Below are 94,593 nucleotides of genomic sequence, written 5' to 3'. Positions count from 1 at the left end.
ATGTATTAGGCACGCCGCCAGCGTTCATCCTGAGCCAGGATCAAACTCTCCAATAAAGTTAGTTTGTCTAGCATCTAAAAATAAAAATTGACGTTTACGTTGTTTGTTTCGTTCAGTTTTCAAAGAACTAAAAGCGGGTGAAGAGAATCGAACTCTCGACCAGAGCTTGGAAGGCTCTTGTTTTACCACTAAACTACACCCGCGTGGTCGGGAAGACAGGATTTGAACCTGCGACCCCCTGGTCCCAAACCAGGTGCTCTACCAAGCTGAGCCACTTCCCGTTATGGCGCGCCCGAGAGGAGTCGAACCCCTAACCTCTTGATCCGTAGTCAAACGCTCTATCCAATTGAGCTACGGGCGCTTATTCATGATGTTTTTTCGTCGTTGTATTTTGGCGACTCAATTATCTTATCATACTACATTTTCAAATGCAAGTACTTTTTTAAAAGATTTTTTTGATGCGGCCGAGAGGACTTGAACCTCCACGGGGTTTCCCCCACTAGGCCCTCAACCTAGCGCGTCTGCCGTTCCGCCACGACCGCGCGGAAAAAACAAAAGTGAGCCATGAAGGATTCGAACCTTCGACCCTCTGATTAAAAGTCAGATGCTCTACCAACTGAGCTAATGGCTCGTAAATGGCTGGGCTAGCTGGATTCGAACCAGCGCATGACGGAGTCAAAGTCCGTTGCCTTACCGCTTGGCTATAGCCCATTGAAATAGTTATCTTCTTTTCAAAGACAAATGTTATTGTACCATAATGTCCAATAAAAAACAACTGCTATATAGCAGAAGTTAAAATGGCGGTCCCGACCGGGGTCGAACCGGCGATCTCCTGCGTGACAGGCAGGCATGTTAACCACTACACCACGGGACCATTTGGTTGCGGGGACAGGATTTGAACCTGCGACCTTCGGGTTATGAGCCCGACGAGCTACCGTACTGCTCCACCCCGCGATAATATTATTTATATAATTTATATGGTGGAGGATGACGGGATCGAACCGCCGACCCCCTGCTTGTAAGGCAGGTGCTCTCCCAGCTGAGCTAATCCTCCGAAGTGGTGACCCGTACGGGATTCGAACCCGTGTTACCGCCGTGAAAGGGCGGTGTCTTAACCACTTGACCAACGGGCCAATATATATGGCAGAGAAGAAGGGATTCGAACCCTCGCACCGCGTTAGCGATCTACTCCCTTAGCAGGGGAGCCCCTTGAGCCACTTGGGTACTTCTCTGTATATGGCTCCGCAGGTAGGACTCGAACCTACGACCGATCGGTTAACAGCCGATAGCTCTACCACTGAGCTACTGCGGAATAATAAAGACAATTTGTATCTTATAAAAATTCTCATCGTAAGTCAAGAAGTTTTTTCACAACGTCTTGCGCAAACGGGACATGTTTATAATATACTGGATTGCGTTTTCACTGTCAAGATGTTTTCACTACCAGTTTTAGTTGTCCTTTGCACTTTCCACATACATATCTTTGTGTATTTATTTGACGTCTTCTTACATATTGAAACGAACAACCCATACATTCATACGTATAAACTTTCGTTTCCTCCTCACTAATCATTCGTTTACAAAAACGTGGTGCACCTACTTTCTTTAATAACTCACGAAAATCTCTATCTCCGTGCTTATACCCTTTTCCTGTGATATGTAAGTGATAATGACAAAGTTCATGTTTAACAATCCCGACTAACTCTTCTTTACCATATATTTCGTAATATCGATAATTCAATTCTATATTATGATTCTTCAATAGATAGCGCCCACCCGTTGTACGTAACCTACTATTAAACATCGCTTTATGTAAAAACGGCATTCCAAAGCATTGTAACGATACCTCTTCCACTAACCTCTGAATTTCTTGCTCATCCATTCTCATTCCTCCTAAACAAAAAAATATTTTTACACTTTTCTCCCTTCCTATACATATATTAAATAGTACATATACCCATCCTCATTCAAGAAGCGTGATTTCTAAAAATGCAGCATTGATAGAAATCCACTCACCAACCTCTCATCAATATTTCTTTAAATAAAAGGAGGAATTTATGAGAGCAGGATTAAACAAGGAGGGATTCCTATGCCTACATGGCTAAAGAAACAAATGCAACGTGCATATTTCGAAAAAAACCGGTATCAAATCAAGTTACTAAATGAATGCTGGTTTTATTATAGTAAAATACACCAAAGCTCATAATCAATGAAACTTTCCTATCCATAAAAAGAGAGCAGTTTCATCTGCTCTCTTTACTTTCTATTCAATTGGTAACATTGATAATGCAACACGACCTTTTTTCGTATCAATATCATCTACCCATACCTTTACAATTTGTCCCACGGATACGATATCTAATGGATGCTTTACAAATTGTTTACTTAGTTTAGAAATATGTACTAAACCATCTTGCTTCACACCAATATCAACAAAGGCACCGAAATCAACAACATTGCGGATCGTTCCCTCTAATTCCATACCACGCTTTAAATCTTCTAATTTTAAAATCCCCTTTTTCAAAAGTGGCTTTGGCAACTCATCCCTCATATCTCGTTCCGGGCTAATTAAAGCATCCATAATATCAACTAATGTCGGCTCACCAATCTCGGTCTCTTGAGATAATTTAGAAATATCTACTCCTTCTAAACTCTTTTGCAAGTTCGGTTTCCCCACATCATTCTTTGATAACCCTAGGCTCTTTAATAATAATTCAACATTTTTATATTGTTCTGGATGAATCCCTGTGCGATCTAACGGATTCGCTCCTTCTAATATACGTAAAAAACCGATACATTGTTCATATGTTTTTGCACCTAAACGCGGGATTTTCTTTAATTCAGTACGCTTCGTGAATTTCCCATCTTCCTCACGCTTAGCTACAATATTTTTCGCAACTGTTTTTGATAACCCCGAAACATATTGCAACAATGCAACTGAAGCTGTATTTACATTAACACCAACTCGGTTAACTGCTGTCTCTACTACAAATGTTAATGATTCATTTAATCTCTTTTGAGATACATCATGTTGATATTGTCCCACCCCAACAGATTTAGGGTCAATTTTCACAAGCTCTGCAAGCGGATCTTGCAGACGTCTCCCAATTGAAACGGCACTTCTTTCTTCAACCTGTAAATTCGGAAACTCCTCGCGAGCTACATCAGATGCTGAGTACACACTAGCACCCGCTTCATTTACAATAATGTAAAATACATCTCGTTCTACATTTTGTAATACATCTACTATAAATTCTTCCGTTTCCCTCGAAGCTGTACCATTTCCAATCGCTATCATTTCAACTTCATATTTATCTATAATGGAAATGATTTTCGTTTTTGCATCCTCATATTTACGAACAGGCGGATGCGGATAAATAACATCTATGTGAAGAACTTTCCCTGTATCATCTACTACAGCTAATTTACAACCGGTTCTATATGCTGGATCTACCGCTAACACAACTTTCCCTTTCATCGGAGGTTGTAATAATAAATTACGTAGATTCTCAGAGAAAATATGAATCGCTTGTTCTTCGGCCGTTTCCATTAATTCTTTACGAATTTCTCTTTCTATTGAAGGTTGAATTAATCGCTTATATCCATCTTCCATCGCTAATTGTACATAATGCACACTTTTAGAAGCTTCATCAAGAATCATTTTCTTATGTAAAAACTGAAGAATTCCTTCAATTGGCGTGATAACAGAAACTCTTAATACGTCTTCCTTTTCACCACGATTCATAGCTAGTACACGATGTGGCACTACTTTTTGCAACGGTTCTTCATAGCCATAATACATTTCATATATATTCTTTTCATCTTTTTCTTTATCTTTTACAGATGAAGACATAATCCCTTGTCGGAAAGTAGTATTGCGAATCCAACTACGATATGCCGCATTATCCGAAACAAGTTCTGCAATAATATCTTGCGCACCTTGCAACGCATCTTCTGCAGACGCCACTTCTTTTTCTGCATTAACAAATTCCATAGCCTTCTCTGCTGGATTTTCTTTTTTATATAACAATAGCCACTCAGCTAACGGTTCTAATCCCTTTTCTTTAGCAATTGTAGCTTTCGTTCTTCTTTTCTCTTTATATGGACGATATAAATCTTCTACTTCCTGAAGTTTTTTTGCAGCAACAATATGACGACGCAACTCTTCCGTTAGTTTACCCTTTTCACCAATAAGACGAAGAACCTCTTCTTTCCTATCTTCTAGTTGCATCATATATTGCCATCTTTCTAAGATTGCACGAATTTGCACCTCATCTAGAGATCCTGTCCATTCTTTTCGGTAACGAGCGATAAATGGAACTGTGTTACCTTCTTCTGTTAATTGAATAACATGACGAACTTGCTTTTCTGTAAAGCCTAATTCTTTCACTAACATTTTCATTAACCCTTGTCGATTATCTACCATTTCCATATCCAACCGTAACCTCCTCTATAATAAAAAAAAGTTGCCCTGTAAAGAGAGCAACTTAAACTGCCGATTTAAAAATCTATTAGTCCTAAACTAATTTGTAACGCTTCATCTACACGACTCATCATCACTTCATCCAAATGAGTGATTTTGTCCGTTAAGCGTTGCTTATCGATTGTTCGAATCTGCTCAAGTAAAATAACAGAATCTCTCTCAAAACCATACTTTTTCGCATCAATTTCCACATGAGTGGGTAATTTCGCTTTTTGAATCTGTGCAGTAATAGCCGCTACAATCACAGTCGGACTAAAACGATTTCCGATGTCATTTTGAATGACAAGAACCGGACGAACGCCTCCTTGCTCAGAACCAACAACTGGGGAAAGGTCTGCAAAATACACGTCGCCGCGTTTTACAATCAAAATATTACCCCCCGCTAACTAAGCGTTCTACTGTATGAGCTGCTTCATACTCTGCTAAGAAAGCTTCAGATGCAATACCAAGATTAATTTTTCCCATTTCAATGTACCCACGTCGCATTGATTCATGTTGGTAGCGTTTCTTCGTCTTATGTTGACGCAATAACAGTTGTGTTGCCTGGCAAATTAGTTCATGGCGATTCTTATTCTCTTGTTTTCCAATTCCGTCCAATTCCGTTACCATTTGCTTTGGCAACCGAACCACGATTTCAGTAGTTACACTTGATTCGGACACAAAAATACACCTCCACCGTCAACTACACACCCAAATATATATATGACACCTATTGTAATAATACCATTGTATGGAGCCTGTTGCAAAGACTTCCTTATTCCCTGCTTATGTTTTCCAATTCATAAACAAAACATTCATCTTCTTTTACTTTTCATCTCTTTCAAACAAGAAATAAAGAAATCCTTTCCGCAACATTTCATTGTAACTTATATTAATAACAATTATAAAAAGAAGCTCCCTAGCAAAAAAGAGCCTATTTTCCATTAGCGAAAATCCCCTAAATGACGAGATGCTGAGCGATAATACCTTCTTCTATATATCATTTAAATAATTGATTACTTCTACAACTTTACCGTGTCGTATAAATATTCTCGGTACACGGAAGCTTATCGTTGCGATAATTTCATAATTAATAGTCCCGGAATATTCAGCTACCTCGGTAGCACTAATATACTCATCGCCTTGTCTCCCAATGAGTGTAACTTTCGTACCAAGTGGCACTTCACAAGGAAGATGTATCATGAATTGATCCATTGTCACTCGCCCTACAATCGGTACTCTTTCACCATTTACAAGTACTTTAAACCCTTGCAATCTTCTAAGCCAGCCATCTGCATATCCAATTGCAACTGTCGCAATCCATTCTTCAGTTCTCGTTCGGTATGTGACATTATAACTAATCCCATCCCCTTTAATCACTTGCTTAATATGAGCAACCTTCGTATGAAGTGACAACGCTGGTTCCAATTTAAATGGTAAAAAAGGACGTATTTCTACAGATGGGGATAGTCCATACATCGCAATACCAATTCGCACTGCATTAAATGTAATCCCTTGAAACCTTAACGTTGCAGCACTATTGGCTGTATGGACAAATTTAGGGTTCACTCCAAATTCTTTCAACCAACTTAACTGCTGCAAGAATGTATTATATTGCTTATCAAAGTAAGAAGTCTCAACCTCATCGGATGTTGCAAAATGTGTATATACTCCTTCTAACTCTAAAAATGGTGCGCCTTCTAAACTCTTTAAGAACCCCTTTAATTCTTTGCGTTCACGTATTCCGATTCTCCCCATACCACTATCAAAATTAATATGGAATTTCATTATTGATGAACCATCCCAGAGCTTTATCGCTTCTTCCACCCATTCTTTTTGAAAAACAGTTAATGCTACATCATTTTCAGCAGCTACGTTTACATCACGGGGCGGGGAAGGACCTAATACTAAAATCGGTGCAGTAATACCAGCCCTCCGAAGCACTAAAGCTTCATCTAAAAAAGCAACTGCTAATCTTGTTGCTCCTGCTTCTAATGCAGTTTTAGCCACCGGTACATAATCGTGCCCATATGCATTCGCTTTAACTACAGCAAAAATCTCTACATCACTTGGAATGAACTCTTTAATATGCGTAACATTGTTGTAAATCGCATCTAAATCCACTTCCACCCAGGTGTCACGGTAAAACGGTGCGTCTTCCATAAATACACTTCCTTATACACGATATGCGAAGCTTATTCTTTTATATGCTTCTTTTATGAAATCCACCTTCAAACTAAGAAAAGACGCGGTGCACATATATCACCACGTCTAAGATGTTTACTTCACCTGCTTCGCTGTAACCGAACGAGCAACCATCAACAACTCATTCGGCTCTAGACCTTTAGAAACGAGCATATATTCTACTCCGTTATGCGACCACGTTACAGAGTCTTTCGTCAATGCACCAATCGTGGAACCAAGATCAACCGGCTCTCCACTTACACTTACCGCCGATGAGGCCTCTGCAACTTTTGCCTTTTCTTGTATTAAAGTAAAGGATTTCTTACTTCCAGTGTATGTGAGTATCGCACGCTTGCCACTGTCTGTCTTCAACTCTTTTTCCTCTTTCAAAGTCATGCCTTGCGGCGTATCACGCGGATACAAAATAGCAAACGGTTTGTCTTCTTTCGCTGCCGTCTGAACATCCACTTGTGCTCTAGACATATTTTGTTTCGTATCAAATGCACCTTTATCAAACTTTGCATCAAACTTTACTTTAGTGAAATCTACTTTTACAAGGACATTTTGGTCATTATCCATCAGCTTCACAGAAACTGGTGTTAAATCACTTTTATTCAGCTTAATTTCTTGTTTCGGCAACATATTTTGATGTTGATAATTTGTTTTTGTTTTAAATACATAATACTTATCTGTTTTCTCGAAAGAGAGATTTTTCTTATCTTGCAAAATATCTCTTACAAGTGATTCATATAAATAAGCCTGGCTACTATTTTGCGGCCAATCACTTTGAAAACGGAAACTCTTATTAAGCGCCGGTGTTAATACAAATACACCTTCATCATTTCTTAAAATAATTTGACTCTGATCCTTTTTCGCATTCTGCAAATTCACACGATAATACGAAGGTTCTTTATGCCAAATTTCTACATTGTACTCCTGAGGCTCATTTCCTGTTTTAATAGATAATTTCGCTTCAGCTTGATAACTCTTCATACTTTTAACTTTCGCTTCTAAATCTCTCACAACATCTTCCTGTTTCTTTTCCATACAACCCGCCAACACAAAAACGGTCAATAAACCGACAAGAACTAAAAACAGACGCCTTTTCATCACTTCAGCCCCTTTGCCCCTATAAATGAATGGAAGATATGCCTTCCTTATCGCTACCTCAAATATATGAGACAAAGATATAAAATATGCAGACTAGCGTGACGAGCTTTCCAAAACAACTTGAGCAACGGCAAATTCTTTACTATGACTAATTGATAAATGAACAATATGCTCTGTATTTGTAATGATAATCGGCTTACCTCTATCATCATTCCTTACTTCAATATCTAAAAAACTCACTTCTTTCCCGATACCGGTCCCTACCGCTTTAGAATACGCCTCTTTTGCTGCAAATCTTCCAGCTACGAATTCTGTAAGACGACTTCCTTTCAGCCCCTCGGCAACACCACGTTCTCTTTCAGTTAAAATACGTTCCATAAATTTAAGCTTTCCATCTAGCATTTTTTCAATTCGATTTAACTCAATAATATCGATTCCAATCCCTACAATCATTTCAAAATCCCCTTCTTCTATTTAGCTTTCTTCATTCATATTGTAAGAATAACAGAGAATCTTTCTGATGCAAAAGGAGTGATACTAACAACATGCTAATACCATCCACTCGCATTTCCTTACAACCGATTATCATCTCTTTACTTCTTATACAATTAGTCATGATTATATTGAGCGACTTTTCCCTCTTTCACCTGGCAGCCTACAATGAATATATCGCTAAAGGAGAATGGTGGCGTGTCATAACTTCCTTACTTGTACACGTAGACTTACAACATTTTCTTTCTAATAGTATTTGTTTATTTATACTTGGTTCTTCTATTGAAAAACAACTAGGACACTTTTCTTTCATCATTATTTTTTTCCTTTCTGGCATTCTTGGGAATATTTCTTCTTATATTATTATGCCTCTTGAATATATTCACGCCGGAGCATCTGGTAGTATTTTCGGATTACTAGGCGCCCAATTATTTTTATTGTATAGTCGATATCGTTCTTCAAAACCAAGAGACATCGCTATTTTTTCAATAATGATACTTATATTACTGCTATTTACTTTCTTTAATCCCTCTGCCAATCCTATAAGCCATTTAACAGGATTGATTATCGGCGGCATGTGCACCCCTTTTTTAACAAAAAAAATCGATGGCGCAGAGCTTATTTAATATAGAAGCTCGCACCATCGACAATTTCCACATCTGTTTGTTTACTTAAATCTCTCATTAGTTGAAATAAAGACTCATCCTTTTTCTTCGCCTCAATCATACAATCAATTTGCGGAACACTCCCCTTTATCTTTTTCAAAAAAGATAAGAAGGTATCTACATCAATAAAATCCGCATGTGCTCTTGGATCTTTTCCATCTCTAGGACTAGAGATGTGCATTTTAACTGGTAATAAAGACGATTCCCACGTATGTACAACACGTGCCCAATCTTCATGCCAATCTTCCTGGTCATTATTCATCATATGATGGTGCAAATCAAACACGACTGGAATGTCTAATTTCTCACCTAAATACAATGTTTCTTCTAAAGAAAAGGTCGTGTCATCATTTTCTAATATAATCATCTCTTGAATACCTCTTGGAACAGTTGACCAATTTTCTATAAAGTGTTCTAATGCGAGCTCCTTATCGTTATAACCTCCTCCCACATGTAATACACATCGTTGCTTATGTTCAATTCCCATACCCTTTAACAATTTTTTGTGCATCTGCAATGTCTTTACAGATCGTTTGAAAATACTCTCCTCAGGTGAATTTAGTACAACAAAATGATCTGGATGGAAGTCAATTCGCATATTCATACGAATTGCATATCCACCTAATTCTTTCAGATTTTCTTTTAAAGGACGAATATAGTTCCAATCTAACAACTCCTCATGATTCGCTAAAGGAATAAGCTTGGAACTAAGTCGAAAGAAAGATATATCATGTCCTTTATTATGCTTTAATAGCCGTAAGCAATTTTCCAAATTCGAATTAGCGATTCTTTCGAGTTTACGAATCGCAGCCTCTCGATCATCAATCCGCTGAAACTGTGCATATGTCATCGTTTGAGATGGAGATGCATTCTTCAAATGCACACTCATCGCAACATACCCAAGTCTTACTAGCATATAGCACCCCATTTCTATACGAGTTATTATGTAGTATGCACAATTACAGAAATAAAAAAAAGAGAATGCCAGCAAAGGGCATTCTCTTTTTTATTAAGCTTGTGGACGGCTATGATGTTTTCTTTCGCCGCGTCCATTTGAAGATCCAGGGCGACCTTCACCTTTACGACCACGGTTACCATCACGGCTACCACCATCACGATTGCGATCACGGTTACGACCATCGCCACTTCCACTTCCACTTCCACTTCCACTTCCACGTCCATCACGATTGCGATCACGGTTACGACCATCGCCACCGCCGCGTCCATCACGACTACGATTACGGTTACCATCACGGTATCCACTTCCGTTACCACCGCGTTTTTTAGAACCGCCACCTCTTGAAACAACTGGTGGTTCTGATGTTAAAGCGATTGGAGTTGTATCTGGTTCTTTTGTCATCATTTTTAAAGCAGCAGCTACTACTGTTACAGAGTCATTCTCTTCCAACATTTCTTCTGCAATACGCTTGTAGTATGATAAGTTTTCATTTTGGATTGTGCTTTGAAGCTTTTCTGCGATTAAACGTTGTTGACCTTCTAACGCCTCGTCAAGTGTCGGTGCTTCCATACGATCAACCTTACGTTTTGTTGTACGCTCGATATTTTTCAATTGTCCTGATTCACGTGGCGTTACAAATAACATTGCAATACCTTTTTTACCTGCACGGCCAGTACGACCGATACGGTGAACGTATGATTCTGGATCTTGCGGGATATCGAAGTTGTATACGTGTGTTACGCCTGAAATATCAAGACCACGTGCAGCAACGTCTGTTGCAACAAGAACTTCGATAGCACCTTCTTTAAATTTACGTAATACAGACATACGTTTTGCTTGTGTTAAGTCACCATGAATACCTTCTGCTGCATAACCACGTAAGTTTAATGCTTCTGATAATTCATCAACACGACGCTTTGTACGACCGAATATGATTGCAAGCTCTGGAGATTGAATATCTAGTAAGCGTGTTAACACGTCAAACTTATTCTTTTCTTGCACTTCTAAATAGAACTGCTGAATGTTTGGCATTGTTACTTCTTTTGCTTTTACTTTAATGTGTTCAGGCTCAGTCATGAAACGCTCAGCAATACGACGGATTGGATCTGGCATTGTCGCTGAGAATAATAATGTTTGATGTGTTTCTGGCACATCTGTTAAAATCGCTTCAATATCTTCAATGAAGCCCATGTTTAACATTTCATCCGCTTCGTCAAGAACAACAGTCTCTACGTTTTGTAAGCGAAGTGTTTTACGGTTAATATGATCTAAAATACGACCCGGCGTACCAACAATAATGTGTGGGTGTTTTTTTAGAGCACGAATTTGGCGGTTAATATCTTGACCTCCATAAATTGGTAGAATACGAACACGTTTATGTTTACCAAGTTTGTATAGCTCTTCTCCAACTTGAATTGCTAATTCGCGCGTTGGCGCGATAACAATACCTTGAACTGCTTCTTTATTTGTATTCACTTTATCTAATAGTGGTAATCCGAATGCTGCTGTTTTCCCTGTACCTGTTTGCGCTTGCCCAATAATATCCTTACCTTGCAATGCATATGGAATTGTTTCAGCTTGAATCGGCGTAGCCTCTTCAAAGCCCATACTTTCAACAGATTGTAGTAAAGACTCACTTAATCCTAATTCTCGAAATGTTGTCAATGTTACTTCTCCTTTTCTATCCTATACTTATCATTTAAAAAAAGGCGTTTTCCGAACTTGCGGAAAAGCCCTTTTCCTGAATACTGACGTATAACCGGGCGTATATTCTTCACGAAAATACTTCTAAACGTTATCACACTTTATCAATTATAAGTTTTGTAGGTGTAAAAAGCAAACCCCAACTGTTACCTTATTTCATATTCAGAGCTTTTTTCTTTACTTTTATTTTTTTATCATTTACTGTAAGCGCTTATTATAAGTTTCCACTATTTTCGTGGCTATCATCCCTATTTATATACACCAATTATTTCAACATCGTAATTACTTCTTCTAATTTCATACCGCGAGACGCTTTTACTAGCACAACATCTTTCGCATCAACTACTGCTTGTAAGTCTTTTACAAGTTCTTCTTTGTTTTCATACGCTTTTACACGTTCTTTAGGGAAATTAATTTTTGCTCCTTCAGCAATTTGAGCTCCTAATTTACCATATGTGAATACATATGAAATTTTTGCTGGATCAATTAATTTACCTACTTCATAATGAAATTGCACTTCTTGATTTCCAAGTTCTAACATATCACCAAGCGCAACAATTTTTTTAGCAAATCCATCTAAGCCATTCATTAGGTGGAACGCAGCTTCCATAGCCGTTGGGCTCGCATTATAGGCATCATTGATAATTGTTAAACCACTATCTGTTTTTACAATTTCCATACGCATACCTGTCATTTGAAGTGTTACTAAACCTTTTTTCATTTCTTCCCACGTTACACCAAAATGTTTCGCAATTGCCATTGAAGCAAGTGTATTATATACATTATGCTTTCCTAGCACCGGTAGATAGAATGACAAAGTTTCATCCCTGTTCATCTTAAAGTGTGTTCCAGTTGCCTGTAATGTTACAGTAGTTGGATAGTAATCATTTGCTCTCGCATCACCAAATGTAACTGTTTCCGCTGCTAAATTCATTTCTGGAACACGATTCGTTAATAGCGGCTCATCTCCATTATATACGAACACGCCACCCTTTTGTAAACCTGTAACAATTTCTAACTTCGCTTCAGCAATCGCCTCACGAGATCCTAAATCCATTAAGTGTGCCTCACCAATGTTCGTGATAATAGCTGCATTAGGACGAGCTAACTTAGATAGAAATTCAATTTCTCCTTGGCTTGACATGCCCATTTCTAATACAGCTACTTCTGTATTTTCCTCTAAATTTAAAATAGTAAGAGGTAAACCGATATGGTTGTTGAAATTACCTTCTGTTTTTTGAACTTTAAATTTAGTCGCAAGAATACTTGTTACAATATCTTTCGTAGATGTTTTACCATTACTACCCGTTACACCAACAACTTTTACATCCAATTGATCACGATAGTTTTTCGCTAACATTTGCAATGCTGCTAGTGTATCTTCTACAAAAATAACTGGAAGATTTTCAGGTGGGTTTTCTACATCTTTCATCCACAATGTAGCAATCGCCCCGTTTTCAACAGCTTTATCTACAAAAGCATGTCCATCGAAACGTTCACCTTGAATCGGAACATATAAGTTTCCTTTTTCAATCTTTCTCGTATCAATAGATGCTCCTTGTATAGTAATTCCCTCATATTTCTCTGCTAATCCAGTACCATCTACCATTTTCTCTACTTGTTTTAACGTTCGCTTAATCATAAAAAAACACTCCTTACATAGAGGAAGCACTATTCCTTCGAATAGTGCTTCCTCCTTTTTTGTTAGATTGTATATTTAATTTTTTGTTTTTCTTCGTGACGTTCAATCGCTAAACGAATCAACTCTTCAATTAATTCCGGATACGGTAACCCTGTATGTTGCCATAATAGTGGGAACATACTAAACGGCGTGAATCCTGGCATTGTGTTTACTTCGTTAATATATACTTCTCCATCTTTCGTTAAGAAGAAATCAGCTCGTGTTAAGCCCGAACCATCTAATGATTGGAATGCAATAATTGCATCTCGCTTAATTACATTAGACTCTTCTTCTGTCATTTCAGCTGGAATAATTAACGCTGTATCACCATCGATGTATTTCGATTTGTAATCATAAAAATCTTTTTTCGGTACAATTTCACCTACAACAGAACATTTCGGCTCATCATTACCTAATACACCAACTTCTACTTCACGACCTACAATATTTTCTTCTACAATAATTTTACGGTCAAATTGGAATGCCTCTTCGAATGCATTTTCAAGCTCTTCACGATCGTTACACTTATTAATACCAACACTTGAACCAAGGTTTGCTGGTTTTACGAAGCAAGGATATCCTAATACTTCTTCTACTTTTTCATACGCTATTTCACTATCTTTTTCCCATGCGCTACGAATGAAAGATGCATATTTCGCTTGTTTCAATCCAGCTTCTGCAAAGATATTTTTCATAACGACTTTATCCATACCAGCAGCTGATGCTAATACACCGTTACCTACATAAGGAATGTTCATTAATTCTAATAATCCTTGAACCGTTCCATCTTCACCGTTTGGCCCATGTAGTAATGGGAAAATAACGTCAATAGCATCTTCTTGAGAAGTTGCAGACGGAATAATTTCTGTGCTTAATGATAACGGGGAAATCGCATTTTCTGCACCGCTCATTTTTAAAGTTTCAACATCTGTTACTTCACCTTCAATACGCTCACCGCGTACCCATTGACCTTGTTCTGTAATATAAATTGGATGAATCTCGAATTTATCTTGATTTAATGCTTTAATAGCAGCAAGAGCCGTTTGTAGCGAAACTTGATGCTCAGCTGATTTTCCACCGTATAATAAACCTAATTTAATTTTTGTCACTGAAATCACCCTAACCAATTGTTTTCATTTTTCTATTTTAGCACTTTTTATAAAAATAGGTAGTTCCTATTTGAAATAAAATGTAACTTCCATAAATAATTAAAAGACACCACTTATTGGTTTTCTACACTTTTTCTCTTTAATTTTCTACACACCTAAACATAATTAAACTTTAAAGTAAGGTTGCTATCTAATCTGGTTATGTACCTAAAATATGTAGAAAGCCACTTTTTGTGTATGTCATCTATATTATCCTACCATTTATGGAGAATGAAAAAACACTGATTAAAGTTTCATTTTATTAAGAAGACTGTTTTCTAAGCGTATCTTTTTGCCTCTGCTCAACAAGACGATCTAAAGAAACATATACAAAGCCTGCAACTACACATCCAACACCTAAAATTGTAAATAAGAAGTGACCAAGCAAACGATCCAATAGAAAACCACCAAGAAGCGGACCAAATGCCCCCCCTGTGATCCACTGCAAACTGGCCGCTCCCATATATGTTCCTCTCAAATGCTCAGGGGCCAAATTCGCTACAAACGTCATCTGTACAGGTGACATAATCATCTCACCTAACGTATATATTGCATAAACGAACAGTAACGTTATTAAAATAATCGTAGCATTTGTATCTAATCCCCCAAACCATTTCGGTAACCACCCTATTAAAAACAAACCAATCCCGAACAAGCACGCACCATATAACATCGTCTTTCCGACAGGTTTATCTGTCGCCCATTTTGAAATTTGAAATTGAAATAAAACAACTAATAGACCATTTAACGCCATTAAATATGGATATGGATTATTAATGCCCTTCATTTCGTTATCAAAGTGCAGCGGCAACATGCCTTCTGTTTGAGAAAACCCCATAGAAATAATGATTCCCGCTAACAAATAAATCATTAACGCCTTATCTCTCATTAAAATTTTCCAAACCGCACCTGATTCCTTCTCTTCATTCTCTTCTTTTTTATCTGCGGCTTTTGGCATTGTCTCCTGAATAAAAATTAATACAAGTAATGCATAAAATAGCATTGTCGACGAAGCGATAATAAAAACAAGGTTCTTCGATAAAACAACTACTGACACTCCCATTATCGGCCCAATTGCAGCACCAATATTGTGTCCCATTCGCAATAAACCATATGCCTCTGTTCTTTTTTCTGGCGCCGTCACATCTGCAACCATCGCTGATGCCGCTGGATGAAATAGAGAATTACTTAACCCTAAAAAAATAGATAAAATGGCATATGGGATAAACCCTTCTATAAATAAAAAACCGAGCATTAGTAATGCATTACTCGCCATCGAAAATATCATAATTGGCTTTCTTCCATATATATCAGCTATTCTTCCGCCTATAAGTGAGCCAAAGCTTGCAGCAATTGGAGAAAGCGCCATAATAATTCCAACTTGTAATAAAGAATCTACCTTATCTTTTAAATATAGTGCAAAAAAAGGCATTAACATCATCATCGCAATTCCGTTCAATGTCTCACCGATAAATCGAATCCATACGTTACGATCCATCGCCCTTAGCTCACGCCATGTATTTTTCATACTTCCCCCCCTTAATTAACCAACAATTATCTTATAACATATTCAGAAAAATGTAAATTTTCAAAACAAAAATCCATTCTAACAGAATTAGAATGGATTTTTCCACTTATAAATTTGCTACATCTTCTTCTTTTTTACCATTACTTAACGCACTATGTTTTCGGCTATATAAAAAGTAAACTGCTATACCAATAACCATCCATACCCCAAAACTAATCCACGCTGTTCCGGATAACTGAAGCATTAAGTATAAACAAAAAATTACCGTTAACGCTGGTAAAAATGGTACAAGAGGTGCCTTAAATGCCCTTGGTAAGTCAGGATGAGTTCTTCTCAGGACAATAACCGCAACTGCTACAAGTGCAAAAGCTGACAATGTCCCCATATTTACAAGGTGTGCTAAAACATTTAAATCAATTAACCCTGAAATAAGTGCTGCAATAATCCCAGTTGTCCATGTATTTAAAAATGGTGTTTTAAATTTCGGATGAACTTTAGCAAGACGCTTCGGCAACAGCCCATCTCGGCTCATCGCATACGAAACACGAACTTGCCCATACATCATAACTAGCATTACAGTTGTAATCCCTGTAATTGCTCCTACCGAAATTACTCCCGCTAAACTATCTTGTCCAATAAATTGAAGTGCAAAGGCAACTGGATCTGATATATTTAGCTGTCCGTATGGAACAATTCCTGTCAAAATAAGTGAAACAACGATATAAAGAACAGTACAAATTAATAACGATGCGATAATGCCGATTGGTAAATCACGTTGCGGACGTTTCACTTCTTCTGCAGCTGTTGAAACTGCATCAAATCCTATGAATGCGAAGAATACTGTAGCAGCTCCAGCCATTACACCATCTAAACCAAATGGCATAAAAGGCGTCCAATTTTCAGGTTTCACATAATTAAAACCAGCAAAGATAAAGATAAGAACAACCGCTATTTTAATAAATACCATGATATTATTTATTCGTGCACTTTCACGAACACCTCTAGATAAAAGAGCTGTCATAACTAGAATAATTAGAACTGCAGGTAGATCAATTATTCCACCCTTTCCTGTACCAGGAGCCGAGGAGAGAATGGTCGGAATATGAATCCCAAATCCCTTTAATAACGATTGAAAATACGCTGACCATCCATTGGCTACAGCAGATGTAGCTAATAAATACTCGAGCATTAAATCCCATCCAATTAAGAATGCAAATACTTCTCCCATCGTCGCATACGTGTACGTGTACACACTCCCTGAGACAGGAACTGAAGAAGCAAATTCAGCGTAACAAAATGCAGCAAAGGCACAAGCTAATGCAGCTATAGCAAATGATAATATAATAGCTGGTCCAGAATGTTTCGCTGCTACAACGCCAGTAAGAACAAAAATACCAGTTCCAACAATTGCTCCGATTCCAAGCATTGTTAAATCAAGTGCCCCTAACGTTCTCGATAATGTCTTTTGTTTACTTTCTTGCAGTAACGTTGAAATCGGCTTCTTTTGAAAAATTTGCTTCATACTGTGCTCCTCCATGATTTTAGTTTTCTGAAAATTTAATTTACTTTTTTCATTTTACCTACAGTATGTTTTTTAGTCAATACTTTTGTCGGAATAAACAGAAAACTATCGAGATACGCGCTATACCCTTATCATTCTTTCTATAAAAAGATTCACACAATCATATCTATATATCTTTTCATAACTGTTTTTGGTATTAGTATACATGTCGATTCCACAAAAGAGGCATGCTCCTTTATTGAGCATGCCTCTTTTTACTTATTTCACAGTATATGAACCCTCTTCAATCCAGCTATACATATACTTTTCATCTTCCGTCTCATGTGCTTGTTTCACAATACGAAGCGGACGGAATGTATCTATCATAACAGCTAATTCAAGTGTTTCTTTCTTCCCTATACTCGCTTCTGTTTTTCCAGGATGCGGCCCATGTGGAATCCCGCTCGGATGAAGCGTAATAGAACCTTCTTCCACACCTTTTCGGCTCATAAAGTTACCTTCTACATAGTAAAGTACCTCATCACTATTCACATTACTATGATAATATGGTGCCGGAATTGATTCTGGATGATAATCATATAAGCGTGGTACGAAAGAGCAAATAACAAAATTATGCCCTTCAAATGTTTGATGTACTGGTGGTGGCTGATGAATACGACCTGTAATTGGTTCAAAATCCTCAACATTAAATACCCATGGATATAAATAGCCATCCCAGCCAACAACATCTAACGGATGGTGCCCTAAAACATGCTTATGCATATACCCCCTCGATTTTGTCATTACGACAAACTCACCTTTTTCATCATATGTCTCCAATTTCTCCGGACCACGAATATCTCTTTCACAAAACGGACTATGTTCTAACAGTTGCCCATACTCATTGCGATAGCGACTTGGTGTTGTAATTTGGCTATTTGCCTCTACAACAAGAAACTTAGTCTCTCCTTCATCTGGAATAACACGATAAATCGTTCCAATTGGGATCGTTACATAATCACCTTTTCTATAGTGAATCGTTCCGAACATTGTTTCAATTTTCCCTGTTCCATAATGAACAAATAACATTTCATCGCCATCACCATTACGGTAGAAATAGTCCATTTTTTCTGTTGGAGTCACTACTCCAATTAATAAATCCTCATTCCCAAGCATAAAGGTTCTTCCGCTTACTGCATCGCCAGTTTTTTTATTTTCTTTCGTGCGAAAATGGCGATGTGCAAGAGCTACATCTTCTTCATACTGCAACTGACAAGAATGAGATAATGCCGCATGACCTACTTCCGTTGGCATATAATGATGGTACAAAATAGACTGCGTACCAGAAAAACCTTTCGTTCCCATTACCTGTTCACGATAAAGCGCTCCATCTTTTTTACGAAATTGTACATGTCGTTTATGAGGTAGCTCCCCCATGTGACGATAAAACATGCCCATCACCTGCTTTCATGTCTTTTTTGACCGTATTACGTAACGTACCTAAACCAGTAATCGAAAGCTCTACAACATCTCCATCTTGTAGCCACTCTTCTGTACCAAGTTCTAAAATACATCCTGTTCCTACTGTTCCAGAACCGATCACATCTCCCGGATATAAGGTCACGTCTTGTGAAGCACGTTCAATCATTTCAGCAAACGTATAGTAAATATCTTGGAAGTTTCCCTTTGATAATAATTTCCCATTCACGTGAGCAGTCATCTCTAAATCATATCGATTACCATTACGATAAATGTCTAATTCCTCTTTCGTAACGAGATACGCTCCTAATGAAGTTGCAAAATCTTTTCCTTTTGCTGGTCCAAGCCCTACCTTCATTTCTGTTGCTTGTAAGTCCCTTGCACTCCAGTCGTTCATAATACAATAACCAAAAATATATTCCTCTGCTTGCTCACGAGAAATATTTCGTCCTTCTTTTCCGATTACACAAGCAATCTCTAATTCATAATCAAGCTTTTTAGACTTCTTCGGGCCAATTACAAAATCATCCGGACCAATAACAGCACGATGGTTAGTAAAATAAAAAACCGGGATATCATACCATTCAGGTACAACATCTAGCCCTCTTCTCCCGCGGGCTGTTTTTACATGCTGTTCAAATGCATAAAAATCTCGAATGCTACTCGGATTAGGAATTGCCGCTGCTAATTGAACTTCCTCTAAGGAATATATACCCTTTTCAGGATTCTTAATATTACGCAATACTTCTACATACTCATCTGCTTTCTCTAAAAAGGCAAACATAGAAGAAGGTAATTGTCCATCACTCGCAAGATTCATATCGATTACTTTGTCACCTTCAAGCCATCCAGCTCGCATTTCTTTCGATGGGAGACGAAATGTAACAAATTTCATCATGATTCCTCCCTATGAAAATGAAATTTCCACCAACAAAGGAACTCTTGCTGGTGGATACAAATTTTATAAATTTCCGCGACGCTCTTGTTCTCTTTCAATTGATTCAAATAACGCTTTAAAGTTCCCTTCGCCAAATCCACGAGAACCTTTACGTTGGATGATTTCAATAAATAGAGTTGGACGATCTACAATTGGTTTCGTAAAGATTTGTAATAAATAACCTTCTTCGTCACGGTCTACTAGAATCTTCAATTCTTTTAATTTATCAATTTCTTCATCAATTTTCCCCACTCGTGCAGTTAACTCATCGTAATACGTATCTGGCGTATCTAAAAACTCAACACCATTCGCACGAAGCACTTCAATTGTTTTTACAATGTCACTTGTTAATAAAGCGAGATGCTGTACACCCGCTCCGTTATAGAACTCTAGATATTCTTGAATTTGTGACTTTCTTTTTCCGTCTGCTGGTTCATTAATTGGAAACTTAATACGGCTTCCATTCGTCATAACTTTTGACATTAATGCCGAATACTCTGTGCTAATATCGTCATCGTCGAAATGGATCATTTGTTTAAAGCCCATAACATTCTCGTAATAACTAACCCACTCTTCCATTTTCTCAACGTTACCAACTACATGGTCTACAGCAATTAAACCAGACTCTTCAAATGGAATATTAAACTCAACCTTTTGGAATCCTGGCATAAATGTTCCTTTATAATTTTTACGCTCTACAAGCGTGTGAATTGTATCACCATACGTACCAATAACCGCTTTCTTCAAGGTACCGTCCTCATCTGTTAACTCCTCAGGTGGAGCAATTGCGACGGCACCACGTTTCACCGCTTCCGAATATGCTTTATCAACATCATCAACAAGTAAAGCTACATCTTTCACGCCGTCACCATGAGTCTTTACAAACTCTGCGATACGATTATCGCTACCTAGGGCTCCGGACACAACAAAACGCATATTTTTTTGCACAAGCACATAAGATACCTTTTCACGATTTCCTGTTTCTAATCCAGAGTAAGCCACGATTTTGAATCCGAACGCTCTCGCAAGGTAATAACTCGATTGTTTTGCATTCCCTACGTAAAACTCCAAATGATCTACATCACGTACCGGAAAAAAGTCCTCCATTTGTGCAGCTAGCGTATCCATAGATTTTTGTTTCATAATATCTTCATCCCCCTGTAAATAGATTAAATGGTCCATACTTAAAACCAACCGAAAACGCTTCCAACATCAATTAATAGAAATTAGTTAGCAAGCTAACAAATTCTGACCTTTAAAATTTTCTATCTTTTCTGTCAAATTCCTCTTTTTTTCTTACATATAAAATTCGACTTTTTTCTCTTTAAAGTAATGGGGAATATTAATACTTGAGGATATATATGAGAGGAAAATAAAAAAGACCCCAACATATTAACTACTTACTAATACGTTAGAGTCTTTATTTTTTTTGAATGATTGTATTTATATTTCTCATACTAATATATTTGCAAGGAATAGAATAAATGATGTTAATATTACTGCTCCGCCTAATGATCCTAATAAATCTGTTTTTGTTACTTGTAACACTTGTTCACTGTTCATATTCCTCATTCTCCTTTCATTTTGTACGATTTAAAACTTCTATTATACTAATACACTTGATAGAAATACGATTAATGCCGTTAATACCACTGCTCCACTTGCTGATCCTACGAAATCACCTTTTGTTACTTGTAATACTTGCTCTTTCATTTTTTCATTCTCCCTTCTTTTTTCTTTTGTTACAAAAATTTTATTATACTAATACGCTTGATAGAAATACGATTAACGCTGTTAATACTACTGCTCCGCTTGCTGACCCTACGAAATCACCTTTTGTTACTTGTAATACTTGCTCTTTCATTTTTTTCATTCTCCCTTCTTTTTTCTTTTGTTACAAAAATTCTATTATACTAATACGCTTGATAGAAATACGATTAATGCTGTTAATACTACCGCTCCACTTGCTGATCCTAAGAAGTCGCCTTTTGTTACGTTTAATACTTGCTCGTTGTTCATAATTTTCATTCTCCCTTCTCTTATTTTTGTTATAAAACTTCTATTATACTAATACGCTTGATAGAAATACGATTAATGCTGTTAATACTACTGCTCCGCTTGCTGATCCTAAGAAGTCGCCTTTTGTTATGTTTAATACTTGCTCGTTGTTCATATCATTCATTCTCCTTTTTTATAAGTTATCTATATGTAATTACTAAGAAATGATTAGTTCATAGTTTTCATGTTAACGTTACATTAAAATTAATTGCGTAACGTTTGTAACATTAATGTAACATAACTATTATTACGTTGCAATATAATTACGTAAATTTTATTACACTTTTTTTACGTTTTTTTAAATAAACACTCAAAAACCTTGTTTTAATGCGTTTTCTACTACACTCACATTTGTAACACTCGTGTAACATTACGGTCATAAAGTGAAATATAATATTATTCATCTCTATTTCGTTACAAAACAAAGTGAAACTTTAATCAGCGAGGGTTCCATTCCCTACTGATTATTCCCCCTCACCAATCGAGCTTTTACTGGCAATTAATGCGGGATAAAATACTATCTTTCCAAGATAAGTTTATATGTTTCCTCTATATAACTATGTATAATAAAAACAAAGAGGTGGTCATTTTGAAATTAATCGCATTAGATATGGATGGTACACTACTATCATCTAATCTTGAAATCTCCAAAGAGAACTTACAAGCTATCCAAACCGCAAAAGAAGCTGGTCATATTGTAATGATTTGTTCTGGCCGCGCGAAAGAGGATGCTTTAAAATTATTGGAAGAATATAAACTATCTCTTCCAGTTGGAGCAAGCAATGGGGCAATTGTTTATGTGGACGGAAAAGTAATTAACTCGCGTTGTTTACAAAACGATAAAGTATACAAGCTTGCAAAATTACTAGAATCTGAAGGTTTCCCATATAAGTTGTACACAAATAAAGGGGTTTATTCTCCTTATACATGGCAAGGTCAAGTCATGCAGGCATTCGAAGAAAACAAACATACACTAGATGTTACACTTGAGGAACTTGAAAGAATTACAGAAAAACAAAAGAAATCTAACTTAATTACTGATTTCCAAAAAATCGAAGATGTCGTAAATAATCCAGAATTAGAAATATCTAAATTCTTCATTTTAACATTCAATGCTGCTCATCGTTCACAGCTATTACAAACTTTACAAGGAGATACGGACATTTCAGTTACGGCATCAGCTCCTACTAATGTAGAAATTATGGATAAGCATGGTCATAAAGGGAACGGCCTACAAGAAATGGCAGCTTATTTCAATATACCAATTGAAGATACAGTTGCAATCGGTGATAACTTTAATGACGTGCCAATGTTACAAGTTGCTGGTTTATCTGTTGCAATGGGAAATGCTGAAGAAGATGTAAAAAAACTATGTGATGTTGTAACATTAACAAACAATGAACATGGTGTTGCTCATGCAATCGAGCAATTCGTATTAAAACAAACTTCATCTAGTAAATAAAAAAAGGGCTCTTTCAATTTGAAAGAGTCCTTTTCTTTTATACATGATGACAAGCAACAAAGTGCTCTTCACCAACATTACGAAATTCTGGTACTGTTTTTTTACAAACATCTGTCGCAAACGGACAACGTGTATGAAAACGACAACCTGAAGGTGGATTCGCTGGACTTGGAATATCACCCTCTAGTATAATTCGCTCTCGCTTCACTGTTGGATCTGGTATTGGTACAGCCGATAACAAAGCTTTTGTATACGGATGAAGTGGATTCGCAAATAACTCATCACGCGGTGCCGTCTCCACGATCGTACCTAAATACATAATTCCAATTTTCGTACATAAGTGCTCCACAACACTTAAATCATGTGAAATGAATAAATAGGACAATCCCTTTTTCTCCTGTAATTCACTAAACAAATTAATGATTTGCGCTTGAATAGATACATCTAATGCCGCAACAGGCTCATCAGCCACAATAAATTCTGGATCTAATACCATTGCCCTTGCAATAACGATACGCTGACGTTGCCCGCCGGAAAACTCATGAGGGTACCGGTCAATATGATACGGCGCTAAACCACATAACTCCAATACTTCTATCACCTTTTCACGGACATTTTCTTTCGTCGCTAGCCCGTGAGCCAACATTGGCTCACCAAGCGCTTCTCCAATTCTCATTCTTGGATTTAATGAACTAAATGGATCTTGAAAGACGAGCTGCATATTAGGACGATGCTTTCTCAATTCCTCCTTGGATAAGGAATGAACATCGTGCCCTTTAAACTTTACTTCCCCCTCCGTTTTTTGGACGAGACGTAAAATTGTTTTTCCTATCGTTGTTTTTCCACTTCCCGATTCTCCAACGAGGCCGAATACTTCACCTTTATTAATAGTAAAACTTACTCCATCAACTGCTTTTACATGTCCAATCGTTCTACTGAATATGCCTCCTTTAATTGGAAAATACGTCTTTAAGTTTTTCACTTCTAATAATGGTTCACTCATTGTTCCGCACGCTCCTCATATAACCAGCAAGCTACTTTATGATCCTCATCGTGTACATTCAGATTTGGTGCTTCTTCTTTACATATTTCCATACAATGCTCACAACGACCGCTAAAGTAACAAAACTCATCTAAGCCAACTAAATTCGGAACTTGCCCTGGAATAGAATAAAGTTTATCTGTTCGTTTCCCCATTACTGGTTTTGATTTTAGTAACCCTTTCGTATATGGGTGTTTAGGATTTTGAAATAGCTCTACCACTGGAGCTTCTTCAATGACTTTACCACCATACATAACAACAACGTAATCCGCCATTTCCGCTACAACACCTAGATCATGTGTAATTAATAAAATCGATGTTTTAAATTCCTCTTTTACTTGTCTTAGTAAATCTAATATTTGAGCTTGAATCGTAACATCAAGAGCAGTTGTCGGTTCATCTGCAATTAATAACTTAGGGTTACAGCTTAGTGCAACAGCAATCATAATACGTTGTAACATGCCACCGCTTAGCTCATGTGGATACGAATGGACAATTTCATCCGCGCGAGCTATACCAACTTTACGAATTAATTCGATTGCCTTCTTATACGCTTCATTTTTACTAAGTAATTCATGCTCTCTTAACGTTTCTACAATTTGTTCTCCTACAGTGAAGACCGGATTTAGCGATGTCATCGGTTCTTGGAAAATCATCGCAATGTCATTGCCTCGTAAACTACGAAGCTCTTTCTCTTTCATACCTAAAAGACTTCTTCCTTCATATAAAATATCTCCACCTACTACACTGCCTGATTCAGCAATAAGTCCCATAATAGATAGCGCAGTTACACTCTTCCCGCAGCCCGATTCGCCTACTACACAAACTGTTTCACCTTCTCGAACTGAAAAGCTAACATGATTGACAGCCTTTACTGTACCTTCTTCCGTCTGAAAGTGTGTTTGTAAATCCTTTAGCTCTACTACTGCTTTACTCATGCTTCCTCACCTACCGCTTCATCTTTGGATCTAATGCATCACGAAGTGCATCGCCAAGTAAATTAATTGATACAACTGTTATAAAGATTGTAAAACCGGGTGGAATCCATAACCACGGACGCTTTTGGAAATCGATTAATGAGTTTGCTGAGCTAATCATATTTCCCCACGATGGTGTAGGCGGGACAACGCCAAGTCCTAGGTAACTTAGTGCAGACTCTCCTAATATAGAACCCGCAACACCTAATGTTGATACAACAATTAATATTGGCAAAACATTTGGGATTAAATGATATACAATTTTCCGATAATCTTTTATCCCTAGTACATCAGCAGCTTGCATAAACGATTGTTCTCGAAGCGATAAAATTTGCCCCCGTACGAGACGGGCAAGTCCTGGCCAACCTACTAAACTTAAAATAATCATAATGACGTAAAGACGATAATCAGATGGTACTTTCCATTCTGATAAAATAGCACCCATTATAATAAGTAACGGTAATCCCGGCATCGACATTAAAATATCGGCAAGACGCATTATAATATTGTCGACGATACCACGGTAAAAACCTGCAATAGCTCCTAATAAAGCACCTAATATAACTGATAACACCATTGAAGCTAAGCCAATTGTTAACGAAATCCGCCCCGCTTGCATCAGCCTCGTTAAAATATCTCTTCCTAATTGATCCGTACCAAGCCAATGAGAAAAACTAGGTGGCTTGTTAATTAGCGCAACTTGTATTTTCCCTGATGCATACGGTGAAAAGAATGGACCGATAAAGCAAAATAAAAACATAAAAACTAATGCATAAAACCCTATAAGTGCCATTTTATTTTTCTTTATCCTTTTAAAAGCTTGCCTCCACGGCGATGATTCATTTCGTCTTTTCTTTTTTACTTTTTTCTCTGTAATTGCGGTAACAGTTTCCATCTCTTTCCCCCCTTACTTCAACCGAATACGTGGATCAACAACTGCATATACAACATCCGCTAAAAAATTTGAAACAATTGTCAAACAAGAAAGAAACATCGTAAATGCCATTAATACTGTATAATCACGGAAATTAAGTGCTTCTAATTGAATATTACCGATACCTGGCCAGTTAAAAATTTGTTCAATAATAATTGCCCCTGAAAACAATCCTGGTAACTCAAATGCAAGCAATGTAATAGCTGGTAAAATTGCATTTTTTAATGCATGTTTATAAATAACTGTCTTCTCCTTTAAACCTTTTGCTCTAGCCGTTCGAATGTAATCTTGTCTCACAACTTCTAACATACTCGTTCTAAAATAACGAGTTAATGAGCCTACTCCAAGAAGTGTCAAAATAAAGACTGGTAAAACCATATGCTTTGCAACTTCTATTACGTAAGCAAGCCCCGTCGAATTACTCCCAACATCAATCATCCCGCCTATCGGTAATAACTTAAAGTCAACCGCGAACACTTTAATTAAAAACAAACCGATAAAGAATGAAGGGAATGACATCGCTGCAAAGACACCAATTGTTACAAGCTTATCGAATAAGGAATGCTGCTTTGTCGCTGAAAACACGCCGATAATAAGTGCAATTAGCCAAATAAAGAACAATGCAATAACCGCAACAATAAACGAATTCCATATAAATTTATTTAATAATGACGTTACAGGTTCTTGATATTGAAGAGAAAAACCAAAGTCCCCCTGCAATGCATTACCTAGCCAGTGAAAATATCGCTCAACAATTGGTTTATTCAATCCATACAATTCCCTAAGTTCAGCTGCTCTTTCCGGTGTAATCTTCGGGTTTGAATCAATATAATCTCCTGGAAGAAGTGCGAACAGGAAGAAGATAATAATTGATGCACCCAACAGTGTAGGAATCATTTGTAACAGCCTACGAATGATATATGTTTTCACCCTTTTTCTCTCCAATCTTATGCTTAAAATAGAAGAACATTTTTTCAAAACGACATACTACTTGCCGAATGAAAAAATGTCTTCTATTTATACATTCTTATCGCTATTTTTCGATAGATAATACTGGCAAGTTTGCACTAATACTATTGTACTTTTCAGGGTCAATTCCTTTTATATTCCCGTTGTATCCTGTAATTGTCCTACGGTAGTTTAATAGAATTACTGGTGGGTCATCACTTAATTCTTTATACAGTTCTTTATAAATTGGTTTACGTTTTTCAATATCAACTGTCTCAATACCCTTTTTAATTAACTCATCTACTTTCGCATTTTTATAACCAAGACTCTTCTCATTGACACCAGATAAATATTCACCAGCTGTTTCACTTGGGTCACTTGTAATCGGTGTCGAAACAGAAGCTAAATCATAGTCACCTTTGTTTACCTTCGAAAGCATAGTATTAAAGTCCATAAATTCAGGATTAAATTCTACACCTATCTCTTTATAATTCTCTTTGGCAATTGGAATTAGTAGATCACTATCTTTAGCCGAACTTGGGCCGAAATAAGAAAGCTTTAATTTTTGACCATCTTTTTCACGAATTCCATCCGAACCAGCTTTCCATCCCGCTTCATCTAATAATTTTTTCGCTTTTTCTTTATCGTATTCATATTTATTAACCCCTTCTTCCGTATAAGCCCAAGAAGTCGGATGGATTGGTACACTAGCTACTGTACCGTACCCTTTTAATGCTGTATCAACATACTTTTTGCGATCTAATCCATAAATAAGTGCTTGGCGAACCTTTTTATCCTTTAAGTACGGCTTATTATTATTCATATAAATATAACTAAATGATGCTGCTGTTTCGATTTGAATATTCGCGAATTGTAAACCTTTCGCTTGTTCAAGAACTTCATCACCAGTACCTAGGCCAGTATAATCAACCTCGCCTGTTTGGAACAATTGTAGTTTTGTATCACCAGCAGTAATTTTATAAATGAAGTTTGGAATTTTCGGTTTACCTGCATAATAATTTTCATTTGCTACAAATCGAACTTCTTGACCAGGAATATACTTTTCAAATTTATATGGGCCCGCAGCTATCGGTTTTCCATATAACTCTTTTAAATAATCTAAACTTGTATTTTGTTTATAGTCTTTTCCATAATACGCTTTTGATAACACTGGTCCACCTAAAGCAGTTAGTGTCTGGGAATTAACTTTTTCAGTCGTAACTTTAATTGTCTGTGGATCAACAACTTGAATTCCTTCAATAGAAGTTGCTTTACCTTCTTTATATTCTTTTCCGCCTTTAACAACATATTGAGAAATATCCATTTCACCCTCATATGCCTTATCATGTAAAAGCGTCAATGTGAATGCTACATCATCCGCCGTTAATGGCGAACCATCACTAAATTTTAAATCTTTACGTAAATGGAATGTATATGTTAACTGATCAGAGGAAACATCCCACTTCTCAGCTAATTCTGGAGTCGGTTTTCCTTGTTTATCTGTCGATACAAGAGATGCAAAAATAACAGAAGTTACATTTCCATCCCAACCATTTTGCTGGAAGTATGGTAAAAAGACACCACCTGGTTTACTAATCCCAACAACTAACGTGTCTTTTCGACTTTTTGCTTTGTCAGGCACTTTCGTCTTATCTGTAGCAGCAATCTTTTCGATTTTTATATTTTTTAAATCTTGCTGTTTAACTGGTTCTGTAGAAGCCGTATCTTCCTGTCCCCCGCAAGCAGATAACACAAACGAACTACTCAGTAATACTGAAAATACACCAGCCCATTTTTTTGTCTTTTTCTTCATTGTCCCCACCCTAACTTTTTTTTAATAATTACACTTTATGAACTGCTTGCCTTATGTATGCCTCCCACAGCAACATTTTATAGCCAATCGGAAAAGTCGGTTTTGAACGTAAAAAAACAGATGTTTTTGAGGGGTAACAATCTTATTCCGACTTTTCCGGTAGACTTTATGGTTATTAGCTTATATCTTTCAGTATATTTTGTCAATTATTTCTATATAAATATTTTGAGAGTTCTCCAAAAATTATTGAGCAATATTCAATTTAGGTAAACTTAACAATATACCATTATAGTTATCTTCTTGTAATCCTTGAATTCGTGCGTTGTGAGCAGATACCACTTTACTATTATTTAAGAAAATCACTGGTGGATCTTCACTTAATTCTTGATACAATTTCTTATAAATCTCTTTCCGTTTCTCAATATCTAACGTTTGTAGCGCCTCTGTTGCTAGTTCATCCACTTTCGGATTATGATACCCATCGTAGTTTCGTTTACTTGTCGAAACAAATTCCTCAATTGTCCCACTCGGATCATCAATCATCGGTGTGGACACCATCGCTAAATCATAATCTCCTTTAATTACCTTGGAAATCATCGTATTAAAGTCCATGTATTCTGGGTTAAAATCTACCCCAAGATTTTTATAATCTTCTTTCATAACAGGGATCATTACATTATTGATTTTACTTGCAGGAGAAGCAAAATAACTTACCTTCAATTTCTGACCATCTTTTTCACGAATTCCATCTGAACCAGCTTTCCATCCAGCTTCATCAAGTAGTTGCTTTGCTTTTTCTAAATTATATTCGTATTTATTAATCCCTTCTTCTGTATACGCCCAGGAAACTGGTGTAATTGGTACATTGACGAGTGAAGCATAACCTTGGAAATACGTATCAATTACCTTTTGGCGCTCTAATCCGTAAATAAGCGCTTGGCGAACACGTTTATCTTTAAAGTATGGTTTCTTATAATTCATTTTAATGTAGCCGTAAGAACTTCCTGTATACACATTAATATTAGCGAAACCTAACTCTTTTAATTGCTCGATCGTCTCCACATTTGTCGTAAATCCATCATAATCTACTTCTCCCGCTTGAAACTGTTGCAAATTCGTATCACCTTTTGTAATTTTATAAATAAAGTGCTCAATCTTCGGTTTACCCTCAAAATAATTTTCATTCGCTACAAATCGAACTTCTTGGCCTGGAATGTATTTATCTAGTTTATAAGCTCCAGATCCCATCGGTTTTCCATATAACTCTTTTAAATACTCTAAATTCCCTTGCTTATACTCTTTACCGTAATAAGCTTTTGATATAACTTCTCCACCAATTAACAATAATGTTTGGGCATTTACCTTCTCAGTTTTAATCGTAATTGTTTTCGGATCAACGACTTGAATGCCTTCAATAGCTGTTGCCTTTCCTTCTTTATATGCTTGCCCACCCTTTATTGCTGTTTGGCTTATGTCCGTTGCACCACTATAAGTTGGATCATGCAGTAACGTTAATGTAAATGCTACATCCTCCGCTGTTAACAGTGAACCATCACTAAACTTTAAATCATCTTTCAAATGAAACGTATATGTAAGCTGATCCTCCGAAATATCCCACTTCTTCGTTAGAATTGGGATTGGTTTCCCCTCCTTATCCAATCCAACGAGAGGAGCAAAGATAGCTTGTGTTATATTACCATCCCACCCATTTTCCATAAAATGCGGAAGGAATATCCCGCCAGGGCTCGGCATTCCCACTACAAAGGTATCTTTTCTTTCTTTTGCCTTTGCTGGACTCTTTGCTTTGTCACTCGCCTTAATAAACTCATCTTTTACTTTCGGCATCTTTACTGCTTCATTTGTACTTTTCTCTTCCTGAGCACATCCTGCTAATAAAACCGATGTACTAAGGAATGTAGCAAGTAACCCTTTCAAAGCCTTTCGCATAATTCTCACCTTTACTTTCCTGTTTTTTAATTAAGAGGTAACATAACGCCCCTTTCTGTAACTATCTTTATTTTACCTATAAAAATAGTATGAATTAATTTCAAGATTATTCCTTTCCAATAGTCATGTCAATCCTTGCTAATTGTTTTCTCTCAAAAAAACAAAAAACACCTTCTATTACCTAATAGCCACGCATAGAATAATAACAATTAACTACCAAAAAGGGGGCGAAAATATGGACAACCTATTCCAATATGTCCTGCACTATGTATTATTGACACTCATGATAGTCGGGGCGTTATTACTATTCCCTTTCTTCCCAAAGTTCGTCCTCTTTTTAGCTTTTTTTATTATGCTCGGGATCGCTATTATAATTTCAACAAGAGAAGATGCCACACAAAAAGAAAGCAGAGTTCAGCGCGTAAAGCTGTGAACTCTGCTTTCTTTTTTCAGTCATAACGTATTCTTGTTAAACCAATTACGAAAAATACTCCCGCAAATAAAATGAGTATACCAATATATCCTCCTATATCTGCTAATGTACCTCCCCTTACAATTAGCTCAGTAAAGCCACGCATCGCCCACGTTTGCGGAACAAAATTTGAAGCCGCTTGCATCCATGAAGGCTCAATTTCAATTGGCCAATAAAGACCACTAATCATACACGTTGAAATTACAACGATATTCCCTAGTGCGGACTGCTGTTCTGCTGTTTTCACGATACTTGCCAATAATAAAGCTAGACCAATAACCGCTAATAGTAATACTGAAACGAGTGTAATAACCCCTAATAAATTTCCCCACTGCACATCAAATAATGAATGCGTTAATATCATTAAAACACCAAATTGAATCCACCCTATTAAAAAGAAGGAAAGGATATATCCTGCTAGTATTTGAATTTTTGAAACTGGTGCCCCTAATAAACGAGACCAAACACCAAGTTGTCTAGCTTTCAAAATAGTTCCCGTCGCACTTAACATGACAATCATGACGAATAGAATTGAAAAACCTGTAGCTCGCCCTGTAACGTTATTTAACTTTTGATCATCATGTAAAATCGATTCTTTTTGAATCGAAACAGGATTTACTTTTGTATAAATTGTTTCATACATCGTTTCCCACGGAGTGTTACTTTTCTTCTCAAAATCTCTTGCTGCACTAACTTCTATCTCCATCTTTTTTAATGCACTTGCTAATACTTGCTCTACAGAAGTTCCACCCGTAAAATCTGCACTGGCTTGAAATTGAATATTTTCTACTTTTCCATCTAGCATACTCTTTTGAAAATCTTTCGGAATGATGATTATACCAGATGATTTCTTGTCTTCGATCCTCTGTGTCCCTTCCCTATACGTTACCTTTTCTATAGAACTTAAATCACTTTTCTTTATTTCCTCATAATACTTGCCAGATAATACAGAACCATCTTTATCTACTAAACTAACATTTACTTTCTCATTCCCACTTCCGCCTAAAAGTCCACCGAAAATGAGTGTGAAAATAATAGGCATTCCAAACATGAGTATATAACTTTGTGGCTTAATTAAAATTTGTTTTAATTCTAGCCAACAAAGCGCCCAAACCTTCTTCATCATTTCCCCTCCTATCTCGTACGTAAACGTAACGTTCCAATCATAACGGAGATAATTCCTGCACTACATAAACTTAAAATGACAGGGAATAGCACATCCCAAGATGTTCCCGACATAATATTTAAGAAGCTCGTAAGTGCCCATTTATTCGGAGCAATATTCGCAACTGTTTGAAGTGTATCGGGAAATACGTAAATCGGTAACATTGATCCCCCTAATATAGCTAGTATTTGAATACCGATTCCCCCCATTAAATCTGCTGTTTTTTCCTCACGAATAAAGGCTGCAATTAACATTGATAAACCGGAAACACAAATTGCATAAGAAATCCCCAACACTACTATTTGAGACACGTCTTCGCCCCATTCCACATGAAACATAAAGTGTGTAGCAACTATAAATATTCCAAATTGTACACAGGCAAATAGTAATGTACCTAAAAACTTCCCGAATAAAATTGAAAATGAGCTCGTCGGTGTACTGAACAAACGCGCCAACGTTTCAGTTCGTTGCTCTGTTACAACTGACTTTGCACCTACTGTTATGTTATATAGTAAAAACATGACTAACATCGCAGCTGAATAATATTGCATCGCGGCAACTGTTTTTTTACCTACCGTTCCTTTTTGGATGTTATCCACACTTGCAGTTGCTATCGTCTGTAGGCTTCCACTTACTTCTTTTGCAACTTGTGCTAGATCACCATGCTGAGATTTTGCTAATTCTGTTACAACACTTTTAGTAGATACTGCGACTGTTTGAACACGTTCCGAAAAAGAGCGGATCATTGACTCGGCAATTTTTGCTTGTATATCTTTTGATGGGTCTATAAGTACCGTTGGTTCTTTTAATTTCCCATCTTGCACTTGTTCGCTCCATTTGTTTGGGATAACAATTCCTACATCTATTTTCTTTTCCTTTAACATATCTTCAAGCTCTTCCCGAGAGTTAACTACCTTTACTTTCACATCATCTTTTATTTCTTTAGATTGCAATACATCTTTTTGAAAGACATCTGCAAACTCATCCGTTCCCTCTTGATAATAGCCAATTACTGTTTTCGGTAGTCCACCACTATCAAATACATTACTTAACGCTGAACCTAAAATCGCTGTTAATAAAAGCGGCATAATTAACATCATCATAAAGCCACGGCGATCAATTAAACGGATTTTCAAATCTTTCCATGCAATAATGCAACTTTTCATCTCACACTAACCTCCTTAATCACGCAGTGAACGTCCTGTTAATTGTAAAAAGAGTGCCTCTAAATTCGGTTCTTGTACTTCCAGTTTTAAAATTTGAGCGTTGTTCTCAACAACTACGGAAACAACTGTACCAATTGCCTCGCCACCATTTAGTCCAATGTCAATTGTGCTAGTATCTTCGTCAAAAATAATCCGCTCAACAACAGGTAGTGCTTTCAACTTTTGTAGCAGTTCCGTACTATAGCGATTTAATTGTAATTTCACTATAAACCCATCTGTCAGACGATTACATAACTCTCTTTTCGTTCCTAGTGCAATTACCTTTCCATGATCAACGATGGCAATTCGCTCACATAAATACTCAACTTCTTCCATGTAATGACTCGTATAAATGACCGTCATACCTTTTTCATTTAACTTTTTAACAGTCTCTAAAATATGATTTCTCGATTGCGGATCAATCCCGACTGTCGGTTCATCCATAATTAATAACTCTGGTTCGTGCATAAGTGCTGCACCAATATTAATACGCCTTTTCATTCCACCTGAAAATGTTTCAATTTTATCTTTTCCCCGATCCTGTAAACCGACGTAAACTAACACTTCCTCTGCTCGCTCTTTTGCAACTTTCCCATTTAAACCGTACATCTTTCCCCAAAAAATCAAATTTTCCTTCGCTGAAAGTGTCGGATACAGCGCAATGTCTTGCGGGACAATACCGATTTTCTTTTTCGCTTCTAATGGATACTCTTTTACAGATTTCCCACCAACTTTTATATCACCACTATCGTATGGAATTAACCCGCAAATCATTGATATCGTCGTTGATTTCCCCGCTCCGTTTGGTCCAAGCAATCCAAATGTTTCACCTTTTTTCACTTCAAAAGAAACATTCTTTACGATTTCCTTCTTACCAAATGATTTCGTAATATGATCTATGACTAACATATTGATTCAGCCCCTTTGCATTCATCTATACTTTCATTGTAGAAAAATTTCTTCTTCTCTCCATCACCCTTGAGATAGAAATACAAAATAAAAAAGCAGCAAATTCTGCTGCTTTTTCACACTTATATATGCCAAAAGTCATGTGTATGTCGTAACACCATATCTTACTGCGTATATTGCTGCTTGTGTTCGATCTCTCAGTTCTAGCTTACTAATCAAATTAGAAACATGATTCTTAACAGTTCCCTCTGTAATAAATAGCTTTTCGGCAATCTCTTTATTATTTAAACCAAGCCCAATTTCCCTTAAAACACCCACTTCACGCTCAGTTAATTGTTCTAGTTGTTTTGGCAGGGGGCATTCTACTGCTACTTTTGTCTTTTTTAATTCCTTTACAATTTGCGCTGTTATATCTTGAGGAAGCACAGCACCTCCACCGTGTACCGTTAAAATGGCTTGAACGATTGCATCCGTCTCCATGTCCTTCAATAAATATCCGCTCGCTCCTTGCTCTAATGCTCCAAAAATAAGCTCACTATCACTAAAAGTCGTTAACATAAGAACCTTTATATGAGGAAACTGTTCTCTAACTAAACGAGTTCCTTCAACACCATTCATACGAGGCATCCGAATATCCATCAAAATAATTTCAGGCTGTAATTGTTTCACCTTTTGTACGACTTCATCCCCATCACTAGCCGTCCCTACCACTTCCAGTTCCGGACGTAAATTTAATATCATTGCCAATCCATCACGAATCAGTGATTGATCATCCACAATCATAATTCGAATCATAACGCTCCCCCTATTATCCATGTTTTTTCTCGGAGTGGGAATTCGATTTTTAGGCGAAAACCTTTTTCTATTTCACTCTCAAATTGAATGATTCCACCATGCTCCTCTACACGTTCTTTCATATTAAGTAATCCAAACCCAGGGCTTACTTCATTGACTCCCATACCATTATCGGAAATACATAACTTAACTTGTTCCACTGAACAAACTAAACTTACTTCACATAAACTAGCTTTCCCGTGACGTTTTGCATTCGTTAAAGATTCTTGCATAATACGAAGCAACGTAGGCTGTAGTGACAACGGAATCACAACCGGATCCCCTTGTAATTGAAAAGATACTTGTACTTTCGTCGCTTTAGAATATCCATGTAACATTTCTCGCATATTCTCTATTATATTCCCTAGTTTACTTTCTTCTTTTAAGGCATGCACAGAAGCTCTTACTTCTTGAAGTGATTTTCTAGCTAACCCATGACATGTATGTAAAACCTCTTCCGTAGCGTCCGATTTTTGTTTCCATAAAGCCTCTGCCAGTTGCAACTGAACAAGCAAAGCAGTCATATTGTGACCGACGGTATCATGAATTTCTCGGGCAATATCATTCCGTTCCCGAACAGCTGTCAATTCTTCCACCTCTTTAGCATATAGCCGTAATTGTTCATGTGCTTCTTTTAAAGCTGTATGAGATAATGCTAATTCCCCATATTGCTCATCTACCATTTGCCTAGCAGCTGTAAGTTTTTTTATTAAGTTTCCAGCTAAAGCACTAAAAATGATAAACATAAAGTTAATTGCATTACTCTCCAATTCCAAACTCCCTGTATGTTGGTACGTATGCATTATATTTATAAACCAACAAAGAAAGAAAAAAGCGATGAAAAAATAAGTCATACTTTTACGCCAATCATGAATAAATAATCCTACCGCATCAATTCCAAATATAATTAAATACAAACATGTCTCGGGAAATAAAAATCCTAATAATGCTGTGACAATACCGTTTGCGAGCAAGGTATAAAAAATGAGCTTCCTACTCTCTTTTGCTTTTACAAGTAAAATATGATTCACAATATAAATGAAAAGTGCAATACCGACAAAAATTTGTAAATTTGCTGTTTCACGTGAAACATGATTTGCGTAAACGAAACAAATCATAACGATTGTAGCAATCCGCGCGTATCCTAACATAAAATTCTCCTCACATTTTAATAACCTAAAGTTCGTCTCGTTATCGCATCAACAAGAAAATTATACCAATTTTTTCTCTTTCCTTATAGAAAAAAGAACAAGCCCTCCCTCAAAATATGAGAAAACAACTTGCTCTTCCATTCTATTTTCTTTACCCCACAATATTCTCTAACTCATTATATAACTCCGCTCGTAAAAACTCTTTTTTCGTTTTTTCTTCATACAATTGTTCAAGCATTTCAACATCAACTACATGTTCCATTTTACATTCAAGTGCATATATATCTTCTTCTATATGCATTAACTCGCTTTCAACTTCCTCTAAATTCCTAGCCTTCTTCTTTTTTATAGGCATTACTTCTAACGCTCTATTCCCTTGCTGTTGCTGCTTCTGTTTTGCTACTTGTTTCTCAATTCTTTCTTCCCACTTTTGACGAGCCCATGCATAGTTCCCTGCAAACTCAAATAATTTGTGCTCATCAATCCAATATGTCTTTTCAAACAATTTATTTAAGAAATAACGATCATGTGAAACAGCTAAAATCGTCCCGTTATATTGTTCAAGGGCTTCCTCTAAAACTTCCCTTGATTCAATATCAAGATGATTCGTCGGTTCATCTAAAATGAGAAAGTTAACATCTTGATACATAAGTTGCGCGAGTCTTAACCTCATTTTTTCTCCACCGCTAAGTTGCGTTACTTTCTTAAAAACAGCTGGACCATAAAATAAAAACCGAGCTAATATATGTCTTGCTTCTCCCTCTGCTACAGCTACACACTCTCTAAAAGCTTCCAATACATTGTTCTTCATATTCCCGTACGCATGTTGCGATAAATAACCGATTTTCACACTACTACCAATCCGAATTTCACCAGTATCTTGCTTCATTTCTTCTAGTAGTAATTTTAATAACGTAGTCTTTCCTGTACCGTTACGTCCAACGATAGCTGCGCGCTCCTGAAAACGAATATGCAAATTTACTTTCTCGAATAAAGATCTGTCAGCAAATCCTTTACTCACTTCTTTCATTACAACAACATCTTTCCCGCTTCTCTCTTGCCCATCAAACTGAAGTCCCATCTGTTTTCTATCCAAAATGGGTCTCTTTAGTTTCTCTATGCGCTCTAATGCACGTTCCATATTTCTGGCTCTCTTATGCAATCCTTCATTCGGCGGATTCGCTTGATTTGCCCATTCTCGCAAGCGCTTAATTGCTTCTTTCATTTTCTTTATTTTCTTTTGCTGTTCTTGATACGCTTGAAATTCTTGAAGCAGCCTTTCTTCCTTTTCCTCAACAAACTGTGAATAGTTCGTATGATATACGTGAATTTCTCCATCTTCTAAATCAAAAATTTTCGTTACAACTTCATCAAGGAAATAGCGATCATGCGAAATGACCATAACTGTTCCTGTATATTCTTTTAGAAATTGCTCTAACCACTCGACTGCAAATAAGTCCAAATGATTTGTTGGTTCATCTAACAAAAGTAGATCTGGTTTCTGCAATAGCATATACGCAAGGCTTACCTTTGTTTGTTCTCCACCACTTAACTCCATAAATGATCTTGGAAATAGTTCCGTCACCTGTAGACCATTTGCTACCTTCATAATATTCGCTTCTATTTCATAACCACCGAGAAACGCGTACCTTTCTTGAATTACTCCGTATCTCTCCATCAATTTTTGTAAAGCAGATGATTCCTGTTCTTCCGCCATATTTTTTTCTAAAGCATGCATTTCTATCTCCAACTCTTTTTCCTTTTTAAAAGCGGAGCTTAATACATCATATACATTCATTTCATTATTGAATTTTGGAATTTGTGCTACATGACCGATGCATGTACCTTTCTTCATATGAATGGCTCCTGCATCCAAACTCTCCATTCCTGTTAGAAGCTGAAAGATAGTTGTCTTCCCACTACCGTTACGACCAACTAATCCAATACGTTCTCCATTCTTTATTTCAAGCGATATATTTTCAAATATGATGTTTCCACCAAAAGATTTCTTTACATTATTTACACTACAAATTGTCATTTTCCGTACTCCTTTCAATATAAAAAACCATGGGAAAGAAACATTCCCCATGGTTTTTGTCATAGAAAAAGGAAGCCAAATAGCTCCCTTTTCACACGTTTATCAAAAATGGGTGAAGAGACTTCTATCGTTCAATAGCTACTATGCAATTGTTAAAAAAGGGCATACGTATCCCGTTAACAACTACATCATGAAAAATCGCACGACAAATATAGATATAATCTAAAAATTTTGCGCGCGTAGCTAAAGAACATTTCATCTCATTCACTCCTTTCGTACGGAATTTAATACTTACTTCTTTATTATACTTCCCCGATTTATGTTTGAATAGTCATTTTTCTGAAAATAATGAAGATAGACTAAACATTTCAATAAGTGACATCAAATCTTACAAAACTGTTATGTTCACGTAATGGAAAGCGATAGTACGAAAAGATACCTCCCTATACAATAAAGATGTAAACAAGAGAGACAAAAACAAGGAGGAAACAATCATGATGAAAGAAATCTTAAAAGCAATCTTTGAGGTATTAGTGAACGGACAAGCAGTTGTAAAAGAACTAAACGAACTATAAAAGGGAGGAAAGAACTATGATGAACATGGTAAAAATGATCTTACATGCTTTAGTTGATGCGAAAGCAGTTAGCCAAGAATTAAACCAACAATAAAAAGGGGTATATGAATATGAAGAAAGCCATTATTGTAATCGCAAGTACAGCAATTGCCTTATACACAATAAAAAATAGAAAAAAGAAACAAAATGAAAATGCTCTATATTATCCATACACACTATTAAAGAAAAAATAAAAGACAAGGTACCCTATTGCAATGAGGATATCTTGTCTTTTATTTTTCCCTATTCCCTTTAAAGGATTTCCTTCTCCTTTTCCCGAATGTATTAAGCGGGATTTTTACATATATTTTAAAGGGGCATATATACAAATGGATACACAACAACTATATTTTTTAAACGATATCGGTAAACAAAAACCAGAAAGTATTCGGAACAGAAACACTGCATGTCCTTTTTGTGACAGAGAAAATTTAACGGATATTTTAGCAACTGAGGGCTCTATTATTTGGTTAAAAAATAAATTTCCTACATTAAAGGATACCTTTCAAACCGTGCTAATCGAAACAGATAATTGCGAAGACCATATCGCAGCATATACAGAAGAACATATGAGAAAACTAATTCGCTTCTCTATTCTCCATTGGTTAAACTTACAGGAAAATGAAGAATTCACTTCTGTGATTTTATACAAAAATCATGGTCCATTTTCAGGCGGAAGTTTGCATCATGCACATATGCAAATTATCGGAATGAAACATGTAGACTATCTTGAAAATATTGAGGAAGCAAATTTCCAAGGGGTAATTGTTCAAAAAAATGAACGCATTGAACTCAACATTTCAGAGCGTCCTATTATCGGCTTTACTGAATTTAATATCATCATTGAAGATATTGCATTTATAGATGAAATGGCAAATTATATTCAGCAAACTGTACGTTACATAATGACAGATTTCCACAAAGGGTGTAGTAGTTATAACTTATTCTTCTATTACTTAAACGGAAAAATCATTTGTAAAGTTGTTCCTAGGTGTGTAGTTTCACCGTTGTATGTAGGATATAAAATACCGCAAGTTTCTACAAAACTAGAAAATGTAAAAATACAATTAGCACAGTATTTCACGAGACAAAAGGATGAATTTATTCATAGAAAAACAGAGTAGGTATAAAAAACCTACTCTTTTATCCCGCATTAACGGGCAGTAAAACTCCCACCTCAAAACTCGGCGAATCCGAGGAAGTTAGGTGGAAGATCAACTGCCCGTAAAAGCCCGATTGGTGAAGGCTAATAATCAGCGGTGGATGAACAAACTCCCCCGCTGATTAAAGTTTCACTTTATCACGCCTTTATTTCGATAGTATACATCTTCTAATCCGATGTTATACTTCATATTATTATCCGTCCATTCTGGCCCTAAATTCCCTGGCCATCCAGATGTATTCGCTATATATTTCAGTAATGCAAAATCAGTCAAACCTTTTTGCACCCCGCGCTTGTACCCTTTCATTAAATGCGGCATTGCAATTTGAGCATTTGTACGTGGATCTTTCAACTCTTCATCTGTTAAATGATCTGGTGCAAGCCCACCACCGCGATGTAATTGAAACAACCCGAATGAAGTCCCGTTATCTCCAACACTTCTTGGATTTAACCTACTTTCATGTTCGGCAATTGTAAGAGGTATCCATTCCGGAAGGTTTACTTTCTTTGCTTCCTCTATAATAATTTGTTTCATCTGTTTTGCTTCTTCTGAATCAACATAGCTTGTTTCATTCATTAGCTTACCCATTCCTTCAGACTTTCCTTGGAAATATAAATACACTCCAAGAACAACTAAAAATCCTACAAAGAATTTCTTCACTACCTCTACCTCTTTCTCCGCTGAAATTTGTCCCCTTTCAGCCTTCCCTTTACAATTACCACACTCTATCACTCTCTTACTCTTTAATCATAGCAAATAACTATACATAGTATCATCATGCTTTAGACCGATTTTGTGAAAAAACATATGGTAAATACGTGCAAAAATGTAACTTACATAGACTATAACTTATTTTTTGTATATAATTGTAAATTGAATTCCATATGTAGAATAGGAGAATACATAAATGAAAAGAACTCTACTAATCTTTTTCGGCATTTTACTACTCATTCCTATACATACCTCTGCGCAAACATCATCAAAACCAAAAGTACTCGTTTTGTATAGTACAGAAGACGATAAAATTACAAACAATGTACAAATCCTTAATACTCAGTTAGGACACTTTACAAATAATATAACAGTAAAAAATTTGAAAGAAATAAGTAAAATTACTGATTCAACTTCTTATACACATATTGTTTATATCGGAGAGAAAAAAGAAGATCTTTCTACTAAAGCAAAACAATTTCTAGAAAACTTCTCGGGTCCAGTATTAGTTTTAGGACAAAATGTTGAACAATTATCTAATCGTTTTTCTTTCATTACCTCGAAAGAAACCGATATACGAATTCACACTATAGAATATCCGACTAACCAGTTAAAAAATGAATTACATGAAGAACGCTTAATGAAGAAAGTTGAAACAAAAGGAACAACTCTTGCTTACGCCTTGAGTGCTGATGGAACTCATCCGTTAATCGTTCAGCAAGGACCATCCTATTATGTCGCGACTCCAAACCTTTTTGATTGGATGTCTCATTACGTCGGTGAAATGCTATTTTCTTACTTTGAACAAAAGCCTATGACAAATAAAACTTTAGCTTATTTACGTCTTGAAGACGTTCACCCAGCTGTAGATGTAAAGCAATTAAAAGAAATCGCTGAATTACTAAAAGAGAAAAAGCTCCCTTATATGATTACCGTTATCCCTGTTTACAAAGATCCAGACACAGGAAAAACAGTACATCTAAAGGATAACTCTGAATTAATCGATGTTTTACGCTTTATGCAAGATAATGGTGGCTCTATCGTTATGCATGGTTACACCCATCAATTTTATGATAGTGAAACTGGCGAAGGTTTTGAATTTTGGGATGTAAAAACTGATCAACCAATTCGTCAACCGAACCATGAAAAGCCAAAAACAAAAGACGATTTCCAATCTACAGAGGACTATAATAAATACGTTGAAAACGGAAAAGCCTTTGAAGAAAAGTATATTAAAGAGCATATTGAAAAAGGGATTACAGAGCTTGTAGAAGCTAAATTATATCCAGTTGCTTTTGAAGCTCCGCACTATACAATGTCTCAAAAAGGATATGAAATACTATCACAATATTTTTCAACTTATGTAGGACAAATACAACTAAACGATACAACTTGGAAATCGATGCACTCACCGGCTTATATAAGTACACCTTCATTTTTACATGGGATGAAACTAATTCCTGAAACGGTTGGCTTTATTGAAGAAGATAAGCCACAAGCTATAGCAAAAATGAAAGAACGTGCTTTATCTGTCGAAAAATTATCCGATGGAATTATCGGTGCATTTTATCATCCTTACTTGGGCGCTAAACCATTAAAAGAAGTATTAAAAGAACTAGAAAGTATTCCAAACATAGAGTGGATTGATTTACAAAAAGAAACGAATGAAGTAAAAATGAAAGATATTCATATTACTACTAATAAAGACGGCATTCATGCTGAACAGCCAACAAGTGCGACGGACATAATTGATTATATAAAACAATATGGGTTCTTCCTTATAATTGGGTTCATTATAATTGTCTTTCTTTTATTATTAAGACGCGCGAAAAAATTAGAGTCATAATAAAAACACCAAGCGAGATGCTTGGTGTTTTTTCATCTATATTATTTAACAATTAAGTTTGTTATTATATCAAATAATCCAATACACACTACGGCAACAGTAAAGTAGCTACAGAAATCTTTAATTGGAAACTTCACTACTTCTTCTTTACGCATCCCAGTTTTCTCCCTTCTTAATATATCCCTAATTATTTTTTATCTATTTGTATCTATTATGCAAAAAATATGACAAATTTACTATCGAATTAACTTACTTAAACCTTACAATGTTGTAAGGTTTAAAAAAGAACCCCATCTAAATAAAGATGAGGTCTATTAAAAATCAGTTGGTTTTTCATTCTTCATTAACATTACAAACAGAAAGTAATACAGTGAGACTTTCTAGTTACACTATATGAAATTCACTATATTTTAACCATCGAATTACATTACAGAAGGCTTACAGATTTGTAAGCTATGTGTAATGTAATTCGATAGTTTCCCTTACCTATATTTCGTACAATAAGGTTAGAAAGTAAGCCAAATAAGAAGAACACTCACATAACCAAATTACATTGATAGTGACCCAATCTTCTTATACTTTCATTTTTGTTACTACAATGTGTCCCCTTCCCCTTTATATAAAAAATGCCCTAGTTTATATGAACTAGGGCATTTTTATGCACCAAACAAATACCCCTATCTAGTATTTTTCCTTTCGACAAAAAATAGATGGGGGTATATTTTTGCTATCTCATCGCCAAAAGTTTACTCTTCGCATTTATAGGAATACTTGTAGTCTCAATCTCTTCAATTGACTCACCGTAACGCCCTTTTGCGAACACCTTTAACGCTTCGTCTCTCTTTAACATATGTTTAACAGTTTTCTTTATTTTTTGTTCTCTTCCACGTTCATCAAATGCAATAAATTCATATTCATACCATTCATCACCGACATGCTGACCAATCGTATCCACGATTGTATAGTATTCTTTCGTCGTATAAAGTGGATTATATTTATCAATAACTGGTCCAAGTTTCGTAGGTAATAACACTACTACTATCGCTATCATCGCTATTACAGTAGCAATCATTTTTTTCTTCATAATACGTAATCGCCCTCCTCTATTGGATACTTATTCATCCATTCTAAATAGAACGAATGAAATCTACCATTCAATCCTATTACATTCCCCTTACATTTTTGTAAGAATAATAAAAAAAGATGAACGAATTTTCTCGTTCATCTTTTAGCTTGCTTTAAAACCACCGCCAAGTACATCACGTACATCGTGAATGACAACGAAGGCATCTTCATCAACTTGGCTAATAACTTGCTTTAACTTAACAAGCTCTTGTTTATTAATAACAACATATAATACTTCTTTATTTTTACCAGTATATCCGCCGCGACCTTCTAGTACAGTAACACCGCGTGTCATGTTTTTCGTAATGGTCTCACGAATTAAGTCTGGCTGATTTGAAATAATCGTAACAGCCGTTTTTGTATCCATTCCTTCTACAATGAAATCAATCACTTTCGCTCCGATGAATACAGCAACAAGCGTATACATTGCCTTTTCTTGTCCTATTATAAATACAGAACCAGCAATTACAATAATATCAATAATAAGTACGCCTTTTCCAACACTCCACCCTAAATATTGATTTGCTAACTGTGCTAAAATGGCTGATCCTCCTGATGTACCTCCAGCTTTGAACATACACCCTAATCCGATACCTACAAATACACCCGCGAATAAAGCGGCTAATAGCGTATCGCTGTTTACTTGATACTGAATATGTTCTGTAACATATAAAAACAAAGATGTTTCTACAATCCCTAAAATTGTATAAACCATCGTTTTCTTATCAAAAAATTTATAACCAATAGCTAATAAAATTGCATTCAAAACAAGATTCGTAATTCCTGGTGACCATCCAAATAAATAATAAGTAACAACCGTTAGACCGATGATTCCACCTTCTGATAAACGGTTTGGAATTGCGAAGTAATTAATACCAATTGCAAATAGTAATGAACCGATTGTAATTAATGCGATTTCCTTCATACGTTGATTAACCATAGTTCATCCCTCCCCCCATTTGACATTGTATCACTATCTCCTAGAGGTTTAGAAGTGGTTTTTATTACGCATTTTTTCTCATAATGACTGAGACATTATGTTTAAACAAAGGGGTGATTAATTATTCATATTTTCTCTAACTGTACGAACAAATCGCTCCACATTCCCTTTCTGAATATACTTAGCTCTAACCATTTCATGATTACAAGTAAATTCAAAATACGGATGAAAATCTATGCTATCTATATGTAAATATGAATACTCTCTAAATGTTGAAGGATAGTACGGAAATTCCCCGTAAAACAGGAGACGTCTAGTAGTGGCAACAAAAATTCCATGTTGATAACATAGCGTAAAATTATCCTTCTCAAATATTCCTACCACAAAGGCTAAAATCTTTTCGTCATCCTCTACATATTTTTTTATACTCGATAAAAGTTCATTCATGTATATCCCTCCAAATTCTATTCATCGCTTTAACACTTGAAAAGACTCCATGGATTGTTATAAACCGGTGTAACTCCTTTATAAAGTATGAAACGCGTTTCCTGTCAAAGATATTTCAAAAAAATAATCCGTTATGTGATTATACACATAACGGATTCCAGCTAAACTGTAGAGCGTTCCACAAGTTTATAAGGCATTTCCACCTTTTCTTGTTTAGAACTCTCATCATTTACTTGCCTGTAAAACATTTCAAAAGCCGTCTTACCTATTCCCTTTAAATTTTGGTCAATGGTTGTAAGTTGTAAAACTTGAGAAATCGGTTGATTATCAAAACCAATAATCGCTAAATCCTCAGGAACTTTAATACCTAATTTTTCAACTTCTGTCATGATTCCAATCGCAACTTCATCTCCTGCTACTATTAAAGCTTCCGGGAGATTCTGCATCTCCTTTAACTTATGAGCCACTCTCACACCATCTTCTAATGTAAAACATTCTGTAAAAATCCATTCTTCATTCACTTCTTCATCTATAGATTGCAGTTGCTGTTTATAAGCATCAAAACGTTTTTGACTACTCGGCCCTAATCTTCTTCCCGTACAATAACCGATTTTTTTATAATTTTTTTCAATCAAATAATTCATCCCTAATTGAAAAGCAGCTGAATGATTTGTATATACACTCGAGATATTTGAAATATCGTTATCCTCACAAGCAATTATTGTGCCGTAAGAAGCATACGGTTCTATCACTTCCCAATCATTTGCACGTGAACAAATAATAAGCCCATCCAACTGTTTTGTCTTTAACATATGTAAACTCTTCATTTCTTCCTTCTTATTGTAATTCGTTTGGCAAAGTAGCACTCTGTAATTATGAGCTAACGCTCCCTCCATCATTCCTCCTACCATTGCATCGAAGCTCGGATGATTAATATAAGGCAGAATTACACCAACAATATTCGTCTTTCCTTTCGATAAATGAACCGCATTTGCATTTTGTGAGTAATTCAATTTCTCAACTATTTCTAAAACAACTTTCCTTTTTTCTTCACTTACATACGGATGATCATTTAATACCCTCGAAACAGTCGTAACTGAAACCCCAGCCATCTTTGCAATATCTTTAATATTAGCCATACACTCACCTCTACTTTTAACTTAATGAATCACATGAACATATGTCAAATCTTCTCATCATGACACTTTCATTCGTTTTTCTTACAAAAGTGTAATTTTCCTGTAAGCTAATTCGATAGTGACTCTCCGCAACATTTCATATAATTAAGTCAGAAACAGGGCAACAACCATTTGAAAAGGAGCGGATCTATATGATGAACAAAATGAAAACGAACAATTCCTTAAATACAATGAGCTTGGTATTTTCCGCTCTTATCGATGCAAAAGCTGTTGCTTCTACATTAAACAAGTAAGGAGAATGCATTATGAACAACATCACTTTTAATAAATTAGATTTTTTAGGACTAGCTAGCGGCACGGTTCTTCTTACTGCTTTCATTTACGCTGCTACACTATAACTTTGTGTCCCCTTTCCCCTTTATATAAATAGTAATAGAAAAGACGACCGTCTATGCTCGGTCGTCTTTTCTTATTTTTGATTTGGCTGCAAAACTTCCTTTAGTTCGTCAAACTTTGCATTTAATTCATCTGTCATCATTTTCATAGCCGTTTTTCGATCTATTTGTTCTTCAGCATCGATTTGAATTGGGTCTCCAAAAACTAATCGCGCTTTTTTTCCTTTTATCAATTCTTTTACGCTTGATGGACCAACATAAGCTGCCGGTATTAACGGAACATTAGAACGCATTGCAATTGTAACAGCCCCAGCTTTTAGTGAAACGTCTTCTGATGATCTCGTCCCACTTGGGAAAATCCCTACTACTTTCCCTTCTTTTAATAAACGCGATGGAATTTTCAATGTGCTTGGCCCTGGATTCGCACGATCTACAGGGAATGCATTTACATTTTTAAAAAACCAGTTTTTAAATTTCCCTTCAAACAATTCTTTTTTTGCCATGTAATGAATTTGGGTTGGGTACATTCCTGCTGCTAACATTAAAACGTCCATAAAGCTTGTATGTGTGCAAGCAACAACGTAAGGGCCACCTTCTGGTAATTTCTCTCTCCCTTGTACTTCTACTTTCCCGGCCATTTTAAATATATATTTCAACGAAAATGTAATTGGTTTATACATTCATTTCGTTCCTTTCTAAACATCCGAATTGGAATCATATTCTTACAACGATTATAACACTAAGTTTTAGGAGTTGGTAATAAAAATAAGTATTTATTGTTAAATTTCAATTCTTACAAAAGTGTAATTTTCTTGTAAGCTAATTCGATAGTGACTTCCCCCAATCTCTTATACAATTAAGTCAGAAAGTAACAACAACCATTTGAAAAGGAGCGGATATATATGATGAACAAATTTAAAACGAACAATTTCTTAAATACAATGGGCATGGTATTATCCGCTCTTGTCGATGCAAAAAATGTTACTACTACATTAAACAAGTAAGGAGAATTTATAATGAATAACATCACTTTTAACAAATTAGATTTTTTAGGATTAGCTAGCGGCTCGGTTCTTCTTACTGCTTTTATTTACGCTGCTACGCTTATATGAACTTTGCGTCCCCTTTCCCCTTTATATAGAAGAAGACGACCGTCTATGCCCGGTCGTCTTCTTAAATTTTTCTTTCCTGTAACTCTTTTAAAAGCTCTATCAGCTCAGCCTGCTGTTCTATCTTCTTACGACCATTCCGATTAATTGCTGCAAGTTCGCAGGCAACTCCAACGGCAAAGAAAAACAATAAACTTTCTAACATGTAAAAATCCTCCAGTTACCTATTAAACAGCTTGACGCAATTGATCTTCTTGTAAAACTTGTTTATTTATATTTTCTTCTTTTCTCTGACAAACATTATTACGAATAAGCGCTGCAATAACGAGTAATGTTCCTACAATATCAAACATTGTTATTTTATATCCTTGCATCATCATAATAACTAAAGTAGTAATTGGTACAAAGTTAATAAATAAAATGCCATTAATTGATGATAAGATTTTCACACCATAGTTCCAAGCAAGTAGTGCTACGATACCTGGTAATGTCATCATAAATAACAAGTCATATTTCACAATAGAGATCGTTTCCATACTTGGAATTGATACATATCCAAACGCCGTAATGATTACAGTTATAATCCCTGTGACAGTCGTACCAAATACACACGTCAACGTAGAATAACGTAATGTTGACCAATCGCTACACGTTTGACCACCCATCGTATAAATAACCCAGCCTACAACACCAACAAATATAAATGCTAGTGAAAACATATTATCTTTCAATGTTAAAAAGAAACTCATATCACCTTTCGTGATAACAAATACAGCCCCTACAAACGCGATAATCATGCTCGTTATCATATACTTCTTCGGCTTTATATTTTTATATCCCCATAAAATACAAATTGAAATCATAGGCATAAGCGCCTCCATAACAGAAGCTACCATTACACCTGATCTTCCCATTAACATTTGTCCTAGAAAAATTAATACATTGTATACGGTAAACGCCATTGTTCCAAAAAAGACGAGTAACTTTCCTCTTCCTTCTAAGCGAAATGCTTTCTTTCCTTCTTTCATTAGCAATAATACAATCAGTACAATTGCTACCGCCCCATAACGAATTAACGAAAAATAAAACGGATCTATGTATTCTAGCGCATGATCAGCAACCGGAAACATCGCTCCCCATGACATACTTGCAATTAAACACGCTAAAGCACCTATTATCATTTGACCTTTTCTCACCACAATCCCCCACTTCTTTCTATTTGCACAAGGAGAATTGTAAAAGAAAAAATATATCACGTAAAATGATTCAAAATGATGCTAACTATCATTTATAATGATAGTTAACATCAAGGGGGAGCATATAATGGAATTACGAGACTTACAAATCTTCCAGAGCGTTGCTGACCGAGGTAGTGTAAGTAGCGCAGCAAAAGAGTTAAATTACGTACAATCAAATGTAACCGCGCGTATTAAACAATTAGAAAACGAGCTAAAAACACCTCTCTTTTATCGTCATAAACGAGGCATGACTTTAACAGCTGAAGGCAGAAAAATGCTCGTTTATGTTAATAAAATTTTGCAAGATGTTGAAGAGCTAAAACAAGTGTTTTTAGATAGTGAAACACCATCTGGTATATTAAAAATTGGTACAGTCGAAACAGTCAGTACATTACCTACCATCTTGTCTTCTTACTATAAAAGCTATCCAAATGTCGATTTATCATTACAAGCCGGTCTAACGGAAGAACTTATTAGAGAAGTACTCGATCATCAATTAGATGGTGCTTTTATATCAGGTCCTATTAAACATCCACTAATTGAACAATACGATGTTAGTACTGAGAAATTAATGCTTGTTACACAAAGTAAAGCTTTTCATATAGAAGAATTTACTACGACGCCCCTACTCGTTTTTAATCAAGGATGTGGATACCGTTCCAAGCTAGAACGATGGCTTAAAGATGAAGGTTTGCTACCAAAAAGAATTATGGAATTTAACATATTAGAAACAATATTAAACAGTGTTGCACTTGGCCTTGGAATTACACTCGTACCACAGTCTGCCGTCCAGCATCTTTCCAAGGCAGGTAAAGTACATTGTCATGCCATCCCTGAAAAATATGGTAGTATTTCAACAGTTTTCATACGTCGCAAAGATAGCTACATGACTAATTCAATGCGTAGCTTTTTAAAAACAATTGAAGAGCATCATCATATCAATATGCTCTAAAAGACATTCTTACACGAATGTCTTTTTTTCTTACAAAAGTGTAATCCTCCCGTAAGCTAATTCGATAGTTGCAGGCGGCTATATTTCATATAATTAAGACATAAAGCAGGGCAACAACAATTCGAAAAGGAGCGGATACGCATGATGAACAAAATGAAATCAAACAACTTTTTTAACACAATGGGCATGGTGCTATCCGCACTTGTCGATGCAAAAGCAGTTGCAACTACATTAAACAAATAAGGAGAGATTATAATGAACAACATTACTTTCAACAAATCAGACTTTATCGGACTTGCAAGTGGAGCGACTCTTCTTACAGCTTTCATTTACACACTCGCTCAAAGTCTTGTTTAACAATTCGTTTCCCCAAACCCCTTTATATATAGAAAAAGCTGCTCGTCTTATAGACAAGCAGCTTTTTAGTTTGTTTCATATATAATTTGGCCTGTTTTCTTAATATCGTATCCGCCAATCGCTTTTAACTCATTATGAAATTCTTCCGATTGCAGAATGTCTTTCATAACTTCAATAAGCTCTTCGTTTTCTTTATTCTTCAAAATTACTAAATCATACTGTTCTTTCATTATCGGAATAAAGTCTACATTTACAATTTGCGAAACCTTTTCTGACCCTACTCCAACATCAGCTTTTCCGTTCGCAATTTGCGAAGCAACACCAAGATGATTTGATTCTTCCCATTCATATCCACTAATATGTTCTTTATTTAACTTTTGAATTCGTAATTGTTCATCCACTAGCACCCTAATACCAGAGCCTTTTTCTCGATTCACAAATTTTATAGAGGATTGGGATATATCAGCCCATGTCTTTATTTTCTTTGGATTTCCTTTTTGAACATAAAAGCCCACATTTCTTGCCAATAAATTGATCATAATACATGGTTGTCCAACTAAAATACGTTTTACGTAAGGAACATTATATGCACCCGTTTCACCATCAAATAAGTGTAAACTAACTACACTTCCTTCTCCTTGGTACATCTTCACTAAACTCGTTAAACTACCTTGATACGCTCTTAATACATTAGAATTTGGCAATCGATTTTCTATACGTTTTGCCAGCATATCTAACGTTAGTTCTTGCCCGCTAATAATGCATGTATTCAAGATACTACTATCGTCATTCTTTACAGAAGTAACTTGTATCTTTCCTGTTTTCATTTGCTTTATATATTGCTCTAAATCCGCTGCATCAATGCGCATCTGTCTACCCACTCTATAAGAAGGAAGTTCTCCTTTTTTAATTAAGTCGTATACAGTTAATTTTGATACTTTTAATCGCTTCGCTACTTCTTCCGTTGTGTAGGAATGATGATCCATAGACGATTCCTCACTTTCTTCCTTCATTGTAACAAAGAAAAGAATATTTCTCCTATTTTTTAAAAACAACCATATCGTTCAAATTATATTCAATTATAACTAGTTATAATTAGTTATATTTAGTTATAATTAAATATGTCAAAACGAAAGGGGATTTTTTTATGAACAAATTCACATTACGATCTATTGGGGCACTTATACTTTCTTTCCTTCTTATATTTAGTGCTGCTTGTACAAGCGGGGAAAAGAAAGAAAAGTCAGCTGCTAAAGAGGGAGAAACAGTCGAACTGACTGTATCAGCTGCCGCTAGCTTACAAGATGCATTAAAAGAAATTGAAAAACAATATAAAGAGAAAGAGCCAACTATTCAACTTTCTTTTAACTTCGGTGCTTCTGGTGCACTTCAACAACAAATCGAACAAGGTGCGCCTGCCGATTTATTCTTCTCTGCGGCAGAAGATAAATTTCAAACTCTTGTTAAAAAAGGATTCATTAATGAAAAAGAAGGGAAAAATCTTCTTGGAAATGAACTAGTTCTAGTCGTCCCAAAAGATAGTTCTCTTACAAAAATCCAAGATTTAAAAGATGAAAAAATCAAGAAAATCGCACTTGGTACACCTGAATCAGTACCTGCTGGGAAATATGCAAAAGCTTCTCTCACACATGAAAATCTTTGGAATGACATTCAAAATAAAATCGTATTTACAAAAGATGTTCGCCAAGTGTTAACATATGTAGAAACAGGTAATGTCGATGCTGGTATTGTATACAAAACAGATGCTCTCATTTCAGACAAAGTAAAGATTGGCGAGACGGCAGCTGCTACTTCTCATGAACCAATCCACTATCCTTTAGGCGTTATAAAAGAATCGAAGCATAAGAAAGAGGCGACTTCATTTTATGAATATTTGCAGTCAAAAGATGCACAATCTATCTTTAAGAAATATGGATTTACAGTCCTATCATAATTGGCCATGAGCTTTGATGATATTTTGTCACCTGTCTTTCTATCTTTACGAGTAGCTGCATGCGCCACCATTATCGTCACAATTTTAGGAACGATTATCGGTCGGTCACTAGCACGCTCCTCATGGAGATATAAAGTAATACTAGAAACTATTTTCTTATTACCAATGGTACTTCCGCCAACTGTAATCGGCTTTTTTCTCATTATTATTTTCGGAAATAACAGCCCCATTGGAAAGTGGATAGAATCGTTATTTCAGCAGTCCATTATGTTTACATCTACTGCTGCTATCATTGCTTCTACAGTTGTTGCATTTCCGCTCATGTACCAATCAGCAAAAACAGGATTTTCTATCGCAAATGTACAAATTGAAGAGGGTGCTCGCGATCTTGGCGCCAGTGAATATCAAGTTTTTCTACACGTCACACTACCGCTTGCATTTCCTGCATTACTAAGCGGTATGATTTTAAGCTTTGTTCGTGCACTAGGAGAATTTGGTGCTACACTCATGTTTGCTGGGAATATTCCCGGTAAAACACAGACAATCCCAACAGCAATTTATATGGCCATTGATGCAAGTAATATGCAACTCGCTTGGACACTTGTAATTATCACTATCAGTATGTCACTCGTATTTCTCCTATGTATTCAGCTCATTAATAAAAGAATTACTAACTCTTAAAGCAGCTTTCGACAAAAGCTGCTTTTTTATTTCTCAGGAAATAAAATATACTATATAAAGTGACTGAATTTTACCTTTTATTCAAATATACATTCTATTTGAATTTACTTTCTAAAATAGGTAATTTCCTGTTATTATATGGAGGTGTTTGAAAAAATGAAGAAATGAAAACGCATTTATATCGTGAATTCTTCATCCTGTTTTAGCGATCGGTAATCTTCTACTCTATTAGTGGGGCATTACCGATCGTTAGAACGATATGTAATTATATTGGTATAGCAAACCGAAGGGAGTCTTGTAATGGACATTTTATTAGCGCTTCTTCCTGCAATTGCATGGGGAAACATCTTATTAGTAAGCGTAAAAATGGGCGGTGGTGCATATAGCCAAACGGTAGGTATGACAATCGGTGCTCTATTCTTCGCAACAGTTATGTATGTATTTACTCAACCAGCTTTAACAATGACAATCTTGATTGTTGGTTTTATTTCAGGTTTATTCTGGGCTTTAGGACAAGTAAACCAATTAAAAACAGTTGAAAAACTAGGTGTTTCAACTACTGTAACGATTTCTACTGGTATGCAACTTGTTGCAACTTCTATCTTTGGAGTTATCGCTTTCCGCGAGTGGACTACTACAACAACGATCGTTATGGGAACGATTGCAATCCTATTAATCGTAGTTGGTGTAGTATTCACATCATTAGATGATAAAGAAAATGCACAGCCACCAGGACAATTGAAAAAGGGACTTCTTACTTTAATTGTTTCTACTTTCGGCTATCTTGTATATGTAATTATTATTCGTTGGTATAACATCGATGGTTGGTCTGCTATTTTACCACAGGCAGTTGGTATGTTCGTTGGTGCGGTTGTACTGACGTCTAAACATAAACCATTTAACAAATATGCCATCCGTAATGCTGTATCTGGTTTACTTTGGGGAACAGGAAACTTATTCTTACTTCTTTCATTACCACGTGTCGGAGTAGCGACAAGCTTCCCATTATCTCAAACTGGAATCGTTATCTCAACATTCGGTGCGATTGTCTTCTTAGGTGAAAAGAAAACAAAACGTCAATTGATCTTTATTGCACTAGGTAGTGTTTTAATTATCGGCGGCGCTGTATTACTTGGTCTAACAAAAGCATAAACTTATATTCTATTAAAAAACCCCTGGGGCATATGTGCCCCAGGGGTTTTTTCGATTTTAATTATTTTCTAAATATAATTATTTACATGCACTTGTCCTTTATAGTTCTTCTTCCACTCTAGCAAACCAGCTACACATATAAAGAGATTAATAACAGCTAATATTAGCATAACGTATAAACCAGTGGAAATATAAATCACAATGCTAACTACGTTATATAAAATCCATAAATGCCAGTTTTCTAATATTTTTCGACTGAGCATAAATTGAGCTACTAATCCTAATACAGCATTTAAAGCGTCTAAATATGGACTTGTTGATTCTAAATAACGGACTTGATAATAACCCCAACCAATCCAAGCAACTAAAATAAAAATTATATAAAAAGTCCACTCTTTCAAATCTAAACGAACTGTTGCTTTTACCTCTCCCTCCCCACTACGTGCAATCCAATAATACCAACCATATACATTAAAGATAAATTGAAAGGCTGCCAATACCGCCATTGCATATAAGCCTTGTGCAATAAAAATATACAGAAATACCGCAACAGTAATCATGCCAAATAAAAAGTTGGATACTTTTTCTCTTGCTAATAACCAAACATTAATAATCCCCATAATCGATGCAAAAATTTCAATATAACTCGATTGAATATACAATCCAACCAATACGCAAATTATACTAGAACTGAGTAAAAAAAGTGGACTTCTAACCATGATTATCTCTCCCCAGATGTGTAATAAATTCCCTATCACCAGTATAAGGAATAGCTCTCCCCTTTACCATGAATTTCCTGACCCTCGTTATCCATTCCACCTACGGTAAGTCTTTTCTTTTTACAAAATTCTCTTAAAAATGGTATCGTTTTTTATAACATATTCTCATCAGAAAGGAATAAAGGATATGCCTAATAAACATCGAATTTTATTTATTGGTGCCGGTCGTATGGCAGAAGCTATATTTGCTGGACTACTTACAACAAGTAAAGAATACATCGAAGAAATTATTGTTTCCAACCGAAGTAACATAGAAAAACTAACACAATTACAAACTCAATATGATCTATCGATTACAACTGATTGGAAACAGCATATTAAATCTGTAGATACAATCGTTTTAGCAATGCCACCTGTCGCACATGAACAGCTATTAGCGGATCTATCCCCTCTTCTAACTGATCAATTTGTCGTGACAGTTGCTGCCGGAATCGGACCATCTTATCTAGAAGAAAGACTTCCCCAAGGGACACCTGTTGCTTGGATTATGCCAAATACAGCTGCTGGAATTGGAAAGTCTATCTCCTTATATACGACGGGACATTCTGTAGATGAAACACATCAAGAAACGTTACAACTTCTTTTAAAAGGTATCGGTACCTCACAGTTTTGTACCGAAGAAGAAGTTCACCAACTTACCGCAGTTACTGGTAGTGCACCTGCTTTTCTCTATCACTTTGCTGAAGGTTTAATTGAAGCAACGAAAAGCTATGGTATTGATGAGGAAACAGCAAAATACCTTGTCATTCAAATGATTGCTGGCTCTGCCGCTATGCTCCAGCAAAATCAGGATCCAGCTATGCTCCGCGAACAAGTAACAACACCAGGAGGTTCAACGGCTGAAGGCTTAAAAGTTCTATATGAAAATAATTTTTCAGAAGTCATTCAACAAGCAGTTGAAGCGACCAATAAAAAAGCTAGGGGGAATTAATATGACTTTAACAAGTTTAAACGACTATACAACATTACATAACGGCGTGAAAATGCCTTGGTTCGGCTTAGGTGTTTTTAAAGTTGAAGATGGTACAGAAGTAATTGATTCTGTAAAGGCAGCTATAAAAAATGGATACCGTAGCATCGATACTGCTGCCATATATAAAAACGAAGAAGGCGTTGGACAGGCAATTCAAGAATCTGGTATTCCTCGTGAAGAGTTATTCATCACTTCAAAAGTGTGGAATAGTGATCAAGGTTACGAGTCAACATTACAAGCATTTGAAACTACATTAGAAAAATTAGGTCTAGAATATTTAGATCTATACTTAGTGCATTGGCCTGTAAAAGGAAAATACACTGAATCATGGAAAGCTTTAGAGAAACTTTATAAAGACGGTCGTGTTCGTGCTATTGGTGTGAGTAATTTCCATATTCACCATTTGCAAGACGTATTTGAAATTGCTGAGATTAAACCAATGGTTAACCAAGTAGAATACCATCCACGTTTAGCACAAGAAGAATTGCATACTTTCTGTAAAGAGCATGGTATTCAGCTTGAAGCTTGGTCACCATTAATGCAGGGGCAGCTACTGGATAATCCAACACTACAAGAAATTGCTGCAAAACATAACAAATCAACTGCACAAGTTATTTTACGTTGGGATTTACAAAATGAAATTGTAACAATCCCTAAGTCTATTAAAGAACATCGCATTATTGAAAATGCGAACATCTTCGATTTTGAACTAAGCTCGGATGATATGAAAGCAATCCAAGCTTTAAATGAAAATCATCGCGTTGGTCCAGATCCAGATAACTTTAACTTCTAGTAGGGAAACCACTGCCATATGCAGTGGTTTTTTTATTTTTAATAAAACTGAAAATTTAAACTATATTCCATTTGATTGACACTTCATTATCTAAGGTGTAAGATTTTGAATTATCAAAGAAACACAAAAATTAATAAAATTCATTTTTTTACTCATTGTATCAAGAGAGGTGGAGGGACTGGCCCTTTGAAACCTCGGCAGCAGGTTCATTTTGAATACTGTGCCACTTCCTGCAAGCTTTGTGCTTGAAAGATAGAATGAGGGACTTCGTTTATATACGGGTGCATAACTTGTACGTAAAAATCCCTCTTTCTCAATCCGAAAAGAGGGATTTTTTATTTTTCATTCCCTCATTATCATCCAAACTTATTAATTATCTAGGAGGAAAATCAAATGAAAAAGAAGTTTGTACCCGGTATTGCATCAGTTGTAGGAGTAAGTATTTTATTGACTGGTTGCGGTAGTTATAAAAACGAAGCTAGCGGAGCAAATGCAAAAGATGAGGCACCTAGTAAGCAAGTTTTAAACTTATCTTCACCTACTGAGATTCGAACAATGGATACAGCTCGTGCTACAGATACTGATTCTGGTCAAGTAATGAGAAACGTATTTGAAGGTTTGTATAATCTTGGTGAAGGTAATAAACCTGTTCCTGGTGTTGCAAAATCTCATGAAATAAGTGGTGATAAAACGAAATACACATTCCATTTACGAGATTCAAAATGGTCAAACGGTACTCCTGTTACAGCAAAAGATTTTGTCTTCGCTTGGCAAAGAGCTGTCGATCCAGCAACAGCCTCTGAATATGCATTTTTATTCTTTGATATTAAAAACGCAACAAAGATTAACAACAAAGAGCTTCCAGCCGATCAACTTGGTGTAAAAGCAGTTGATGACCATACGTTTGAAGTAGAATTAGAGCGTCCTGTTCCCTATTTTATTAGCTTAACGGCGTTCCCAACATTTCTACCAATCAACGAGGAATTCTTTAAAGCACAAGGTGATAAGTACGCTTTAGAAGATAATAAAATCTTATACAACGGAGCTTTTACACTAAACGATTGGAAGCATGAACAAAGCTTTAAATTTAAGAAAAACCCTACCTATTGGGATAAAGATAATGTCAAACTCGAAGAAATCAATTTCAACGTTGTGAAAGAGAAATCAACAGAAGTAAATTTATTTGAATCAAAACAATTAGACCGTATAAAATTAACATCTGATTTCGTTGATAAGTATAAAAAAGATGAGGACTTTAAAGAACGTCCAAATGTAGGCGTACAATTTTTACGTATGAACCAACAAAACAAAGTACTTCAAAATGTCTCTGCACGCCAAGCGATTGCTCAGACAATTGACCGAAAATCTTTTGTAAATACGTTATTAAACGATGGCTCTACACCAACCTTTAGTCTCGTTCCAAAAAACTTTGCAAAAGGACCTGACGGAACAGACTTCCGTACTGCAAACGGCGATTTAACAAAAATCGATACAAAATCTGCACAAGAATTATGGAAAAAGGCAAAACAAGAACTTGGATCTGAAAAAATCACATTAGAATTATTAACCAGTGATGGTGACCTTGAAAAGAAAACTGGTGAATTCTTAAAAGGACAACTAGAAAAAAATTTAGACGGCTTAACAGTAAATATAAAACCTCAACCGCGTAAGCAGCAAGTTTCACTCTTATTAAAAGGTGACTACGAAATTGGAATTGACGGTTGGAGTCCTGACTTTGCTGATCCAATTACATTCCTTGAACTATTTACGACGAATAACCCTTATAACTTAGATCATTACTCTAATAAAGAGTTTGATGACACAATTGAAAAAGTTAAAACTACCTTGGCTGGTGATGAAAAAGCTCGCTGGGAAGCGTTACTAGCATCAGAAAAAATATTATTTAAGGACTCTGTTATCGCTCCTCTTTACCAAAAAGGAGAATCTTATCTAGAGCGTTCTTATGTAAAAGGAATTGTGCAAGTTGACTTTGCAGGCCAGTTAAACTTCAAGTGGGCAAAAATCGAAAATTAAATTGTAACTTTGATCAACGTTATTCCACCATACTAATTATTTTTTCATAAAATACATTAAAAGTAGATTCCTTAATACACGGGAATCTACTTTTTTAATATATTATTTCAAGAAATTAACATTCTATTTTTATTATTGACATATAGTTCTTTCCAATGTTAATATTCTAAATAATCAAAGAAACAAAATATTTCATCATAAAAATGTAATGTCTACTATGTTGGAACATATAACGATAGATTATAGTTCAACATGTATATACATATAGAACACCTGATTACCTATATACACATATTTATAATAGGTTTTCTCTTCTTCTATTACTACACTTCAAGACATGGACATTATGACGTTACGAACAACACATTTAGGGAGGAAAGAAAAATGAAGAAAAAAGTTGTACCTGTTGTTGCATCTATTTTAGGGGCAAGTCTACTACTAACTGCTTGCGGGGGAAATAAAGATAATGCAAGCGGAGCGAAAGCAAACGATAAAGTACCTGATAAACAGGCAATTAACTTGTCATTTGCTTCAGAAATTCCAACAATGGATGTTGCAAAAGCAACGGATGGGGAATCCATGAACGTAATGCGAAATGTTTTTGAAGGTTTATATGCAGTGGGAGAAGATAATAAACCAATTCCTGGTGTTGCTGAGTCGGTTGACATTAGTCCAGATAAAACAAAGTATACTTTCCATCTTCGTGATTCAAAATGGTCAAACGGTACTCCTGTTACAGCAAAAGACTTTGTCTTCGCTTGGCAACGTGCCGTAAATCCTGATACAGCAGCTGAATATGCATTCTTATTCTTCGATATACAGAATGCGAAACAAATAAATCAAAAACAATTGCCAATTGATCAACTAGGGGTCAAAGCTCTTGATGATAAAACTTTAGAAGTACAACTAGACCGTCCTGTTCCCTACTTCTTAAGCTTGACGACATTCTCAACATTCTTACCAATTAATGAAGATTACTTAAAATCCCAAGGTGATAAATATGGTTTAGAAACAAATCATTTAATTTACAACGGTGCCTTCACATTAGATAACTGGAAACATGAACAGAGCTTCCAATTGAAGAAGAACCCTAACTATTGGGATGCTAAAACTGTAAAATTAGAAGAAATCAACTTCAATGTCGTGAAAGATAAGTCTACAGAAGTTAACTTATATGATTCAGGACAAATTGATCGTGTTGCTTTAACTGCGGAGTTTGTTGATAAATATAAGGGCGATCCAAACTTCAAGGACCGCGCTGAAGTTGGTATTCAATTCTTACGACTCAATCAAAAAAATGAAACATTAAAAAATCAACATGCACGCCTTGCTATTAACGGCGCAATGAATAAAAAAGCATACGTAGAAACAATTTTAAATAACGGTGCTGTTCCAGCAGAAGGAATGGTTCCTGCGAAATTCGCAAAAAGTCCAGACGGTAATGACTTCCGTAAAGAGAATGGAAATCTAGCCAAAGATGATATGAAATCTGCAAAAGAAAACTGGAAAAAAGCGAAACAAGAACTTGGTACTGACAAAGTAACAATTGAACTATTAACAAGTGATAATGCTTTAGCTAAGAAAACTGGTGAATATTTAAAAGGTGAATTAGAAAAGAATCTAGATGGATTAACAGTGAATTTAAAACCTCAACCACGTAAACAACAGTTAAAACTACTATTAAGTGGTGATTACGAAATCGGAATCGATGGCTGGGGCCCTGACTTCGCGGATCCTATTACATTCTTAGATCTATTCACAACAGATAGTGCTTATAACTTCGATAAATACTCTAACAAAGAGTACGACGAGCTTATTCGTAAAGTAAAAACTGATTTAGCTGGTGATGAAAAAGGTCGCTGGGAAGCAATGAAGCAAGCTGAAAAAATCTTATTACAAGATGGTGCTGTTGCTCCTTTATACCAACAAGGTCGTTCTTACTTACAACGCGGATTTATTAAAGGACTTGTAACAACTGACTTCGGCGGTGAATTTAACTACAAGTGGACAGAAGTTGCAAAATAATAAGTACTAATAAAAAAGGTATCCTTCGTGGGATACCTTTTTTACTTTATACTTCTTTAACTACAGAGCTTCTTCTCTTTACCATTCCTTTTATAACTAGAGTAATTCCCGCTATCAATTGTGTAACTAGTATCATGAGTAATAATGAAATAATATCCCCCTCTAAATTAACTCTGCTAAATATTATTGTATAATAACCATTCGCCGCATATGTTGTGGGAAATAATTCACCGATTGTTTAATATGTTTTAGAAAGCATCACTGCATTTCCAAATACAGTGATGCTTATTTGTGTTAATGATAAGAAAGCCAAAGATATTTTTTAAAACTCCCCATATACATACAAATTACTTTCAATTTAATTAATAAGCATGTGTCCCCCTTAAGGAAATAATTTATTAGGTTTATACATAATTACATGGAATTGGGAAAAACTTGTATAGAAAGAAGTTACATAAGGAGGAATTTATAATGAGAATTTTACTATCAATTTTATTAGCTCTTATGCTAGTACCTGCATTAACAGGATGTAAAGCTCCTGCAAAAGAAGACACAACTTCTAATAAAAAGACTACAGAAGAGGCAAAGAATGAAGCGCCTGCTGATTTAAAACTAAACTTTAATGAATTTGATTTAAAGGCAGACTATCAAGATACAAAGAAAGACTACGAAGCTGATTATAAAAATGTAGCAGCGGATAAGAAAATGGAAGCAAAAATTGAAGACCATAAAACAGATGTAAAGTTCACAGGCAACGAGGCTATTACAAAATTAAGCCCTCTTCTACAAGAATTAAAATTTGATAAAAACACACCGGATCAAGAAGTAATTGATCAAGTAGTAAATGTATTCAAACTTGATAAAGACTATCAAAAATTCGCTTTAGAAGTTGTCTTCTCTGACGGAACGAAAAAAGAATATAAAAGAGAAATAAAATAAAGAAGTAGGCGGTTGCCTACTTCTTTATTTTTTAATTTTTACGTATCTTAGTTCTGGACTAGAACCGATAATGAATTGGACGCCAGATACTGATGATTTTTGTAAATACGAAGAGCTTGGGAAAATAATTGGGATTAATGGTGTATCATCAAACATAATATCTTCTGCTTTATGCAATAAGTCAAAACGCTTATCTTCGTTTTGTTCAACTTCTGCTTCTTTTACTAAAGCGTCAAATTCTTTATTATGCCATTTTGCATAGTTGTTTGGACCATCACCTGCATATAAATCTAGTTTAGTAATTGGATCTAATAGAGAGCCGCCCCATCCCATATAAGCTAATTGGAAATCACTTTGCTTATATGTGTCGATGTAACTCTTCCACTCTTTATTTTCTAATTTAATATCTACACCAAGATTTTTCTTAAACATTTCCTGCATTGCTTCTGCTACTTTTTTATGTTGTGTATCTGTAGTGAATTTTAACGTTACTTCAGGTAATGTAGACCATCCTTGTTCTTTCATACCTTCTTCTAATAATTTTTTCGCTTCTGCTGAATCGAATTTTACGTAATCACCTTTTTCTTTACGGAAATCACGACCACTTTGTGTTTTTGCCCCTTCTGGAACGAATGCATATGCTTCCTGTGCATTATTTTTATACAGTTTTTCAACGATAAACTTACGATCAACCGCTAATGAAAATGCTTTACGTACTTTCGCATTTGTAAACGGCTCTTTTTCTACGTTAAACGAATAAATATAAGATGAGAATCCTGCAACGCGCTTATATTCTTTGTTTCCTTTTTCTTTTTCAATCATCTCTTGTGGTAAGCTACTTAGCAAATCTAATTCTTTTGATTTGTACAATTGGTACGCTGTTTTAGAATCTGGAATAATACGAAACTCAATTTCTTTTAATGTTACCTTTTTATCATAGTATTCTTTATTTTTTTGTACTGTAATCGCTTGGTTATGCTTCCATTCTTTTAACGTGAATGGTCCGCTCGTAATTAACTCTTTTGGATCTGTTTTTAATTTATTATTATCATCAATCGATTTTTTAGATAATGGAATAAATAATGAACTTGCTAATTTTTGTTTAATAGAAGCAACTGGGTGCTCAAGTGTTATCTTTAATGTTTGAGGATCAACGACTTGAATACCAACTTGCCCTTCTTCACCTTTTCCAGTATTATATGCCTCTGCTCCTTTAATAAAATAAATTTCTGTCGCATTCATAGAACCCGTTTTCGGATTTAATAATCGCTTCCATGCAAACTCAAAATCATTTGCTGTAATAGGAGAACCATCTGACCATTTAATATCTTTCTTTAAATGAATTGTATACTCAGTCCCATCAGCATTTACTTCTTCTTTCGCTGCTAATTCATTTTGATATTTCCCATCACTATCTTGCGTATATAAACTTGAGAACAAATGTCCAATTACATAACCTGATGTGCTATCTGTCGCGATAGCGGAATCAAGTGTATATGGATCACTACTAATATTCGTTACTAATCGATCTCCTTCACCCTTACCAGCACTCGCCTTTTGCGTCTCTTTCTTACCGCAAGCAACAGAAGTAATTGCTAAAACAGTCATAATGACAAACAGTAAAAACTTCTTCATCCTACATTCTCCTTTAACCTGAAATTTTTGGTGTTGATGCTAATAATGTTTTTGTATAAGAATGTTGTGGATTACGGAATACTTCATCCGTATTTCCAAATTCAACAAGTTCTCCTTTATATAGGACAGCCACTTTTTCACATAAATAGTGAACCATCGGTAAATCATGTGCGATAAATAAATATGTATAGCCTTGTTCCTTTTGAATCTTTTGCAGTAGATGTATAATTTGGATTTGCAGTGAAACATCTAATGCTGAAATTGGTTCATCAAGGATTAAAACTTCTGGCTCACATAATAACGCTCTTGCAATAGCAATACGTTGACGTTGTCCCCCGCTAAATTCATGCGGATAACGATCAATATATCTTCTATCTAATCCAACACGCTCTAGTGCATCACCTGCGACTTTATCTTTCAATCCTTTATCGCCTAAACCGAATGAAATATAGCCTTCTGTTACAATATCTCGTACTTTCCAACGCGGATTTAATGCAGCTGTGGAATCTTGAAAAATGAACTGTACTTTCTGCAAGAAATCCCGCTTATGAGCTGATTTCAGCTTGTGAACAACTTGACCGTTATAATCAATTTCACCAGACGTTGGACGCTCGATCCCAGCTATGAGCTTACCAAGTGTTGTCTTTCCAGAACCACTTTCTCCAATAATGCCAAGCGTTGTTCCTTTTGGGATAGAAAGTGATATACCTTTTAACGCTGCGATTTCTTTATTTTTACTTCCATACGTTTTCGTTACTTGCTTTACAGTAATCAAATCTGTCGTCATGAGGCATTCACCTTCTCTTTTGATTTCGCTTTATTATGCTCCAGAATATGTTGCCAGCAATGTGAGCTATGCTCCTCAGAATATGTCGTTCTCTCTGGGAAGCGATGAATACATTCTTTTATCGCTACAGGACAACGATTCACAAACGGGCATCCAAAACTATTTAACGTTTCAATTGAAGGCGTTGTTCCCTCAATTGCTCTAAGTACCTTTTCTGAATCATCCATATTCGGAATTGCTTGCAATAAACTTTTTGTGTAAGGGTGCTTAGGTGAGCCAATTACTTCTTGAATCGTTCCTTTTTCAACAACACGTCCCCCGTACATAACTACTACTCGGTCAGCTACTTCACGTACAAGTGCCAAATCATGTGTAATTAATAAAATACTCGTATTTTGTTTTTCCTTTCTTTCTTTTAACAACTCCATAATTTGCTTTTGAATCGTTACATCTAATGCTGTTGTAGGTTCATCTGCAATAACGAGCTTCGGGTGACAAGCAAATGCAATTGCTAAACAAATACGCTGCCTCATACCTCCGCTTAACTGATACGGGTATTGTTCAAAGCGTTTCTCTGCTTCATGTATCCCTAAATCATTTAGTAAGTTAATTGCAATTTCTTTTGCCTCTTTTTTCGATTTCTTTTCATGCTGCACAATTACTTCTGTAATTTGTCTTCCCACCTTCATCGTCGGATTTAAAGATGAAAGCGGGTCTTGAAAGATAAAGGAAATATCTTTCCCGCGAATTTGATTCCATTCTGATTCCTGTAAATTAGTTAATTCCTTTGATTTGAAAGATATATCTCCATCATCAATATGAATCGATTCTTGATTTAAGCCGATAATAGATTGTGCTGTAACACTTTTTCCTGAACCACTTTCTCCTACAAGTGCAACAATCTCACCTTCGTTAATAGAAAAGGAGACATGCTTCACAATTGCTTGCTTACTATTCTCTTTTTCAACGGCTAACGTTACGTTTTCTAAAGATAAGATTTGTGCCATGTTTTTTCTCCTTTCGATTACGTTTTACGATTTTCGGATCAATCGCATCTTGCAAACCATCACCAATCGCATTAAATGCGAACATGATTAGTGCAATCATGATTGCCGGGAAGAAAAGTTGCCACCACTCTCCGCTTAGTAATGTCCCGAGTGCATCGTTTGTCATCGTGCCCCAGCTCGCTGCTGGTGATTGTACTCCAAGTCCGATAAAACTTAAAAATGATTCTGAGAAAATAGCTGCTGGAATTGTAAATGATAAATTTACGATAATAATCCCTGTTAAGTTTGGAATTAAATGTCCGTATATAATTTTCATATGAGGTGTACCTAATCGCTCTGCTGCAATAACAAATTCTCTTTGTTTCAATGAAAGTACTTGCGCCCGAATGAGACGTGCCATGCCAATCCATCCCGTTAACGCAAGAGCTATAATAATTGTAAAAAGTCCTGGTTTCATAATGATTAATAGTAAAATAACAATTAATAAATATGGGATACCGTATAACACTTCAATCCCTCTTATAATCCACTCATCAATTAACGTTCCAAGACGATTACGCCCTCTCACATATCCACTAAAACCTCCGATAAGTACACCAAGCCCTATATCGAGAGCTGCTGCTACCAATCCAACTGTTAATGAAATTTTCCCACCAGCCCAAGTACGCGCCCAAATATCTCTCCCTAAATCGTCTGTTCCGAACCAATGCTCACTACTAGGCGGTAAATTAGTTGCTTCTTTTACTTGTTCACTCGCAGTAAATGACGTTAAACTTTCGCCAATAAGCGAGAAAACAATAATTAGTAATAACGTCACTGCCCCTAAAACTGCTATAGGATTTGATACAAACTTGCGAAACACTTCCTTTTTTCGGCTAATCGTTTGCTGATCTTTATTTATCGTTAATTCTTTTTTCTCTTCATTCGTTAATAACTGGTCATTAATTTCATAAGCCCCCATTTAAACATCACCCTCCTTACGTAATAGAACGAATGCGCGGATCAACAATACGATGAATGATATCTGTAATAAAAATACATACAATTAATAGCGCACTATAGAAAATGGTTGTTCCCATAATAACCGGATAATCTCGGTTAAAAATACTATCTACAAAATATTTTCCTAAACCAGGAATTGAAAAGATTTTTTCAATAACAAAAGTCCCTGTTAAAAGTCCAGCCATTAATGGGCCAACAAATGTAAGTACCGGAACAATCGCATTTCGAAGAGCATGTCTTATAATGATTTTCTTAATTGGTATACCTTTCGCTCTCGCTAGCTTAATATAATCACTCTGCAACACTTCAATCATATTAGAGCGAACAAATCTTGTAATAACTGCGATTGGCCCGAGCGCTAATGCGAAGGAAGGTAATACAGTATGCTCAAATGTTCCCCAAGACGCCACTGGTAATAATTCAAATTGTATGGCGAATACTTGTATAAATAGTGGCGCTAAAATAAAACTAGGAATAGAAATACCGAGAATCGCAAGCAAGCTCACACTATAATCAATCACTTTCCCATGATATAGCGCGGCAAATGTACCTGCTGCAATTCCAACTAACAATGAAATAATAAGTGCTTGTAAACCAATAATCGCTGATGGACCAAAGCCTGTCGTTATAATTTCTGATACACCTTGCCCCGTCGATTGAACGGATTCACCAAAATCAAAATGCACTACGCCATCTAAATAAGCAACATATTGATTCCATAACGGTTCATCAAGGTGATACTTCGCTCTCATGTTTTGTATTACTTCTTCAGGAAAGATTTTCGCATCTGATGAAAATGGATCCCCTGGAATAATATGCATAATCAAAAATGTTACTGTCGTAATAACCCATAGTGTAAATACCATAACCGATAGTTTTTTAATCACATACACTTCAATAACCCCCTAAACACATGAATTTACTTTGTTTTATTGACATATTTGTTCCCATTACTCCTTCTCCACTTCTTAAAACACAAAAAGCCTTGATCTTAAAAAATAAGATCAAGGCTTAATAAAACTATGCCCATCACTTATCTTTCAAGACTTGCTTGCTGGAATTAGCACGGTGTTCTATTACAGAACCCGCTGCTGAGGTGTCATAGGGCCAGTCCCTCTACCTCTCTGGATAAGTAAATTGCTATATTATTATTTGGTTCAAATTGTATATTTTGAATTATAATTCTGAAAAAATGAAAAGTCAATCTAATTGTATATATTTAGAAAAATCAGTTTTTAATAACGTTAGTTATTGAAATTACAGTCTTTCGCTTATAATAAAAAAAATTATGTTAAAGGAGTTATAAGACGGCTCCCTTACTTCTGGATACTATAGGATTGCCATTAACAATCGTAATACTCGTCATCATTGGTTTTTATAAGCTCTTTATTAAAAAGAAAAGCATCACCTCTTTTTATCCCGCTATTTACGGGCAGTAAGACCCCCACCCAAAAATCTGGACGTGAAACAAAAAGTATTAGTATGCGAAGATGGAGATGGAGATGGAGATGGTAAGAAGAAAAAATAACCTTGCATGCGCAAGGTTATTTTTCCGTTTCTGTTTGAAAACGTTTATAGTATGTCGATGCTGTTGAAAAATTAATTTCTATATCACGAATCAACGATGAATCTTCTTCTTTAGCTAACTTCTGTAATTTTTTCATCGCTTGTTCCGATTCATTTAAGAAACCAACATACATTTCATGCTCTTGTTCTTTCGACTTCGGTACATGAATTTCTTTACGCATATGATCTATATCTTCTAACATGCCCGTTGTTACATTTTGCACGTCTTCCTTAAATTTAGCATTCGTTATTTCCTTACCGCCCTTTTCTTTTGCCACTTCAAATAGCTGTAACGCTTTATTAATTTCCTTGTTCATCTTCGCATCATACTTTTCATGTACCTCGCGATACACTTTCATATCTTCTGTCTGTTCAGTAGATTGCTCTACCTTTTCTTTCGGTTCTTTCGCTTCTTTATTCCCATTACATCCTGCTAGAAGGAGCATACCTCCCATTACAGCAATACCCAAAACCTTCTTCATCTTTAATTCTCCTTTTATCTACAGCTACTTCTAATTATAGTTTCTTTTATCTCCACTTGTTTTATTATACCGAGAACATCCTAAATTTTGCACTTAAGATGATCTCTTAATAAATATACACACATTTTTGTCACATTATCGTCACTTTATGCAAGTAACTTCACTACTCTACCTTACACAACTGTAAGCACACATAGAGAACAAACCATGCTAGACTTACATATGCATAACGCAAGCGTAGTTAAGTTTTTAAGGAGAATCATCTATGTACAATACAATACCTTTTATGGGAGAAGATATTCGTGTCCTTATTCGTGAAAGATCACTTCATATTGAAAACACAGAAAGCCTTCGCCGCGTATTAAAAAAGCAACATGCTCCATTTAAATTAGCCCAATATTTAAAACAACAACATACAAATCAATTTCATACTGTGCTAAATATATCGGATAAATCATTAACAATCGAGATTATCGGTCATGTCTACATTGGAAATTTTGCAGATGTCTTAAAAGAAATTCCACGCATACCGAAGATTGCTCCTATTATCGTTGAAAGGGCATATAGAATTACAGATCATACTGATATTATTGACTGCGGGGAGAAAGAGGTCGACAGTAACCGCTGGGTATGGGATAAACTTGCTTTCTTATATGATGCGATCATGAATAATATGTATGAGTTATTTCAAAGAAATGAAAAAAAGAGCTGATTCAGAGAAATGTTTGAATCAGCTCTTTTTTGTTAAGCCTCTAAATTTTGTTTTTGTTGCAGTTCAAACTGCTGTTCACTTCTTTTTGCCATGAATAAATAGCATAACACAGCACCAATTTCACAAAGAGCTATAACAACACCCATAGGAAGTGCTGTATTACTTCCACCAATACCTACTAGCGGTGCAACAAGTGCTCCTGAAATGAACTGTAATAAACCTAGTAAGGCTGATGCTGTTCCTGCTGCCTGTTTTTGATTTCTCATCGCTAACGAGAAGCCAGTTGTTGATACAACCCCAACACTTGATACAACGAGAAATAGCGAGCATAAAACACCGATTAGCCCTATTCCAAGTGCGATTGTAAGTAGTAACGATAGACCGCCAACAGCCGCAATAACAATACCGAAAACAAATAATGTCTTCTCATTCACTTTTCCTGCTAAGCGACCAGTAACTTGACTAGCAATAATAATACCAATACCGTTAATCGCAAAGAACAAACTAAACTCTTGCGGTGATGCCCCGTATATATTTTGCAACACAAATGGTGAACCAGAAATATAAGCAAACATTGCAGCTGTTACTAATCCTTGCGACAATGCATAACCCATAAATAAACGATCTTTCAGAAGCTTTCCGTATGTCGCCAGCGTTCCCGACAAACCACCTGTCTCTCTTTCTTCAGGTGGTAATGTTTCACGTAATACGAAAGTAGCTGATATTAGCATGAATACACTAATTGCTCCAAGAACGATAAAAACGCCGCGCCATGATGTGAACTGTAATAATTGCCCTCCAATAATCGGTGCCAAAATAGGTGCTGCTCCGTTTACTAGCATAAGCAGTGAGAAAAACTTCGTCATTTCAGAACCTGAATACATATCACGTACCATTGCACGTGATATAACGATACCAGCAGATCCTGAAGCACCTTGTAAGAAACGTAAAAGCACTAAACTCCAAATCGATGGTGCAACAGCACAAAGTAAAGAAGAAGCAACATAAATAATAAGAGCGATAATAAGAGGTTTGCGCCTTCCGTAAATATCACTAATTGAACCAACAAATAACTGTCCTACTGAAAGTCCAAGCAAACAAGCTGTTAATGTAAGCTGCGCAAGGGATGCACCCGTTTGTAAATCATCTGTTAACTTCGGTAAAGAAGGCAAGTACATATCAATAGATAATGGCCCAATTGCCGTAAGTGTCCCTAATACAAGAATCATCCATAACCTGTTTGTCTTTACAGGTTTATATACTTCGTGATTAACTCCATTCACTTTTTTCATTCACCCTTTCATATAAAAAATCTAATCGTAACAATTATAGTTACAACATAAATATACGTCAAGTATACCGTATTTTCCTGTTTAATAATGTAAAAAAAGCGATAGAATCTCTATCGCTTTACTTTTTCAAATTACTATTTGTAAATTTAGATACAGATGCCATCATTTCTCCTGTGTCTAAATATGTGATTTGAATTGGATCTCCTACTTCTGTAAACATTGCATATGGGAATTTCTTCGCCGGTACCATGAATACTTTTTGCTCGTTTTCTAATAGTACGTACACAATCGTATTTTCACCTGATTTTTCTTTATACACACGTTGTACAGTACCTTCTTTTTGCGCTTCTTTCCCATTTGAAGTCGGCCTAAATGAATCACCACTTCCGCTCAGCGCATTTTTATAATTCTCAAGTGCTTCTTTTTGCGTTGAACCTGTTGCAAACACTTTTGCATTAGAAGCATATATAACAGTATGAGCACGTACTAATCCCCCGTCATCAATAACCGGTACAATCCAAGAAGGTTTACCATATACGTTATAAATAACCGGCATTGTTCCATGCCATTTCTCTCTCTTAAAGGAATTATCCACTACTTCTGTAGCAGCCGAACCGTCCATAATTCCCTTCACTTCTTTTCCGTTATAGTAATACAACTTTCCTGTACGTGCATCAACTAATGAGTAACCGAGGGCAGAATCTACTCCTTCTTTCGGAGAGGTAAAGTCTGTAAAGTAATACAGTTTACCATCCTTTCCGAAGATTGGCGTAACGCCTTCCTTCGTCCCCCACTCAGTCGGAATCTTCATGTCAGTTTGTGAGAATTTCGTATTCCAAAATCCGTGAATATATTTTCCGAAGTACGTATTTAACGTAGATGCTGTTTCATGATTTAATACACCATCAACGAATTTAGGTGCATTCCCTTTATCATATCGTTTCACATCACCTGTTTGTGCATCAACAACGACAACGCCTTCTACTTCAAACCCTGATCTTCCTGAAATAAACTCACCATATGTCATTGTATAATACGGTTTTCCTTTATCATCAACTTCAAATTTTGGTTTCCCTTTAAAAACTAAATCTGGCTCTGCTTTTCGAACGACACGTTCTAATTTATTACCGAAAAACATGCTTGGTACATACTTCATTTTATATCCAAGATGTAATTTTGCTTCCGCATCAGGATTTGTACCTGACATTGTTACGTAACCTGGAATTGTTTCCGCTTTACGTGCTTTAAAAAATCCCGAAACTTCTATTGGTGCTACATACAAGGCTTCACCATTTACCATTTGTGGCGTTAATTCCCCTAGCTCAAAATAAGCTACTTTCGGAATATCACCAAATACCTTTTTCATTTTATTTTCCGCTGTTTTAGGCGGAACTGTAAACGGTTGATCATTTTCAGTAAATGGCTCTGAAATATCTTTCTCTACCTTCACGACTGAATCATATTTCTTTTGCGAGATTACTATATCGTGCAAATAACCAAAATAGCCGTAACTTGCGAGTAAAACAAACATTAGAAGTCCTTTTAACGTACCTTCTAATTTCCCTACCTGCTCTTGTGAGAATAAAACAAGCCCAATTAAAATCGCTACTGCAACAGAATAATGAGTAAGAATAGAATCTGCTCGATCATCAATTAGCCAAAAATATTCATAGATTGCAATACCTATCCAAAATAAAACAGGAATAACTAAAATAGATGATTTCTTACCCTTTACAACTTTCTCATTTCCTCCTTTATCCACAGCGCGAATTTTATTACCGCTTCTAGTCCATGGAATCAAAAACAAAGTGAGAATAGCTAAAACTATAAATTTCATCAAAGGCAATGTCCCCTTTTCTTTTGTCTTCTCCATAAGTATAACAAATAAAGGGTAATCAGGTAAAAATGGGTATGATTATATTTTTTTGCTACTTAATACAATTCCACTCACTGCATATAAAATAGATGCAATATAAAAAATGGTGCCAATCGTAAAGAAATCTACTAAATACCCCGTTGCAATAATCGCTACTGCGCCTCCAATTGATGTCCACACATGATATTTTCCAATCTCATAACCAGCCCTTTCCTGAGCAACCTTTCGCGCTAACGACGTCTTCTCCGTATTACGCTGCACAGCACCTAAAACACCCATTAAAATTTGGAGAATATATACATGCCAAACTTCTGTTACGATAGGAAAACAAAGCATTAATATAGCCATAGACCAGGCGTATACAATTAATAGCTTTCTATCTCCCACTCTGTCAGAAATTCTTCCAACTAACGGATATACTAGAGCTGAAGTTAAGGCAAATAAACCGTACGCCCAGCCAAATTGCGAGAAACTATTTCCAACATTTCGAAGCAATAGTATATAAAAAGGAAATACCATACTACCCGCCATCATAATAATGCTTTGTGAGGCCACAAATCTTCTATATGTCATTTGCTATACTCCTTATAAAATAAATTCACAAACCTTTCCTCTGGGTCTACTTCCTTTTTCTTCTGAAGGAATTCTTCTATGCGAGGATACGCTTTCTTTAGTTGCTCCTTTTCCGGATAAGAATAATATGGTAAATAATAACTTCCATTATGCTTTAAAGTAACATCAATCATCTTCTGAATGACCACTTTTGTCTTCTTTATTTCATCCTCAGAACGCCCTTGATTAATTAGAAGCACAAGCGCAAACATATCATCTTTCGCATAAGATAGCACCGCATTCTCATTCTTTTCTACATAGCGGATTGTAATGTTAAGAAGGTTTAATTCCTCTTCATTTAAAACAATTCGCAAATCATCTATATACTCTGCAAAACCATCTATCGGCACAAAGTACTCTTGTAAAACTTCGGTCAAGTTTGGATTATCGTATTCCATAAAAGCACTATCAGATCTCATTACGTTATTTCGAGTTTCGTACTTACCATCTGTACGTTCAAAATAACTTCTTTGTATATCCCAAAATGCGCCCTTTCCCCAGTCACTATAGCGTGATAACCCCAGTAAGAATTTCGGCGCAGCTATAATAGTTTCTTCTTTTAATTTGCTGTACTCTTTCAACTTCTGTTGATCTTCTGCCAGTACATAATCTGTCACATACATTTCTTTTAAAAATGAATTTGGGGCAACAGAAATACGTGCTAAATGCATACGTATATTCTCATCCCTTCGCACTTTATTCTTAAAGTATGAAGAGTATTCTTTATAATCTAGTACTTTCGTATGAGTTTCATACAATTCATCGTTTGTTAACTGTAGCGTCACATCTAAAATCACACCAAACAATCCATATCCCCCAATTACATACGGAAACAAGTCAGCATTTTCTTCTCTACTTACATTACGCACCGTACCATCTGCCATTAACAATCTGAACGACTCTACTGTATCAATCAATGCTTCATGACGAATATCACGCCCATGGACATTTACACTTAATGAACCGCCCACAGTAAAAATATTTTGAGATTGCATCACTTGAACTGCAAGACCATATGGATTGATTTTCTTTTGAATGTCATTCCATGTGACACCGCTTTGAACTGTAATCCGCTTTTTCTCTGAATCAAATTCTAATATTTTATTATATCCTTTCATATCAAGCATCGTACCGTTCGGATAATATGTCTGTCCGCCTTGGCTATGTTGCATACCTGCAATCGAAATCTTCTCTCCAGAAACATTTGCATCTCGCACCAGCTTTTTTAATGAGCCCTCATCCTCAGCATCTTCAACACGCTTAATTTTTGTTGGAAGCAACTTCCCTACATCGCTCATAATAGGATGATCCAGTTGCCCTTTATATGTATGTATAGATGTCGCGAGCAACACTGTATACGCTACAATTACAACCGCTATTTTTCTTTTTTTCAAATGGCACTCTCCTCGTTTGAAATTCTAATCTCACTAGTACTTCTCTCTATGCTTATTGTACCTACTTTCTTAAAAGGAAAATACTACACTGTCAAAAAGAACTATCTTTCTTTTACTTATTATGAAGCGAAACTATACGCATGATTTAAAAAACATTTAAATATGATGTAGAGGAAAATAACTTAATTCAGGAGGTTGCTATGAAAGCAATTATTTGCACAAAATACGGGCCACCTAACGTTCTCAAGCTTCAAGACGTAAAGAAACCTACTCCTAAAAAGAATGAAGTATTAGTTAAGATTCACGCAACAAGTGTAACAACTGGCGATTGTAGAATGCGAAGCTTTACTAGTCCACTTTTATTTTGGATTCCTATGCGACTTGTATTAGGACTTAGAAAACCGAGAAAACCTATACTGGGAGTAGAATTAGCTGGAGAGGTTGAAGAAATAGGAACAGATGTGACTCAATTCAAAAAGGGAGATTCCATCTTTGCATTAACAGGACTTAACGTTGGTGGTTATGCTGAATACACATGTGTGCATGAAAGTGGATTAATAGCATTAAAACCTACCAATGTGACATATGAGGAAGCTGCCGTTATTCCTTTCGGCGGAACTTCAGCTTTACATTTTTTAAGAAAAGGACACATAAAAAAAGAACAACAAGTACTTATATATGGCGCCTCCGGATCAGTAGGTACCGCCACTGTGCAACTTGCTAAATATTTCGGTGCGACTGTTACAGCTGTTTGTAGTAATTCAAATTTTGAGCTAGTGAAATCTTTAGGGGCTGATAACGCAATTGATTATACGAAAGAAGATTTTACTGAACGAGGCGAGTGCTACGATATAATATTTGATGCAGTTGGAAAGTATAAAAAATCCCTTTGTGAAAAAGCATTAACGCCTAATGGAAAATACGTATCTGTTAATGGCACAATCGCAAAGGTCAGCAAAGACGATATGAGCCTATTAAAACAACTAGCTGAAACAGAAAAGCTAAAACCTGTTATTGATAGAACTTACCGATTGGAAGAAATTTCAGAAGCCCATACGTATGTAGAGGCAGGGTATAAAAAAGGTAACGTTTCTATTACCTTAAAATAAAATATATTCAGAAAATAATATTGACAATTCTTTTTGTAAGATTTACTATTAGTACCATATTTAAAAACTACATACACATACTCTTATCAAGAGTGGCGGAGGGACTGGCCCGATGATGCCCGGCAACCGAGCTTATAACGTATAAGCTAAGGTGCTAATTCCTGCAGAACGATTTTCGTTTTGGAAGATGAGAGAGGAACCTATTTCGTCTATTCGGCACCTCTCTTATTTTTGAGAGGTGCTTTTTATTTTGGAACGCATATTAAGGAGGAACTATAAATGAAAAAGGTATTATTAAGTATTGTAAGTGGAGCTGTATTAGTGTTAGGCGCATGTGGTGCTAATTCTGATAAAGAGGTAAAAGTATTAGATGAGAAAAAGATTACCGTTGGTGTAACAGGCGGACCGCATGAACAAATTTTTGAAAAGGTGAAAGAAGTTGCAGCAAAAGATGGTCTCCAAATCGACGTAAAGGTATTTAATGATTATGTAGCACCAAACGTATCTTTAGATGAAAAAAGCCTCGATGTAAATAGCTACCAAACTAAATCTTATTTAGACGTATTTAAAGCTGAACGTAATATGAAATTAACTGAAGTATTTTCCACAGTAACATTCCCTATGGGTATATACTCGAAAAGCTTAAAAGATGTAAAAGAATTAAAAGAGGGCGACGCAATTGCTGTCCCAAATGACCCAACAAATGAGCTGCGTGCTTTAAAGCTATTTGAAAAAGCAGGAGTTTTAAAAGTTGATCCAAAGGCTACGGAAAAAGCGACTGCAAAAGATGTAATTGAAAATCCGAAAAATTTAAAGATTGTTGAATTAGAGGCATCTCAATTACCAACGCAGCTAAGTGAAGTGAAAGCGGCTGCGATTAATACAAACTTTGCATTAGGCGCAAAATTAAGTCCAGCGAAAGATTCTATTTTCCGCGAAGGAAAAGATTCACCCTATGTGAACTGGGTCGTTGTTCGTACTGAAAATAAAGATGATGCAGTTGTAAATAAATTGAAGAAAGCTTATCAATCTAAAGAAGTAAAAGATTTCATTGAGAAAAAATTCGATGGTTCTGTTTTACCGTCTTGGTAGGAGCTGACTATAATGATTGAATTAAAAAACGTCTCCAAAGTATTTACAACAAAAAAAGGGAATGTTGAGGCCCTTAAATCAACTTCCCTTAAAGTAAAAAAGGGCGCGGTATTTGGAATCATTGGATATAGCGGCGCTGGTAAAAGTACATTAATTCGCTGTGTAAATTTATTAGAAAAACCAACGACAGGAAATATCATTATAAACGAACAAGATTTAACAACCTTATCGACAAAAGAACTCGCAAAAGCGAGACAAAAGATCGGCATGATTTTTCAAGGATTCAATTTACTTAAAACCGTTACCGTTTATGAAAACATCGCACTACCCTTACGTCTATCTGGTCTTCCCAAAGATGAAATTGAAAAAAGGGTAGAAAAGTATTTACGCATTGTTGATCTCTTTAATAAAAAAGATGCCTATCCAAGTGAACTTTCTGGTGGTCAAAAACAGCGTGTAGCGATCGCTCGCGCACTATCTCATGAGCCTGAAGTGTTATTAAGTGATGAAGCAACGAGCGCATTAGATCCGGAAACGACCGATTCTATTCTTGATTTATTATTAAAGATCAACGAAGAAATCGGAATTACGATTTTGCTAATTACACACGAAATGAATGTCATCCAGCGTATATGTGACCAAGTTGCTGTAATGGAACATGGATCTGTCGTTGAAAGTGGAACCGTAAAAAATATTTTCACAAACCCACAACATGTAACAACGAAGAAATTTGTAAATAGCGCATTTGCAGCTAAAATTCCAGAAGACGTACAGAAAGAACTACAAAGTACTGGAGAAATCGTAACACTTTCATTTATTGGAACCTCTTCAGGAGAGCCAGCGTTAGCTGTCGCTACAAAACGTTTCCACGTATACCCTAATATTTTATCAGGCAATATTACGCAGCTAAAACATGAGGCATATGGGAGACTGATCGTTCATATGCAAGGTGAAAAAAGTGAAGTACACCGTGCCTTATCATTTTTACAAGAAAAAGGGATCATCGTAGAAGGAGGTAGAACAGATTATGGGAAACAAGTCCTTTTTGGATGAGTGGGGTAACGTAATATGGGAAGCAACGATTCAAACCTTTCAAATGACATCTATTTCACTACTTATCTCTATTCTAATTGCGTTACCACTCGGTGTAACACTCGTTTTAACAAGACCTGGTGGCCAACTAGAGAATAAAATCGTATATCCGATTCTTAATACAATTATTAATGTCATTCGCTCTCTGCCATTTATCATTCTATTATTCTTTATTTTACCTTTTACAAAATTTCTAATGGGGACATCTATTGGTGTGCAAGGTGTTATCGTACCACTTGTCGTATTCACAGCTCCCTATATTGCTCGTTTAATGGAAACGGCTTTACTAGAAGTGGACCGTGGTGTTATTGAAGCATATCAAGCAATGGGAATTTCTACTTTAAAAATCATTTGGCACGTCATGGTTAAAGAAGCTCGTCCATCTCTCGTACTCGGATTAACAATCGCAACGATCGGCTTAATCGGTGCAACAGCAATGGCTGGACTTGTAGGTGCTGGCGGGCTAGGGGACTTAGCATATCGCTTTGGGCATTTACGCTATGAACCTGAAGTAATGTATGCAACCGTCTTTATTTTAATCATTCTCGTTCAAGGATTACAGTCATTAGGGAATGGTATAGCACGAAGATTGAAGAAAGATTAAAAAGAGGGTATCTCACTAAAGTGAGATACCTTCTTTTTATCTTTTAAATCCACCTTCTGAATGAATAACTTGCCCTGTAATCCACCCTGCTTCTTCACTTACTAAAAACTTGATTAGTCTTGCTGCATCCTTCGGCTCACCAATTCTGCCAAAAGGAAACATCGGTTTTAACCCTTGCTTTATCTCTTCAGTCATCCATCCTGTATTAGTTGGACCTGGATTAATCGCATTCACTGTTATACCTAAATGGGCTACCTCCGCTGACAACGTACTAGTAAGAGCGTCAATAGCTCCCTTCGTTGTCGCATACGCTAACTCTCCGGCCATAGGTCCTTTAAATTGCCCCGAAGTAATATTAACAATTCTACCACCGGACTTCTTCTTGAATCCACGTGCAAATTCACTACTCAACAGTGTAGTCGCACGAACATTTACCATGTAATGATTATCTAGTACTTCGGCAGTCAAATTAGAGAAATCATTATTCGTAGAATACGCTGCATTATTAATTAATATATGAGGGTACCCTAGTTGTTCAGTGACTTTATTTATAAGCTGCTTTGGTGCATCATTCCGAGTTAAATCTAACTCCATGCTTGATGCTTTCACACCGTTTTGTAACAGCTCTTCTTTTAATTGTATTTGTTCATTTTTCTCAACGCCCCAAGGCATGTCTTTATCGTAATTCGTCCAGTACGTAAAAAATACATCGTATCCTGCTTCAGCTAATTCTTTACAAATCGCTGCTCCAATACCATCTAGACGACTAACACCTGTAACAACAGCTACTTTATTTTTCAATTGATTCATACTATACTCCTCCAAGTTTAAAGGACGCATATTTTATATAAGAGATATAAATTTCCCCGCAAAAAAAGACAGATACATAAAATAGGCATCTATCCTTACAAAAGGGATGTACAAGCCAAATATGCAGTCCTTGCATGATTTACAGATAGCTAAATAAACCCTCACTTATGAGAGAAAAATTCATCTATCCAATTTCTAATCATTACAAGTTCATCCACATATTGAGTCTTTGTCCCCTCTCCATATATCTCCAAATTTTATTTTATCATTAAAGATTTAATATTTCAAAAAATAAAATAACCACTCCTATTTATGAAGTATCATGTACTATAAACCATAGCTAATAACTAATTTAAATTTAAGTGTATACATTTATCATTACCTATTCGTTGTATAAGTGTAGGGAGGAAAAATGATGGAAAAAGAAAATATATTGACCTCCTATCTTATCAGTTTAGGAGAGGAAGTGTTCAAACTATTACTAGCGGAAGGGGCTATAAAAGAAGATGCAGAAGACATCATCCAAAATACTTTCTATAAAGTATACACGCTGCTAGATGATCTAACCGAGAGTAACATACGGCCATGGTTTTTTAGAGTCGCACTAAACGAATACATTGACTTGAAGAGAAAAAAAGAACAGCAAAACATCTATTTAACTGAAGAGATTTATTCAAAACTACAATATACAGATCGAGAATTAGATGCTGTTTTAAATAAAGATGAGATTTTCTATCTATTAAAAGATATAAAACTAGAATATAAAGAAGCCTTCTTTTTAAAGTACTACTACAACTTTTCATATGAAGAAATCGCCCTAATACTAGATATTAAAGTGAACAGCGTCAAACAAAAGTTACATCGCGCGCGTAAAACAATTCATTCTACAGTAGGAGGAAAAACTTAATGGATACTTCTTTAAAAGATGCATTAAAAAAAGCGAAAAGGAAACAGTTACTTAAAATCATCATTACTTCTATTATCGTTGTAATCATGCTTATCCCTATAATTTATAAGATTGGCAATTACTTCGCAGCGAAAAGTTCTACGAAACTTCACGAACATCTCTTTTTACATAACGCAATTGCAGAACCGAATGTACAAATTGATTCTCAAGTAACGAGTAATTCATCCATGTTTGGCGGCAATATTATATCAAATCGTTCCAAAAACATTAACGGTTATGTAGTCCCTGGAATACATTAACAAGCTCCTATGGTTGGCTCCGTATCAATATCGATTCCAATGAATTAACGCCTGGTTTTTATTGGTCCAATACAGAGTTCTATGAGTACGATAAACAAACAAAGAAAAAATTTGCAACATTTTATAATCCCTCTATTAAGGAATATTTTGATGGTGTCCAAAATGAATTAGGGGAAGTTTCACAAATGAACAACTATGTTGCCGAAGTCGCTATCTCTTTCAATCAACCCTATACATTAAAAGAAGTTCAAACAAAAATACCAGATAACTTAAATATCGTATGGCTATATATGACCTCACCTATTGGAGATGAAAGTAAAGGGCCTGCTGGTATGCCAGTTTACGGATTCAATCCAGACAAGTCTCCTGAGGAAGCGTACAAAGAGTTCGTTGATTCACTTAAACAATACGATGACGATGGATATGACAAATATATTCAGGATTTTTTAAAATCAAACAAAAACAAACCATTCGATCAAGTGAAAATTTTAGGTGTTATGCTAACAGGAAAAACGGAAAACTTTAAGGCATTAGAAAACCAAGGCTTTATTCGCGGTGCTTCTGTAGGAGTGACTGCGCAAGTTGTTCCTTACATAAAACCGGAGAAATAATAAGGAACGCCCAGATAAACTTAAAGAACGTACATGAATCTGTTTACTACGGGAGCTATCCGCTAAAATAGATAGCTCCCATCCCTCATTTATTGCTCAACTTTCAAAAATAAACTTCACAATATTTTATGTGCAATTTTACAAATAAAAAATCATAAATTTGTTCACATTATATCCATTGTGAATTTATTCACAATGGATATATAATAAACATGTAAATACAATACATTGGAGGGATTTCAATGGTTATCAACTTTTTAAGAACTGATAAACGCGCTACTTTCATACTATTATTTTTACGACTTTACATAGGATATGCATGGCTCGCTGCTGGAATAGGCAAAGTTTTTGGACAGTCTTTTGATGCAAGTGGTTTTCTAAAAGGAGCTATCGCTCAAGCATCAGGTAGTCACCCTGCAGTACAAGGTTGGTGGGCAGATTTCCTTCAACATTTTGTTCTTCCAAACGCAGACCTATTTAGCTTTTTAGTTCAATGGGGAGAAATTTTAGTAGGTCTCGGTTTGATTTTAGGCGGATTAACAAAAACAGCTGCATTTTTCGGAATCATAATGAACCTTTCATTTTTATTAAGCGGAACTGTTAGTGTAAACCCAAACCTGCTTATTTTAACTATGTTCATTTTAGTTGCAGGACAGAATGCTGGACGTATTGGATTAGATGGTTATGTTTTCCCAAAACTTTTCGGTAAAAACAACCGCAAAACATATAAATTAAGTAAAACTGCATAGTAATAGTTCATCTTTAAAATATAAATAAGAAGAGAGCCTGAATGTAGGCTCTTTTTCTTATTTACACCAAATTTAAACCTTTAGCGAACCACGAAAACCTCTGGCAGCATAATAGGAATCTGCTCCATTGTGGTACACAAAAACGTGTCCAAAGCGATAATCGCAAAATAGAGCTCCACCGAGTTCTCTAATATCAGAAGGTGTTTGCACCCAACTCGATGATTTCATGTCAAACTCTCCAAGTTGTTGCAACTCTCGATATTGTTCTTCAGTTAATAGTTCAATACCCATAGCAGTTGCCACATCAATAACGTTATTTTCTGGTTTATGTTTTTTTCTTGATTCTAACGCTTCAAGATCATAACAAAGGCTTCTGCGGCCTTTAGGACTCTCCTTTGAACAATCATAGAAAGTATACTCATCCTTCTCTTTGTCATAACCAACAACATCCGGTTCACCGCCTGTTACTTCCATTTCATTAAGTGACCATAACTTTTCAGGGGTAGCATTCAGCTTTACCTCAACTTTAGCCCATTCAAGTCCTTCATGGCGGTTCATGTTTTTCTCAAAACGAGCTTTTAATACTTTTAATAGTTCTTCACGCTGTTCTACTGGTAACACATTTTTATTCTCTGTCATATTAGTCCTCCGAATTACGTTTCCTTATAATCACTTAAATCTTCTCAATAATGGTTTAAATGCAGTTTACAACAAATTATATAATTTGTTGTATCTCTTTTTCAACAATCTAACCCGATTGCACAACGAAAAATCCCTGTGCGGATATCCATTATATAGTACTAAAACCCTCCATACTTTCTCCAAGAATATAGTGTGAAAACCACATCAAATTCTGCTTCATAATAGCTACATGAATTCCTGGCTGGTCAGAACTATACGCCATTCCTTTAAATATAATTAATTCTGTATCAACTTCCATATCCCTTAATCCTTGATATAGCTCATATGCGTTTAGAACTGGGATTCTTGCATCCTTTTCGCCATGTTGGATTAAAGTGGGAGTACAGGCTGATTTAATATACGTCATTGGTGATGTTTTAGTATAAATCTCTGGATCATTCCATGGAGTATTCCCTAAATACATTCTAATAAAATAAGGTATATCCGTATTTGCATAATGGGTACTCCAATTAGTAATTCCGCCTCCAACTGAAATAGCTTTAAATCTACTACTAAATGTAGAACAGAAAGCTGATATATATCCCCCGTTACTCCATCCCATAACTCCTACTCTATCTTTATCTACAATCCCTTGATCAACTAATTTATCCACTCCAGATATAACATCATCGTAGTCAGCAAGTCCTTGTTTTCTATAGTTTGCTTTTAAGAATTCATTACCATAACCAGAACTTCCTCTGTAGTTTGGCTCTAAAATGATAAAGCCTTTTTCGATAAACTGTTCAATAGGGTATTTCTCATTAAAACAGTCTGAGAATATGGAAAAGGATGCCCAAGCCGGACCGCCATGGATTACTACTAATAAAGGATATTCTTTATTGGAATCAAACTCTACTGGGGTTGATAAAACACCCTCTATTTCAAGACCATCACTATTTTGCCATGAGATTATTTCCCTGTTACTTTTAAGCTTACCTTTAAAAAAGCTATTTTCATCCGTTATTTTTTCAGTATCTAAATAGATTTCAAAGGTTTCATTTGTTATAGCCTTATTATAGGTTATATGATTTCCATCCCTTGTTATAGAGGCATCCATTATAAAGCTATCTACTTTTTCGCTTAACATTTCCACAGTGCCATCCTCACGTAGCAATCCAATAAGGTAATTCGTTTTATCCTGCCATCTAATTAAAATTCCTTTAGCTGTCCACTGTAATGGCATAACCGTACTATCAAAATTTATTAAAGGTTGAATTACCTCTCCAGTATTCATATCATATATCTCTAATGTACTGTCTTGTATATGGGTCTTATAGTGCTCCTTCTCTCTTATACTTGCTGCGTAACATATTTTGCTGCCTTCAGGAGAAAAGCAAACGCTCCCTCCCAACAACTTATCTATATTCAGCCTTTGTAACTCTCCAGCTTTAATATGTAGTATGTATAGATCTCCATTCATATAATCTCCCATATTTGAGCTTGGTGTAGCCATGAATACAACCTTTTTCCCATCATTTGAAATATCAAATTCATGGATATGAAAATCCTTCCCATCAGTTAGTTGATAAACAACACTCTTTTCGTTTTCATACTTATCATTTTGTATCACTTTTTCTATTTCAATGTAATATAAACAATTGTTCTGGTGTTCCTTACCTATATGTTGAAAATCCCCATATCGTTCCTTACGTTTCTTTATCTCCTCACATTCTTTTGACTGCGTAACATAATAAAAACCATTTCCAGTAGGCTCCCATTTGAATGTACTAACCCCTTCTTTCTCATCAGTAATTTGAACCCCGTCATAACCATCTATTGACTTAACAAAGATCTGATTCTTCTTATTAGCCCCGTCACCAACTGGGCTAAGGTATGCAATATTCCTAGAATCTGGAGACCATAGTGGAGATGTACTATCTATAACCCCAGTTGTTAATAGATAACTCTGCCCCTTATCTTTTTCATATATCCATACATGATTCCTATATGTATTGTCTTTCCAGTTAGTCATCTTCTTAACAAATGCTACGTTTTTTCCATCATCACTTATATTTGTACTTGATAAGGTTGGTAACGAAATAATCTCTTCTATACTTAAATAGGTTTTCACTTTCATTAATAAGCCCCCTTGTAATACCTAGTAATCTATCGTCTCTTCTTTTCGTAATAAAGGAAATTGTTCACGAATACTTAAAATGATAGCGGAAGATTCAGATAAATGAAAGCGATTCTGTTTCAAATCCGATAAAGTGAAACTTTAATCAGTGGGGTTCTGTCCATCCCCCACAGCTAGTTCCTCGCCCCTCTTTAATCCATTTATCGATTTTAGATGTTCTTTTTCTTTTGGACACAAAAACACCCCTTTAGATAAAAATATCCAAAGGGGTGAAGCTTCACAAATTTATTTCAAATCTACCAACCTTCTACTCAACCGTAACAGATTTAGCTAAGTTACGTGGCTTATCAACGTCACACTCGCGGTGAAGTGCTGCGTAGTATGAGATAAGTTGGAATGGAATGACTGCTACTAGCGGCGCTAGTGCTTCATGTACAGCTGGTAATACGAAGCTGTCACCTTCCATTTCTAAGCCTTTCATTGAGATGATACATGGGTTAGCTCCGCGTGCTACTACTTCTTTCACATTACCACGAATTCCAAGGTTTACGTGCTCTTGTGTAGCAAGGGCGATAACTGGTGTACCATTTTCGATTAAGGCAATTGTACCGTGTTTTAATTCTCCTCCAGCAAATCCTTCTGCTTGGATGTAAGAGATTTCTTTTAGTTTTAACGCACCTTCTAAACCTACGAAGAAGTCTACGCTACGTCCGATGAAGAAGCAGTTGCGTGTTGTTGATAAAAATTGTTTTGCTAATGCGTCCATTTCTTCTTTTTGATCACAAAGTACTACCATTGCGTTTGCTACAAGCCCTAGTTCGTGAGTTAAATCGAAATCAAGAATTTCACCTTTAGCTTTAGCAATGTCAGCTGCTAAGATTGAAAGTACTGCAAGTTGTGCTGTGTAAGCTTTCGTTGATGCAACTGCAATTTCTGGTCCTGCGTATAGCGGAAGTGTATAATCAGCTTCACGAGAAAGCGTAGAACCAGGTACGTTTGTAATTGTTAATGCTTTATGGCCCATTTCATTTGTTTGCACAAGTACTGCACGGCTATCAGCTGTTTCACCACTTTGTGAAATATAAATGAAGAATGGTCTTTCTGTTAATAATGGCATGTTGTAAGAGAATTCACTTGCTACGTGTACTTCAACTGGTAATTTCGCGAACTTCTCAATGAATTGCTTTCCAACAAGACCTGCATGATAACTTGTTCCGCATGCAATGATATAAATACGATCGCTATCTAAAATTGCGTTACGGATATCTTCATCCAGTTCAATCTCGCCATTTTCACCTTGGTACTTTTGAATAATATTACGGATTACAAGTGGTTGCTCATCGATTTCTTTAAGCATGAAATGAGGATACGTTCCTTTTTCAATATCACTTGCGTCTAATTCCGCTGTAAACGGTGCACGTTCAATCGTTTCACCTTGTAAGTTTTTAATTGTAATACTTTCTTTCGTTACAATTACGATTTCTTTATCCATTAATTCGATAAATTGATCTGTAACTTGTAACATCGCCATAGCGTCGCTCGCCACAACATTAAAGTTGTCACCAACACCTACTAATAGCGGGCTTTTGTTTTTAGCAACATAAATCATGTTTGGATTTTCAGCATCAAGTAATCCGATTGCATAAGAGCCATGTAAAAGAGATAGCGTATTACGGAACGCTTCTTCTACACTTAGTCCTGTGCTCACTTGTTGTTCCATAAGCTGTACGATAACTTCTGTATCTGTCTCACTTACGAACGTTACATCTTGTAAATATTCTTTTTTCACTAATTCATAGTTTTCAATTACACCGTTATGAACTAGCGTAAAGCGTTTTGATGTACTTTGATGCGGATGCGCGTTTACTTTGCTTGGAACACCGTGTGTAGCCCAGCGCGTGTGTCCGATTCCCACGCTTGCTGCTACATTCTCTTCTACGACTTCGCGAAGTTTTGCAATACGGCCTTTTTCTTTGTATACAACAACACCGTTCACTGCTTGTACTGCAATACCTGCTGAATCATATCCACGATATTCTAGCTTTTCTAAACCTTTTAATAAAATTTCCTTTGCATCTTGCTCTCCAATAAATCCTACGATTCCACACATGTTTAGTCGCCGTTACAAATGCTTACACTGCTCTGCGAACATGTAACGACATAGTCCGATACCATTTTTATTTGTATTAAAAAACGGATTACATATTGCTAGCCCTGTAAGCTTGTAACGGCTTTCACCTTCCTCTCGATTGGGTTAAAGTCCGTATATACTTATACAGCTAGTATTCATCCGTTCCTTTTCTCTCATCACACTTTCACCTTTGTCCACTAAGTCACCTTAATGTTTTAAGTAAAAGCTTGCGGTTGTGATGAACAACCGGGAGTTATCCGCCGAAATCTCGATAAAACTCCTCCTCGTCAACTACACTACTTGTAGTTCTGGCGCTTTTATAATTTACAATATTTCCTTTGAGAAAAAGAACAAGACAATCGTATAACAAACAATATAAATCGTCAATGAAATTTTTTTCATTGTCTATAAAACATATGAAAAAGGAGCACTTTTTGTGCTCCTTTTTCATAGAATCGGCGAATTATTCAACGCCAACTTCAGCTTTCACAACTTCTACAATACGATGTACATACCCATCACAAATTTCTTGTGTCGGTGCTTCTGCCATTACACGAATAAGTGGTTCTGTTCCAGATGGACGAACAAGAATACGACCGTCTCCGTTCATTTCTTCCTCTACAACACGAATAATTTCTTTAATTTTCTCATTTTCTAATGCTAGTTTTTTATCTGTTACACGAACGTTTACTAGTAATTGTGGGAATTTTGTCATCTCGCCTGCAAGCTCAGATAATGGCTTTTTCGTCATTTTCATGATGTTTACAAGTTGAAGTGCACTTAACATTCCATCACCAGTTGTAATGTAATCAAGTAAGATAATGTGACCTGATTGTTCTCCGCCCAGGTTATATCCACCACGTTTCATCTCTTCCATTACGTAGCGGTCACCCACTGCTGTTTTATCACTTGTAATATTGTTCGCTTCAAGTGCTTTGTAGAAGCCTAAGTTACTCATAACTGTTGAAACAACTGTATTATGTTTCAATTGACCAGTTTCTTTCATATACTTCGCACAAATAAACATAATTTGATCGCCATCAACGATGTTTCCTTTTTCATCTACCGCGATTAAACGGTCGCCATCACCATCAAAAGCAAGTCCGATATCAGCACCTTTTTCTTTTACTAATTCAGCTAAGACTTCTGGATGTGTAGATCCTACGCCTTCGTTAATATTCATACCGTTTGGAGAAGTTCCCATCGTTGAAATATCAGCTTCTAAGTCTGCAAATAAGTATGGAGCTAAAGAAGAAGTTGCACCGTGTGCGCAATCTAAAGCAATATGTAAACCAGAGAAATCTTCCTCTACAGTTTGTTTAATGTATTGTAAATATTTTTGTCCACCTTCAAAGTAATCACTCACTTGGCCAAGGTTAGTACCTGTTGGACGTGGTAACTCGTCAACTTCTTTGTCTAATAATGCTTCAATTTCTGCTTCTTGCTCATCTGTTAATTTGAAACCATCTGAACCGAAGAACTTAATTCCGTTATCTTGTACTGGATTATGAGATGCAGAAATCATAACACCCGCTTGTGCATCTAAAGCTTTTGTTAAATAAGCCACACCTGGTGTAGAAATAACACCAAGACGCATTACTTCTGCTCCAGTTGATAATAGACCTGCTACTAAAGCTCCTTCTAGCATATGTCCAGATACACGTGTATCACGGCCAATAATTACTTTTGGACGATCTGTATCTTTTGTTAATACATAGCCGCCAAAACGTCCAATTTTGAATGCTAATTCAGGTGTTAATTCCTTATTTGCAACCCCGCGTACTCCATCTGTACCAAAATATTTACCCATTATGATTCGCTCCTTTTTCTTGCTCTTTTTGATTATCTACTGTTGGTTCTTTACCCGGTTCTTGACCAGTTTCTTTGTCTTTTTCTTTATCTTTATTTTTTTCCTGATCCTTTTCTGGATCTGGTTCAGGATTTTTTGGCTTTTCAGTTTGATTTCCCTGATTGTTTGTTGAATCTGGGTGTTCAATATTACCCTGTACTTCTTTATCTGGCTTTTCTTTCTTCACAATTGCAACTTTAGCACTTTTTTGTTTTGGCTCTATCGAAATATTACCAGGACCGCTTACTTGAATAGAAATATCTTTTGTTCCCGGAGATGCATTTTGTAGATTCATCACCGCTGTTATTTGAGCAGCTGTTATTTTATCTACTATACTTGCTTCTCCTGAAATATCAACGCTTATCTTCCCATCCTGCGGCGAAAGTAGCTGAGCAGTAACATCATTCGGAATTCCATTTTTTTGAATCAGGATACCATCAATAGTTTTACTTTTCGTTTGCTTTACTTTTTGTACCCCTACTGAAACCTTCACTTGATTTGGTTTTGCACTTGTGACACCCTTTGGCAATAAAACAGAGGCATCGAATGTTGTAGAATCCGTCAATTGACTAAGATCTACCTCGACCCCCTCTATAGATTGTATATTATCCAAAATGTCTTTTGGACCGGCTATCGTTACTTCCTTCGGCTCAACACTGATATTTGTAACAGCCAATCCTTCTGGTAAACTACCCTTTTTTGTATATGTTACAGGAACAGTTTTTTCAGTATTATTTGCTGTAGCTTGCGTTGCTACATTCAATGTTACACTTATTTTAGATGGATTCGTTTTTACATTTAAACGTTTTCCTTCTTTATTGTACAATGTAACCTCTGCTGTTTTTGTAACAGTTTTATTAACATCTTTTAAATCTATATATGCCTTAGCAGATGAAATACTTTCTATTTCTTCTTTCGTCCCAACTACCTCAACAGTATCAGGCTTAATACCTGATTTTTCAAGAGTAGCACCCGCTGGCATCTGATCTTCATTTGATAATTTCAAGTCTACATGAACATACTTTTTCGCTTTTTCATGCAGAGTGACTTTAATTGTTGCTGGTTGGACTGTTCCTTTCACATCATCTGGAAGCCCATTCGCTTTTAAAGAAACTTCATAAGTTCCTTTTGGACTATCTCGCAAATCAACTGATATATCAAATTGTTTTTTTGCTTTTGCTGTAGCAACTGCTGATTTTGGGCCTTCCAACTTCACCTTGACTCCACCTGCTGGAATACCACTTACAATATATTTCTCTTCATCATACTTAAGGGTAATAGGGTAATCAGTTAATGTTTCTTTTGTTTCATTTACGAAAGGTAATATACTCGATGTCGTATTTTTTTCAGTTAAAGTTGCTGACATAAAAAGCATACACGACAATAGTAATGAGATTCCTTTTAAAAACCAATGATTCTCCATTAACTTATCCATGACGCTTTCTCCTCCAATTCCATAAAGACGAAGAAGTCGTTTTTTCGTTCCCACTAAATTCTGCTAACAACATATCCTTTAGCTGTTCTTTCTTCAAATCACGATGTAACTTACCGTTTTTTGTTAAAGAAATTTGACCTGTTTCTTCCGACACAACTACTGTAATACTATCCGTTACTTCACTAACTCCCATTGCAGCACGATGCCTAGTTCCTAACTCCTTAGAAATAAACGGGCTTTCTGATAAAGGAAGATAACATGCTGCTGCTTTAATTGTACTTCCTTGCATAATTACTGCTCCGTCATGAAGAGGCGTATTTGGGATGAAAATATTTATTAGTAATTCCGATGATACGTTTGCATTTAGCGGAATACCCGTTTCCACATAATCACCCATCCCGGTCTCTTTTGATAAGGTAATTAATGCACCAATTCTACGTTTCCCCATATATTCCGTTGCTTTCGCTATCGCTGTAGCAACAATTTCAGGTTCCTCATCCTCTTGAGTCCCCACACGCGAAAATAAGCTACCCCGGCCTAGTTGCTCAAGTGCTCTTCGTAATTCTGGCTGGAAGATAATAATAACGGCTAAAAATCCCCACGTTAATACTTGTTCCGTTAGCCAATATAGCGTATGCAATTCAAGTAACATACTAATCATCCGGACGACAATAATAACTGTAATACCTTTTAAAAGTTGCACAGCTTTCGTGCCCCGGATTATAAGAATTAGCTTATATATAATAAACCATACAACAGCAATATCTAATGCCGTACTAAGATATTTCAAAATGGTCGTATCTTCAAAAGGCATGCTAACCCTTCCTCCTACTTACGAGCAATTCTATCCGTATATTGAAATATTGTTTTATGCTCTATCTGTATGTATTTCCAACAACTAGTTAATTATACCATACATGAAACAAACGACAATTACAAACGACCCCTTTCGGCCTAAATTGGTAAGATGTCAAACTTTCTTATCCTACAGTACAGTATAATATAAGTCATTATTATACGCCTATTTTCAAATAAAAAAAGCAACTTCTCAGTTGCTTTTCTTACATTTATTTTAGTTTTTCACCGAACAAAGAACCCATTAAAGCAACTGCTGTTGTTGCTGTTCTGTTTCTCTCATCTAAAATCGTATTTACTTCAACAAATTCAGCAGATGTAACAATATCAGCTTCTGCTAACATTTCCATCGCTAAGTGGCTTTCACGATACGATAGACCACCAATTACAGGCGTCCCAACTCCTGGTGCATCATGAGGATCAAGACCATCTAAATCTAATGATAAATGAACACCGTCAGTATGAGATAAGTAAGCAATTGTTTCTTCCATAACAGCCGTCATACCCATACGATCAATTTCATGCATTGAAAATACTTTAATGCCTTCATTACGAATAAAGTCTTTTTCCCCTTCATCTAATGCACGTGCACCGATAATTACAACGTTCTCTTTTTTCACTTTCGGGTATGATCCGTATAAGTCTACAAGTGAAGAATGTCCATAACCTAAACTTGCAGCAAGTGACATACCGTGAATATTTCCCGATGGTGAAGTTTCTTCTGTATTTAAATCACCGTGTGCATCATACCAAATAACACCTAAATTTTTATAATGTTTCGCTACACCAGCTAGCGTACCGATAGCAATACTATGATCACCGCCTAATACAAGTGGAAAACGACCTTCTTCTATAATATGATCAACCTTAGTCGCTAGTTCATTACATACAGTTGCAACTTGGGTAAGGTTTCGTAATTTTGTATTTTCATCTACTTCTTTTTCTCTCTCTATACATATATCTCCCATATCTTTTACGTCATATCCAATTTGTTCAATTCTTTCAACTACCCCTGCATAACGGATCGCGCTTGGTCCCATATCAACCCCACGACGCATCTGTCCTAAATCCATTGGAACTCCAATAACTGAGATTTCTTTTTTCATAGATAGTATCCCCCTTTTATGCCTTCACTAAATATTTTAAATCTTTTATATAGTCTGACTCAACTCGACATTTTTCTGCATGGATATACATTTTATTCACTTATATTTACGTTGGAATCCCAATTTTTAAACTATTCGATGTATAAAGTTAACTTAATGAACCAACTAACTTTTCTATCAGCTAATATTTTTATCAGTGCTTTTCTCCATCACCACCTAGAATTACACAAAATATCCTCAAATAACTGAACAAAAAAACACTTCTACATTTAGAAGCGTTTTTCTGATGCTAGTTTCCACACTGCTGCAATATTTTTTGCTGTCATTTCGATATTCTCTTCTGCCGCTTTATATGCTTCTTCTAATGTCATTGGACTAGCTGTAATACTAAACACTGCATCAATTCCCTTTTCATAAACAATTGCATAGTTCGGAGATACAGATCCACCAATAGCAATTACAGGGATATGACGACATTTCGCCCGCTTCGCGACACCAACAGGAGCTTTTCCATAAGCTGTTTGTTCATCTATTCTTCCCTCACCAGTTACAATAAGATCGGCACCCTCTATACACTTATCAAAATTTGTATAATCTAATACAATTTCAATCCCTTTTCTTAGCTGTCCCTTTAGCACTGCAACGACAGCAGCTCCCATTCCTCCAGCTGCCCCCGCACCCGGTATTTCAGATACATCAAAAGACACATGTTGTTTAAGTATATTAGCATAATGTTTTAAATTCTCATCTAGCTCTTTCATCATCTCTACATTCGCACCTTTTTGTCTCGCAAATACAAAAGACGCCCCGCTCAGTCCAACTAAAGGGTTATCTACATCACATGCTGCCTCTAATTTTATATCCTCCAGGCGTGAATCAATCCTAGAAAGGTCAACAGTGGTTATCCAATGCAATGTCCCTCCAGAGGGTTCTATTACCTCACCTTTCTTATTTATAAATCTTGCGCCTAAGGCAGATAGCATACCAGCCCCACCATCATTTGTAGCACTTCCTCCCAGCCCTAAAATAATGTGTTTGGCTCCTTGATCTAATGCATGTAATATAAGTTCGCCTGTCCCTTTTGTCGTTGTAATAAGTGGGTTTCTCTTTTCAGTTGGAACGTGTTGTAATCCTGATGCTGCCGCCATTTCAATAAATGCTGTCTTCTTATCCTTAGACATACCATAAAAGGCTTGCACGCTCTCTCCAAGCGGCCCTGTCACATTAAGTGATATAATTCTCCCCATTGTAGCGCCAACAAGAGATTCAACCGTTCCTTCGCCTCCATCGCCAATTGGTACTTTAACATACTCTGCTTTAGGAAAAATTGCTGCAAAGCCTCTTTCAATAGCTTCACATACCTCTATAGCTTTCAGGCTTTCTTTATATGAATCCGATGCAATGACAACTTTCATAGTTACCTCCCTCTTATTCAATCCCTTTTTTTCATTTTAAACGATATACGGAAAAGTTTCCTTTTGGAGTGGAATTTAAACACAAAAAAAGCTTACATCATTTGATGTAAGCTTTCCCTATTTATATGGAGCCTAGCGGGATCGAACCGCTGACCTCCTGCGTGCAAGGCAGGCGCTCTCCCAGCTGAGCTAAGGCCCCTTAGTAATTAAGCGGAAGACGGGATTCGAACCCGCGACCCCAACCTTGGCAAGGTTGTATTCTACCACTGAACTACTTCCGCGAAAATGGTGAGCCATGAAGGATTCGAACCTTCGACCCTCTGATTAAAAGTCAGATGCTCTACCAACTGAGCTAATGGCTCGTAAATGGCTGGGCTAGCTGGATTCGAACCAGCGCATGACGGAGTCAAAGTCCGTTGCCTTACCGCTTGGCTATAGCCCATTAATATTTACTAGTATGGTTATCTTTTCAAAAAAATAAACCCTTTCAGGTTATTTTAAAGAAAATGGTGGAGGGGGGCAGATTCGAACTGCCGAACCCAAAGGAGCGGATTTACAGTCCGCCGCGTTTAGCCACTTCGCTACCCCTCCGACATTTAAAAATATATGGTGGAGGATGACGGGATCGAACCGCCGACCCCCTGCTTGTAAGGCAGGTGCTCTCCCAGCTGAGCTAATCCTCCAAAAGTGATGACCCGTACGGGATTCGAACCCGTGTTACCGCCGTGAAAGGGCGGTGTCTTAACCACTTGACCAACGGGCCAAAAAAAAATAAAAACTTTTCCCAAGCTTCCAACCGGGCTTGAACCGGTGACCTCTTCCTTACCATGGAAGTACTCTACCAGCTGAGCTATGGAAGCATAATGGCTCCGCAGGTAGGAATCGAACCTACGACCGATCGGTTAACAGCCGATAGCTCTACCGCTGAGCTACTGCGGAATAATATAAGCCTGGCAACGTCCTACTCTCACAGGGACAAGGTCCCAACTACCATCGGCGCTAGAGAGCTTAACTTCCGTGTTCGGTATGGGAACGGGTGTGACCTCTCTGCCATCATTACCAGACTTTTATCATTATACACATTCTTTTGAGAATGCCAAAAGGAATTTTAAATATATATTCCTTCAAAACTAGATAACATTTGCTTCATATTATATGGTTAAGTCCTCGATCTATTAGTATTCGTCAGCTCCACATGTCACCATGCTTCCACCTCGAACCTATCAACCTGATCAT

At 36.2% G+C, this 94,593-nt stretch carries 89 protein-coding genes, 21 tRNA genes, 1 rRNA gene, 4 pseudogenes and 3 riboswitches; of the genes and pseudogenes, 28 read left to right on the top strand and 87 right to left on the bottom strand.

The window, feature by feature from the left end; translation table 11 throughout:
- Positions 1 to 132: 132 nt before the first annotated feature.
- The 13 genes from ACFWDE_RS09785 to ACFWDE_RS09725 all read right to left on the bottom strand — a co-directional run bounded on the left by ACFWDE_RS09785 (position 133) and on the right by ACFWDE_RS09725 (position 1,882).
- Positions 133 to 203, bottom strand: a tRNA-Gly gene (locus ACFWDE_RS09785).
- 1 nt (position 204) lies between these two features.
- Positions 205 to 281: transfer RNA gene (locus ACFWDE_RS09780), tRNA-Pro, on the bottom strand.
- Between the two features lie 3 nt (positions 282 to 284).
- Positions 285 to 361 (bottom strand) — tRNA-Arg (locus ACFWDE_RS09775).
- 98 nt (positions 362 to 459) lie between these two features.
- Positions 460 to 542 (bottom strand) — tRNA-Leu (locus ACFWDE_RS09770).
- Between the two features lie 16 nt (positions 543 to 558).
- Positions 559 to 631: transfer RNA gene (locus ACFWDE_RS09765), tRNA-Lys, on the bottom strand.
- A gap of 5 nt (positions 632 to 636) precedes the next feature.
- Positions 637 to 711: transfer RNA gene (locus tag ACFWDE_RS09760), tRNA-Gln, on the bottom strand.
- Between the two features lie 87 nt (positions 712 to 798).
- Positions 799 to 874: transfer RNA gene (locus ACFWDE_RS09755), tRNA-Asp, on the bottom strand.
- A 3-nt stretch (positions 875 to 877) separates the two neighbouring features.
- A tRNA-Met gene (locus ACFWDE_RS09750) sits at positions 878 to 954 on the bottom strand.
- Positions 955 to 978: 24 nt separating this feature from the next.
- Positions 979 to 1,054 (bottom strand) — tRNA-Val (locus ACFWDE_RS09745).
- A gap of 4 nt (positions 1,055 to 1,058) precedes the next feature.
- Positions 1,059 to 1,133, bottom strand: a tRNA-Glu gene (locus ACFWDE_RS09740).
- A gap of 8 nt (positions 1,134 to 1,141) precedes the next feature.
- A tRNA-Ser gene (locus ACFWDE_RS09735) sits at positions 1,142 to 1,232 on the bottom strand.
- A 5-nt stretch (positions 1,233 to 1,237) separates the two neighbouring features.
- Positions 1,238 to 1,312 (bottom strand) — tRNA-Asn (locus tag ACFWDE_RS09730).
- A gap of 114 nt (positions 1,313 to 1,426) precedes the next feature.
- Positions 1,427 to 1,882, bottom strand: a complete 456-nt coding sequence (locus ACFWDE_RS09725) for a SprT family protein (RefSeq protein WP_377891859.1) — start codon at positions 1,880 to 1,882, stop codon at positions 1,427 to 1,429.
- A gap of 207 nt (positions 1,883 to 2,089) precedes the next feature.
- Between ACFWDE_RS09725 and cmpA the strand changes: the two genes are divergently transcribed.
- A complete protein-coding gene (gene cmpA, locus ACFWDE_RS09720) occupies positions 2,090 to 2,206 on the top strand; it encodes a cortex morphogenetic protein CmpA (protein ID WP_001143642.1) in 117 nt (38 codons plus the stop codon).
- Between the two features lie 57 nt (positions 2,207 to 2,263).
- Here cmpA and ACFWDE_RS09715 read toward each other — a convergent pair whose 3' ends face one another.
- From ACFWDE_RS09715 to acpS, 6 genes are all read right to left on the bottom strand, one after another.
- Positions 2,264 to 4,432, bottom strand: coding sequence for a Tex family protein (locus ACFWDE_RS09715; protein ID WP_377891867.1), 2,169 nt, complete (start codon positions 4,430 to 4,432; stop codon positions 2,264 to 2,266).
- A 68-nt stretch (positions 4,433 to 4,500) separates the two neighbouring features.
- Positions 4,501 to 4,851 (bottom strand): type II toxin-antitoxin system endoribonuclease NdoA, encoded by a 351-nt coding sequence (gene ndoA / locus ACFWDE_RS09710; RefSeq protein ID WP_000635965.1) that lies wholly within the window; start codon positions 4,849 to 4,851, stop codon positions 4,501 to 4,503.
- Positions 4,852 to 4,855: 4 nt separating this feature from the next.
- Complete coding sequence (locus ACFWDE_RS09705) at positions 4,856 to 5,143, bottom strand: antitoxin EndoAI (protein ID WP_000004570.1); 288 nt, start codon at positions 5,141 to 5,143, stop codon at positions 4,856 to 4,858.
- 312 nt (positions 5,144 to 5,455) lie between these two features.
- Positions 5,456 to 6,625 carry an alanine racemase gene (alr, locus tag ACFWDE_RS09700; RefSeq protein ID WP_377891856.1) on the bottom strand — a complete coding sequence of 390 codons (1,170 nt, stop codon included), beginning with the start codon at positions 6,623 to 6,625 and terminating at the stop codon, positions 5,456 to 5,458.
- A 117-nt stretch (positions 6,626 to 6,742) separates the two neighbouring features.
- Positions 6,743 to 7,693 carry a LolA family protein gene (locus ACFWDE_RS09695; protein WP_377891864.1) on the bottom strand — a complete coding sequence of 317 codons (951 nt, stop codon included), beginning with the start codon at positions 7,691 to 7,693 and terminating at the stop codon, positions 6,743 to 6,745.
- A gap of 156 nt (positions 7,694 to 7,849) precedes the next feature.
- A complete protein-coding gene (gene acpS / locus ACFWDE_RS09690; protein WP_002009969.1) occupies positions 7,850 to 8,209 on the bottom strand; it encodes a holo-ACP synthase in 360 nt (119 codons plus the stop codon).
- A gap of 92 nt (positions 8,210 to 8,301) precedes the next feature.
- Between acpS and ACFWDE_RS09685 the strand changes: the two genes are divergently transcribed.
- Positions 8,302 to 8,874: a rhomboid family intramembrane serine protease gene (locus ACFWDE_RS09685; protein ID WP_377891853.1), complete on the top strand. Its 573-nt coding sequence runs from the start codon at positions 8,302 to 8,304 to the stop codon at positions 8,872 to 8,874.
- Here ACFWDE_RS09685 and uvsE read toward each other — a convergent pair.
- The 14 genes from uvsE to ACFWDE_RS09615 all read right to left on the bottom strand — a co-directional run bounded on the left by uvsE (position 8,867) and on the right by ACFWDE_RS09615 (position 22,031).
- On the bottom strand, positions 8,867 to 9,829 hold the full coding sequence (uvsE, locus tag ACFWDE_RS09680; RefSeq protein WP_377891851.1) for a UV DNA damage repair endonuclease UvsE: 963 nt from the start codon (positions 9,827 to 9,829) through the stop codon (positions 8,867 to 8,869). The two genes, ACFWDE_RS09685 and uvsE, sit on opposite strands and share 8 nt — an antisense overlap.
- Positions 9,830 to 9,922: 93 nt before the next feature.
- Positions 9,923 to 11,536: a degradosome RNA helicase CshA gene (cshA, locus tag ACFWDE_RS09675; RefSeq protein ID WP_377891849.1), complete on the bottom strand. Its 1,614-nt coding sequence runs from the start codon at positions 11,534 to 11,536 to the stop codon at positions 9,923 to 9,925.
- A 304-nt stretch (positions 11,537 to 11,840) separates the two neighbouring features.
- Positions 11,841 to 13,217, bottom strand: a complete 1,377-nt coding sequence (gene murF / locus ACFWDE_RS09670) for a UDP-N-acetylmuramoyl-tripeptide--D-alanyl-D-alanine ligase (protein ID WP_377891846.1) — start codon at positions 13,215 to 13,217, stop codon at positions 11,841 to 11,843.
- A gap of 62 nt (positions 13,218 to 13,279) precedes the next feature.
- Entirely contained in the window at positions 13,280 to 14,365 is a 1,086-nt protein-coding gene (locus ACFWDE_RS09665) for a D-alanine--D-alanine ligase (protein WP_377891844.1), read from the bottom strand.
- Positions 14,366 to 14,666: 301 nt separating this feature from the next.
- Positions 14,667 to 15,932, bottom strand: a complete 1,266-nt coding sequence (locus ACFWDE_RS09660; protein WP_377891841.1) for an MDR family MFS transporter — start codon at positions 15,930 to 15,932, stop codon at positions 14,667 to 14,669.
- Positions 15,933 to 16,038: 106 nt separating this feature from the next.
- On the bottom strand, positions 16,039 to 17,454 hold the full coding sequence (gene bcaP / locus ACFWDE_RS09655; protein WP_002113418.1) for a branched-chain amino acid transporter BcaP: 1,416 nt from the start codon (positions 17,452 to 17,454) through the stop codon (positions 16,039 to 16,041).
- A 258-nt stretch (positions 17,455 to 17,712) separates the two neighbouring features.
- Positions 17,713 to 18,885, bottom strand: a complete 1,173-nt coding sequence (locus ACFWDE_RS09650; protein ID WP_070140604.1) for a homogentisate 1,2-dioxygenase — start codon at positions 18,883 to 18,885, stop codon at positions 17,713 to 17,715.
- Entirely contained in the window at positions 18,851 to 19,807 is a 957-nt protein-coding gene (locus ACFWDE_RS09645) for a fumarylacetoacetate hydrolase family protein (RefSeq protein WP_377891837.1), read from the bottom strand. The genes ACFWDE_RS09650 and ACFWDE_RS09645 overlap by 35 nt, the downstream gene beginning before the upstream one ends.
- A gap of 66 nt (positions 19,808 to 19,873) precedes the next feature.
- Positions 19,874 to 20,992: a 4-hydroxyphenylpyruvate dioxygenase gene (hppD, locus tag ACFWDE_RS09640; protein ID WP_219916886.1), complete on the bottom strand. Its 1,119-nt coding sequence runs from the start codon at positions 20,990 to 20,992 to the stop codon at positions 19,874 to 19,876.
- A 309-nt stretch (positions 20,993 to 21,301) separates the two neighbouring features.
- Positions 21,302 to 21,412, bottom strand: a complete 111-nt coding sequence (locus ACFWDE_RS09635) for a DUF3948 family protein (RefSeq protein ID WP_001083697.1) — start codon at positions 21,410 to 21,412, stop codon at positions 21,302 to 21,304.
- A 42-nt stretch (positions 21,413 to 21,454) separates the two neighbouring features.
- Entirely contained in the window at positions 21,455 to 21,562 is a 108-nt protein-coding gene (locus ACFWDE_RS09630; protein ID WP_000664237.1) for a DUF3948 family protein, read from the bottom strand.
- A 43-nt stretch (positions 21,563 to 21,605) separates the two neighbouring features.
- On the bottom strand, positions 21,606 to 21,722 hold the full coding sequence (locus ACFWDE_RS09625; RefSeq protein ID WP_219916885.1) for a DUF3948 family protein: 117 nt from the start codon (positions 21,720 to 21,722) through the stop codon (positions 21,606 to 21,608).
- Positions 21,723 to 21,757: 35 nt separating this feature from the next.
- Complete coding sequence (locus tag ACFWDE_RS09620) at positions 21,758 to 21,868, bottom strand: DUF3948 family protein (protein WP_001058532.1); 111 nt, start codon at positions 21,866 to 21,868, stop codon at positions 21,758 to 21,760.
- Between the two features lie 43 nt (positions 21,869 to 21,911).
- Complete coding sequence (locus ACFWDE_RS09615) at positions 21,912 to 22,031, bottom strand: DUF3948 family protein (protein ID WP_219916884.1); 120 nt, start codon at positions 22,029 to 22,031, stop codon at positions 21,912 to 21,914.
- 465 nt (positions 22,032 to 22,496) lie between these two features.
- On the opposite strand from ACFWDE_RS09615, the gene ACFWDE_RS09610 reads away from it, so the two are divergent.
- Positions 22,497 to 23,369 carry a Cof-type HAD-IIB family hydrolase gene (locus ACFWDE_RS09610; protein WP_377891830.1) on the top strand — a complete coding sequence of 291 codons (873 nt, stop codon included), beginning with the start codon at positions 22,497 to 22,499 and terminating at the stop codon, positions 23,367 to 23,369.
- 37 nt (positions 23,370 to 23,406) lie between these two features.
- Here ACFWDE_RS09610 and ACFWDE_RS09605 read toward each other — a convergent pair whose 3' ends face one another.
- From ACFWDE_RS09605 to ACFWDE_RS09580, 6 genes are all read right to left on the bottom strand, one after another.
- The gene (locus ACFWDE_RS09605) at positions 23,407 to 24,372 is read right to left on the bottom strand and encodes an ABC transporter ATP-binding protein (RefSeq protein WP_002009869.1); all 966 of its coding nucleotides are present in this window, start codon (positions 24,370 to 24,372) and stop codon (positions 23,407 to 23,409) included.
- Entirely contained in the window at positions 24,369 to 25,349 is a 981-nt protein-coding gene (locus tag ACFWDE_RS09600; RefSeq protein WP_377891827.1) for an ABC transporter ATP-binding protein, read from the bottom strand. The genes ACFWDE_RS09605 and ACFWDE_RS09600 overlap by 4 nt, the downstream gene beginning before the upstream one ends.
- 10 nt (positions 25,350 to 25,359) lie before the next feature.
- Positions 25,360 to 26,283 carry an oligopeptide ABC transporter permease gene (gene opp4C, locus ACFWDE_RS09595; RefSeq protein WP_264539966.1) on the bottom strand — a complete coding sequence of 308 codons (924 nt, stop codon included), beginning with the start codon at positions 26,281 to 26,283 and terminating at the stop codon, positions 25,360 to 25,362.
- A 12-nt stretch (positions 26,284 to 26,295) separates the two neighbouring features.
- On the bottom strand, positions 26,296 to 27,252 hold the full coding sequence (locus ACFWDE_RS09590; RefSeq protein ID WP_219916879.1) for an ABC transporter permease: 957 nt from the start codon (positions 27,250 to 27,252) through the stop codon (positions 26,296 to 26,298).
- Between the two features lie 103 nt (positions 27,253 to 27,355).
- Entirely contained in the window at positions 27,356 to 29,083 is a 1,728-nt protein-coding gene (locus tag ACFWDE_RS09585) for an ABC transporter substrate-binding protein (RefSeq protein WP_377891822.1), read from the bottom strand.
- A 243-nt stretch (positions 29,084 to 29,326) separates the two neighbouring features.
- Positions 29,327 to 31,030 carry an ABC transporter substrate-binding protein gene (locus ACFWDE_RS09580; RefSeq protein ID WP_377891819.1) on the bottom strand — a complete coding sequence of 568 codons (1,704 nt, stop codon included), beginning with the start codon at positions 31,028 to 31,030 and terminating at the stop codon, positions 29,327 to 29,329.
- A 235-nt stretch (positions 31,031 to 31,265) separates the two neighbouring features.
- Here ACFWDE_RS09580 and ACFWDE_RS09575 point away from each other — a divergent pair, with 235 nt between their 5' ends.
- Complete coding sequence (locus tag ACFWDE_RS09575; protein ID WP_000369263.1) at positions 31,266 to 31,463, top strand: hypothetical protein; 198 nt, start codon at positions 31,266 to 31,268, stop codon at positions 31,461 to 31,463.
- Positions 31,464 to 31,479: 16 nt separating this feature from the next.
- On the opposite strand, the gene ACFWDE_RS09570 is transcribed toward ACFWDE_RS09575, so the two are convergent.
- From ACFWDE_RS09570 to ACFWDE_RS09540, 7 genes are all read right to left on the bottom strand, one after another.
- On the bottom strand, positions 31,480 to 32,625 hold the full coding sequence (locus tag ACFWDE_RS09570) for an ABC transporter permease (RefSeq protein ID WP_377891815.1): 1,146 nt from the start codon (positions 32,623 to 32,625) through the stop codon (positions 31,480 to 31,482).
- An 11-nt stretch (positions 32,626 to 32,636) separates the two neighbouring features.
- Positions 32,637 to 33,833: an ABC transporter permease gene (locus ACFWDE_RS09565; RefSeq protein ID WP_377891812.1), complete on the bottom strand. Its 1,197-nt coding sequence runs from the start codon at positions 33,831 to 33,833 to the stop codon at positions 32,637 to 32,639.
- Positions 33,834 to 33,848: 15 nt separating this feature from the next.
- Entirely contained in the window at positions 33,849 to 34,781 is a 933-nt protein-coding gene (locus tag ACFWDE_RS09560; protein WP_377891810.1) for an ABC transporter ATP-binding protein, read from the bottom strand.
- 138 nt (positions 34,782 to 34,919) lie between these two features.
- Complete coding sequence (locus ACFWDE_RS09555) at positions 34,920 to 35,576, bottom strand: response regulator (RefSeq protein WP_377891807.1); 657 nt, start codon at positions 35,574 to 35,576, stop codon at positions 34,920 to 34,922.
- Complete coding sequence (locus tag ACFWDE_RS09550; protein WP_377891804.1) at positions 35,573 to 36,766, bottom strand: sensor histidine kinase; 1,194 nt, start codon at positions 36,764 to 36,766, stop codon at positions 35,573 to 35,575. Before ACFWDE_RS09550 ends, ACFWDE_RS09555 begins: the two co-directional genes overlap by 4 nt.
- Positions 36,767 to 36,917: 151 nt before the next feature.
- Positions 36,918 to 38,804 carry a ribosomal protection-like ABC-F family protein gene (gene abc-f / locus ACFWDE_RS09545; protein ID WP_377891802.1) on the bottom strand — a complete coding sequence of 629 codons (1,887 nt, stop codon included), beginning with the start codon at positions 38,802 to 38,804 and terminating at the stop codon, positions 36,918 to 36,920.
- A 124-nt stretch (positions 38,805 to 38,928) separates the two neighbouring features.
- Positions 38,929 to 39,063 (bottom strand): RAxF-45 family protein, encoded by a 135-nt coding sequence (locus ACFWDE_RS09540; protein ID WP_002139888.1) that lies wholly within the window; start codon positions 39,061 to 39,063, stop codon positions 38,929 to 38,931.
- A 420-nt stretch (positions 39,064 to 39,483) separates the two neighbouring features.
- Here ACFWDE_RS09540 and ACFWDE_RS09535 point away from each other — a divergent pair, with 420 nt between their 5' ends.
- Both ACFWDE_RS09535 and ACFWDE_RS09530 read left to right on the top strand, forming a co-directional pair.
- The gene (locus ACFWDE_RS09535; protein WP_002029408.1) at positions 39,484 to 39,612 is read left to right on the top strand and encodes a hypothetical protein; all 129 of its coding nucleotides are present in this window, start codon (positions 39,484 to 39,486) and stop codon (positions 39,610 to 39,612) included.
- Positions 39,613 to 39,747: 135 nt separating this feature from the next.
- The gene (locus tag ACFWDE_RS09530) at positions 39,748 to 40,542 is read left to right on the top strand and encodes a DUF4931 domain-containing protein (RefSeq protein WP_483861748.1); all 795 of its coding nucleotides are present in this window, start codon (positions 39,748 to 39,750) and stop codon (positions 40,540 to 40,542) included.
- Positions 40,543 to 40,710: 168 nt separating this feature from the next.
- On the opposite strand, the gene ACFWDE_RS09525 is transcribed toward ACFWDE_RS09530, so the two are convergent.
- Positions 40,711 to 41,241: a transglycosylase SLT domain-containing protein gene (locus ACFWDE_RS09525; RefSeq protein ID WP_377891795.1), complete on the bottom strand. Its 531-nt coding sequence runs from the start codon at positions 41,239 to 41,241 to the stop codon at positions 40,711 to 40,713.
- Between the two features lie 247 nt (positions 41,242 to 41,488).
- On the opposite strand from ACFWDE_RS09525, the gene ACFWDE_RS09520 reads away from it, so the two are divergent.
- Positions 41,489 to 43,138: a DUF2334 domain-containing protein gene (locus ACFWDE_RS09520; RefSeq protein ID WP_377891792.1), complete on the top strand. Its 1,650-nt coding sequence runs from the start codon at positions 41,489 to 41,491 to the stop codon at positions 43,136 to 43,138.
- Positions 43,139 to 43,865: 727 nt separating this feature from the next.
- On the opposite strand, the gene ACFWDE_RS09515 is transcribed toward ACFWDE_RS09520, so the two are convergent.
- From ACFWDE_RS09515 to ACFWDE_RS09500, 4 genes are all read right to left on the bottom strand, one after another.
- Positions 43,866 to 44,222 (bottom strand): YxeA family protein, encoded by a 357-nt coding sequence (locus tag ACFWDE_RS09515; RefSeq protein ID WP_377891789.1) that lies wholly within the window; start codon positions 44,220 to 44,222, stop codon positions 43,866 to 43,868.
- Positions 44,223 to 44,366: 144 nt separating this feature from the next.
- Positions 44,367 to 45,203, bottom strand: a complete 837-nt coding sequence (locus ACFWDE_RS09510) for a YitT family protein (protein ID WP_002151335.1) — start codon at positions 45,201 to 45,203, stop codon at positions 44,367 to 44,369.
- Positions 45,204 to 45,320: 117 nt separating this feature from the next.
- Positions 45,321 to 45,650 (bottom strand): PH domain-containing protein, encoded by a 330-nt coding sequence (locus ACFWDE_RS09505; protein ID WP_377891785.1) that lies wholly within the window; start codon positions 45,648 to 45,650, stop codon positions 45,321 to 45,323.
- Positions 45,651 to 45,811: 161 nt separating this feature from the next.
- On the bottom strand, positions 45,812 to 46,789 hold the full coding sequence (locus ACFWDE_RS09500) for a LacI family DNA-binding transcriptional regulator (protein WP_377891782.1): 978 nt from the start codon (positions 46,787 to 46,789) through the stop codon (positions 45,812 to 45,814).
- Positions 46,790 to 47,094: 305 nt separating this feature from the next.
- Here ACFWDE_RS09500 and ACFWDE_RS09495 point away from each other — a divergent pair, with 305 nt between their 5' ends.
- Entirely contained in the window at positions 47,095 to 47,187 is a 93-nt protein-coding gene (locus ACFWDE_RS09495) for a DUF3948 family protein (protein ID WP_012260201.1), read from the top strand.
- Between the two features lie 71 nt (positions 47,188 to 47,258).
- On the opposite strand, the gene ACFWDE_RS09490 is transcribed toward ACFWDE_RS09495, so the two are convergent.
- Positions 47,259 to 47,864, bottom strand: a complete 606-nt coding sequence (locus tag ACFWDE_RS09490) for a lysophospholipid acyltransferase family protein (protein WP_377891779.1) — start codon at positions 47,862 to 47,864, stop codon at positions 47,259 to 47,261.
- Between the two features lie 336 nt (positions 47,865 to 48,200).
- Here ACFWDE_RS09490 and ACFWDE_RS09485 point away from each other — a divergent pair, with 336 nt between their 5' ends.
- A complete protein-coding gene (locus tag ACFWDE_RS09485) occupies positions 48,201 to 48,296 on the top strand; it encodes a DUF3948 family protein (protein WP_070127837.1) in 96 nt (31 codons plus the stop codon).
- Between the two features lie 61 nt (positions 48,297 to 48,357).
- Here the strand turns inward: ACFWDE_RS09485 and ACFWDE_RS09480 are convergent, their stop codons facing one another.
- Positions 48,358 to 48,498 carry a YrzO family protein gene (locus ACFWDE_RS09480; RefSeq protein WP_105587166.1) on the bottom strand — a complete coding sequence of 47 codons (141 nt, stop codon included), beginning with the start codon at positions 48,496 to 48,498 and terminating at the stop codon, positions 48,358 to 48,360.
- A 22-nt stretch (positions 48,499 to 48,520) separates the two neighbouring features.
- Positions 48,521 to 49,489: a DMT family transporter gene (locus tag ACFWDE_RS09475; protein WP_377891774.1), complete on the bottom strand. Its 969-nt coding sequence runs from the start codon at positions 49,487 to 49,489 to the stop codon at positions 48,521 to 48,523.
- Positions 49,490 to 49,616: 127 nt separating this feature from the next.
- Here ACFWDE_RS09475 and ACFWDE_RS09470 point away from each other — a divergent pair, with 127 nt between their 5' ends.
- Together ACFWDE_RS09470 and ACFWDE_RS09465 are read left to right on the top strand one after the other, a co-directional pair.
- A complete protein-coding gene (locus tag ACFWDE_RS09470) occupies positions 49,617 to 50,483 on the top strand; it encodes a LysR family transcriptional regulator (protein WP_377891771.1) in 867 nt (288 codons plus the stop codon).
- Positions 50,484 to 50,738: 255 nt separating this feature from the next.
- The gene (locus tag ACFWDE_RS09465) at positions 50,739 to 50,840 is read left to right on the top strand and encodes a DUF3948 family protein (protein ID WP_001060020.1); all 102 of its coding nucleotides are present in this window, start codon (positions 50,739 to 50,741) and stop codon (positions 50,838 to 50,840) included.
- 65 nt (positions 50,841 to 50,905) lie between these two features.
- Here the strand turns inward: ACFWDE_RS09465 and ACFWDE_RS09460 are convergent, their stop codons facing one another.
- Positions 50,906 to 51,853, bottom strand: coding sequence for a substrate-binding domain-containing protein (locus tag ACFWDE_RS09460; protein WP_377891862.1), 948 nt, complete (start codon positions 51,851 to 51,853; stop codon positions 50,906 to 50,908).
- 134 nt (positions 51,854 to 51,987) lie between these two features.
- On the opposite strand from ACFWDE_RS09460, the gene modA reads away from it, so the two are divergent.
- The 3 genes from modA to ACFWDE_RS09445 all read left to right on the top strand — a co-directional run bounded on the left by modA (position 51,988) and on the right by ACFWDE_RS09445 (position 54,627).
- Positions 51,988 to 52,794: a molybdate ABC transporter substrate-binding protein gene (gene modA / locus ACFWDE_RS09455; protein WP_377891768.1), complete on the top strand. Its 807-nt coding sequence runs from the start codon at positions 51,988 to 51,990 to the stop codon at positions 52,792 to 52,794.
- A 6-nt stretch (positions 52,795 to 52,800) separates the two neighbouring features.
- Entirely contained in the window at positions 52,801 to 53,475 is a 675-nt protein-coding gene (gene modB, locus ACFWDE_RS09450; RefSeq protein ID WP_377891766.1) for a molybdate ABC transporter permease subunit, read from the top strand.
- Between the two features lie 300 nt (positions 53,476 to 53,775).
- Positions 53,776 to 54,627 (top strand): GRP family sugar transporter, encoded by an 852-nt coding sequence (locus ACFWDE_RS09445; RefSeq protein ID WP_377891764.1) that lies wholly within the window; start codon positions 53,776 to 53,778, stop codon positions 54,625 to 54,627.
- Positions 54,628 to 54,695: 68 nt separating this feature from the next.
- Here the strand turns inward: ACFWDE_RS09445 and pnuC are convergent, their stop codons facing one another.
- The gene (gene pnuC, locus ACFWDE_RS09440) at positions 54,696 to 55,346 is read right to left on the bottom strand and encodes a nicotinamide riboside transporter PnuC (protein WP_264539949.1); all 651 of its coding nucleotides are present in this window, start codon (positions 55,344 to 55,346) and stop codon (positions 54,696 to 54,698) included.
- Between the two features lie 187 nt (positions 55,347 to 55,533).
- On the opposite strand from pnuC, the gene proC reads away from it, so the two are divergent.
- The 4 genes from proC (at position 55,534) to ACFWDE_RS09420 (ending at position 61,231) form a co-directional block, all read left to right on the top strand.
- Positions 55,534 to 56,337, top strand: coding sequence for a pyrroline-5-carboxylate reductase (gene proC, locus ACFWDE_RS09435; RefSeq protein WP_002159567.1), 804 nt, complete (start codon positions 55,534 to 55,536; stop codon positions 56,335 to 56,337).
- A 1-nt stretch (position 56,338) separates the two neighbouring features.
- Positions 56,339 to 57,172 (top strand): aldo/keto reductase, encoded by an 834-nt coding sequence (locus tag ACFWDE_RS09430; RefSeq protein ID WP_377891761.1) that lies wholly within the window; start codon positions 56,339 to 56,341, stop codon positions 57,170 to 57,172.
- 154 nt (positions 57,173 to 57,326) lie between these two features.
- Positions 57,327 to 57,431, top strand: a riboswitch (SAM riboswitch).
- A 134-nt stretch (positions 57,432 to 57,565) separates the two neighbouring features.
- The gene (locus ACFWDE_RS09425) at positions 57,566 to 59,206 is read left to right on the top strand and encodes a peptide ABC transporter substrate-binding protein (RefSeq protein WP_377891759.1); all 1,641 of its coding nucleotides are present in this window, start codon (positions 57,566 to 57,568) and stop codon (positions 59,204 to 59,206) included.
- 384 nt (positions 59,207 to 59,590) lie between these two features.
- The gene (locus ACFWDE_RS09420; RefSeq protein ID WP_377891757.1) at positions 59,591 to 61,231 is read left to right on the top strand and encodes a peptide ABC transporter substrate-binding protein; all 1,641 of its coding nucleotides are present in this window, start codon (positions 59,591 to 59,593) and stop codon (positions 61,229 to 61,231) included.
- A gap of 46 nt (positions 61,232 to 61,277) precedes the next feature.
- Here the strand turns inward: ACFWDE_RS09420 and ACFWDE_RS09415 are convergent.
- Positions 61,278 to 61,550: pseudogene (locus tag ACFWDE_RS09415) on the bottom strand (ABC-2 transporter permease).
- Positions 61,551 to 61,702: 152 nt separating this feature from the next.
- Between ACFWDE_RS09415 and ACFWDE_RS09410 the strand changes: the two are divergent.
- Positions 61,703 to 62,170 (top strand): YusW family protein, encoded by a 468-nt coding sequence (locus tag ACFWDE_RS09410; protein WP_377891754.1) that lies wholly within the window; start codon positions 61,703 to 61,705, stop codon positions 62,168 to 62,170.
- 24 nt (positions 62,171 to 62,194) lie between these two features.
- On the opposite strand, the gene ACFWDE_RS09405 is transcribed toward ACFWDE_RS09410, so the two are convergent.
- The 5 genes from ACFWDE_RS09405 to ACFWDE_RS09385 are packed head-to-tail and all read right to left on the bottom strand — an operon-like array spanning position 62,195 to position 67,494.
- Entirely contained in the window at positions 62,195 to 63,805 is a 1,611-nt protein-coding gene (locus tag ACFWDE_RS09405; RefSeq protein ID WP_002159573.1) for a peptide ABC transporter substrate-binding protein, read from the bottom strand.
- Positions 63,806 to 63,818: 13 nt separating this feature from the next.
- Positions 63,819 to 64,592 carry an ABC transporter ATP-binding protein gene (locus ACFWDE_RS09400; protein ID WP_002159574.1) on the bottom strand — a complete coding sequence of 258 codons (774 nt, stop codon included), beginning with the start codon at positions 64,590 to 64,592 and terminating at the stop codon, positions 63,819 to 63,821.
- Positions 64,589 to 65,599, bottom strand: coding sequence for an ABC transporter ATP-binding protein (locus ACFWDE_RS09395; protein WP_002151284.1), 1,011 nt, complete (start codon positions 65,597 to 65,599; stop codon positions 64,589 to 64,591). Before ACFWDE_RS09395 ends, ACFWDE_RS09400 begins: the two co-directional genes overlap by 4 nt.
- The gene (locus ACFWDE_RS09390) at positions 65,556 to 66,560 is read right to left on the bottom strand and encodes an ABC transporter permease (protein ID WP_377891748.1); all 1,005 of its coding nucleotides are present in this window, start codon (positions 66,558 to 66,560) and stop codon (positions 65,556 to 65,558) included. Before ACFWDE_RS09390 ends, ACFWDE_RS09395 begins: the two co-directional genes overlap by 44 nt.
- A gap of 16 nt (positions 66,561 to 66,576) precedes the next feature.
- Positions 66,577 to 67,494 (bottom strand): ABC transporter permease, encoded by a 918-nt coding sequence (locus ACFWDE_RS09385; protein ID WP_016095104.1) that lies wholly within the window; start codon positions 67,492 to 67,494, stop codon positions 66,577 to 66,579.
- 137 nt (positions 67,495 to 67,631) lie between these two features.
- Positions 67,632 to 67,736: riboswitch (SAM riboswitch) on the bottom strand.
- Positions 67,737 to 67,923: 187 nt separating this feature from the next.
- Here ACFWDE_RS09385 and ACFWDE_RS09380 point away from each other — a divergent pair.
- A pseudogene (locus ACFWDE_RS09380) lies at positions 67,924 to 68,129 on the top strand (DUF3951 domain-containing protein).
- 16 nt (positions 68,130 to 68,145) lie between these two features.
- Here ACFWDE_RS09380 and ACFWDE_RS09375 read toward each other — a convergent pair.
- A complete protein-coding gene (locus ACFWDE_RS09375; protein ID WP_377891744.1) occupies positions 68,146 to 68,649 on the bottom strand; it encodes a hypothetical protein in 504 nt (167 codons plus the stop codon).
- 265 nt (positions 68,650 to 68,914) lie between these two features.
- Here ACFWDE_RS09375 and ACFWDE_RS09370 point away from each other — a divergent pair, with 265 nt between their 5' ends.
- Complete coding sequence (locus ACFWDE_RS09370) at positions 68,915 to 69,361, top strand: hypothetical protein (protein ID WP_002151280.1); 447 nt, start codon at positions 68,915 to 68,917, stop codon at positions 69,359 to 69,361.
- A 32-nt stretch (positions 69,362 to 69,393) separates the two neighbouring features.
- On the opposite strand, the gene ACFWDE_RS09365 is transcribed toward ACFWDE_RS09370, so the two are convergent.
- From ACFWDE_RS09365 to ACFWDE_RS09350, 4 genes are all read right to left on the bottom strand, one after another.
- Positions 69,394 to 70,653 (bottom strand): multidrug effflux MFS transporter, encoded by a 1,260-nt coding sequence (locus tag ACFWDE_RS09365; protein WP_377891740.1) that lies wholly within the window; start codon positions 70,651 to 70,653, stop codon positions 69,394 to 69,396.
- A gap of 118 nt (positions 70,654 to 70,771) precedes the next feature.
- Positions 70,772 to 72,490 (bottom strand): DUF3981 domain-containing protein, encoded by a 1,719-nt coding sequence (locus ACFWDE_RS09360; RefSeq protein WP_002159579.1) that lies wholly within the window; start codon positions 72,488 to 72,490, stop codon positions 70,772 to 70,774.
- A gap of 78 nt (positions 72,491 to 72,568) precedes the next feature.
- Positions 72,569 to 73,102 (bottom strand): MFS transporter, encoded by a 534-nt coding sequence (locus tag ACFWDE_RS09355; RefSeq protein WP_377891738.1) that lies wholly within the window; start codon positions 73,100 to 73,102, stop codon positions 72,569 to 72,571.
- On the bottom strand, positions 73,099 to 74,535 hold the full coding sequence (locus tag ACFWDE_RS09350; RefSeq protein WP_377891736.1) for an FAD-binding protein: 1,437 nt from the start codon (positions 74,533 to 74,535) through the stop codon (positions 73,099 to 73,101). The genes ACFWDE_RS09355 and ACFWDE_RS09350 overlap by 4 nt, the downstream gene beginning before the upstream one ends.
- Positions 74,536 to 74,735: 200 nt before the next feature.
- On the opposite strand from ACFWDE_RS09350, the gene ACFWDE_RS09345 reads away from it, so the two are divergent.
- The 4 genes from ACFWDE_RS09345 (at position 74,736) to ACFWDE_RS09330 (ending at position 78,432) form a co-directional block, all read left to right on the top strand.
- On the top strand, positions 74,736 to 75,644 hold the full coding sequence (locus tag ACFWDE_RS09345; protein WP_377891734.1) for an NAD(P)-dependent alcohol dehydrogenase: 909 nt from the start codon (positions 74,736 to 74,738) through the stop codon (positions 75,642 to 75,644).
- 80 nt (positions 75,645 to 75,724) lie between these two features.
- Positions 75,725 to 75,838, top strand: a riboswitch (SAM riboswitch).
- A gap of 85 nt (positions 75,839 to 75,923) precedes the next feature.
- Positions 75,924 to 76,736, top strand: coding sequence for a MetQ/NlpA family ABC transporter substrate-binding protein (locus tag ACFWDE_RS09340; protein WP_377891731.1), 813 nt, complete (start codon positions 75,924 to 75,926; stop codon positions 76,734 to 76,736).
- Positions 76,737 to 76,748: 12 nt separating this feature from the next.
- On the top strand, positions 76,749 to 77,789 hold the full coding sequence (locus tag ACFWDE_RS09335; protein WP_377891728.1) for a methionine ABC transporter ATP-binding protein: 1,041 nt from the start codon (positions 76,749 to 76,751) through the stop codon (positions 77,787 to 77,789).
- Complete coding sequence (locus tag ACFWDE_RS09330; protein ID WP_377891726.1) at positions 77,764 to 78,432, top strand: methionine ABC transporter permease; 669 nt, start codon at positions 77,764 to 77,766, stop codon at positions 78,430 to 78,432. Before ACFWDE_RS09335 ends, ACFWDE_RS09330 begins: the two co-directional genes overlap by 26 nt.
- Before the next feature lie 36 nt (positions 78,433 to 78,468).
- Here ACFWDE_RS09330 and ACFWDE_RS09325 read toward each other — a convergent pair whose 3' ends face one another.
- Positions 78,469 to 79,272: an SDR family oxidoreductase gene (locus tag ACFWDE_RS09325; RefSeq protein WP_377891723.1), complete on the bottom strand. Its 804-nt coding sequence runs from the start codon at positions 79,270 to 79,272 to the stop codon at positions 78,469 to 78,471.
- A gap of 385 nt (positions 79,273 to 79,657) precedes the next feature.
- On the opposite strand from ACFWDE_RS09325, the gene ACFWDE_RS09320 reads away from it, so the two are divergent.
- From ACFWDE_RS09320 to ACFWDE_RS09310, 3 genes and pseudogenes are all read left to right on the top strand, one after another.
- Positions 79,658 to 80,149, top strand: coding sequence for an RNA polymerase sigma factor (locus tag ACFWDE_RS09320; RefSeq protein WP_377891721.1), 492 nt, complete (start codon positions 79,658 to 79,660; stop codon positions 80,147 to 80,149).
- A pseudogene (locus ACFWDE_RS09315) lies at positions 80,149 to 81,059 on the top strand (sigma factor regulator N-terminal domain-containing protein). Before ACFWDE_RS09320 ends, ACFWDE_RS09315 begins: the two are co-directional and overlap by 1 nt.
- A 242-nt stretch (positions 81,060 to 81,301) precedes the next feature.
- Positions 81,302 to 81,808 carry a DoxX family membrane protein gene (locus tag ACFWDE_RS09310; RefSeq protein ID WP_377891719.1) on the top strand — a complete coding sequence of 169 codons (507 nt, stop codon included), beginning with the start codon at positions 81,302 to 81,304 and terminating at the stop codon, positions 81,806 to 81,808.
- 72 nt (positions 81,809 to 81,880) lie between these two features.
- Here ACFWDE_RS09310 and ACFWDE_RS09305 read toward each other — a convergent pair whose 3' ends face one another.
- The 19 genes and pseudogenes from ACFWDE_RS09305 to rrf form a co-directional block, all read right to left on the bottom strand.
- The gene (locus ACFWDE_RS09305) at positions 81,881 to 82,447 is read right to left on the bottom strand and encodes a DUF4256 domain-containing protein (RefSeq protein ID WP_377891716.1); all 567 of its coding nucleotides are present in this window, start codon (positions 82,445 to 82,447) and stop codon (positions 81,881 to 81,883) included.
- Positions 82,448 to 82,598: 151 nt separating this feature from the next.
- Entirely contained in the window at positions 82,599 to 84,566 is a 1,968-nt protein-coding gene (locus tag ACFWDE_RS09300) for a S9 family peptidase (protein ID WP_377891713.1), read from the bottom strand.
- Positions 84,567 to 84,873: 307 nt separating this feature from the next.
- The gene (gene glmS, locus ACFWDE_RS09295; RefSeq protein WP_377891711.1) at positions 84,874 to 86,676 is read right to left on the bottom strand and encodes a glutamine--fructose-6-phosphate transaminase (isomerizing); all 1,803 of its coding nucleotides are present in this window, start codon (positions 86,674 to 86,676) and stop codon (positions 84,874 to 84,876) included.
- 12 nt (positions 86,677 to 86,688) lie between these two features.
- Positions 86,689 to 86,874 (bottom strand): annotated as a pseudogene (locus ACFWDE_RS09290) (hypothetical protein).
- Between the two features lie 286 nt (positions 86,875 to 87,160).
- Positions 87,161 to 88,507, bottom strand: coding sequence for a phosphoglucosamine mutase (gene glmM, locus ACFWDE_RS09285; RefSeq protein WP_002151225.1), 1,347 nt, complete (start codon positions 88,505 to 88,507; stop codon positions 87,161 to 87,163).
- Positions 88,500 to 89,981 carry a CdaR family protein gene (locus ACFWDE_RS09280; RefSeq protein WP_377891708.1) on the bottom strand — a complete coding sequence of 494 codons (1,482 nt, stop codon included), beginning with the start codon at positions 89,979 to 89,981 and terminating at the stop codon, positions 88,500 to 88,502. Before ACFWDE_RS09280 ends, glmM begins: the two co-directional genes overlap by 8 nt.
- Positions 89,974 to 90,795 carry a diadenylate cyclase CdaA gene (gene cdaA, locus ACFWDE_RS09275; protein ID WP_377891706.1) on the bottom strand — a complete coding sequence of 274 codons (822 nt, stop codon included), beginning with the start codon at positions 90,793 to 90,795 and terminating at the stop codon, positions 89,974 to 89,976. Before cdaA ends, ACFWDE_RS09280 begins: the two co-directional genes overlap by 8 nt.
- A gap of 253 nt (positions 90,796 to 91,048) precedes the next feature.
- Complete coding sequence (gene rocF, locus ACFWDE_RS09270) at positions 91,049 to 91,942, bottom strand: arginase (protein WP_002151217.1); 894 nt, start codon at positions 91,940 to 91,942, stop codon at positions 91,049 to 91,051.
- A 269-nt stretch (positions 91,943 to 92,211) separates the two neighbouring features.
- Positions 92,212 to 93,357, bottom strand: coding sequence for a glycerate kinase (locus ACFWDE_RS09265; RefSeq protein ID WP_002151211.1), 1,146 nt, complete (start codon positions 93,355 to 93,357; stop codon positions 92,212 to 92,214).
- A 126-nt stretch (positions 93,358 to 93,483) separates the two neighbouring features.
- A tRNA-Ala gene (locus tag ACFWDE_RS09260) sits at positions 93,484 to 93,556 on the bottom strand.
- A gap of 10 nt (positions 93,557 to 93,566) precedes the next feature.
- Positions 93,567 to 93,638, bottom strand: a tRNA-Gly gene (locus ACFWDE_RS09255).
- Positions 93,639 to 93,643: 5 nt separating this feature from the next.
- Positions 93,644 to 93,719: transfer RNA gene (locus tag ACFWDE_RS09250), tRNA-Lys, on the bottom strand.
- Positions 93,720 to 93,724: 5 nt separating this feature from the next.
- Positions 93,725 to 93,799 (bottom strand) — tRNA-Gln (locus tag ACFWDE_RS09245).
- A 65-nt stretch (positions 93,800 to 93,864) separates the two neighbouring features.
- Positions 93,865 to 93,948: transfer RNA gene (locus ACFWDE_RS09240), tRNA-Tyr, on the bottom strand.
- Positions 93,949 to 93,964: 16 nt separating this feature from the next.
- A tRNA-Val gene (locus ACFWDE_RS09235) sits at positions 93,965 to 94,040 on the bottom strand.
- 8 nt (positions 94,041 to 94,048) lie between these two features.
- Positions 94,049 to 94,120 (bottom strand) — tRNA-Glu (locus ACFWDE_RS09230).
- Between the two features lie 24 nt (positions 94,121 to 94,144).
- Positions 94,145 to 94,217 (bottom strand) — tRNA-Thr (locus ACFWDE_RS09225).
- A 4-nt stretch (positions 94,218 to 94,221) separates the two neighbouring features.
- Positions 94,222 to 94,296, bottom strand: a tRNA-Asn gene (locus tag ACFWDE_RS09220).
- A gap of 9 nt (positions 94,297 to 94,305) precedes the next feature.
- Positions 94,306 to 94,421 (bottom strand): 5S ribosomal RNA (gene rrf, locus ACFWDE_RS09215).
- Between the last annotated feature and the right edge of the window lie 172 nt (positions 94,422 to 94,593).

The sequence above is a fragment of the Bacillus sp. NPDC060175 genome (genome assembly GCF_042728695.1).
Classification (GTDB): domain Bacteria; phylum Bacillota; class Bacilli; order Bacillales; family Bacillaceae_G; genus Bacillus_A.
This window is presented reverse-complemented; position numbering and strand designations above follow the sequence as displayed.

Coding starts and splice junctions, on each gene's coding strand:
- ACFWDE_RS09725 (WP_377891859.1), bottom strand. CDS start 1,882: ATGGATGAGCAAGAAATTCAGAGGTTAGTGGAAGAGGTATCGTTACAA.
- cmpA (WP_001143642.1), top strand. CDS start 2,090: ATGCCTACATGGCTAAAGAAACAAATGCAACGTGCATATTTCGAAAAA.
- ACFWDE_RS09715 (WP_377891867.1), bottom strand. CDS start 4,432: ATGGAAATGGTAGATAATCGACAAGGGTTAATGAAAATGTTAGTGAAA.
- alr (WP_377891856.1), bottom strand. CDS start 6,625: ATGGAAGACGCACCGTTTTACCGTGACACCTGGGTGGAAGTGGATTTA.
- ACFWDE_RS09695 (WP_377891864.1), bottom strand. CDS start 7,693: ATGGAAAAGAAACAGGAAGATGTTGTGAGAGATTTAGAAGCGAAAGTT.
- acpS (WP_002009969.1), bottom strand. CDS start 8,209: ATGATTGTAGGGATTGGAATCGATATTATTGAGTTAAATCGAATTGAA.
- ACFWDE_RS09685 (WP_377891853.1), top strand. CDS start 8,302: ATGCTAATACCATCCACTCGCATTTCCTTACAACCGATTATCATCTCT.
- uvsE (WP_377891851.1), bottom strand. CDS start 9,829: ATGCTAGTAAGACTTGGGTATGTTGCGATGAGTGTGCATTTGAAGAAT.
- murF (WP_377891846.1), bottom strand. CDS start 13,217: ATGATTAAGCGAACGTTAAAACAAGTAGAGAAAATGGTAGATGGTACT.
- ACFWDE_RS09660 (WP_377891841.1), bottom strand. CDS start 15,932: ATGAAAAATACATGGCGTGAGCTAAGGGCGATGGATCGTAACGTATGG.
- bcaP (WP_002113418.1), bottom strand. CDS start 17,454: ATGAAGCAAATTTTTCAAAAGAAGCCGATTTCAACGTTACTGCAAGAA.
- ACFWDE_RS09650 (WP_070140604.1), bottom strand. CDS start 18,885: ATGTTTTATCGTCACATGGGGGAGCTACCTCATAAACGACATGTACAA.
- ACFWDE_RS09645 (WP_377891837.1), bottom strand. CDS start 19,807: ATGAAATTTGTTACATTTCGTCTCCCATCGAAAGAAATGCGAGCTGGA.
- hppD (WP_219916886.1), bottom strand. CDS start 20,992: ATGAAACAAAAATCTATGGATACGCTAGCTGCACAAATGGAGGACTTT.
- ACFWDE_RS09635 (WP_001083697.1), bottom strand. CDS start 21,412: ATGAACAGTGAACAAGTGTTACAAGTAACAAAAACAGATTTATTAGGA.
- ACFWDE_RS09630 (WP_000664237.1), bottom strand. CDS start 21,562: ATGAAAGAGCAAGTATTACAAGTAACAAAAGGTGATTTCGTAGGATCA.
- ACFWDE_RS09625 (WP_219916885.1), bottom strand. CDS start 21,722: ATGAAAAAAATGAAAGAGCAAGTATTACAAGTAACAAAAGGTGATTTC.
- ACFWDE_RS09620 (WP_001058532.1), bottom strand. CDS start 21,868: ATGAACAACGAGCAAGTATTAAACGTAACAAAAGGCGACTTCTTAGGA.
- ACFWDE_RS09615 (WP_219916884.1), bottom strand. CDS start 22,031: ATGAATGATATGAACAACGAGCAAGTATTAAACATAACAAAAGGCGAC.
- ACFWDE_RS09605 (WP_002009869.1), bottom strand. CDS start 24,372: ATGAGTGAACCATTATTAGAAGTGAAAAACTTAAAGACGTATTTTCCA.
- ACFWDE_RS09600 (WP_377891827.1), bottom strand. CDS start 25,349: ATGAGTAAAGCAGTAGTAGAGCTAAAGGATTTACAAACACACTTTCAG.
- opp4C (WP_264539966.1), bottom strand. CDS start 26,283: ATGGAAACTGTTACCGCAATTACAGAGAAAAAAGTAAAAAAGAAAAGA.
- ACFWDE_RS09585 (WP_377891822.1), bottom strand. CDS start 29,083: ATGAAGAAAAAGACAAAAAAATGGGCTGGTGTATTTTCAGTATTACTG.
- ACFWDE_RS09580 (WP_377891819.1), bottom strand. CDS start 31,030: ATGCGAAAGGCTTTGAAAGGGTTACTTGCTACATTCCTTAGTACATCG.
- ACFWDE_RS09575 (WP_000369263.1), top strand. CDS start 31,266: ATGGACAACCTATTCCAATATGTCCTGCACTATGTATTATTGACACTC.
- ACFWDE_RS09570 (WP_377891815.1), bottom strand. CDS start 32,625: ATGAAGAAGGTTTGGGCGCTTTGTTGGCTAGAATTAAAACAAATTTTA.
- ACFWDE_RS09565 (WP_377891812.1), bottom strand. CDS start 33,833: ATGAAAAGTTGCATTATTGCATGGAAAGATTTGAAAATCCGTTTAATT.
- ACFWDE_RS09560 (WP_377891810.1), bottom strand. CDS start 34,781: ATGTTAGTCATAGATCATATTACGAAATCATTTGGTAAGAAGGAAATC.
- ACFWDE_RS09555 (WP_377891807.1), bottom strand. CDS start 35,576: ATGATTCGAATTATGATTGTGGATGATCAATCACTGATTCGTGATGGA.
- ACFWDE_RS09550 (WP_377891804.1), bottom strand. CDS start 36,766: ATGTTAGGATACGCGCGGATTGCTACAATCGTTATGATTTGTTTCGTT.
- abc-f (WP_377891802.1), bottom strand. CDS start 38,804: ATGACAATTTGTAGTGTAAATAATGTAAAGAAATCTTTTGGTGGAAAC.
- ACFWDE_RS09540 (WP_002139888.1), bottom strand. CDS start 39,063: ATGAAATGTTCTTTAGCTACGCGCGCAAAATTTTTAGATTATATCTAT.
- ACFWDE_RS09535 (WP_002029408.1), top strand. CDS start 39,484: ATGAATATGAAGAAAGCCATTATTGTAATCGCAAGTACAGCAATTGCC.
- ACFWDE_RS09530 (WP_483861748.1), top strand. CDS start 39,748: ATGGATACACAACAACTATATTTTTTAAACGATATCGGTAAACAAAAA.
- ACFWDE_RS09520 (WP_377891792.1), top strand. CDS start 41,489: ATGAAAAGAACTCTACTAATCTTTTTCGGCATTTTACTACTCATTCCT.
- ACFWDE_RS09515 (WP_377891789.1), bottom strand. CDS start 44,222: ATGAAGAAAAAAATGATTGCTACTGTAATAGCGATGATAGCGATAGTA.
- ACFWDE_RS09510 (WP_002151335.1), bottom strand. CDS start 45,203: ATGGTTAATCAACGTATGAAGGAAATCGCATTAATTACAATCGGTTCA.
- ACFWDE_RS09505 (WP_377891785.1), bottom strand. CDS start 45,650: ATGAATGAACTTTTATCGAGTATAAAAAAATATGTAGAGGATGACGAA.
- ACFWDE_RS09500 (WP_377891782.1), bottom strand. CDS start 46,789: ATGGCTAATATTAAAGATATTGCAAAGATGGCTGGGGTTTCAGTTACG.
- ACFWDE_RS09495 (WP_012260201.1), top strand. CDS start 47,095: ATGAACAACATCACTTTTAATAAATTAGATTTTTTAGGACTAGCTAGC.
- ACFWDE_RS09490 (WP_377891779.1), bottom strand. CDS start 47,864: ATGTATAAACCAATTACATTTTCGTTGAAATATATATTTAAAATGGCC.
- ACFWDE_RS09485 (WP_070127837.1), top strand. CDS start 48,201: ATGAATAACATCACTTTTAACAAATTAGATTTTTTAGGATTAGCTAGC.
- ACFWDE_RS09480 (WP_105587166.1), bottom strand. CDS start 48,498: ATGTTAGAAAGTTTATTGTTTTTCTTTGCCGTTGGAGTTGCCTGCGAA.
- ACFWDE_RS09470 (WP_377891771.1), top strand. CDS start 49,617: ATGGAATTACGAGACTTACAAATCTTCCAGAGCGTTGCTGACCGAGGT.
- ACFWDE_RS09465 (WP_001060020.1), top strand. CDS start 50,739: ATGAACAACATTACTTTCAACAAATCAGACTTTATCGGACTTGCAAGT.
- ACFWDE_RS09460 (WP_377891862.1), bottom strand. CDS start 51,853: ATGAAGGAAGAAAGTGAGGAATCGTCTATGGATCATCATTCCTACACA.
- modA (WP_377891768.1), top strand. CDS start 51,988: ATGAACAAATTCACATTACGATCTATTGGGGCACTTATACTTTCTTTC.
- modB (WP_377891766.1), top strand. CDS start 52,801: ATGAGCTTTGATGATATTTTGTCACCTGTCTTTCTATCTTTACGAGTA.
- ACFWDE_RS09445 (WP_377891764.1), top strand. CDS start 53,776: ATGGACATTTTATTAGCGCTTCTTCCTGCAATTGCATGGGGAAACATC.
- pnuC (WP_264539949.1), bottom strand. CDS start 55,346: ATGGTTAGAAGTCCACTTTTTTTACTCAGTTCTAGTATAATTTGCGTA.
- proC (WP_002159567.1), top strand. CDS start 55,534: ATGCCTAATAAACATCGAATTTTATTTATTGGTGCCGGTCGTATGGCA.
- ACFWDE_RS09430 (WP_377891761.1), top strand. CDS start 56,339: ATGACTTTAACAAGTTTAAACGACTATACAACATTACATAACGGCGTG.
- ACFWDE_RS09425 (WP_377891759.1), top strand. CDS start 57,566: ATGAAAAAGAAGTTTGTACCCGGTATTGCATCAGTTGTAGGAGTAAGT.
- ACFWDE_RS09420 (WP_377891757.1), top strand. CDS start 59,591: ATGAAGAAAAAAGTTGTACCTGTTGTTGCATCTATTTTAGGGGCAAGT.
- ACFWDE_RS09410 (WP_377891754.1), top strand. CDS start 61,703: ATGAGAATTTTACTATCAATTTTATTAGCTCTTATGCTAGTACCTGCA.
- ACFWDE_RS09405 (WP_002159573.1), bottom strand. CDS start 63,805: ATGAAGAAGTTTTTACTGTTTGTCATTATGACTGTTTTAGCAATTACT.
- ACFWDE_RS09400 (WP_002159574.1), bottom strand. CDS start 64,592: ATGACGACAGATTTGATTACTGTAAAGCAAGTAACGAAAACGTATGGA.
- ACFWDE_RS09395 (WP_002151284.1), bottom strand. CDS start 65,599: ATGGCACAAATCTTATCTTTAGAAAACGTAACGTTAGCCGTTGAAAAA.
- ACFWDE_RS09390 (WP_377891748.1), bottom strand. CDS start 66,560: ATGGGGGCTTATGAAATTAATGACCAGTTATTAACGAATGAAGAGAAA.
- ACFWDE_RS09375 (WP_377891744.1), bottom strand. CDS start 68,649: ATGAAGAAGGTTTTGGGTATTGCTGTAATGGGAGGTATGCTCCTTCTA.
- ACFWDE_RS09370 (WP_002151280.1), top strand. CDS start 68,915: ATGTACAATACAATACCTTTTATGGGAGAAGATATTCGTGTCCTTATT.
- ACFWDE_RS09365 (WP_377891740.1), bottom strand. CDS start 70,653: ATGAAAAAAGTGAATGGAGTTAATCACGAAGTATATAAACCTGTAAAG.
- ACFWDE_RS09360 (WP_002159579.1), bottom strand. CDS start 72,490: ATGAAATTTATAGTTTTAGCTATTCTCACTTTGTTTTTGATTCCATGG.
- ACFWDE_RS09355 (WP_377891738.1), bottom strand. CDS start 73,102: ATGACATATAGAAGATTTGTGGCCTCACAAAGCATTATTATGATGGCG.
- ACFWDE_RS09345 (WP_377891734.1), top strand. CDS start 74,736: ATGAAAGCAATTATTTGCACAAAATACGGGCCACCTAACGTTCTCAAG.
- ACFWDE_RS09340 (WP_377891731.1), top strand. CDS start 75,924: ATGAAAAAGGTATTATTAAGTATTGTAAGTGGAGCTGTATTAGTGTTA.
- ACFWDE_RS09335 (WP_377891728.1), top strand. CDS start 76,749: ATGATTGAATTAAAAAACGTCTCCAAAGTATTTACAACAAAAAAAGGG.
- ACFWDE_RS09330 (WP_377891726.1), top strand. CDS start 77,764: ATGGGAAACAAGTCCTTTTTGGATGAGTGGGGTAACGTAATATGGGAA.
- ACFWDE_RS09325 (WP_377891723.1), bottom strand. CDS start 79,272: ATGCGTCCTTTAAACTTGGAGGAGTATAGTATGAATCAATTGAAAAAT.
- ACFWDE_RS09320 (WP_377891721.1), top strand. CDS start 79,658: ATGGAAAAAGAAAATATATTGACCTCCTATCTTATCAGTTTAGGAGAG.
- ACFWDE_RS09310 (WP_377891719.1), top strand. CDS start 81,302: ATGGTTATCAACTTTTTAAGAACTGATAAACGCGCTACTTTCATACTA.
- ACFWDE_RS09305 (WP_377891716.1), bottom strand. CDS start 82,447: ATGACAGAGAATAAAAATGTGTTACCAGTAGAACAGCGTGAAGAACTA.
- ACFWDE_RS09300 (WP_377891713.1), bottom strand. CDS start 84,566: ATGAAAGTGAAAACCTATTTAAGTATAGAAGAGATTATTTCGTTACCA.
- glmS (WP_377891711.1), bottom strand. CDS start 86,676: ATGTGTGGAATCGTAGGATTTATTGGAGAGCAAGATGCAAAGGAAATT.
- glmM (WP_002151225.1), bottom strand. CDS start 88,507: ATGGGTAAATATTTTGGTACAGATGGAGTACGCGGGGTTGCAAATAAG.
- ACFWDE_RS09280 (WP_377891708.1), bottom strand. CDS start 89,981: ATGGATAAGTTAATGGAGAATCATTGGTTTTTAAAAGGAATCTCATTA.
- cdaA (WP_377891706.1), bottom strand. CDS start 90,795: ATGCCTTTTGAAGATACGACCATTTTGAAATATCTTAGTACGGCATTA.
- rocF (WP_002151217.1), bottom strand. CDS start 91,942: ATGAAAAAAGAAATCTCAGTTATTGGAGTTCCAATGGATTTAGGACAG.
- ACFWDE_RS09265 (WP_002151211.1), bottom strand. CDS start 93,357: ATGAAAGTTGTCATTGCATCGGATTCATATAAAGAAAGCCTGAAAGCT.